The 115,343-nt window shown below is 45.8% G+C and carries 106 protein-coding genes and 1 pseudogene (2 of these 107 cut by a window edge); 49 read left to right on the plus strand and 58 right to left on the minus strand.

The features are described 5' to 3' along the window. Positions 1–997, minus strand: the 5' portion of a protein-coding gene (locus HGP28_RS06555) for a S16 family serine protease (protein ID WP_168835657.1). Its footprint begins 647 nt before the window's first position; the window shows 997 of its 1,644 coding nt (coding positions 1–997); the start codon lies at positions 995–997; its stop codon lies beyond the left edge, outside the window. A 177-nt stretch (positions 998–1,174) separates the two neighbouring features. Here HGP28_RS06555 and matP point away from each other — a divergent pair, with 177 nt between their 5' ends. The 3 genes from matP (at position 1,175) to HGP28_RS06570 (ending at position 3,347) form a co-directional block, all read left to right on the plus strand. Beyond that, positions 1,175–1,630 (plus strand): macrodomain Ter protein MatP, encoded by a 456-nt coding sequence (gene matP / locus HGP28_RS06560; RefSeq protein ID WP_168835658.1) that lies wholly within the window; start codon positions 1,175–1,177, stop codon positions 1,628–1,630. Between the two features lie 14 nt (positions 1,631–1,644). Continuing rightward, positions 1,645–1,956 carry a DUF3634 family protein gene (locus tag HGP28_RS06565; RefSeq protein WP_168835659.1) on the plus strand — a complete coding sequence of 104 codons (312 nt, stop codon included), beginning with the start codon at positions 1,645–1,647 and terminating at the stop codon, positions 1,954–1,956. A gap of 170 nt (positions 1,957–2,126) precedes the next feature. After that, positions 2,127–3,347, plus strand: coding sequence for an HDOD domain-containing protein (locus tag HGP28_RS06570; RefSeq protein ID WP_168835660.1), 1,221 nt, complete (start codon positions 2,127–2,129; stop codon positions 3,345–3,347). 378 nt (positions 3,348–3,725) lie between these two features. Here the strand turns inward: HGP28_RS06570 and HGP28_RS06575 are convergent, their stop codons facing one another. Continuing rightward, the gene (locus tag HGP28_RS06575; protein WP_168835568.1) at positions 3,726–4,100 is read right to left on the minus strand and encodes a hypothetical protein; all 375 of its coding nucleotides are present in this window, start codon (positions 4,098–4,100) and stop codon (positions 3,726–3,728) included. A 252-nt stretch (positions 4,101–4,352) separates the two neighbouring features. On the opposite strand from HGP28_RS06575, the gene ccoN reads away from it, so the two are divergent. From ccoN to ttcA, 11 genes are all read left to right on the plus strand, one after another. After that, positions 4,353–5,780, plus strand: a complete 1,428-nt coding sequence (gene ccoN / locus HGP28_RS06580; RefSeq protein WP_168835661.1) for a cytochrome-c oxidase, cbb3-type subunit I — start codon at positions 4,353–4,355, stop codon at positions 5,778–5,780. 11 nt (positions 5,781–5,791) lie between these two features. Next, positions 5,792–6,412, plus strand: coding sequence for a cytochrome-c oxidase, cbb3-type subunit II (gene ccoO / locus HGP28_RS06585; RefSeq protein WP_168835662.1), 621 nt, complete (start codon positions 5,792–5,794; stop codon positions 6,410–6,412). 9 nt (positions 6,413–6,421) lie between these two features. Then, positions 6,422–6,598, plus strand: a complete 177-nt coding sequence (locus HGP28_RS06590) for a cbb3-type cytochrome oxidase subunit 3 (RefSeq protein ID WP_168835663.1) — start codon at positions 6,422–6,424, stop codon at positions 6,596–6,598. Then, a complete protein-coding gene (ccoP, locus tag HGP28_RS06595; RefSeq protein ID WP_168835664.1) occupies positions 6,595–7,566 on the plus strand; it encodes a cytochrome-c oxidase, cbb3-type subunit III in 972 nt (323 codons plus the stop codon). The genes HGP28_RS06590 and ccoP overlap by 4 nt, the downstream gene beginning before the upstream one ends. A gap of 210 nt (positions 7,567–7,776) precedes the next feature. After that, positions 7,777–8,256, plus strand: a complete 480-nt coding sequence (locus tag HGP28_RS06600; RefSeq protein ID WP_168835665.1) for a FixH family protein — start codon at positions 7,777–7,779, stop codon at positions 8,254–8,256. A 73-nt stretch (positions 8,257–8,329) separates the two neighbouring features. Beyond that, positions 8,330–10,702 carry a heavy metal translocating P-type ATPase gene (locus HGP28_RS06605; protein WP_168835666.1) on the plus strand — a complete coding sequence of 791 codons (2,373 nt, stop codon included), beginning with the start codon at positions 8,330–8,332 and terminating at the stop codon, positions 10,700–10,702. Between the two features lie 49 nt (positions 10,703–10,751). Beyond that, on the plus strand, positions 10,752–10,964 hold the full coding sequence (gene ccoS, locus HGP28_RS06610; RefSeq protein ID WP_168835667.1) for a cbb3-type cytochrome oxidase assembly protein CcoS: 213 nt from the start codon (positions 10,752–10,754) through the stop codon (positions 10,962–10,964). After that, a complete protein-coding gene (locus tag HGP28_RS06615; RefSeq protein ID WP_168835668.1) occupies positions 10,954–11,634 on the plus strand; it encodes a sulfite exporter TauE/SafE family protein in 681 nt (226 codons plus the stop codon). Before ccoS ends, HGP28_RS06615 begins: the two co-directional genes overlap by 11 nt. An 87-nt stretch (positions 11,635–11,721) precedes the next feature. Next, on the plus strand, positions 11,722–12,468 hold the full coding sequence (gene fnr / locus HGP28_RS06620) for a fumarate/nitrate reduction transcriptional regulator Fnr (RefSeq protein WP_168835669.1): 747 nt from the start codon (positions 11,722–11,724) through the stop codon (positions 12,466–12,468). A gap of 203 nt (positions 12,469–12,671) precedes the next feature. Then, the gene (gene uspE / locus HGP28_RS06625; RefSeq protein WP_168835670.1) at positions 12,672–13,619 is read left to right on the plus strand and encodes a universal stress protein UspE; all 948 of its coding nucleotides are present in this window, start codon (positions 12,672–12,674) and stop codon (positions 13,617–13,619) included. Between the two features lie 151 nt (positions 13,620–13,770). Beyond that, entirely contained in the window at positions 13,771–14,703 is a 933-nt protein-coding gene (gene ttcA, locus HGP28_RS06630) for a tRNA 2-thiocytidine(32) synthetase TtcA (RefSeq protein ID WP_168835671.1), read from the plus strand. 99 nt (positions 14,704–14,802) lie between these two features. On the opposite strand, the gene HGP28_RS06635 is transcribed toward ttcA, so the two are convergent. The 3 genes from HGP28_RS06635 to HGP28_RS06645 form a co-directional block, all read right to left on the minus strand. Further along, a complete protein-coding gene (locus HGP28_RS06635) occupies positions 14,803–15,378 on the minus strand; it encodes a DUF2987 domain-containing protein (protein ID WP_168835776.1) in 576 nt (191 codons plus the stop codon). A 165-nt stretch (positions 15,379–15,543) separates the two neighbouring features. Beyond that, positions 15,544–16,368, minus strand: coding sequence for a glucosaminidase domain-containing protein (locus tag HGP28_RS06640; protein ID WP_168835672.1), 825 nt, complete (start codon positions 16,366–16,368; stop codon positions 15,544–15,546). Further along, positions 16,361–17,143 carry a DUF2189 domain-containing protein gene (locus HGP28_RS06645; RefSeq protein ID WP_168835673.1) on the minus strand — a complete coding sequence of 261 codons (783 nt, stop codon included), beginning with the start codon at positions 17,141–17,143 and terminating at the stop codon, positions 16,361–16,363. The genes HGP28_RS06640 and HGP28_RS06645 overlap by 8 nt, the downstream gene beginning before the upstream one ends. A 432-nt stretch (positions 17,144–17,575) precedes the next feature. Between HGP28_RS06645 and potA the strand changes: the two genes are divergently transcribed. From potA to HGP28_RS06670, 5 genes are all read left to right on the plus strand, one after another. Beyond that, on the plus strand, positions 17,576–18,709 hold the full coding sequence (gene potA, locus HGP28_RS06650; RefSeq protein ID WP_168835674.1) for a spermidine/putrescine ABC transporter ATP-binding protein PotA: 1,134 nt from the start codon (positions 17,576–17,578) through the stop codon (positions 18,707–18,709). Continuing rightward, on the plus strand, positions 18,693–19,550 hold the full coding sequence (gene potB / locus HGP28_RS06655; RefSeq protein ID WP_168835675.1) for a spermidine/putrescine ABC transporter permease PotB: 858 nt from the start codon (positions 18,693–18,695) through the stop codon (positions 19,548–19,550). The genes potA and potB overlap by 17 nt, the downstream gene beginning before the upstream one ends. Then, a complete protein-coding gene (gene potC / locus HGP28_RS06660; protein ID WP_168835676.1) occupies positions 19,550–20,320 on the plus strand; it encodes a spermidine/putrescine ABC transporter permease PotC in 771 nt (256 codons plus the stop codon). Before potB ends, potC begins: the two co-directional genes overlap by 1 nt. 103 nt (positions 20,321–20,423) lie before the next feature. Then, on the plus strand, positions 20,424–21,455 hold the full coding sequence (locus tag HGP28_RS06665; RefSeq protein ID WP_168835677.1) for an extracellular solute-binding protein: 1,032 nt from the start codon (positions 20,424–20,426) through the stop codon (positions 21,453–21,455). 234 nt (positions 21,456–21,689) lie between these two features. Further along, entirely contained in the window at positions 21,690–22,727 is a 1,038-nt protein-coding gene (locus HGP28_RS06670) for an extracellular solute-binding protein (protein WP_168835678.1), read from the plus strand. A 39-nt stretch (positions 22,728–22,766) separates the two neighbouring features. Here the strand turns inward: HGP28_RS06670 and cobB are convergent, their stop codons facing one another. The 11 genes from cobB to HGP28_RS06725 all read right to left on the minus strand — a co-directional run bounded on the left by cobB (position 22,767) and on the right by HGP28_RS06725 (position 34,560). After that, positions 22,767–23,495, minus strand: coding sequence for a Sir2 family NAD+-dependent deacetylase (gene cobB, locus HGP28_RS06675; protein ID WP_168835679.1), 729 nt, complete (start codon positions 23,493–23,495; stop codon positions 22,767–22,769). Positions 23,496–23,638: 143 nt separating this feature from the next. After that, positions 23,639–24,859 (minus strand): ammonium transporter, encoded by a 1,221-nt coding sequence (locus HGP28_RS06680; RefSeq protein ID WP_168835680.1) that lies wholly within the window; start codon positions 24,857–24,859, stop codon positions 23,639–23,641. Positions 24,860–25,145: 286 nt separating this feature from the next. Then, a complete protein-coding gene (locus HGP28_RS06685; RefSeq protein WP_168835681.1) occupies positions 25,146–25,601 on the minus strand; it encodes a hypothetical protein in 456 nt (151 codons plus the stop codon). Next, positions 25,588–26,646: a formate dehydrogenase subunit gamma gene (locus HGP28_RS06690; protein ID WP_246225625.1), complete on the minus strand. Its 1,059-nt coding sequence runs from the start codon at positions 26,644–26,646 to the stop codon at positions 25,588–25,590. Before HGP28_RS06690 ends, HGP28_RS06685 begins: the two co-directional genes overlap by 14 nt. Positions 26,647–26,731: 85 nt before the next feature. Further along, positions 26,732–27,340 carry a formate dehydrogenase FDH3 subunit beta gene (fdh3B, locus tag HGP28_RS06695; RefSeq protein WP_168835682.1) on the minus strand — a complete coding sequence of 203 codons (609 nt, stop codon included), beginning with the start codon at positions 27,338–27,340 and terminating at the stop codon, positions 26,732–26,734. A gap of 10 nt (positions 27,341–27,350) precedes the next feature. Continuing rightward, the gene (locus HGP28_RS06700; protein ID WP_439333840.1) at positions 27,351–30,236 is read right to left on the minus strand and encodes a formate dehydrogenase subunit alpha; all 2,886 of its coding nucleotides are present in this window, start codon (positions 30,234–30,236) and stop codon (positions 27,351–27,353) included. Positions 30,237–30,246: 10 nt separating this feature from the next. Beyond that, the gene (locus HGP28_RS06705) at positions 30,247–30,456 is read right to left on the minus strand and encodes a twin-arginine translocation signal domain-containing protein (RefSeq protein WP_168835683.1); all 210 of its coding nucleotides are present in this window, start codon (positions 30,454–30,456) and stop codon (positions 30,247–30,249) included. 198 nt (positions 30,457–30,654) lie between these two features. Next, complete coding sequence (locus HGP28_RS06710; RefSeq protein ID WP_246225609.1) at positions 30,655–31,293, minus strand: TorD/DmsD family molecular chaperone; 639 nt, start codon at positions 31,291–31,293, stop codon at positions 30,655–30,657. A 9-nt stretch (positions 31,294–31,302) separates the two neighbouring features. Then, on the minus strand, positions 31,303–33,243 hold the full coding sequence (locus HGP28_RS06715; RefSeq protein ID WP_168835684.1) for a 4Fe-4S binding protein: 1,941 nt from the start codon (positions 33,241–33,243) through the stop codon (positions 31,303–31,305). A 149-nt stretch (positions 33,244–33,392) separates the two neighbouring features. Beyond that, positions 33,393–34,109 (minus strand): DUF3306 domain-containing protein, encoded by a 717-nt coding sequence (locus HGP28_RS06720; RefSeq protein ID WP_168835685.1) that lies wholly within the window; start codon positions 34,107–34,109, stop codon positions 33,393–33,395. Further along, positions 34,099–34,560 carry a DUF3305 domain-containing protein gene (locus HGP28_RS06725; protein WP_168835780.1) on the minus strand — a complete coding sequence of 154 codons (462 nt, stop codon included), beginning with the start codon at positions 34,558–34,560 and terminating at the stop codon, positions 34,099–34,101. The genes HGP28_RS06720 and HGP28_RS06725 overlap by 11 nt, the downstream gene beginning before the upstream one ends. Before the next feature lie 356 nt (positions 34,561–34,916). Between HGP28_RS06725 and HGP28_RS06730 the strand changes: the two genes are divergently transcribed. Continuing rightward, the gene (locus HGP28_RS06730) at positions 34,917–35,744 is read left to right on the plus strand and encodes a formate dehydrogenase accessory sulfurtransferase FdhD (RefSeq protein ID WP_168835686.1); all 828 of its coding nucleotides are present in this window, start codon (positions 34,917–34,919) and stop codon (positions 35,742–35,744) included. Between the two features lie 210 nt (positions 35,745–35,954). Here HGP28_RS06730 and HGP28_RS06735 read toward each other — a convergent pair whose 3' ends face one another. The 5 genes from HGP28_RS06735 to HGP28_RS06755 all read right to left on the minus strand — a co-directional run bounded on the left by HGP28_RS06735 (position 35,955) and on the right by HGP28_RS06755 (position 40,310). After that, a complete protein-coding gene (locus HGP28_RS06735) occupies positions 35,955–36,257 on the minus strand; it encodes a hypothetical protein (RefSeq protein WP_168835687.1) in 303 nt (100 codons plus the stop codon). Between the two features lie 201 nt (positions 36,258–36,458). After that, entirely contained in the window at positions 36,459–38,048 is a 1,590-nt protein-coding gene (locus HGP28_RS06740; protein WP_168835688.1) for an ABC-F family ATPase, read from the minus strand. A gap of 65 nt (positions 38,049–38,113) precedes the next feature. Then, the gene (locus HGP28_RS06745; protein WP_168835689.1) at positions 38,114–38,533 is read right to left on the minus strand and encodes a hypothetical protein; all 420 of its coding nucleotides are present in this window, start codon (positions 38,531–38,533) and stop codon (positions 38,114–38,116) included. Between the two features lie 21 nt (positions 38,534–38,554). After that, positions 38,555–38,752: a hypothetical protein gene (locus tag HGP28_RS06750; protein WP_168835690.1), complete on the minus strand. Its 198-nt coding sequence runs from the start codon at positions 38,750–38,752 to the stop codon at positions 38,555–38,557. A gap of 280 nt (positions 38,753–39,032) precedes the next feature. Next, complete coding sequence (locus HGP28_RS06755; protein ID WP_168835691.1) at positions 39,033–40,310, minus strand: APC family permease; 1,278 nt, start codon at positions 40,308–40,310, stop codon at positions 39,033–39,035. Between the two features lie 236 nt (positions 40,311–40,546). On the opposite strand from HGP28_RS06755, the gene HGP28_RS06760 reads away from it, so the two are divergent. Further along, positions 40,547–41,929 carry an NCS2 family permease gene (locus tag HGP28_RS06760; RefSeq protein ID WP_211091910.1) on the plus strand — a complete coding sequence of 461 codons (1,383 nt, stop codon included), beginning with the start codon at positions 40,547–40,549 and terminating at the stop codon, positions 41,927–41,929. Between the two features lie 312 nt (positions 41,930–42,241). After that, complete coding sequence (locus HGP28_RS06765) at positions 42,242–43,363, plus strand: permease (protein ID WP_168835692.1); 1,122 nt, start codon at positions 42,242–42,244, stop codon at positions 43,361–43,363. Between the two features lie 75 nt (positions 43,364–43,438). On the opposite strand, the gene HGP28_RS06770 is transcribed toward HGP28_RS06765, so the two are convergent. The 10 genes and pseudogenes from HGP28_RS06770 to HGP28_RS06815 form a co-directional block, all read right to left on the minus strand. Continuing rightward, positions 43,439–43,921 carry a pyrimidine dimer DNA glycosylase/endonuclease V gene (locus tag HGP28_RS06770; RefSeq protein WP_168835693.1) on the minus strand — a complete coding sequence of 161 codons (483 nt, stop codon included), beginning with the start codon at positions 43,919–43,921 and terminating at the stop codon, positions 43,439–43,441. Positions 43,922–43,965: 44 nt separating this feature from the next. Further along, positions 43,966–45,327: an NUDIX hydrolase gene (locus HGP28_RS06775; RefSeq protein ID WP_168835694.1), complete on the minus strand. Its 1,362-nt coding sequence runs from the start codon at positions 45,325–45,327 to the stop codon at positions 43,966–43,968. A 599-nt stretch (positions 45,328–45,926) separates the two neighbouring features. Then, the gene (locus tag HGP28_RS06780; RefSeq protein ID WP_168835695.1) at positions 45,927–46,310 is read right to left on the minus strand and encodes a DUF2306 domain-containing protein; all 384 of its coding nucleotides are present in this window, start codon (positions 46,308–46,310) and stop codon (positions 45,927–45,929) included. 135 nt (positions 46,311–46,445) lie between these two features. Further along, positions 46,446–46,913 (minus strand): GNAT family N-acetyltransferase, encoded by a 468-nt coding sequence (locus HGP28_RS06785; RefSeq protein ID WP_168835696.1) that lies wholly within the window; start codon positions 46,911–46,913, stop codon positions 46,446–46,448. 208 nt (positions 46,914–47,121) lie between these two features. After that, positions 47,122–49,023: a propionyl-CoA synthetase gene (locus HGP28_RS06790; protein WP_246225611.1), complete on the minus strand. Its 1,902-nt coding sequence runs from the start codon at positions 49,021–49,023 to the stop codon at positions 47,122–47,124. Further along, entirely contained in the window at positions 49,016–50,227 is a 1,212-nt protein-coding gene (prpF, locus tag HGP28_RS06795) for a 2-methylaconitate cis-trans isomerase PrpF (RefSeq protein ID WP_168835697.1), read from the minus strand. Before prpF ends, HGP28_RS06790 begins: the two co-directional genes overlap by 8 nt. Positions 50,228–50,334: 107 nt before the next feature. Then, positions 50,335–52,911: pseudogene (gene acnD / locus HGP28_RS06800) on the minus strand (Fe/S-dependent 2-methylisocitrate dehydratase AcnD); the annotation flags it as partial. Positions 52,912–52,940: 29 nt separating this feature from the next. Then, positions 52,941–54,071, minus strand: coding sequence for a bifunctional 2-methylcitrate synthase/citrate synthase (prpC, locus tag HGP28_RS06805; protein ID WP_168835699.1), 1,131 nt, complete (start codon positions 54,069–54,071; stop codon positions 52,941–52,943). Between the two features lie 147 nt (positions 54,072–54,218). Next, complete coding sequence (gene prpB / locus HGP28_RS06810; RefSeq protein WP_168835700.1) at positions 54,219–55,145, minus strand: methylisocitrate lyase; 927 nt, start codon at positions 55,143–55,145, stop codon at positions 54,219–54,221. A gap of 10 nt (positions 55,146–55,155) precedes the next feature. Then, positions 55,156–55,836 (minus strand): GntR family transcriptional regulator, encoded by a 681-nt coding sequence (locus tag HGP28_RS06815; RefSeq protein WP_168835701.1) that lies wholly within the window; start codon positions 55,834–55,836, stop codon positions 55,156–55,158. Positions 55,837–56,330: 494 nt separating this feature from the next. Here HGP28_RS06815 and HGP28_RS06820 point away from each other — a divergent pair, with 494 nt between their 5' ends. Further along, positions 56,331–56,834 (plus strand): hypothetical protein, encoded by a 504-nt coding sequence (locus tag HGP28_RS06820; protein WP_168835702.1) that lies wholly within the window; start codon positions 56,331–56,333, stop codon positions 56,832–56,834. A 73-nt stretch (positions 56,835–56,907) separates the two neighbouring features. On the opposite strand, the gene HGP28_RS06825 is transcribed toward HGP28_RS06820, so the two are convergent. Further along, positions 56,908–60,078: an HD domain-containing phosphohydrolase gene (locus HGP28_RS06825; protein WP_168835703.1), complete on the minus strand. Its 3,171-nt coding sequence runs from the start codon at positions 60,076–60,078 to the stop codon at positions 56,908–56,910. A 506-nt stretch (positions 60,079–60,584) separates the two neighbouring features. Here HGP28_RS06825 and HGP28_RS06830 point away from each other — a divergent pair. Next, positions 60,585–61,580, plus strand: a complete 996-nt coding sequence (locus HGP28_RS06830; RefSeq protein ID WP_168835704.1) for an ABC transporter substrate-binding protein — start codon at positions 60,585–60,587, stop codon at positions 61,578–61,580. A gap of 176 nt (positions 61,581–61,756) precedes the next feature. Here the strand turns inward: HGP28_RS06830 and HGP28_RS06835 are convergent, their stop codons facing one another. From HGP28_RS06835 to HGP28_RS06860, 6 genes are all read right to left on the minus strand, one after another. Continuing rightward, positions 61,757–62,143, minus strand: a complete 387-nt coding sequence (locus HGP28_RS06835) for a nuclear transport factor 2 family protein (RefSeq protein WP_168835705.1) — start codon at positions 62,141–62,143, stop codon at positions 61,757–61,759. Positions 62,144–62,175: 32 nt separating this feature from the next. After that, on the minus strand, positions 62,176–62,385 hold the full coding sequence (locus HGP28_RS06840; protein ID WP_168835706.1) for a hypothetical protein: 210 nt from the start codon (positions 62,383–62,385) through the stop codon (positions 62,176–62,178). A gap of 217 nt (positions 62,386–62,602) precedes the next feature. Next, positions 62,603–63,076, minus strand: coding sequence for a response regulator (locus HGP28_RS06845; RefSeq protein WP_168835707.1), 474 nt, complete (start codon positions 63,074–63,076; stop codon positions 62,603–62,605). Further along, positions 63,069–64,412 carry a sensor histidine kinase gene (locus HGP28_RS06850; RefSeq protein ID WP_211091911.1) on the minus strand — a complete coding sequence of 448 codons (1,344 nt, stop codon included), beginning with the start codon at positions 64,410–64,412 and terminating at the stop codon, positions 63,069–63,071. Before HGP28_RS06850 ends, HGP28_RS06845 begins: the two co-directional genes overlap by 8 nt. A gap of 16 nt (positions 64,413–64,428) precedes the next feature. Then, positions 64,429–65,838, minus strand: coding sequence for an SLC13 family permease (locus HGP28_RS06855; protein WP_168835784.1), 1,410 nt, complete (start codon positions 65,836–65,838; stop codon positions 64,429–64,431). Positions 65,839–66,396: 558 nt separating this feature from the next. Then, positions 66,397–66,621, minus strand: a complete 225-nt coding sequence (locus tag HGP28_RS06860; RefSeq protein ID WP_168835708.1) for a hypothetical protein — start codon at positions 66,619–66,621, stop codon at positions 66,397–66,399. 211 nt (positions 66,622–66,832) lie between these two features. Between HGP28_RS06860 and HGP28_RS06865 the strand changes: the two genes are divergently transcribed. Both HGP28_RS06865 and HGP28_RS06870 read left to right on the plus strand, forming a co-directional pair. Further along, positions 66,833–68,959, plus strand: a complete 2,127-nt coding sequence (locus tag HGP28_RS06865) for an NHL repeat-containing protein (protein ID WP_246225613.1) — start codon at positions 66,833–66,835, stop codon at positions 68,957–68,959. 26 nt (positions 68,960–68,985) lie between these two features. After that, positions 68,986–69,219: a hypothetical protein gene (locus HGP28_RS06870; protein WP_168835709.1), complete on the plus strand. Its 234-nt coding sequence runs from the start codon at positions 68,986–68,988 to the stop codon at positions 69,217–69,219. A gap of 45 nt (positions 69,220–69,264) precedes the next feature. Here the strand turns inward: HGP28_RS06870 and HGP28_RS06875 are convergent, their stop codons facing one another. Beyond that, positions 69,265–70,473, minus strand: coding sequence for an aromatic amino acid transport family protein (locus tag HGP28_RS06875; protein ID WP_168835710.1), 1,209 nt, complete (start codon positions 70,471–70,473; stop codon positions 69,265–69,267). Positions 70,474–70,865: 392 nt separating this feature from the next. Between HGP28_RS06875 and HGP28_RS06880 the strand changes: the two genes are divergently transcribed. Then, entirely contained in the window at positions 70,866–71,705 is an 840-nt protein-coding gene (locus HGP28_RS06880) for a patatin-like phospholipase family protein (RefSeq protein ID WP_168835711.1), read from the plus strand. On the opposite strand, the gene HGP28_RS06885 is transcribed toward HGP28_RS06880, so the two are convergent. The 7 genes from HGP28_RS06885 to HGP28_RS06915 form a co-directional block, all read right to left on the minus strand. Next, the gene (locus HGP28_RS06885; protein ID WP_168835712.1) at positions 71,690–72,166 is read right to left on the minus strand and encodes a DUF2947 domain-containing protein; all 477 of its coding nucleotides are present in this window, start codon (positions 72,164–72,166) and stop codon (positions 71,690–71,692) included. The two genes, HGP28_RS06880 and HGP28_RS06885, sit on opposite strands and share 16 nt — an antisense overlap. A gap of 41 nt (positions 72,167–72,207) precedes the next feature. Next, a complete protein-coding gene (gene rimJ / locus HGP28_RS06890) occupies positions 72,208–72,786 on the minus strand; it encodes a ribosomal protein S5-alanine N-acetyltransferase (RefSeq protein WP_168835713.1) in 579 nt (192 codons plus the stop codon). Between the two features lie 5 nt (positions 72,787–72,791). After that, positions 72,792–74,336 (minus strand): transcriptional regulator TyrR, encoded by a 1,545-nt coding sequence (gene tyrR / locus HGP28_RS06895; protein WP_168835714.1) that lies wholly within the window; start codon positions 74,334–74,336, stop codon positions 72,792–72,794. Positions 74,337–74,435: 99 nt separating this feature from the next. Further along, on the minus strand, positions 74,436–75,479 hold the full coding sequence (locus HGP28_RS06900) for a YcjF family protein (protein WP_168835715.1): 1,044 nt from the start codon (positions 75,477–75,479) through the stop codon (positions 74,436–74,438). Then, positions 75,476–76,852, minus strand: coding sequence for a YcjX family GTP-binding protein (locus HGP28_RS06905; RefSeq protein ID WP_168835716.1), 1,377 nt, complete (start codon positions 76,850–76,852; stop codon positions 75,476–75,478). Before HGP28_RS06905 ends, HGP28_RS06900 begins: the two co-directional genes overlap by 4 nt. Positions 76,853–76,907: 55 nt before the next feature. Then, positions 76,908–77,351 carry a GNAT family N-acetyltransferase gene (locus HGP28_RS06910; RefSeq protein WP_168835717.1) on the minus strand — a complete coding sequence of 148 codons (444 nt, stop codon included), beginning with the start codon at positions 77,349–77,351 and terminating at the stop codon, positions 76,908–76,910. Positions 77,352–77,521: 170 nt separating this feature from the next. Next, entirely contained in the window at positions 77,522–79,042 is a 1,521-nt protein-coding gene (locus HGP28_RS06915; RefSeq protein ID WP_168835718.1) for a fumarate hydratase, read from the minus strand. Positions 79,043–79,271: 229 nt separating this feature from the next. Between HGP28_RS06915 and pabB the strand changes: the two genes are divergently transcribed. Beyond that, positions 79,272–80,681 carry an aminodeoxychorismate synthase component I gene (pabB, locus tag HGP28_RS06920; RefSeq protein WP_168835719.1) on the plus strand — a complete coding sequence of 470 codons (1,410 nt, stop codon included), beginning with the start codon at positions 79,272–79,274 and terminating at the stop codon, positions 80,679–80,681. Between the two features lie 124 nt (positions 80,682–80,805). On the opposite strand, the gene HGP28_RS06925 is transcribed toward pabB, so the two are convergent. Both HGP28_RS06925 and HGP28_RS06930 read right to left on the minus strand, forming a co-directional pair. Continuing rightward, positions 80,806–82,518, minus strand: a complete 1,713-nt coding sequence (locus HGP28_RS06925) for an ATP-binding protein (protein WP_168835786.1) — start codon at positions 82,516–82,518, stop codon at positions 80,806–80,808. A gap of 41 nt (positions 82,519–82,559) precedes the next feature. Next, on the minus strand, positions 82,560–83,099 hold the full coding sequence (locus HGP28_RS06930; protein WP_168835720.1) for a heme NO-binding domain-containing protein: 540 nt from the start codon (positions 83,097–83,099) through the stop codon (positions 82,560–82,562). A 259-nt stretch (positions 83,100–83,358) separates the two neighbouring features. Between HGP28_RS06930 and HGP28_RS06935 the strand changes: the two genes are divergently transcribed. The 4 genes from HGP28_RS06935 (at position 83,359) to HGP28_RS06950 (ending at position 87,763) form a co-directional block, all read left to right on the plus strand. Then, positions 83,359–83,979, plus strand: coding sequence for a CoA pyrophosphatase (locus HGP28_RS06935; protein ID WP_168835787.1), 621 nt, complete (start codon positions 83,359–83,361; stop codon positions 83,977–83,979). Between the two features lie 411 nt (positions 83,980–84,390). Then, positions 84,391–85,644, plus strand: coding sequence for an aromatic amino acid transport family protein (locus tag HGP28_RS06940; protein ID WP_168835721.1), 1,254 nt, complete (start codon positions 84,391–84,393; stop codon positions 85,642–85,644). Between the two features lie 83 nt (positions 85,645–85,727). After that, a complete protein-coding gene (locus HGP28_RS06945; RefSeq protein ID WP_168835722.1) occupies positions 85,728–87,089 on the plus strand; it encodes an L-serine ammonia-lyase in 1,362 nt (453 codons plus the stop codon). 209 nt (positions 87,090–87,298) lie between these two features. Next, complete coding sequence (locus HGP28_RS06950; protein ID WP_168835723.1) at positions 87,299–87,763, plus strand: hypothetical protein; 465 nt, start codon at positions 87,299–87,301, stop codon at positions 87,761–87,763. A 74-nt stretch (positions 87,764–87,837) separates the two neighbouring features. On the opposite strand, the gene queD is transcribed toward HGP28_RS06950, so the two are convergent. Further along, positions 87,838–88,203, minus strand: a complete 366-nt coding sequence (gene queD / locus HGP28_RS06955) for a 6-carboxytetrahydropterin synthase QueD (RefSeq protein ID WP_168835724.1) — start codon at positions 88,201–88,203, stop codon at positions 87,838–87,840. Positions 88,204–88,485: 282 nt separating this feature from the next. Between queD and asnS the strand changes: the two genes are divergently transcribed. The 7 genes from asnS to HGP28_RS06990 all read left to right on the plus strand — a co-directional run bounded on the left by asnS (position 88,486) and on the right by HGP28_RS06990 (position 95,072). Then, entirely contained in the window at positions 88,486–89,886 is a 1,401-nt protein-coding gene (asnS, locus tag HGP28_RS06960; RefSeq protein WP_168835725.1) for an asparagine--tRNA ligase, read from the plus strand. 225 nt (positions 89,887–90,111) lie between these two features. Then, positions 90,112–90,966 carry an ABC transporter substrate-binding protein gene (locus tag HGP28_RS06965; protein ID WP_439333842.1) on the plus strand — a complete coding sequence of 285 codons (855 nt, stop codon included), beginning with the start codon at positions 90,112–90,114 and terminating at the stop codon, positions 90,964–90,966. Further along, complete coding sequence (locus HGP28_RS06970) at positions 90,963–91,664, plus strand: ABC transporter permease (protein ID WP_168835727.1); 702 nt, start codon at positions 90,963–90,965, stop codon at positions 91,662–91,664. Before HGP28_RS06965 ends, HGP28_RS06970 begins: the two co-directional genes overlap by 4 nt. Before the next feature lie 24 nt (positions 91,665–91,688). Further along, positions 91,689–92,390 carry an energy-coupling factor ABC transporter ATP-binding protein gene (locus tag HGP28_RS06975; protein WP_168835728.1) on the plus strand — a complete coding sequence of 234 codons (702 nt, stop codon included), beginning with the start codon at positions 91,689–91,691 and terminating at the stop codon, positions 92,388–92,390. Then, positions 92,368–92,949 carry a molybdenum cofactor guanylyltransferase MobA gene (mobA, locus tag HGP28_RS06980; RefSeq protein WP_168835729.1) on the plus strand — a complete coding sequence of 194 codons (582 nt, stop codon included), beginning with the start codon at positions 92,368–92,370 and terminating at the stop codon, positions 92,947–92,949. The genes HGP28_RS06975 and mobA overlap by 23 nt, the downstream gene beginning before the upstream one ends. Beyond that, entirely contained in the window at positions 92,949–94,730 is a 1,782-nt protein-coding gene (locus tag HGP28_RS06985) for a bifunctional molybdopterin-guanine dinucleotide biosynthesis adaptor protein MobB/molybdopterin molybdotransferase MoeA (protein ID WP_168835730.1), read from the plus strand. The genes mobA and HGP28_RS06985 overlap by 1 nt, the downstream gene beginning before the upstream one ends. A gap of 66 nt (positions 94,731–94,796) precedes the next feature. After that, entirely contained in the window at positions 94,797–95,072 is a 276-nt protein-coding gene (locus tag HGP28_RS06990; protein WP_168835731.1) for a DUF2960 domain-containing protein, read from the plus strand. A 135-nt stretch (positions 95,073–95,207) separates the two neighbouring features. Here the strand turns inward: HGP28_RS06990 and nagK are convergent, their stop codons facing one another. Continuing rightward, on the minus strand, positions 95,208–96,119 hold the full coding sequence (nagK, locus tag HGP28_RS06995) for an N-acetylglucosamine kinase (RefSeq protein WP_168835732.1): 912 nt from the start codon (positions 96,117–96,119) through the stop codon (positions 95,208–95,210). 304 nt (positions 96,120–96,423) lie between these two features. After that, positions 96,424–97,152 (minus strand): tRNA-uridine aminocarboxypropyltransferase, encoded by a 729-nt coding sequence (locus tag HGP28_RS07000; RefSeq protein ID WP_168835733.1) that lies wholly within the window; start codon positions 97,150–97,152, stop codon positions 96,424–96,426. A 100-nt stretch (positions 97,153–97,252) separates the two neighbouring features. Here HGP28_RS07000 and HGP28_RS07005 point away from each other — a divergent pair, with 100 nt between their 5' ends. Then, the gene (locus tag HGP28_RS07005; protein ID WP_168835734.1) at positions 97,253–98,071 is read left to right on the plus strand and encodes a sterol desaturase family protein; all 819 of its coding nucleotides are present in this window, start codon (positions 97,253–97,255) and stop codon (positions 98,069–98,071) included. On the opposite strand, the gene HGP28_RS07010 is transcribed toward HGP28_RS07005, so the two are convergent. The 4 genes from HGP28_RS07010 to HGP28_RS07025 form a co-directional block, all read right to left on the minus strand. Next, positions 98,052–100,094, minus strand: coding sequence for a methyl-accepting chemotaxis protein (locus tag HGP28_RS07010; protein WP_211091912.1), 2,043 nt, complete (start codon positions 100,092–100,094; stop codon positions 98,052–98,054). The two genes, HGP28_RS07005 and HGP28_RS07010, sit on opposite strands and share 20 nt — an antisense overlap. Before the next feature lie 383 nt (positions 100,095–100,477). Next, complete coding sequence (locus HGP28_RS07015) at positions 100,478–100,822, minus strand: DUF3802 family protein (RefSeq protein WP_168835736.1); 345 nt, start codon at positions 100,820–100,822, stop codon at positions 100,478–100,480. 153 nt (positions 100,823–100,975) lie between these two features. Next, positions 100,976–101,935 carry a sensor domain-containing diguanylate cyclase gene (locus tag HGP28_RS07020; RefSeq protein WP_168835737.1) on the minus strand — a complete coding sequence of 320 codons (960 nt, stop codon included), beginning with the start codon at positions 101,933–101,935 and terminating at the stop codon, positions 100,976–100,978. After that, positions 101,932–102,909, minus strand: a complete 978-nt coding sequence (locus tag HGP28_RS07025; RefSeq protein WP_168835738.1) for a response regulator — start codon at positions 102,907–102,909, stop codon at positions 101,932–101,934. Before HGP28_RS07025 ends, HGP28_RS07020 begins: the two co-directional genes overlap by 4 nt. 227 nt (positions 102,910–103,136) lie before the next feature. Between HGP28_RS07025 and HGP28_RS07030 the strand changes: the two genes are divergently transcribed. Continuing rightward, complete coding sequence (locus HGP28_RS07030) at positions 103,137–104,003, plus strand: fructosamine kinase family protein (protein WP_168835739.1); 867 nt, start codon at positions 103,137–103,139, stop codon at positions 104,001–104,003. A gap of 226 nt (positions 104,004–104,229) precedes the next feature. Continuing rightward, a complete protein-coding gene (locus HGP28_RS07035) occupies positions 104,230–104,433 on the plus strand; it encodes a CPXCG motif-containing cysteine-rich protein (protein WP_168835740.1) in 204 nt (67 codons plus the stop codon). Between the two features lie 76 nt (positions 104,434–104,509). Here HGP28_RS07035 and HGP28_RS07040 read toward each other — a convergent pair whose 3' ends face one another. Then, positions 104,510–105,136 (minus strand): riboflavin synthase subunit alpha, encoded by a 627-nt coding sequence (locus HGP28_RS07040; protein ID WP_168835741.1) that lies wholly within the window; start codon positions 105,134–105,136, stop codon positions 104,510–104,512. A 295-nt stretch (positions 105,137–105,431) separates the two neighbouring features. On the opposite strand from HGP28_RS07040, the gene HGP28_RS07045 reads away from it, so the two are divergent. Then, entirely contained in the window at positions 105,432–106,799 is a 1,368-nt protein-coding gene (locus HGP28_RS07045; protein WP_168835742.1) for an MATE family efflux transporter, read from the plus strand. 384 nt (positions 106,800–107,183) lie between these two features. Beyond that, positions 107,184–108,236 carry a DUF3080 family protein gene (locus tag HGP28_RS07050; protein ID WP_168835743.1) on the plus strand — a complete coding sequence of 351 codons (1,053 nt, stop codon included), beginning with the start codon at positions 107,184–107,186 and terminating at the stop codon, positions 108,234–108,236. 20 nt (positions 108,237–108,256) lie between these two features. Here HGP28_RS07050 and HGP28_RS07055 read toward each other — a convergent pair whose 3' ends face one another. Next, complete coding sequence (locus tag HGP28_RS07055) at positions 108,257–109,102, minus strand: DNA ligase (RefSeq protein ID WP_168835744.1); 846 nt, start codon at positions 109,100–109,102, stop codon at positions 108,257–108,259. Between the two features lie 197 nt (positions 109,103–109,299). Continuing rightward, positions 109,300–110,454, minus strand: coding sequence for a GGDEF domain-containing protein (locus HGP28_RS07060; RefSeq protein ID WP_168835745.1), 1,155 nt, complete (start codon positions 110,452–110,454; stop codon positions 109,300–109,302). Positions 110,455–110,802: 348 nt separating this feature from the next. Here HGP28_RS07060 and HGP28_RS07065 point away from each other — a divergent pair, with 348 nt between their 5' ends. From HGP28_RS07065 to cysN, 5 genes are all read left to right on the plus strand, one after another. Then, on the plus strand, positions 110,803–112,536 hold the full coding sequence (locus HGP28_RS07065; RefSeq protein ID WP_168835746.1) for an SLC13 family permease: 1,734 nt from the start codon (positions 110,803–110,805) through the stop codon (positions 112,534–112,536). Between the two features lie 26 nt (positions 112,537–112,562). Further along, positions 112,563–113,471 carry a sulfate adenylyltransferase subunit CysD gene (cysD, locus tag HGP28_RS07070; RefSeq protein ID WP_211091917.1) on the plus strand — a complete coding sequence of 303 codons (909 nt, stop codon included), beginning with the start codon at positions 112,563–112,565 and terminating at the stop codon, positions 113,469–113,471. Continuing rightward, entirely contained in the window at positions 113,471–114,106 is a 636-nt protein-coding gene (gene cysC, locus HGP28_RS07075) for an adenylyl-sulfate kinase (RefSeq protein WP_168835748.1), read from the plus strand. Before cysD ends, cysC begins: the two co-directional genes overlap by 1 nt. Positions 114,107–114,197: 91 nt before the next feature. Beyond that, positions 114,198–115,181 (plus strand): DHH family phosphoesterase, encoded by a 984-nt coding sequence (locus HGP28_RS07080; RefSeq protein WP_168835788.1) that lies wholly within the window; start codon positions 114,198–114,200, stop codon positions 115,179–115,181. Between the two features lie 51 nt (positions 115,182–115,232). After that, positions 115,233–115,343, plus strand: the 5' end (the start) of a protein-coding gene (cysN, locus tag HGP28_RS07085) for a sulfate adenylyltransferase subunit CysN (protein ID WP_168835749.1). 1,299 nt of this gene lie beyond the right edge of the window; only the first 111 of its 1,410 coding nucleotides appear in the window; its start codon is at positions 115,233–115,235; the stop codon falls past the right edge of the window.

Genomic DNA, 115,343 nt, shown 5'->3' on the forward strand with positions numbered 1-115,343 from the left:
CATATGAGACCGGATGGCCGGCGACATCAATGACGGTTAAGCCATTCACTTGGCCAATCTGCTCTCCGGTTGTTTCGATGATAACTTGGCCACCCAAGATGTCTTCTAGTGCGCGTTGAGGAAGATATGCTTCGCGATAATACTTTTGTTCAAACACACGTAACATGTGTGCATCACGAATCATGTTGCCTTGGCTTTCTTGAGCCGCAAGTGCTAAGTAGTTTTGCAACCAAATCGGAGATAGTGGCAAATAATGTTGATCTTCCGTTTCTCGAGTCCCTGCTGTGAGTAAACGCAGTAAAGCCTCACAATCAAACTCGGGTAACTGGTAACGCTGAGTGATCCATTTTACGTAGCCAGTGTAATGTTCGATATTTGTGTCAGTAAGATGAAAGTCTTCTTCCAGTTCGGTAAACATCATCATATTGCGAAAGCAATCTTCATCAAGGTATTCAACCTCTGCCATTTGCTCGCGGTCGCCAATCACAACTAGCTTTATATCGAACTCTCTTGGCTGAATATTTCGCCGAACTTGATGCTTATTAAACGTAATGGGTTCGATTGGCTCACCAAGGACTGCTGCTTTTATTTGCGGCCACAGCAGAGGATTAGCGATCAGCATATTTGCCGATATAACCAAAAAACCATGATTGGCAGCATCAAATAAACCAGGCTCAATCACTATTTGTTCTTGACTATCAAGGTAATAGTGATCAAACAGAGCTAACCCGTTAATTTTTTCGCACGTAATAATAGGGCGTTCTTGGGCAACGGTTTCAAATGCTTCTGCAACCAATGTGCGATAAATGGGGTTATCACACCCGGTTATCGCTAAAAAGCGAGTATGGCTTTGCAGCGTTGCAAAATGCTTTAGGGCCGATACGAGTCTAGGTTGTAACGCAGTGTAGGGTTGATACGGAATCGATTCAAGATGCTCGAGCAGCGGCATAACACGAGTAAATTGTGGCGTGACCAACTGCCAATCTATATTGTTCATTCATCATTTTCAGTTTTCATGTGTTGGCGGAGTATAGCAAAGAGCATTAACTAATGGCACTGAAGAAAGAAATTGGTGGAAACTTGAGCGAAATCGCGTATTTAGTCAATGCTGTAAATTGTATTACAACCACGATTGAGTTACGCTGTCACTGCAGTGATGAATGGGGCATAGACGATGAAATATCAACAGCTAGAGAACCTTGAGTGTGGATGGAAATGGAACTACCTCATAGGTAAATGGAAAGATGGCGAGGCGATAACACGCTATATTGATAGAAGTGAGGCTGATGCCGCTGTGGCTGAATTGCAATCCATCGAGCATCAGCCAACAAAAGTGCTAAGTTGGATTGATAATCACATGTCTGCCGCACTTGATAAAAAGTTAAAACAAGCCATTCGTGCTAAACGAAAGCGCCATTTTAACGCTGAGCAAGTTCACACCAAAAAAAAATCGATTGATTTGGATTATCGCGTTTGGGAAAAGCTGTCTACTCGGGCCAATGAACTGGGCTGCACATTATCTGAAGCTATTGAATACTTATTGAGCGAAGCGTCTAGAAGCGAGAAAGCAAGCCAGAAAGTGAGCAGTTTAAAAGAAGATTTAAGCAAATTATTAACGAATGACAAATAAAAAAAGGACAGGGTATGTTGTATGTAATTGTGATTGCTGCAGTGGTCATATTTTGGCTTATTTTTGCCGATAGACCGACGTTAAAAATAGATGTTAAGCAGGGTGAGATCGCTGCGTTAAAAGGGCATTGCCCAACCAGTTTTAAACGTAATGTGGTTGAAATTGGTCACCAAACGCCGTTTGATGGCACGATAAAGGTTTACCACCGCAAGAGAGGGGCTCAATTGGTCTTTAGCAAGCCTGTTCCTAAATCTGTTCAGCAGCGCATTCGAAATGTTTTTCCACATCAAGGTTTTCGTAATGATAAGGGCAAGAAGCGCTCCTAAAGTGTTTTTACTGATCATAGGTGCCATTTATCGGCACCTTTTTTATTCCAAAAATCCAACTTACATCAACATTTACCAACAAAAACTTGGAAGCAATCTCCCAAATTACTGACAGCGCCACTTTGAATGCATACACTTATTTCACAATTAGTGAATAGGGTGTTCTTTTTTTGCTTTCTCGTCACAAACGCTTTACGGAAGAAGCGACTCAAGCCGTTCGTCAGATCGATGATGAAGTCACGCTGCGACACGCTAAATGGCTTGTTAGCCATAACCACCGCCTAAACCAGAAAGACGTAGACCAGGTCTTAAGCCTACAGAGCCGATTCTGTGAAGATGTGATCTTTTCAGAAAAAGAACGAATTAACCGCAATCAGAGAATTTTGCTCGAGTGTGAGGGTGCTCGGGTGCGTGAAAAGATACTGCAGCAAGAGAGCCATCAACACACGCTAAAACACGTTGTGCGAGACGTAACCAAGTTGGCTCAACAGAATCTTATTAAAAAGCTACGTCATGAACCATTAGAGAAAAATCTGATTTCATCGTTGCCACAATTTTCTCAATTAGCCGATGTGGCCTATTCCTCATCAACAAGTTTTAATCAATTGAATCAGTTGGTTACAAATGATCCTCACTTAGGTGCCAGTCTTGTCGACGTTGCGTCAAACCGCGTTTTTTCAAAGCGGTTAGGGCGAAAAACTCGTGTTGTAGACGGCCCCAAAATGGCCTTGGGGCAGCTTGGTATCGACCGCTTAAGAATATTGTTGCCACTTTTAATGGCAAGACCGATCCCTAAATGGCGCGATAAACGGATTCGTCATATTGCATCAAAAATGTGGCATCACATGGTCGTCACTGCCAATGTGACGCGGATGCGCTTGGCAGAAGTGAATGCCAAAGAGCCAAATGTCGGCATCCTGATCGGTGTGTTACGAACTTTTGGCCAATACATTGTACTGAATCATTATTGTGCCGCTTTTGAAGATGCTTTGATTGAAACCATGCTGCGTTATCGAAAAGAAAACCGTCAGGAATGTTACTATGCGTGTCCAGATGTTAGTGTCAATTTGGCAGGGTTACCCAGTCTAATTAAACAGTTAGAGGCACCAGTATCGCAACGCTTGTTAGCTGCCATAGAGTGGCAAGACTCAACAAAATACATTAGAACAGCAGTTCAAGAAGATATTAGTGCGATTGACATTTGGCAGCGTAGTCATTTTGGCGCAGCACTAGCACAAGGGCGAGCTTTTTCAATTTTTGATGGCTTGCATTCAAGCCGTGCGTTTAATGAAAAGCACAAGCCGTATTGGTTTTCCAACGTTCAAATTTCTGCCAACAAGGTAAAAGAGTTGAAACTAAAAACCCCAGGTCAACTGACAATGACGTTGTGAATAGCATCAACGATATTATAGGGGTTCAGATAATGGCTTTAAACGTGATGTTTAAAAGATTATCAAGTCTGATATTACAACTTTTAACCTACAACTTTAGTGCGTATTATGTATATTATGTTAAATGAGGTGTCTTCGTGAAGCGGTTCAATACGCTTACATCTGCTCTCTTACCTACTGATATTGCTAACCCACCATTAATGACTCTTTCATCATTAAACATAACCTATTTACCATAAAGTACGTAATATAGATATCATCAAAAGAGTTTGATGATATCTATATTCGTTCATTTATCCTTATTTTTTCAAAGGTCATTGTTCTTATTTAAAGAAAATATCAAAAATGACAGTGTCACGTATCGGTCGTTCTCTGGTATTAATCGTTCAGGTAGAGATGAAATTCAACCAAAGCATTGCCTGTGATCGTCTGAATTTCTATCAATGATTGCTGTTCTGATGAAACCTTTAGGATAATGCGCCATTTGTCTTGTACTGGCACGACAGAATGTTGTTCTTCGAAACTTAGTCTAATTGGTTTGTTACTAAGACCTTTGATTGTCGCATTGGTTTGGTTGTAAATCAGTGAGATCTTTTGGCCACTGACAACTGCATTGCAGGTCTCATTTAATTGGCAACTCACCTGCTCTGAGGGCTCGTAAACTAAGGTTCTCCAACTAAAAGCCCCAATAAGTAAAATCATCATAACCAGAATTTGTACTAGCCTTGCTTTGGTTAACTTTTGTGCCGGCATTATTTCTGTTTTCCTTGTTACAAACTTCAAAAAAATCACATAAAAAAGGGGTTGAAATCCTACACATTAGTTACTGCGCTGTCATTAAAATGTTAATTCCAGTATAGTATTGCGCTGAAAGCACCACTTTTATTAAAAGTTAGACTAAGGATAACTCGCTCAATAGCAAGGTCTTTTGTCCAAGCTTGGGGGTGCTGCGACTTTGTCGTGTTGGAAGTAAAGTGTAGTTAATTAGAAAATGGAAGCATGCAAATGAGCCAAGAAAAGCAGCTCGAACAAAACTACAACTATACTGTTGTGCGTCAATTTACCCTAGCTACTATCTTATGGGGAATTGTCGGTATGGCAGTTGGTGTTTTGATTGCCGCTCAATTAGTTTGGCCACAGCTAAATTTTGATACGCCGTGGTTGACGTACAGTCGTTTACGTCCTTTGCATACTAATGCGGTTATTTTTGCGTTTGGTACAAGTGCCCTCTTTGCAACATCTTACTATGTTGTACAGCGGACCTGTCAAACGCGCTTATTTGGAGGTCCACTGGTTGCCTTTACCTTTTGGGGATGGCAAGCCATTATTGTCGCAGCGGCAATAACGTTACCTCTAGGTTATACCTCAGGAAAAGAGTACGCGGAATTAGAGTGGCCAATTGATATTGCCATAGCCCTAGTCTGGGTTACTTATGCAGTTGTCTTTTTTGGCACGTTAGTGAAACGGAATACATCGCATATCTATGTAGCCAATTGGTTTTTTGGTGCATTTATTATCACTGTCGCGGTGCTACATATTGTCAATAGTATGGCGATTCCTGTGGCTTTGGGTAAATCCTATTCGATTTACGCAGGGGCTGTGGACGCTATGGTTCAGTGGTGGTACGGTCATAATGCGGTCGGATTTTTACTAACCGCTGGCTTCTTAGGGATGATGTATTACTTTGTGCCTAAGCAAGCTGATCGTCCGGTTTATTCTTACCGACTCTCTATTGTTCACTTTTGGGCCTTGGTTTCGCTTTATATCTGGGCAGGACCTCACCACCTACACTACACTGCGCTTCCTGATTGGACTCAGTCCCTTGGCATGGTGATGTCTCTTGTGTTATTTGCTCCGTCTTGGGGCGGCATGATTAACGGAATCATGACACTGTCTGGCGCTTGGCACAAATTAAGAACGGACCCTATCCTGCGCTTTTTAATTGTTTCCCTATCCTTCTATGGCATGTCGACTTTTGAAGGTCCAATGATGTCAATTAAGACGGTTAATGCGCTATCTCATTATACCGACTGGACTATTGGACACGTTCATTCTGGTGCCCTTGGCTGGGTAGCTATGGTCTCAATTGGTTCTGTCTATCATCTCGTTCCACGTATTTTTGGTCGAGAGCAGATGTATTCAATTAGCATGATTAACGTACATTTCTGGCTTGCGACGATAGGAACGGTACTTTATATCGTTGCGATGTGGATTTCAGGTGTAATGCAAGGCCTGATGTGGCGAGCGGTCAATTCTGACGGCACATTGACTTATAGTTTTGTCGAATCGGTACAGGAGTCGTATCCATTTTACTTTGTTCGTTTTATTGGTGGATTTATTTTCCTCGCGGGCATGTTCTTGATGGCTTACAACACGTACAAAACAATCACCGCGCCGCAAACCAGCCCTAAAGCTGTTGCTCAACCAGCATAAGGAGATGGGAAATGAGTACGAATTCAAGTAATCGTCATGAAATCTTAGAGCGCAACGTTGGCCTCCTCGCTATCTTCATCGTTTTCGCCATCAGTTGGGGTGCGCTCGTTGAAATCACGCCATTGATTTTTCAAAAGCAGACGACAGAGCCTGTTCAAAACCTGCGTGCTTATACCGCGCTCGAAATGGAAGGCCGTGACGTTTATATTCGCGAAGGCTGTAATGTTTGTCACAGTCAAATGATTCGCCCGTTCCGTGCTGAAACCGAGCGTTATGGCCACTACTCGGTCGCCGGAGAAAGTGTGTGGGAGCACCCATTTCTTTGGGGTTCTAAACGTACGGGCCCTGATTTAGCTCGTGTTGGTGGTCGGTATTCTGATGAATGGCATCGCGTGCACCTTATCGACCCTCGCGAATTGGTTCCTGAGTCAAATATGCCCGGTTTCCCATGGCTTGAAGATAATGTGTTAGACGGTGAGTTAACACAGAAAAAATTGGAAGTGTTTCGCAATCAATTTGGTGTTCCTTACACCGCTGAACAGATTGCTAATGCAAAACAAGCGGTAGACGGTAAAACAGAAATGGACGCTATTATTGCCTATCTTCAATCGCTTGGTCATGGAATGAAATAAGGGGTGTATATGGATTTTGGAACCATTCATAGCATATATACCGTGATACTTTTTAGTAGTTTTATCGGTATTGTGCTTTGGGCATACAGTAAAAAGCGTAAAGCGAGTTTTGATGAGGCCGCAAATCTGGTATTTGCGGATGAAGTACAAAAACGCCCAGAGGTTGAGGGAGGCACGAAGTCATGACGACATTTTGGAGCCTATGGATTATTGTCATCACAGTCGGTACGTTACTTGGCTGCGCCTTTCTTTTATATTGGTGCGCGACAGATAAAATGGGTGTTGAAGAAGGTGCGGATATGGGACATGAATACGATGGTATTCGAGAGCTCAATAATCCACTACCTAAATGGTGGCTATACCTATTTATCGGCACCTTTGCTATCGCTGCTATTTATCTTGCTCTCTATCCCGGATTAGGCAACTTTAAAGGTTTAATCGGTTGGCAAAGCTCAAACCAAACGGTGCAGACACTTGCAGAGTCTCGCGCTGCTATTCAAGCGGCTCAGAAGAATAAACAATTAGACCAATATGCTAAAGAGCTTGATGATGCAGATACCTATTTCGGTGAGGCATTTCAGGCAATTGCATATCAAGGTGACTCTTTACGCCCTATTCCTGATATTGCTCAGAACCCGGAAGCGTTAAAAGTTGGTCAACGTTTGTTTTTACAAAACTGTTCACAATGCCATGGCTCAGATGCTCGAGGACAGCCTGGCTTCCCCAATTTAGCAGACAACGCTTGGTTATATGGTGGTGAACCTGCGGCCATCGTTACCACGGTGATGCACGGGCGCATTGGACAAATGCCGCCATGGGGAGCGGCTCTCGGTGAGCAAGGTGTTCGAGAAGTGGTCAGCTACACATTGAGTCTTTCTGGCCGATCAGTCAATGCAAAGGAAGCTCTCGCGGGTAAAGCCAAATTTGTTGTCTGCGCCGCCTGTCATGGTACTGACGGTAAAGGCAATCCTGCAGTAGGTGCGCCTGATCTTACAGACCAATATTGGTTATTTGGCGATTCTCGCGCTGCGGTGACCGATACCGTGGTAAATGGACGCTCTGGCGTGATGCCTGCATGGAACGACATCCTAGGTGAAGACAAAGTGCAATTGGTTTCTGCTTACGTTTGGAGTTTAACAAATAACGAGCAATAGTTGCCTGTCTAAGTTAGTGAAATAAACCATGATTAATTAGTAACATTGTGCATCCAGCCCCTATTTTAGGGGCTGGGTTTGTAATACAGTTGTTACGTTTAAGTTTGAGTATTAATGCCATTTGGGCATATGTCTAAGTCATCTTGATGTCTGTTTCGCTCGATAGCGTTTTAAATCGAGTAAGACACACATATGTTGTAGAGAGTTGTTATGATAACGCCTTGGTATAAACAGTTCTGGCCGTGGTTCTTAATTTCATTACCACTGACCGTTATTATTGGAACATTAGTCACTGTTGCCCTATTTGCGCGCAATTCAGTTCATTTGGTTGCTGAAGATTACTATAAAAAAGGCAAAGGCATTAATATTGACATTCGTCGTCAATCGATGGCAAACGACCTAAATTTGTCAGCGTCACTCTCTTCTCAAAATAACGCGATTGTCATTCATTTTTCTAAGGGAAAACTCGACGCGCTACCCGCTTTAAAAGCAACCTTTACGCACAGAACATTACCGGACCGCGATTTTACTCAAATGCTAACGGCCGATGCGAGCGGTAATTACCGCCTGTTTCCAGAGGCCCCACTAAAAGGACCTTGGTTCATTGAGCTTGAGCCTTTTGACAGCTCTTGGTTGTTGCAAGGTCGTATCTCATTCCCCATAGCTCAACCTATTGCTTTAGAAAATTAATTCGGTTGATTGCTCACTATCATTCTATTTTTAAACGCCCTTTGTTTTGGCTTTTGTTTTGGATATGCAATCGATGACGACAAAGCTTTGTTACCACTGCGGTGAAGACGTTCCTAGCCATACTCAATTGAGTACGACAGTTTTGGGCGAACCTCGCGATATGTGCTGCCCTGGTTGTCAGTCTGTGGCCCAGACCATCGTTGAAAATGGCTTAGAATCTTATTACCAATATCGAACAGCGAACGCCGACAAAGTCGATCTCGTACCCGAGCAGTTTAAAGCACTCATTCATTATGATAATGACGATGTGCAGGCCGACTTTGTTCAACAACATGAAGGGTCAAGTCAGGTTCTTCTTTCTTTAGAAGGCGTCTCGTGCGCTGCTTGTGCTTGGCTCATTGAGAAGCAAATTTCGGTTCAACCCGGTGTGGTGTCCATTCGGGTTAATACCACGACGAATCGAGCCATGCTTCGCTGGGACCCAAGTCAAACGCAATTAAGTCACTTGCTGGGCGCTATCCAACAATTAGGTTATAAAGCTGCGCCGTTCGAAGCCGATAAGCAGGAAGCTGTCTACCATCAAACAATGAAGCAATACCTTTATCGATTGGGAATTGCTGGTTTGGCAACGATGCAAGTAATGATGCTTGCCGTCGCGTTATATCTCGAAGTGTTTGGTAGCTTAGAGCCTGAGTTCAAACATTATTTTCGCTGGGTCAGCTTAATATTTGCAACCCCGGTTCTACTCTATTCTGCACTGCCTTTTTATCTTAATGCATGGCGCAGCTTAAAAGGCCGAACCCTCGGGATGGATGTTCCGGTTTCAATTGCGCTGATTTTTGCCTATATCGCAAGCCTCATCGCGACTGTATCTGAGCAAGGCGAAGTTTTTTTTGAATCGATTTCGATGTTTACTTTCTTTTTGCTGGTTGGGCGGTTTTTGGAAATGCGAGCACGGCGTAAGGCTGCTGCTGCCAGTAGTAATTTGTTGAAGTTGATTCCCGCTATGGCAACCAAACTTACGGGTGAAAAAGTCGCCGTAAAGTCATTGCAACCCGATGATGAGATTCGCGTATTGCCAGGTGAACATATTCCAGCGGATGGCATTGTGATTCAAGGTCGTATCCATGTTGATGAATCCATGTTAACAGGTGAGTCTGTTCATCAAGTGAAACAAGCCGGTGACAGTGTTTATGCTGGCACATTAAACGGTGATATCTCGTTTGATCTAAAAGTGCGCTGTACAAAAAATGACTCAATGATAGCCAGTATTGTTCGACTTCAAGATGAAGCTCAGAGCAGTAAACCGAAAATTGCTGAATTGGCAGATGTTGTTGCGCGATATTTTGTGGCCCTGATCTTAGTCATCGCCGCAGCGACTTATGCTTATTGGCATGTACATCAACCTGATGAAGCGTTTTGGATCATGTTGTCTGTGCTTGTTGCTACTTGCCCTTGTGCGCTATCGCTGGCAACGCCAACCGCGTTGACCTGCGCGACTTCACAGATGAGTCAGTTTGGCATTCTACTGCGTCAAGGACATGTATTTGAAACCTTATGCAAAGTGAATCACCTAGTCGTTGATAAAACGGGCACTTTGACTAAAGGTGACATTGAAATTTCACACATTTCTTATGAAGACAACTACGCTAAAACCACCTGCGATGCTGTCGCCCTAGGGCTGGAATCTCACGCTAATCATCCTATCGCTCGCGCTTTTCGCACTTTATCCACCTCACCACTGATTATTGAAAACATTGAAAACGTGATCGGCCAGGGAGTCCGCGGACGATGGCGAGGACATGAAGTCAGGATCGGCAGTGCGCAATTTGCGCTAGGAGAGAGCCGAAATGAACGAAACTGCGTGTTTCTCTCGTTTGACTACCAGCTTGGTGCTCGCTTCTACTATCATGACCCGATCCGTGAGGAGAGCGCGACTTTCATTCAGCAATTTGCAAAGTTGGGTGTAAGAACGACATTACTCACCGGCGATTCATTACAAAATGCAGAGCCCGTTGCGTCTGAAGTTGGCATTGATGAAGTGGTAGTATCTGCCTCCCCCAGTGATAAGTTAAATTATTTGCAAAGCCTTGCCCCCACTGAAATCACCCTAATGGTTGGTGATGGTATCAATGATGCGCCAACTCTCGCTGGTGCACATCTGTCTGTCGCTATGGGCGGCGGCACCGATGTTGCGAAAGCCTCTGCAGACATGACGCTTTTGGGGGATAACCTGCTTAGGTTGATTCAAGCGCGTCAACTTGCGTTACGCACACGCAAGATCATTCGTGAAAACTTGGCGTGGTCACTTGGGTACAATTTACTCATTTTGCCATTAGCGGTGGCTGGTCTCGTCGCGCCTTATGTGGCGGTGGTGGGTATGTCGGCAAGCTCTATCATTGTGGTGACGAACTCTTTACGCCTCCTCAATTCGACACGGCTATGACCGCCCGACTTGAAGTTGTTTGGGTATATAACGCATTGGAAGTTTAAGCATGGAAAGCATCTACATTCTCATTCCCATCGCCATCGTATTAGTGTGCGTCGCGATTGGTATTTTCCTTTGGGCAGTAAAAAGTGAACAGTTTGAAGATCTTGAGCGTCAAGGCCATAACATTTTATTTGACGACGAGCGTCAGCCCGCTTCTTGTAAATCGTCGGTGACAAAAGCACCACAAAATGATGAGAGAAACACTCATGGTAAATAGTGACGTTATTGCTGCTTTAATGATGGGGCTAGTTGGCTCAGGTCATTGCATTGGTATGTGTGGGGGGATTGCCTCTATGCTCTCTATGGGATCTCACGGCCCGACGCCAAAACGAGTGATTATCTATTATAATGTGGGGCGCATCATCAGCTACGCATTATTTGGCGCGTTAGTCGGAGGCGCACTCGCCTCTCTCACTGCTCTTAGTGATCTGAATCAGCCATTGGCGTGGCTGCGCCTTGTTGCTGCCATCTTAATGATAGCAATGGGGCTTTATGTAGGACGTTGGTGGTTTGGACTCCTTAAACTAGAACGACTTGGGCAATCGTTATGGCGACGAATTTCCCCCGCAGCAAAACCGTTGTTACCACTACGCCAACCGTTACATGCGTTGCCGTTAGGATTTATTTGGGGCTGGTTGCCTTGCGGTCTGGTTTATTCGGCACTTTCTTGGGCAGCGGTCGCCGGAAATGCATCGCTTGGCGCGGCAACAATGGCCGCATTTGGCCTTGGTACTTTACCCGCGATGTTCGCGATTGGAATGAGCGGCAGCGTTATCCAACGAATTTTAAAATCCGTCATATTTAGACATATTTGTGCTTTTTTCCTCGTAGGTTACGGTGTTTATATTGGCTACGGTGCTTTGAGAATGATGACTCTACTGGGATAGACTTGCTTGTCGCACGATCTTTTTTGCTGTTCTTTGATTTCAAGCGGTGATAAAATATTGACGTATATCAAATAGTGAAAGGTTGTTATGATTTCTGAAAAACCCGCAACAAAGCGTATTCAATCAGGTGGTTGCGCTATTCATTGCCAAGATTGCAGTATCAGCCAGCTTTGCATTCCGTTCACGCTTAACGAATCTGAACTTGATCAACTCGACCAAATTATCGAGCGTAAAAAGCCCATTCAGAAAGGTCAGGAGCTTTTTAAAGCTGGTGACGAATTGAAATCGCTCTATGCGATTCGTTCTGGCACGATTAAGAGCTATACCATTACTGAGCAAGGTGACGAACAGATCACAGCCTTTCACTTAGCAGGCGATCTTGTCGGTTTTGACGCTATCACTGGTGATTGTCATCCCAGTTTTGCTCAAGCACTTGAAACTTCAATGGTGTGTGAAATTCCTTATGAGATTCTTGATGATCTTTCAGGAAAAATGCCTAAATTGCGTCAACAAATCATGCGTTTAATGAGTAGCGAAATCAAAGGCGATCAAGAGATGATTTTGTTGCTGTCAAAAAAGAACGCTGAAGAACGCCTAGCCGCCTTCTTATACAACTTGTCGACGCGCTTTTCTCAACGCGGTTTTAGTCCGCGAGAGTTCCGCTTAACAATGACCCGTGGTGATATTGGTAATTATCTTGGGTTAACCGTCGAGACGATTAGTCGCCTACTTGGACGATTTCAAAAATCAGACATTTTAAGCGTTAAAGGAAAGTACATCACCATATTAGATCACGATGCACTGAAAGAACTCGCCGGCGTCAGTAAAGACTAAACACGAAAAAAAGCAACTCACTGGAGTTGCTTTTTTTTATGTTACACCCAAGTAACCTCCAGGTGCGAGTTTACTTGGGTGTACTGTCACATCTTTCACCAATTTCTGGCACTTATAACCCCAAAAACCTCGTATAACTCATTCTATTTCGTCATTTTTTAAGCTACATTGATTTCAGAGCTGAAAGACAAGGTAGGTTAAATATGAGTATTTACAGTCGAATTCTCGTCGTTGCAGATATTAATAATGATGAGCAACCTGCACTTGCTCGTGCAATGAAATTAGCAAGCAAGAGTGTTTCACAAAGTCGAGTTACGTTCTTTCTCTCGATTTATGATTTCTCATACGACATGACATCAATGTTATCGATTGATGAGCGGGATGCGATGCGGCGTGGCGTCATTCACCAACGTGAGCAATGGATGCGAAAAATTGCGGCGCCCTACCTTCTCGACGGTATTGATTTTGACGTTAAAGTGGTCTGGCACAAGCGCCCCTATGAAGCAATAATCGCTGAAATTTTTGCTAATGGTCATGAGTTGTTGGTAAAAGCAACGCGTAAGCACGACGTGCTTGAGTCGGTTATTTTCACGCCGACGGATTGGCATTTACTGCGCAAATGTCCAACTCCGGTACTGCTGATAAAACAGCAAGAGTGGCCTGAAGAAACCAACATTTTAGCATCAGTTCATGTCGGTTCGGAAAACCCAATTCACCTAGAACTGAATAACATTATGGTCGAAGATGCGCTGAGCATCGCTGAACGCCTAGGTGGGACTCCCTACTTGGTGAATGCGTATCCTGCAACGCCGACCAATATCACGATTGAGTTACCCGAGTTTGATCCAAATACCTATACCGATGCGATGCGGGGATACCATTTAACCGCGATGAAAGCGTTGCGCCAAAAGCACGGCATACCTGAAGAGCAAACATTAGTTGAACAAGGTTTACCTGAAGATGTGATCCCGGATGCGGCAGACAAACTCAGCGCGTCAATGGTGATTTTGGGTACAACCGGGCGCACGGGACTTTCAGCCGTCTTTATCGGTAACACGGCAGAGCATGTTATTGATAAGATTAATTGTGATGTTTTGGCGCTGAAACCTGCTGGTTATGTTAGCCCGCTTGATCCAAATCTAGCCAGTTAAGTGAACTTACCTTAGCGGTATTTTTCATAATTTTGATAACGTCCCTCATCCCTTGTGATGGGGGATTTTTCGTTCTAGACCTAGCAAATTAAGAATTAATCCGTATCATACCCACTTTCTTTGTTTCGATGTAACTGGCAATCGCACTACCATGACAGAACAATCCCAAGAGCGTACTAAAGCGCAACAGTATAACTTCAATAAACTTCAGAAACGTATTCGTCGTAATACGGGTCAGGCTATTGCGGACTTCAACATGATTGAAGAAGGCGATCGTATTATGGTTTGCTTGTCTGGCGGCAAAGACAGCTTCACCATGCTTGATATTCTGATGAGTTTGCAAAAAAGTGCGCCAGTATCGTTCTCTTTGGTGGCGGTGAACCTTGATCAAAAACAGCCTGGTTTTCCTGGCCACATTCTTCCCGAGTATTTAGCGTCTCTTGGTGTCGAATACAAAATTGTCGAGGAAGATACTTACTCCATCGTTCAAGATAAGATCCCAGAAGGCAAAACGACGTGCTCGCTGTGTTCACGTCTGCGCCGTGGTATTTTGTACCGTACTGCCAAAGAACTGGGAGCAACCAAAATCGCACTAGGCCACCATCGTGATGACATTATTGAGACCTTGTTTCTAAATATGTTCCATGGCGGAAAAATGAAAGGTATGCCACCAAAACTGGTATCAGACAATGGCGAACATGTTGTGATCCGTCCGCTAGCCTATTGTCGTGAGAAAGACATTATCAAATACGCTGATATGCGTGGCTACCCTATTATTCCATGTAACTTGTGTGGCTCTCAGCCGAATCTAGAGCGTCAAAATATCAAACATATGCTCAACGATTGGGACAAGCGCTTTCCAGGGCGCATCGAAACTCTGTTCCGCTCGATGCAAAACGTGGTACCAAGTCATTTAGCAGATTTTGAACTGTTTGATTTCAAATCGATTGATCGAGACTCTGGCGTCATCAACGGTGGCGATATCGGCTTTGATAAAGAGCAAATCGAGCCGATGAAATTCGATGATGAAGACATTGTTCAGGAGTTTGACCCTAGCCTTAAGCTCGATGTCACCAATTTATGATCTCCTAGATCAACACGACAGACTGGCATAGTGTCATGGAATCTAAAGGGCTGCATTTGCAGCCCTTTTCGTTACCGGGTCACCATTACGGCTCAAAAATCACTTTGGTATGTATGGCAGGACCCGCCGAGTTGGCGCATGCAAAGCCAAAGAGCCATGACGCTGCAACTCTTCGATCGTGATTTGCACTTTATGATTGTTTATCGCCTTTTCTGTGCCATCGGCAAAACGCAGCGTAGAGTGAGTACTTGGTGAAAATTCAAGTGTGACGCCAGTGATTGTTGGGGTAAACCACCGTGAAAACAGCCCTCCTAAGTCGTTAAGCAGTGACTGCATCTGGGGTAAAAGCACTTGAACATCGTTGAGCGATACCTTCTCAACCCACGGTGATTTACGCATGACAACAAAGGAATAACTGCATGTGGGGCTGCTGGGTAACTGAATAAAAACCAAGGGGTTTGCTGAGCGTAAATTAGCATCTATCGGAAGCGGCAACTCTTGTGAACTTGGGATGATTAACTCTTCGTAGTGAGCCTCTTTTTCCATCCAAGCTTTATTGATTCGACACGTGCTCCCAGTTTGAGTATCAATAAAAAAAAGGCCAAGTTTTACATCAGAGTCTTGATAATCGCGGTTTTGCTTAAGCTGACCATAGAGCTTTGAATAGGTGAACATATACTCTTGAGACGGCTCTGGGCGTTTAAGCGGAACTTGCTCTGTCGTCGCGATACTTGACGTTGGGGGCGTTTCGGCTAGGGTGATACTGTTGGGAATGAGCAAAGCGCACACTAAGGCTGCGCTTTGAATAAAGGAGACTAACTGCGGCATATCCATATCATGTTATTGAGTCCAGAAAGGTTGATTGTAACGAATCATCTCCTGAATTTCTTTAACATAGTGTTGACCACGTTCCGAATACGCTAACAAGCCCTCAGAAACTTGCAGCGCGGTATTGGTGCTCTGTAAATTTTCACCCTTTTCACTTAAGTTATCGCGGATCTCACGCAGTGGTTGATAAGCGCGATTTCGATTTACATTCATAAAATAGCGGTGTACCGCTTCCTGAGCGGTGTCAAATTTTTCCACTTCGTGGGTCGCCCCCGCACTACGCTGCGCTGGAATGATGCCGCAGCCTTTGCTATAGCACCATTGGCCGAAAAAGTTATTGGCCTCTTTCGCAAACCGCGATGTTCCCCAAGCTGACTCGTTTGCCGCTTGAGTGAGCACAAGCGCCTCAGGTAACACATTGACTCGCATGAGCATTTCGTCAAGCCACTGCTGAGTTAGTGGGCTTCCGTCTAATGGCATCGAGTAGAGCTTACCTAACCTATCAGCGTAAGCATATTCTTCTTCAGTCACATTGGTCGGTGTCAATGTTTCGAGGAATTCTCGCTCCTCAATAATGCGTTGATTTTCCAGAGCGACTATAGGGCTGAAATAGTCAAAAAACGCCTGTTTTTTCTGTTTTGTTTCTTTGATCGCACCAAAGTTGGGGACCGGTGAGTGATTTTCAAAGCCATTAGGCGTCACATCACTTCGCGCCGTTGCCACACTGCTAATGTGTGGCTGAGTGTAAAATAAATATGGCCCCACGGCGCTTAAGGCAATGACACCAACAATAAGTGCAATTCGACCTACTTTTAAGCTTGTTACTGACTTATGCATCAAACACCTGTGAATCTTTCGGCTGTTCTGTCGCGACGATTTTGAGTTTTATACCGAACATTTCGCGATACAAAATGCCCTTCATATGGAAAAAGAATGGCAAAACAAAAATCAAGCCAATGCCGTAGAACATCGCCGCCACAATGAACATTAGCAAAACTGCCAAGTACAGTCCTGCGACAGCGAAAAACTTCTTGTTGATGGCACGAATTGACAGCCACAAAGATTGAATTGGTGACACTCGCTTCTCGCAGATGAGAAGAATTGAATGAGTAAAGGCAATCATTAGATAAAATTGCAGTAACGGAAAAATCAACTGTGCGATACCTTGAAGCATGGTGCTGATAAACACAGCCAAGATCACCGACACCGTGTAATTTAATCCCTTACCAATGTGGCGAGTTTTGGTGCGTAAACCGGCCACGTGACTCATCGCCATCAAACTGACGCCAGCAAAAACCGGGGCACTAATCACCTCGTAGCTAAAGTTTGCGATAAAGATTGCATTGACAATATGCGATGAGAGGAGTTCTGGGTTAAGTAGCGCCTCTAAAATCACAGCGGGATTGCCCAGTTGCAATTTAAGTGCGATATAAAAGATTCCAAGCTGCACAATGACAAGCAGCATAATGGCGGGTGAAAAACTTAGAAAATGTTTAATGGTGGCTTGCCAGGCCTCTTTGAACACGGCAACTGGGCTGAGCTTATATTGACCAGACAATGCCTGCTCAATGGAGCCACCCAAATTAAGATCTTTTTCGAAATTGTTACTCATATAGTTTCCAAAAGGCGAAGTTAGTAGCAAGTTTTTGCAAGAAATTCGGTATGCTTGCTAATCTGCGTGATGCTTTTTTATGCTTTGAGAGTGCGTATCATCGCATTCGTCATTTGCTCGGGCGCATGATTATACCCTAAAGCGATCAAGTCGAACATTTGAAGTGTTGCTTTTCAAATTGATTGGTTAATAATTAAACCGATGATTTTGTGATAAGAACCTGTTTAAAAATGAGTTTTTCGATTCAGTTTCAAATGGTTGGCAAAAATGCTGCCACTTATGGTCAGTATGGTAAGAAACTTTTACTTTTTCACGCAAAAATTTTTCAGTTTTGAGGCAAGAAAATGCTTTGAATTCACATTTTTGGTGATTATGATGCGCCCCTAAATGTGAATAGCTACAGGTCATAATGTTAGTGCGCTAACGACCAGGGTGGGAGAAAAACAGACGTTGAACGCTAAACAACACGCAGGACAACCCGTTATTCAATTAACGGGAATATGTAAGAGTTTCGATGGTAAGGAAATCATCGGTAATTTAAACCTAGACGTTAACCACGGTGAGTTTTTAACGATTTTAGGGCCGTCTGGCTGTGGTAAGACAACGGTACTTCGTATGATTGCGGGTTTTGAAACCGCAAACGAAGGTACGATTTTACTTGCAGGCCAGGATGTGACACATGTTCCTGCCGAACAAAGGCACGTCAACACTGTTTTCCAAAGCTATGCACTCTTTCCGCATATGACTGTGTTTAACAACGTAGCATTTGGTTTGCGCATGCAAAAAGTGCCTGCGGCTGAAATTGAGCCGCGAGTAATGGAAGCTTTACGCATGGTTCGTCTTGAAAAAATGGCGCAGCGTAAGCCTCACCAACTTTCTGGCGGACAACAACAGCGTATCGCGATTGCCCGCGCTGTTGTGAATAAACCCAAAGTGCTGCTCCTCGATGAGTCGCTTTCTGCGCTCGATTACAAACTGCGCAAGCAGATGCAAATCGAACTAAAACAACTGCAAAGACAGCTCGGTATCACCTTCATCTTTGTAACTCACGATCAAGAAGAAGCTTTGTCGATGTCTGACCGCATTATCGTTATGCGCGAAGGTCAAATCGAACAAGATGGCTCACCACGTGAAATTTATGAAGAGCCTAAAAATCTTTTTGTTGCCCGTTTCATTGGTGAAATCAATGTCTTTAAAGCATTGGTTCAAGAAAGAATTGATGAAAAACGCATTCGCGCCACAATCGAAGGTGTCGACTCCATCGTTTATTACGATAAGCCTGTGAAATCTGGCGATAAACTGCAAGTACTCCTTCGTCCTGAAGATTTGCGTATCGAGGAGATACATGAATCCGATGAGCAAGGCATCGTTGGCCATGTGAAAGAGCGCACCTACAAAGGTATGACGCTTGACTCTGTGGTGGAAACGGAGTCAGGTATGCGCGTAATGGTAAGCGAGTTCTTCAACGAAGATGACCCGGATGTAGATCATTCTCTTGGTCAAAAAGTTGCCATTACTTGGGTTGAAAGCTGGGAAGTGGTGTTAAACGATGAGCAAGAAGATTAATCTGCAAAACGCCATCATCTCCTTGGTGGTGGGCTGGTTAGTACTGTTTGTACTGATCCCCAACTTGATGATCATCGGAACCAGCTTCCTTACTCGTGACGAAGCTAATCTCATTGAGATGACATTCACGTTGGACAATTACGCACGATTGCTTGATCCATTGTACGCAAAAGTGCTGCTGCATTCTTTCTACATGGCACTGGTCGCCACATTACTTTGTTTGGTCATTGGGTATCCCTTTGCCTACATCGTGGCCAAAATGCCGGAAAGATGGCGCCCTTTCATGCTGTTTTTGATCATAGTGCCATTTTGGACCAATTCACTGATCCGCACTTATGGATTAAAAATTGTGTTGGGCACCCAAGGCATCCTTAATAAAGGGTTGCTTGCGTTAGACATCATTGATAAGCCATTGCGTCTGATGTACACCGAAACGGCAGTTATGATTGGTCTTGTCTACATACTGTTGCCGTTTATGATCTTACCGCTGTATTCAGCGATAGAGAAGCTGGATGATACCTACATTGAAGCGGCAAAAGATTTGGGTGCGAACAAGTTGCAAACACTGACGAAAGTCATTTTACCTCTGACAATGCCCGGCATTATTGGCGGTTGTTTGTTAGTTCTGCTCCCTGCCCTTGGCATGTTCTACATTTCGGACTTGCTTGGTGGTGCGAAGAACCTACTCATTGGTAACGTGATAAAGAGTCAGGTGCTCAACGCCCGCGATTGGCCATTTGGCGCAGCGACCAGTATTGCATTAACAATTGCCATGGCAATTATGCTATATGCCTACTATCGAGCAGGTAAGTTATTGAATAAGAAAGTGGAGCTAGACTAATGGGACGCGCAGTTAGATTTAGCTTTATGACTTTGGTGTACGCATTTTTGTACTTGCCCATCATTGTCTTAATCGCAAACTCATTTAACGCCAATAAGTTTGGCATGAAATGGGGCGGGTTCACCCTAGATTGGTACCACGCTCTGATGAATAACGACAGCTTAATGCAAGCTGCATGGCATTCATTTAACGTTGCAGTGTTTTCAGCAACCGCAGCAACCATTATTGGTAGTTTGACCGCCGTTGCCCTATTCCGTTACCAGTTTAAAGGTAAAGGCATGGTTAATGGCATGCTGTTTGTTGTGATGATGTCTCCAGACATCGTAATGGCGATTTCGCTGTTAGCACTGTTTTTGGTTATGGGTGCACAGCTGGGCTTTTTCACCCTTCTCGTTGCGCACATTACTTTCTGTCTGCCATTTGTTGTTGTCACGGTATACAGTCGTTTAAACGGCTTTGACGTCAAAATGTTGGAAGCGGCGAAAGACCTAGGCGCAAGCGAATGGGTTATTTTAAAGCAAATCATTTTGCCGTTAGCAAAACCTGCAGTGGCTGCGGGTTGGCTACTCAGCTTTACCCTATCGTTGGACGATGTCATCATCAGTTCCTTCGTGACAGGCCCAACATATGAAATTCTACCGTTGAAAATTTACTCCATGGTTAAAGTGGGGATTTCACCGGAAGTAAACGCCCTAGCAACGGTGATGCTAGTGGTTTCGCTGGTCTTAGTCGTTGCATCGCAACTTCTGGCACGCGAAAAAGTGAAGTAAGAGTCGAGTTGATTCTTATCCGCAATACAGAATGGTTCATACCATTCTGTTTTTCTATCGATCGCCTATAATTAGGCAACGTTTGGTTTTGGAGCTAACGTCAATGAAAAAATGGACTACTCTATTAGCTGGTAGTGCCTGTGCCCTCTCTCTGTTTGCAGGAACTGCAGCAGCAGAAGACAAAGAACTGGTATTTATGAACTGGGGTCCTTACATCAACAGTAATATCCTAGAGCAATTTACCAAAGAAACTGGCATCAAAGTGATCTACTCAACTTACGAGTCGAATGAAACTTTGTATGCAAAGCTAAAAACGCATAATCAGGGATACGACCTCGTTGTACCGTCAACGTACTTCGTAGCGAAAATGCGTGATGAAGGGATGCTACAAAAGATTGATAAGACTAAGTTGAGCAACTTCAACAATCTTGATAAGAACTATCTGGATAAGCCTTACGATCCAAACAACGACTACTCTATTCCACACGTAGTCGCCATCACCGGTTTAGCGGTAAACACTGACATGTACGATCCAGAAGATTTCCAAAGCTGGGCAGACTTGTGGAAACCTGAACTTGAAGGTCAAGTTATGCTGATGGATGACACTCGTGAAGTGTTCCATATCGCGCTGCGTAAGCTTGGTTACTCAGGTAACTCAACAGATCCAAAACAAATTGACGAAGCCTACAAAGAGCTACAAAAGCTGATGCCAAATGTATTGGTCTTTAACTCCGACAATCCGGGCGCACCTTACATGTCAGGTGAAGTTGGCGTTGGTATGCTGTGGAACGGCAGTGCTGCTGCAGCGCAAAATGAAGGTTTGCCACTGAAACTGGTGTTCCCGAAAGAAGGCGGTATTGGTTGGGTTGACAACTTTGCTATCTCCTCTGGTGCGAAAAACGTAGATGCGGCGCATAAGATGATTGATTTTCTGTTGCGTCCAGAAATTGCCGAGCAGATCTCAAAAGACACTGGTTACTTGACTGGCGTAAAAGCCTCAAATGACAAGTTCCAAGACGTGGCACCACTGTTCCCAAGCCAGGAAGATCTTGACCGCGTTGAATGGCAAGATTCGGTTGGTGATCTAACAGTTAAATACGAAGATTACTTCTTGAAATTGAAAGCTGGCCAATAAGCTATTGCTTCATTTATCACCACATAGGCAGCGATACGCTGCCTATTTTTTTATTTGCTGATATAATCTGCGGCGATTTATTCATATTTGGTCGTAAAATGGTACTTAACTTAGCATTATGTGCCCAAACAGTTTGGCGCTAGCTTGCTAGCACTCTTTTCCAATGAATAGATTAAATTAATTATTTACAATAAGTTGCCCTGTGGGGCACGCTAACATACGAGCGGAACAGTAATGAAAAAAGCACTGTATACCGGCGCATTGTGTGCTGCTACTCTCTTCTCTGCCCAGTCTTTTGCTGCAGATCAAGAGCTCTACTTCTACAACTGGTCAGAATACATTCCTGCCGAAGTTCTTGAAGATTTTACTAAAGAAACCGGCATTAAAGTGATCTATTCGACCTACGAATCGAATGAGAGCATGTATGCAAAACTCAAAACGCAGGGAACGGGCTACGATCTTGTCGTACCATCCACTTACTTTGTGTCTAAAATGCGCAAAGAAAACATGTTGCAACAAATTGATAAAACAAAGCTTTCTCACTTTGCTGATCTTGACCCAAATTACTTAAACAAGTCATTTGACCCAGGTAACAACTATTCAATCCCGTATATTTGGGGCGCGACTGGCATTGGTATCAATGCCGATATGCTCGACATGGATTCAGTTAAAAATTGGGGTGACTTGTGGGATACTCAGTGGGATGGTCAGCTGATGTTGATGGACGACTCACGTGAAGTATTCCATATCGCATTATCTAAACTGGGTTATTCGCCAAATACCACTAACCCAGACGAAATCAAAGCGGCGTATGAAGAGCTTAAAAAGCTGATGCCTAATGTGTTGGTTTTTAACTCTGATTTTCCAGCAAACCCTTATCTAGCGGGTGAAGTTTCTCTGGGCATGCTTTGGAATGGCTCAGCTTATATGGCTCGTCAAGAAGGCGCTAATATTCAAGTCATTTGGCCTGAGAAAGGCGCGATTTTCTGGATGGATAGTATCGCAATTCCTGCTGGCGCTAAGAATGTTGACGCCGCGCATAAGATGATCGATTTCTTACTCCGCCCTGAAAATGCCGCTAAAATCGCGTTGGAGATTGGTTACCCAACGCCGGTGAAAACGGCAAGCAAATTCCTGCCTAAATCCTTTACTGAAGATAAAAACATTTATCCACCACAAGAAATCATGGACAGTGGTGAATGGCAAGATGAAGTCGGTGAAGCCAGCGTTTTATACGATGAGTACTTCCAAAAACTGAAAGTGAACGATTAATCTAACACACTCGAAAGCAGCCAATAAATGGCTGCTTTTTTATATATTGAAGGTTATTGGTGCAAGCAATTCATCGACTAGTTTCACCACTTCGACACTTGCTTTGCCATAACGCTTTTCAGCAAATTCACTTTCAATCGCGCTTGGCTCTAGGTTGAGCTCGATGGTATGAGCGCCATGCATACGCGCGTCGTGAACAAAACCTGCCGCCGGGTAGACAACGCCTGAAGTACCAATCGAAATGAACAGATCTGCCTGCTCTAGTGCTGTATAAATCTCTCCCATTCTTAAAGGCATTTCACCAAACCACACAACATGTGGTCTCAATTGAGAGGGAATTTGGCAACAATGACACAAGTCGCCGGGTTGAACATCCTCGTTACAGTCAATGACTTGATTTGAGTCTTCACAGCGTACTTTAAGCAATTCTCCGTGCATGTGAATGATATTTTGGCTGCCACCGCGCTCATGCAAATTGTCGATATTCTGCGTAATAATCGTTACTGAGCCGTCAAGCTCTCGCTCTAACTTGCCCAAGGCCTGATGCGCCGGGTTTGGCATAATTTCAGGACGCTGTAACGCACGACGTCTCTGATTATAGAAATCTTGCACTAGATGAGGATCTCGAGCATACCCTTCCGGTGTTGCGACATCTTCAATACGGTGATCTTCCCATAGCCCATCTTTAGCGCGAAACGTATGAATGCCCGACTCGGCAGAAATTCCAGCCCCAGTCAGTATGACGATATTTTTATAAGGGTATTTCATCTCACCTCGCCCTGTATCCTTTTCAATAACGCTAGGTTAGCACTCTGTGAGTAACATCCCTAGCGCTTGATATTAGACGATGGTCGCAATTCCCCACTCAGAGGCAAGGAATTGTGAGTTATACCCAGTGACCAGAATATGGTTTAGTCTTCGTTAGTTGATGAAATGCGATGAATGGAAAGATCCGCACCATTAAATTCATCTTCTTGAGAGAGGCGCAATCCAGAAACCGCGTTAATAGCGCCATAAACAACCAAACCACCTAAAACCGCGATACTGATCCCTAGCAAAGTGCCTAAGATCTGCACGGTGAGGCTGACGCCACCAAGTCCCCCAAGCGCAGATTGGCCAAAAATACCTGCCGCAATGCCTCCCCATGCGCCACATATTCCGTGCAGTGGCCATACACCTAACACATCATCAATACGTGTTTTATTTTGCAGATACGTGAAGAGATAAACAAATAGCGTCCCTGCAATTGCCCCTGTTATCAGAGCGCCGATTGGGTGCATTAAGTCTGAGCCGGCACAAATTGCGACAAGCCCTGCCAGCGGGCCATTATGAATAAACCCAGGGTCGTTTCGGCCTGCGATCATTGAGGCGACAATGCCACCAGCCATCGCCATCAAAGAGTTCATTGCAACAAGCCCACTAATCCCTTCAAGAGTTTGCGCTGACATCACATTAAAGCCAAACCAGCCAACCGAAAGGATCCACGCACCCAAGGCTAAAAATGGAATATTAGACGGAGCGAAGTTGGTATGTTTACCCGCTCGAACGCGCCCATTACGCATACCAAGGAAGATAACCGCAACAAGTGCTATCCAACCGCCAACACCATGCACCACAACTGAACCGGCAAAATCATGAAACCCAACGCCAAAGCTCGATTCAAACCACGCTTGCACGCCAAAATTGCCATTCCATATAATCCCTTCAAAGAGCGGATATACCAAACCTACGGTAAAAAAAGTCGCGACGAGAATAGGATAAAAACGGGCACGTTCCGCAATGCCCCCAGAGACGATAGCAGGGATCGCCGCCGCAAAAGTCAGCAAAAAGAAGAACTTGACCAGTTCATATCCGTTACCCTGTGACAAAGTCTCTGCGTCTGAGAAAAAATTGGCGCCATAGGCGACGGTGTAGCCGATGAAAAAATACGCAAGTGACGAAATGCCGAAATCGGCCAGAATTTTGACCAGCGCGTTAACTTGGTTTTTATGACGTACCGTCCCTACCTCTAAAAACGCAAAACCCGCGTGCATAAGAAACACCATTATGGCGCCCAGTAATAAAAACAGAGTGTCGGAACTTTGTGTCAGGGTTTGCACCGCTCCGTGTACCTGACTCACTTCAATACTCATTCGCTATTTTACTCCCTTCGCGTGCACATTAAGTGTGCATTCAATGACAACTTCACTACATTAGTGAATGATTATTATCAAAGAGATGGCAAAAAGCGTTCCAAGTTAATTGTAATTAGGAGTTTAAAATTAATTCATTGATTATTTTAGACTTTTCATCTTAAGTAGTAACGTTTATTCCTTAAAGAATTAGTGGAATTGCACCATAAGCGATCTTCTTGCATTACATTGGTGCGTAAAAAATCCCGCCTTAGCGGGATCATTGCACAAAAATAAATCAGATGTTTTATGGGGTTTTCGATTGGCGCATATGAGTCCAGTTTGGACCGGGTAAGGGTTGATGCACTTCATTGTTTTTCAATTGTCGCATTCCCTGAATCATGCGCCATAACCAAACTATGATCGCAAGAAATGCGAAAAAACCGCCAAACACAGGGATCATATAAGCGATTTTGTCTACAAGACGGCTGTGTAGCCAATAATCACTGACACCAACCAAAATCCCATTTGCGGTGGCAACACTAATAATCAACACAACGAAAAAGGTGAGATATAAAAAGAAGCTACGGATCAGACCGTAATAATGCGAGGTCACCACTTCATCGTCTTCGCCTTTATTAAGATGATAACCTGCATACACTATGGCGATAACACCGGATATCAACACGGTAAATGGCGTTAAAAAACTAAGAATATAGGCGACCCATACGCCTTTATGGGGTGAATCATCAACTTTGTTCATTGAGAGAGTCCCCTTTATTTGTTGCATCCAGATCGACTGTTGATCTTTGTTGCTCGGCCTTCACCCGCGCGTACCAGATATCATGGTGCTCTTTAGCCCAAGTCTCATCGACTTCACCGGTGACCATTCCTTCTAACGCACCTTCCATACCAAATAGCCCAATATAGATATGAAATACAAAACCGCAAATGAGTATCAACGCAGACAAGCTGTGCACCAGATTAGAAAACTCCATATCGCGTCGTGTCTGACCAAATATAGGGAAATCAAGTACCAGCCCGCTTATCGAAACCAGAGCCCCACAAATGATCAACAACCAAAACAGCGCTTTTTCGCCGCCATTAGAAAAGTCAGCTGAAGGGTGAGTACCTTTATGTTTTCCAACCATACCACCCAGCTTCAAAAACCATTGAAGATCGGCTTTATTGAAAAACGACTTCGACATCCATTTAAACAGTACCGCAATTAAAAGAATGCAAAAGATAGGACCAATATAATTGTGATACTGCTTAGCGAGCATCATGATAAAGGCCCAAAACTCCGATGGAACATAAGGTTTGAGAAAGTGCTTGCCGTAAACCAACATCAAGCCGCTGAAGGCCAATGTGAGGAAGGTAAAAGCCATACTCCAGTGCAGCGCCCTATCCCAGCGCGTCCAGCGCAAAATAGTCTTGCCTGTACGTGGTGCACTCAACATTAACGGGCCAACAATGATGTAAAACAGGATCATCATAGTAATACTGCCAAAAATCGCGACCGCGCCGACAGGCGACATCCATTTCTCTTTGAGGATATACCACGTGTTTCCTGGCGTACTGATCAAAACGTCATGTTCATCGCCTTTAGAGGTCGTGAACCCTGATTCCCCTTGACGCACCTGATCCCAAAACCCCATTGTTCCTCTTTGATAAGGATCTTGACCTACCGCCTGGTACAGCTCCTCTTGTACTTCAGTGGTATTTTCCGCATCCTGAGGCGTCGCATCGTTTGCCAGTACCGTTCCTGATAAGGCGATGGTAATCATGAAGAGCGTCACCATCGACATAATCAAGGTAGCAATGGTTTGTTGCACGCTGACAACCGATATTGGTATCGCGAGATTAGATTGCCTTTTCATACATCCACTCCCGTTACATATTGCTACCCTGAGTGGCAATGTTATCGCCATCGGTCCAACCGGCACCTTTCGCCCCTCGCTCTACCACACGCTGACGAAAGATATCGGCAATTTTAGTGGCATCACCGGCCAGTAACGATTTTGTCGCGCACATAGACGCGCACAAAGGCAGTTTTCCTTCGGCAATTCGATTCGCACCATAAAGCATACGCTCTTCTTCTGAGCCCGTTTCAACACCAAGCCCACCGGCGCAAAATGTGCATTTGTCCATTTTACCGCGTTCGCCAAATGCGTCTTTCTTAGGAAATTGCGGCGCACCAAATGGGCACGCAAAAAAGCAATACCCACAGCCAATGCAGAGATCTTTATTGTGCAAAACGATGCCATCTTCAGTCTGTTCAATACAGTTTGTTGGACAGACCGCAATGCAAGGAGCGTCACTGCAGTGCATGCAAGCAACGGAGATAGAGTTTTCACCGGGCTCGCCGTCATTTACGGTGACCACTCGCCTGCGCATAATGCCCCACTGCACCGCTTCCGCATTGGCGTTTTTACACGCCGTGACACAACCATTACATTCGATGCAGCGTTTCGTGTCACAGAGGAATTTCATTCTTGCCATGATAAGCTCCTTACGCTTTGCGAATGTTGCAGAGTGTCACTTTGGTTTCTTGCATTTGAGTCATAGGATCGTAACCATACGTGGTACTGGTATTTGCTGCTTCACCGATGACATAAGGCTCAGCCCCTTCCGGATAACGATTAAGTAGGCTTTGCCCTTCAAAACGGCCGCCAAAGTGGAAGGGTAAGAATGCCAATCCAGGGTACACACGAGGGGTTACCAAAGCGCGAATCTTAATTCGGCCTTCTTCCGCCCCCTCAAGCCATACTGTATCGCCATCTTTAAAACCAAGATCATTCGCGTCTTTCGGATTAACTTCGACAAACATCTCTTGTTGCAGCTCAGCAAGCCAAGGATTTGAGCGAGTCTCCTCACCACCACCTTCATATTCAACTAGGCGGCCCGAGGTTAGGATCAGCGGATACTGTTTTGCTTTATCCTGCTCCTGTATGGATCGATAGAGCGTTGGCAAACGGAAAATAAACGCGGCATCTGGGTAAGTTGGAAACTCTTTGACCAGTTGACGTCTTGGTGAGTAAAGTGGCTCCCGATGAATGGGGATCTTATCTGGAAACGTCCAAACCACAGTACGTGCTTTCGCGTTACCAAATGGTATGCACCCGTGTTTGATAGCAACGCGCTGAATACCTCCGGATAAGTCGGTTTTCCAGTTGCGTCCCTCTGCTGCTACTTTTTCCTCGGGCGTCAGATCATCCCACCAACCAAGCTGCTTGAGCATTTTTGACGTAAATTCTGGGTAGCCATCTTTAATGTCAGACCCTTTGGAATAACTATCGACAGCCAGAAGACTTTGCCCATCGTACTCAACACCAAAACGCGCACGGAAATTGCCGCCACCTTTAATGACCTCTTTAGAGGTGTCGTAGAGAATATGCGTGCCGGGGTGCTTCAATTCTGGGGTTCCCCAACATGGCCAAGGTAAACCGTAGATCTCGCCATTAGCGGGACCGCCATCGGCTTCAAGTGTCGTGAAGTTAAACGTGCCCCAGTTCTTTTGATGCAGCTTTAATCGTTCAGGGGTTTGCCCCGTCATGCCGATGGTCCACATACCTCGGCCATACTCATGGGCAATATCTTCAATCACAGGTTGGTTGTTTTCGACCCGTATATTTTTAAACAGCTGTTCAGCAAAGCCCAAACGCTTAACCAAGAGATACATAATTTCATGGTCGACTTTGGAGTCAAACAGCGGCTCTATCACCTTGTCACGCCATTGTAGCGAGCGATTTGACGCAGTGACCGAGCCATAGGTTTCAAACTGAGTCGTAGTTGGCAGCAAATAAACCCCGTCTGTGCGTTCATTCATGACCGCCGCAACAGTAGGAAATGGGTCGACAATCACCATCATTTCCAGCTTCTTCATTGCCTCCGGCATTTCATTCCCGCGCGTTTGCGAGTTTACGGCGTGCCCCCAATAAAACATGGCGCGCAGATTGTCACGCTGCTGCATGTCATCTTTGTTTTCAAGTACGCCATCAATCCAACGTGAAACTGGAATACCTGTTGCGTTAAAAGGTGTGACACCGTGATAGACGCCTTGATCAAACCGATTTTTAACCCACTCGTAGTCGAGATCCCACACTTCAGCCCAATGCTTCCACGCGCCATCGGTTAAACCATAATATCCGGGTAAGGTGTGACATAAGACACCAAGATCTGTCGCCCCTTGCACATTGTCATGTCCGCGGAAGATATTTGCCCCGCCGCCTGATTTACCAAGGTTACCCAACGCCAATTCCAGTATGCAATACGCCCGTGTATTACTGCTCCCTACCGTATGCTGCGTTCCGCCCATACACCACACGACGCAACCGGGACGGTTTTCTGAAATGGTCTTTGCAATGGCATACACTTGCTCTTCAGTGGCATTGGTGACTCTCTCGACTTGCTTGGGATCCCATTTTGCGACTTCCGCTCGTATCTCATCCATACCAAAAACACGCTGATGAATGAATTCTTTATCTTCCCAGCCCTGCTTGAAAATATGCCACAATACCCCCCAAACGAGCGGAATATCGGTTCCGGGACGAATCGAGACATACACATCAGACTTTGCTGCGGTGCGTGTTCTGCGCGGATCAACCACCACGATTTTGCAGTTGTTACGCTCTTTTGCGATCAAAATATGTTGCATCGCGACGGGGTGCGCTTCAGCAGGGTTAGAACCAATAAACATGATTGACTTGCAATTATGCATGTCGTTAAACGAGTTAGTCATGGCGCCATAGCCCCATGTATTGGCAACCCCCGCAACCGTGGTGGAATGGCAAATTCGTGCTTGGTGGTCAACGTTATTGGTTCCCCACAAAGACGCCATCTTGCGAAAGAGGTAGGCTTGTTCGTTATTGTGCTTGGCACTACCAAGCCAATAGACAGAATCAGGCCCCGACTCTTCGCGGATCTGCAAAATTTTTGCCGCGATTTCATCCAGTGCTGTGTCCCACTCGATTTTTTGCCATTTCCCGTTGACCAATTTCATTGGGTATTTTAAACGACGTGCACCGTGGCCATGTTCTCGCAGTGCCGCCCCTTTTGCACAGTGCCCACCTGCATTAAACGGATGATCAAACGCCGGCTCTTGTTCGGTCCAAACGCCATTTTGTACCCCGGCATACACGCCACAACCCACCGAGCAATGAGAGCAGATGGTTCGTTTGGTTTCCATCGGTGCGTTGTAATCTGCCTCCGGTATAGTGGCTTGTGCTTTTTTCATCATACTCGGCGCGAAAAGGCCCGCACCAACTGCAGCGCCACCAGCGGCCAACGATGTTGTGCGTAAAAAGGTTCGCCGTGAAAGACCGAACGGATGACGAAACGAGTTGGAGGACAGACTATTTTGATGTTCGACGCTATCGGAACGTTTGGTTAGTTTCACAAATCACCTCCTAGAGCGTGTTGTAATAATCGCGAACGTGCTGAGTTTCACGATAGCGAGTCTGTTTCACATTGTTATCTTGCGCCTGACGAGATGGTGTTATCTCTGTGGTGTTCGCCGCGGCGCTGACAGACGTTGCAAAAACGCTGAGCACAGCGCCCGTTGCAAGTCCTTTAATAACATCTCTACGATTTTGATTAATCTCGGTGTCACGTTTCATTTCGCTTCCTTACCGCCTGTGACGGTGTTGGATGCTCAAGCATCTTTTCAGGTTTGTTGCGATATCAATGTTTCGATTTCAATGTTTCGTTTCGATTTCAATGTTTCGTTTCGATTTCAATGTTTCGTTTCGATTTCAATGTTTCGAATTCAATGGAACCTTATCCACGTTTAACACTTATCAAGAACTCAGGTGCTGTCATTGAGAAATTGATATGTGCTGCACACTTGTATCGTTTGTTCGAGCGCTGAAACGAACGGCTTCAACGTCACCAAACTGACGCAATAATTGGGCGACGGGTAAATAGAATTTGGCACTGGGCGCCTCCATCATCTGACGGCTTAAAGCCACATACCAAGGCGCAATGTGGTGATTGAAAAATTGTCTCTGTCGAGAGTCATTGGCACTCGTAGATTCCTCGATGAGCATTGCCATCACCTCACACAATGCCGCAATGTGATCTTCTGGTTCTTTCGTTTGGTCTGTGCGAGTAAAACCGAGCGCCATAAGGTCACGGCGCAAGTCAGCTAATGGCTTATCCATCAAAGAGCCTGTGATATGCCACGAGCTATAAGGTATTGCTTCGCCACAGCCGAGACCAATAAAGAGATCCTGATATTCTTGCCGAAGCGCTTGGCTATCTGCGGCGTGGGATACACGCTTCAATGCATGCCAAGTCTGCTTAAGTTCACTCTCTTCTGTTTCAAGATCTAATTCGGATAACCACGCGAGTAATGACGAACTTGGTGGCTCGCGGAACATGCTGGCGAGTAGCATGTAAATATGGCCGCGAATCATATCGAGCGTTGGCTCAGTATTGGGCGTAGAATCACTCATAACTTGCTCCTACAAGTTCACTTGTTTTGTCGGATCATCAGCAAGTGACTTCACCATATCTATCACTCGACAATCCTCACACATTGCGATACGTCGCAATGCCGCCTCATTACTGAAATGAGAATGCCCTTTGAGCTTTTCCTGCAAGCGCGTGATGATGGATTGTGGAGCAAAAGGTTTATGACAGATAAGGCATTCTGCTGCCGTTTCTTGCTTAATCACCGTGGCCGCTTGCCGCTCAAGCGCATTCCAATTGATACGAGGCTCCAGTGACAGCACAGATTCAGGGCATGCTTTGACACATAAACCGCATTGAACGCAATCTTGTTCAATAAACTGCAATGAAGGTGACTGTCCATCCGTGTGAAGTGCGCGGGTCGGACACACTGACACGCAGCTCATGCACAAAGTACAATCGGCTGCTACACAATTAACGCGACCGTAAGGCGCCGTGGACTCAAGAGGAAGAATCGAAGATTTTGATGAAGTAACCTTACTCTCTTTTGTTACCTGCCCATGATCGTGGTTGTAAAGAGTATCGAGTGCGGTAAAAAGTCGCGCTCTTTTGTTACCTTGTAACTCGCCGATGACACTATCGAGAAGTGGTTTATCGTTTGAAAGTGCAGCGGTTCGTTCTGTCAGCCACGAAGACCAGTTATTGTCATCATGGTCTTCGCTAACATCCAGCACGATTAATCGTTCACTGGTAGGCGCATTGTTATGCTCATTAGTGATAGCAGCTTTAAGCAGGGTTCGCGCCAGTGCAATTTCTTGCAAAAAGACACGGCGTGATGTCTCAGGCATATCTCGATCTAACGCGAATATTAGCTGTTCCGCCCCATTGACTAACGCAGCAAACCAAGTATCAATGCCAATGCTAGCCGATTCCTCCACCATGATAGGTAAGATTGAAGCTGAGATTTGATTAACGCAATTGCTTATCGCTGCTTCACTTGATGGCGAATAAAACAAAATTTTGGGGTGGACTCCTCCTGCATTGGCGTAGTTGGCAAGCAAGCGCTCGACAAACAGTTGCGTCTCTTTGGGATCGGGTAGCGCATACAGTATTGCCTCTGTTGGGCAACGTGTCGCGCAGCTGCCAATGCCTTGGCACAGGTATGGGTCAATAACAATGCGATGACCGCGAGCCTCACTTCCTTCGGAACTTATCGCACCTGCTGGACAAGCATCCAAACAGCGTTCACACCCTTTTACCCCTCTTGAACTATGAGCGCAAATATCGGTATCGAGGCGAAAATATTTTGGCTTATCAAAGCTGCCAACCATATCGAGCAACTCAGTCAAAATCGCCATCAGCGCATTGATTTCATCGGGTTGTGTAGCCGGATCATTAAAGCGTTTCTGATTCAAATGATAATAACCCGGCGCGGCAACTTCGGCGTTCATCAATGGCGCCATGCAAAGATCAACAACGATATCGAATGCGTCAGGCTCGCCGCCACTTGTGCGCGCAAACATCAATTGTGCCAAATCCACCTTATGTTGTTCCGTTGAATTCACTGGCTGATTGCTATCGGCGGAACTCACTGCCAACTCTGTCGAAATGTAGGCACTGAATGCACCGAGATATCCCGTCAACTCAACCTTCGGAGCGGAAAAACGCACACTATTACTCGGAGCACGAGCCTGGCTTGTGCTATCGATAGCACTCTCTGTGTGTTCGCGTTTTCCAGAGATAATTTGAGTGATGGGCGGTGACTCAAGCGATAGAAGCGTGACTGAAGGTAATCGTTCTAACGCAGCCACTATGTCTGCATGTTTTAATAACGAGTCTATTGTCGATGCTGCGCCCACTAACAGGGTTCGCCCACGACTCTGATACGAAACCGTCGGGGGGATGAGGTTTGCCAGCTCAACGGTCATTTCAAGCGCGGCAAAACGCGCCCGACCATTACTGGATCGGCACTGCTCTAACTGTTGTTTTAACATTGCTCAGTTCCACGTTTGTGTATCACGTCGTTATATTTGTAAAGGCGCCATTACGCAGCCTCCACATTGCGATTTTATTGTTAAAAGTATCTTTAACGCTTCGACCTCTATTGAGTATATGACGCAACTCAAGACCCTAAGGGTACAAGTTAGCTTGGTATGTCAGGAGATTCTTTCTTTCGAGACACTATTGAGTGATCCACGGCTTGTGTGGGTGATACTGTCTCAAATGTTGGGTCTATTGGCGCAATATTGACGCCCTCATCAGTGCCGTTTTCAGTTACGGACTGTGACGCCGTCACGGAGTCTTCTAGGCTTTCCTGCTGATACTCAGACTCTTCTGCCTGAATGAGCGCCTCATTATTATCACTATACGCGCGCTTTGATGCCCACTGCCTTAATCGCGAGGCAACATTTGGCGACAGCGCTACGTTTTGGCTGAAGTCTTGTCCGTAATCAACCAGGTCATCGACATCTGAAAATTCACCACTCAAGAAAAAGCTGCGCAGCGCTAACTTTTTACTCTCTTCATCAATATCGCTTACCAGTAATGTGGCAATTGGTGATTGGCAATCAGCTTGAGCATATCCAGCGTTTGTTTGATGAGGCTGAGTTGTTTGATCCGTCGGCGTACATTGCGATGTTTCGGGCTCTCTTGCGCCGTCGTCACTTTCCCCCGGATGATGCTTGGCCATTTCAACCGCGCTCGACGATTCCTCTGTTGTCTCTTGGTGAAATGACGCTTGTTGAAAATTGGTCGGCGCGCCCTCAGCGCCCTGAGGCCTGTTATCTTGGTTCTGTTGCTCAGCTTGACGCTTGCGCTCGGCGCGGAGCAATAGAAAGCGCGATAAAAAATTAGTTGCCACTTGCGCGCCCCTTACCTTTGCGTTTTTTCTTACCTGACTCTATGAGTTCACCATGTCGCCCGATAAACGCCTCCATCCACGCTTGAACAGGCAGTGGCATGTCAAATGACAGCACAAGATAATCACCATCCATAAATTGCGCGGCGACGCTCTGTGCTGCCGTCAGAGCAACTAACTTAGGAATGCCATCGTCGAGATTTTCAAGTACTACGAAGAGCTTGGGATATTGAGAGCTTAGGTTAAACCGATAGTCGGCTCGTTCGTCGAGGTAAAGCTGCAGCACGGCTTGAAATGGTGCGTCTAGTGCAGGTTTTAGGTCAAAGCCATGCAGTTCCCATTGACGCGCTAGCCAGATACCATGCTGAACCTCACGGTCGCGGATTTGGCAACTCATTGGCCAAATATTTTCGCTTTTTTCAATTGACGCTAGCACCTGCTCTGGTTCTTGCATACCCATCTAATACCCACATTAATTTATTGGATAAAGTGTAGACATAAGTATCAAGAAAGCCCAATTAGTGAATTTTCGTTGGTGATATACCTTTTCCACTTTAGGTTGCAGCGCTTTTGTTTAAAAAATTAAAGGGCTGGCTCTCACAAACCTCATCACATAGGTCGTCTATGTTCACGAAGTGCTCAGAGGCTTTGCTCGTTTGCCGCCTACCTGCAACTCCAAGTCGTTTAGGTATAGTATCAATCGAATCTACGCCAGCTTTGACAGACTCCTTTTCACCGACAAAACTTACAATCAAAGACTTGCCGACAAACTAACGACGTCAATTTACTTTCTCTATTAAGGAGAACTTTGTGCCCCATCCTAACGTGATTAAAACCAGCGACAGCCCTGTTGCCACTATTGTTGTTGATGTTCTTGACGAATTTGGTGATAAGATCACTCGTGAAATCGCCTGCGAACGTCCCCTCACGGTTCTACTCAATTGGGCTGAAGTTGTCACTCTCATGACGTTAGGCACTCGTCCTGAGGCATTAGTGTTGGGCTACTTAAAAAACCAAGGCTTTATTTCGGACTCAAATGCGTTGGAATCAATCATCATTGATTGGCAAACACATAGCGCAGCGGTGATCACAAAAGAAGACGTAAGTCATGTCGAGTCGGCGTTAGGGAAAAAAACCGTCACATCGGGTTGCGGTCAAGGAACCATGTTTGGCAATGTCCTGAGTCAACTAAAGGGCTACCAAGTCCCTACACGAAATCTGCTTCAATCCGAAATATACGCCACACTGAAAGCTCTGACCTATTACAACGAGACTTACAAGCGCGCAGGGGCGGTGCATGGCTGCGCGGTGTGCCGTAACGATGAAGTGCTCTCTTTTGTTGAGGATGTGGGCCGGCACAACGCGGTTGATACCTTGGCGGGTGAAATGTGGCTCAACCAAGACTCTGGTGACGATAAAGTGTTTTATACCACAGGACGACTAACCTCAGAGATGGTGATTAAAGTGGCGCAAATGGGGATTCCGGTGCTGCTGTCACGCTCTGGCGTGACTCAAATGGGGCTTGATTTGGCCAAGCAGTTTGGCATTACGACTATAGCGCGGGCTAAAGGCAGTCGATTCCAAGTTTATTCTGGCGGCGAAAATGTGCGATTTGATGTTAAAGGGGATTTGGAATAGGGATATCCCCAAACAACTTAAAGATGTAGGTAGGCGACCAGCGAGCAAAGCCTCTGAACACTTCGTGAGCATAGATAAACTATGGGATGAGGTTTGTGAGTGCCCGTCCCTTGATTTTTTAAAGGAAAGCGCTGCAACTTCAAGTGGGGCGGGGTAAAGGGAGTATCAAATACTCCCCCGAGCTTCTTTTACTTAGAAAACGAACAACCTTTAGCCAATCGATTTGATGTTGTACTGCAAATCTTCACATGGGATCTCTTTGAGCGCGTCTTTATAGGCCGTGATGTACTCCATCGCCTTCGCTCCCGCTTGTGGCTTCATTTTCATCATTTCACTGTTCAACCCTACCTTTTCGGCTTGGCCAATCTCACAACGATTAAGCAAAAGTTCTGCGTTAGCAACGTAAGCGACGGCATTTTGAACATTCATCGGCTCATCACGCAATTGCGCGAGCGTTGATTTACCACAACCAACCAAACCGATAACAATGGCGACCATTACACATTTTTTCATGGGGATTTCCTCTGTCGAATTGTTATTTGTATTATAAACACACATAAGGATTGATTTGGTGAAAAATTTGTAAAAATTTCGAATCGATCTAGTTAGTTAGCTATCTATAACCAAATGAATTAGATGAATTGACTAATGTTTGAGCAATAAAAAACCCCGCAAAGCGAGGTTTAGTAAATATCAATATACTGAAATCGTTAACTATTCAATGCCACGAGATTTCAAAAACTCAGCATAAGTCCCTTTAAAATCAGTAATTTTTCCATCTTTAATTTCAACGATGCGAGTAGCCAACGAATCCACAAACACACGGTCATGTGAGACGAAGAATAAAGTGCCTTTGTATTGCTCTAGGGCGTTATTCAAAGATTCAATGGATTCCATATCCATGTGGTTGGTAGGCTCATCCATCAATAGCATGTTTGGCTTATGCATCATTAACTTACCGAGCAGCATCCGGCCTTGTTCGCCACCAGAGAGCACTTTAACCGATTTCTTGATGTCATCTTGGCCAAATAACATACGACCGAGGAAACTACGAACAACTTGTTCATCGTCGCCCTCTTGACGCCATTGACCCATCCAATCGGTCAGGTTCAAATCTTCTTCAAAATCGTGTGCATGATCTTGCGCGTAATAACCGATATTCGCGTTTTCAGACCACTTAAACTCACCAGTGCGAGGGGCTAAAACGCCTGCTAGCGTATTCAGCAGCGTGGTTTTACCAACGCCGTTTTCACCAATAATCGCAACGCGCTCACCCACTTCGAAAATCGCATTAAAATTGGCAAATAGATCGTTATCAAAACCTTGGCTTAGGTTCTCAACAATGAGCGCGTTCCGGAAAAGCTCTTTTGATTGTTCAAAACGAATGAATGGGTTTTGACGACTTGATGCCTTCACTTCATCTAGCTTGATCTTATCAATTTGTTTCGCACGAGATGTCGCTTGCTTCGCTTTTGATGCGTTAGCTGAGAAGCGAGCCACGAACGTTTGCAGTTCGGCGATCTGTGCTTTTTTCTTCGCATTGTCTGACAATAGACGCTCGCGAGCCGCTGTCGCCGCGGTCATATACTCGTCGTAATTGCCTGGATAGACGCGCAACTCACCGTAATCCAAGTCAGCCATATGAGTACAGACTGAGTTAAGGAAGTGACGGTCATGCGAGATGATGATCATAGTGCAGTTACGTTCGTTGAGCGTATCTTCTAACCAACGTATGGTATCCATATCCAAGTTGTTGGTTGGCTCATCGAGTAGCATGATATCAGGATCGGCAAACAACACTTGCGCAAGGAGCACACGTAGTTTCCAGCCAGGAGCCACTTCGCTCATTAAGCCGTAATGTTGCTCAAGAGGAATACCAACAGCAAGAAGAAGCTCTCCCGCTTTTGCTTCCGCCATGTAGCCGTCCATTTCAGCGAACTCAACTTCCAAGTCCGCCACGCGCATACCGTCTTCTTCGCTCATTTCTGCTAACGAATAGATACGATCACGCTCTTGTTTGACTTGCCATAGCTCTTTATGTCCCATGATCACCGTGTCAATTACGGTATAGGCTTCATAGGCAAACTGATCCTGATTCAGTTTTGCTACACGCTCGTTAGGGTCGTAATTGACGTTTCCTGAGCTTGGCTCAAGCTCGCCACTTAGGATCTTCATGAAAGTGGATTTACCGCAACCATTCGCACCGATCAAACCGTAACGATTTCCTTCGCCAAACTTAATTGAAATATTTTCAAATAATGGTTTGGCACCAAACTGCATGGTGATGTTGTTTGTTATGAGCATAAAACTACTGAAGTGATTCAAAAGCGCCGATTGTACCTGCTTGTGTGATTTGAATCAAAAAAAGCCTAATGATCACGATGCGAACTGGGTCGTTCAGTGCTGCGTGAGGGGGAAAACCAGTATTTAATTAAGCCCGATGGGAACAAGCGGATGCTGCCTGTTTGAAAACAAAGGTGGGTTAATCGAGTCCAGAGAGTGCCAGATGGCATAGGCGTGAGGGTGGCAATAAGGTGTCCCTCAATCTCTAGCGTTAGAGCGACATTGCTTGAATACGATAAGCGTTGTAGCCGCTGCACCATAATTTGCCTTTGACGCCGATGAGACAAGTTGCTGCGCAGAAGGCTTAGCATCCTACGCTTAGGAATAATGTTGACCAAGATTTGCTCACCTTGCGCGATAACATGAGCATCAGCCAACGTTTGACCAAATTCATCGCGTTGACAAAGTTGAAGCTGGCCTTCTAAGTGCAGCGGTGTGATTTTCATTCGTCAATCGTTTTAAGTAATCTACGGTTTTTCACTCAAATCACGCGAGCTGATTTTCACCGTTCCGTTGATTGTCCACTTTGCCGTGGCCGCATTGTCATCTGCGGCGCTAGGGACACCAACTTCCACATTGTCAAACTCATACACAAGCTCTGCATTACGCTCGTTCAGTTTCTCATAAAGCCCAATAGCCAATTCAGGCCAATTTGTTGTAGACATTCTTGGTCTCCGTTTTACATACTCAACTTAAGAAGGTGACACTCTCAACGAGAGCGCATATAACGTTTTCATTGAAGATCGTGGCGCCCAAGTCTCATCAAATGCCCATACCCGTGCCACTTGAAGAATGACAATATTCGACGCTCATTTTTAGCTTAGTCGCTGGATAGCCACTGTAAAGCTGCAGTAAATCGAAATGTCTCATCGAAGCTATGAGTTAAAAGCTATGAGTTAGAAGCTCTTTTGCGCAGCTATGTAATTTGAAAACTATATGAGGAGACTATGAGTTAGTGACAAGACGTCCATAAACCGCTTCGAAGATGAGAGAAAAGCCAACAAACGCAGCAAAAATTGCTAAGGCGTGTGGCGAGGTATTCCACGTAGTGACGAACAGTATGACAAGTGCGGCTAGTGAAAAAACAAAGGCAATAATGGCAATAAATCGATTGCAGCCAATTTCTTGACTTAAGCGAAACGCAGCAAGGTTGACTGCAGCAAAAATCAGTAGGAAACCTGCGCTGCCGATTATGGAAATCGCCGTTAAATCAATCGCATTTGCCATTACGAGCGTGATGAAACCAACAATCAGAATACCGAGATAAGAGTCGTTCCAGATCTTTTTTTCTAACGCTTTGGGCAATTCACGCTCTTTGGCAAGCATGAAACCCAGACGTGCATTGCCATAAAGCGTCGCATTAATAGCGGAAAATGTCGCGAGCAGTGCGGCGGCTGCGACGAGTTTAAATCCAAATTCACCCAAGGCGGGTCTTGCCGCTTCCGCTAGCGCAAAATCTTTCGCATTCTTAATCTCTGACTCTGACAGTGTGCCCACCGTTATCATTGAGATTCCGACATAAAGCACTAATACCGCAATAACGGCGATATAAAATGCGCGCGGTAACGTTACGTCAGGTTGCTTTACATCTTGTGACGCATTACCAATAAGCTCAAACCCTTCAAAGGTGATAAATACAATCATACCCGCTGAAATGATAGTGAGCGGTGAATCGGACGCTGCTATAGCGAAACGTGCCGTATCAACATGATCAAAGCTGACTAAAACGATGGCGCAGAGCAATACAATCTTTGCAATCACGATAAAGGTTTCTGATTTACTCACCAACTCTGAGCTGAATAAGTTGATAGCAACAGGCACGATGATTGCTAAGCATATCAAAAGGTGACGATAGTTTTGTCCGTCGTCACCCGGAAGAAAAGTGGCGCCGTAGGCTCCAAATGCAACCGCGTAGAGAGATAAGCTAATAAGATAACTTAGCCACAGCAGCATATTAAGACCACGAGTTATGAGACCAAGTCCAAATGCGCGCTCGAGGTAAATAACGGTGCCGCCTTCACTGGGGTATTTCACCGCAAGTTTTGCGTATGAGTGAGCGGTGAGCAAAGCTAAAATACCTGCCACCAAAAAGGCTATTGGCGTCCCTCCGTGCGCCATGGATACCGCCTCTCCTAATACGGCGAAAATGCCTCCGCCCACCATAGCACCCACACCGATAGCAACTGCGCCTAACAGCCCGATCCTGCGTTCGTCATTTTTCATGGTGTCACTCTGTGCCTCATTATTTTTTATCAGTGTAGAACATGGCGTTAACGGTTAACTCAGCGAGGGTCCATTAAAATGAGCATCTTCATCACGCATGCAAGAAAACGTTTGCCGCAAAGGATTAAATCACTTGTTTTTCTAACCAATTCTCTGTATTTTCGCTGCCATTTAAGCCAAGTGCAGTGAAAATACTGTGGCAAATCCTTTTTAATCTACATTTCTAGGAAACTTCGATGTCTGATACGCCAGTCTCTCAGCCTCGTGCTACCGAGCCCTCTTCAACGTCACCAACCATAGCAAATAAGCTTGATAACTATTTTTTAATTAGTCAGCGTGGCAGCAATGTTCGCCAAGAAGTGTTAGCCGGACTGACCACTTTTCTTGCTATGGTTTACTCAGTCATCGTCGTTCCGAGCATGCTGGGAGCGGCAGGTTTCGATCAAGGCTCTGTGTTTATTGCGACGTGTTTAGTGGCGGCATTTGGTTCGTTACTTATGGGGCTTTGGGCAAACCTTCCTATGGCTATTGGCTGTGCGATTTCACTCACTGCGTTTACCGCCTTCAGTTTAGTGCTGGGACAAGGCGTTTCGATCCCTGTCGCATTAGGCGCGGTGTTCTTGATGGGCGTTATTTTCACTGCCATCACGGTAACTGGTTTACGCCAATGGATCTTAACCCATTTACCTTCCGGCATTGCCCACGGCACAGGCATTGGTATTGGTCTTTTTCTTCTGCTCATCGCAGCCAATGGTGTTGGCTTAATTGAGAAAAATCCTGCTGCGGGATTACCGGTCAAATTTGGTGACTTTACTTCGCTACCAGTCTTAATGTCGGTGCTTGGTTTGGCTGCAATTTTTGGACTGGAAAAACGTCGACTTCCGGGGGGCATTCTCTTAGTGATTATTACTATTTCACTTTTGGGGCTGATTTTTGACCCAAGTGTGACCTATCATGGGCTATTTGCCATGCCGACATTTGGTGGCGAACAATCACTTATTGGTTCAATGGACCTAATGGGCGCACTCAGTCCTCTGGTTCTTCCAAGCGTGTTGGCGCTCGTTATGACTGCGATTTTCGATGCAACAGGTACTATTCGTGCTGTCGCGGGACAAGCCAATCTACTGGATAAAAATGGCAATATCATTGATGGTGGAAAGGCCCTGACTGCAGACTCAGTCAGTAGCATTGTGTCGGGTGCAGTGGGTGGCGCGCCTGCAGCAGTGTATATCGAATCGGCAGCGGGTACCGCAGCTGGTGGAAAGACCGGCCTGACAGCCGTCGTTGTCGGCGCCCTTTTCCTACTGCTGCTCTTTATTTCTCCGATTAGCTATTTAGTTCCCGCTTACGCGACGGCACCTGCGCTGATGTATGTCGGTTGTTTAATGTTAAGCAATGTCACAAAGTTGAATTTTGATGACTCTATTGACGCTCTCTCCGGCCTTGTTTGCGCGGTATTTATCGTCCTGACCGCCAATATTGTGACCGGTATTATGCTCGGCTTTTTGTGCTTGGTTTGTGGCCGTCTTGTCGCGGGTGAATGGAAAAAGCTCAGCTTTGGCGTTGTACTTCTCACGCTCGTACTAGTGGCATTCTATGCTGGAGGCTGGGCGATTTAATCGAAGCTATACCCAAATCACTTAAAGATGCAGGTAAGTGGAAAGGATATACATTCAATATAAAGCGACCAACGCATTGTGCTGGTCGCTTTTTTTGTTCCTATTTCACCTAATCACATTGTCACGCGGTTGAGCGTTTGAATAAAAACCAAATTAAATCAAAGAATTGCTATGAATTTAGTCATATTTCGAAAAAAATCGAAATATAATCATTGACTCATTTCATTTGGGTTCTATAATTCCAGAAAAATCGAAATGAAGAAATCTTCTTTCTTAGACTTTTGAGCTGATGAGAATCAGCAGGAGAAAACTATGAGCCCTGAAATCCTCGCAATGGCAAAAGAAGCACTCGATATGTTTGCCTTCCTTGCCGCAGAACTGATTGTTCTGTTTCTTGCGATCAGCTATATCGTTGGTGTGTTGCAAGATTTTCTAACACCAGAAAAAATTCAATCCATTTTGAGTTCCAAGAAAGGCAAAGGTTATATCATTGCCGCCCTACTTGGTTCAATAACGCCGTTTTGTTCATGCTCGACCATTCCGTTCCTCAAAGGTTTGTTGCGTGCTCGAGCTGGATTTGGTCCTATGATGGTGTTTTTATTTGCCAGCCCACTACTTAACCCTGTCATCATCGGCCTATTTGTCGTGACGTTTGGGTGGCAAGTGGCGCTATTCTACTTCACTATCGCACTTGGCGTGTCAGTGATTGCAGGTTACACGTTAGAGAAATTAGGTTTTGAGCGCTACGTTAAACCGGAAGCGTACGAAGCCGCTGGTACGCCAACGTCATGCTGTGATTCAAGCAAAAAGCCTGAGGTAAAAGCGCAAGCATCTAGTTGTGGTACAAGTGCGTGTGGCGATGCAGCACCTGCACCAAAGGCGAGTGCATGTTGCTCTGACGCGGCGCCAACGCCGGTTGTTGCGAAAACCTCATGCTGTGGTGATACACCGAAAGTTGAAGTCGCAACATCGTGCTGCTCAAGTGATGGCGCAACTGCGGTAGCAGCAACTGCTAAAGCACCAAACCGTTGGTTACGTATCTGGCATTCAACTTGGAAAGATTTTAAACAAGTGTTCCCGTACTTAATCATGGGTATTGCGGTTGGTTCGTTCATTTACGGCTTTATTCCAACCGATTTAATTGCTAAATACGCTGGCGCTGGCATGTGGTATGCAATTCCTGTTGCAGCTGTTATCGGTATTCCATTGTACATTCGTGCCGAAGCTGTGATTCCATTGAGTGCGGCATTGGTTCAGAAAGGAATGGCGCTTGGTTCAGTTATGGCGCTGATTATCGGCAGTGCCGGTGCGAGTTTAACCGAAGTGATTTTGCTAAAATCGATTTTCAAAAATCAGATGATTGCAGCCTTCTTATTCGTGATTCTAAGTATGGCTATGGGCGCAGGCTTCCTGTACACCTTTATCTTCGCGTAATGATTGAGTTTCATTGACGAAAGCCCCCTCAAGGCGAGCACCTTGAGGGGCTTTTTTTCACCTCTCGCATTGTTTTCACTTCTCACATTGATACGCCTTTACCCACGCTGGCACGTCTCTTTTGGTCCATTTGGCGAAACGAAGTTTGTCACCCAGATAAAAGTTCCGGTACGCTTGGACTGGATCGCCTTCTACCTTGAACTCTTCTGGCATTGCCTGAGGAAACGGCGTGAGCCCTCGGCGCTCAAATGCGATCGATTGAATTTCATCTAATACAGCAATCGACTTATGATCTTTGTCTTTATCGTAGCGATAGCGATATTCACGATTGAGTTCACGAGTCAAACCAACTAGCCATTCAAAATTGTCGTATGACTCTTCAACCCAAAGTACGCATGGGTGCTTAAGATGCATCGATTTATACGGTGTGGTGAATCCTTTTTTATTCAGCGCAGTACAAAGCAGTTGAACACTCTCTAAGATCATTTTCACCGCATGTTGATCGCAATGATATTGAGCGCACCGTTCTATATTTTCATCTAACACAAAAATGTTCATCGTTCTTGCCCCCCACTCTTGCTTAGCGTCAAGTCTGCCTGAAACTAGCGCCTGATAACGGTTCGGTAGACCAGCAATGCAGTTATCACTAACAGCAGTGGATAACGCGCACTTTCTAAAGCAAAACCGAGATACCCCGCGTATCCAACCGAATAACTCAGTAAGGTTAAAAGGCTAAATACAGCTGCATTCAACAGCGCAATAGCCCACAAATGACGCGTTGTAAAATGGGTTGTTCCGGTTTCAAGCTCTTCGGTAAAATCAGTCAATCCAACATAACAGCGTAAAAATGGGGCTGTCACAGTTAACACGAATAATACGCCGCCCCACACAATGAAATTAGGTGATAACCAGAAATAATTGGCTACGAAAGTGGCAAGCATAAGTACAAACCAAACTTCCCAACTTGCTAACACAGTGGCGAAAGGCGTTTCTGATGCCCGCTCCAATTTATGAATATGCCACGCAACCAGCGCACCCAAAGCGATTCCAGCGAATCCATCAATTAAGAAAAAGTTACCAGCAACAACCGATGCTGTGAAATAGCCTAATATGATGAATACCATGCCGAGCACATTGATATTAAGCCATGACCATGACTTTATCTGAGCCAGCATAATAGCGAGCGCAGTCATTACCGCCATAATCACAGATGGCATTTGGTACCCTTGACTCGGCACATGCGGAGTGATGCCAAAATACGTCCATGGCGGCGCTGCTGTGAAACCAAATTGAGCGACTAATCCTATTAGCGATGCTATGGTGCATGCATAAATCAGTTTTAATGTGTGGGAAGCGCCAAACTTGCTCAGCGCGCTGGGAATCAACAACACCAGCCACAAAGGTAAGCTTATGATAGCCGCCACGTAGGCGGCTATCATGCGTATATCGCTATGGTAAACATCAAAGCGCCATTGGCTCAGTTCAGTTTGATGAAGCTTAGACGCTTTTGACACCGTATTTTCCATATAGAAAACCGTGGCGGTGGGCAATGGCGTAAACCACGCAACAATTTGAGACCATTTGTCAGGATAACGATACTCGTCGGCCTTCACCTTTTGTGGGTTGATGATTAAAGCGTCTTGTGTTTCTCTGCCAAAATGCTCAGCGGTGTTGACTGGTAAACTATGACCACCAAAGCGATTGATGTTTTGATAGGCGTATGCGGGACTAACGGGCGTGCAATAGTAATATGCCGCTTTGCCATCATGGGCAATGAGGTATTGCGCTGTTACAGCAAGCCCTGCTTCCTCCCACGTTTCTCGCTCCGCGGTCCAAGCAGGATCTTCGCTTGAAATGATTGTGCCCCCCGGCAAAGATAAGCGCTTGGTCAGCAACTCATCAATCAATACAATTTGATTGTCGAGCTTAATCAGACAAACCGCTCCCTTAACTGATGCGGGCAATGGGGGTTCTTTTATTTCCTCGACGGGTCTGGATAACGAAATGGGCTCACCAAAGGATGACGTGGCACTTAGCATCAATACAAGCATCACGCTTAAGGCACTGAACCTGTATAACGCATATAGACGTTGAATATTTTTGTGTTTAAGCCTCATTTCGCGATTTTTCACATCATTTTCCATTGGACCTGATTAACCCAGTATCGCCAAACAGTTTGACACTCTAGACAGATGAACGAGGAACAAAGCCTCTATACCCAAGTAACCTCAAGATGCATGGTTCAGCGAGAATGACTTGGTTTGTCAGTGAGGCGAGGATTTGAAGATTGAGTGGCTCTCAATCGAAAATCGTCAACAAAGCTGATGAGCCAAGACAGCTCGCCCTTTGGGAGCCAATCACTGAACCGATAGCGGCGTTAAACAACTTGAAAATAGACTCGCTATTTCGCTGCGTTGTTTGCCTTGCTCTCAGCTCAGTGAGCCGGCTCTGAATCCAGCATCTTGAGGTCACTTGGGTATAAATATAGATAAACTATATGATTACGTTTATGAGAACCCGTCAGAAATGCTGCAACTTCAAATGGGCGGGTACAAACCAGAAGCTAAAATAACCAGCCATGCATTAAACGCCCCGGCGTCAGAGCCAACGCGCCAGCCAATATCACCCCTCCTAGATATACTCCAACCATGTTGAACTTGTGCGCTCGAATATGGCCATGACGAGCACACCACAATGCTATCAATATCGAATAAATTGTGAATACACTGAGTAAATGAATATAGCCGAAATGATCGAACAATGTTGGCCCGACTTTAGCGCTCATAAAAAGGCTCACTATCGACGTAAATAGAAGCAGCGCCATATAAACTCTGCCTAACATTTTATGAGCTTGTGTTCCCTTAGGGTTAATGAGCAGATAAATCCCGATAAAAAAAGCAGGAAGTACAGTGAAAAGATGAACATAAGCGAGAGCTATGTAATTCATTATTTATCTCCATCATACTTGAAACTGAAGATGCGTTAGTTTCACTCATTCGCTTCAATCAGCGGGTCATCAATATTGATGAGGTCCTAATAGATTGTAGAGTTCTTGCAACTTCAAGTGCGACGGGCATTGCCGTTAATCAACCGGTTTACGCAGCCAATGAATGTGATGGCCAAACCCCTGTTGCTGATAAAATTGCTGCGCTGTTTGATTGAATGCCCATACTTCGACAAAAATCTGTTTGACCCCATAACCAATAAATCGCGACTCGATTTTGTGAAACAGTGCTTGTGCCACGCCTTTTTGACGAAATCGGGGCTCAACATAGAGTTCATCCACACTCCCCATTAAGACTGCTTTACTCACTGTAGACACTAATTCACAAAAATGGCCGGTAATGAAACCAATTATATGATCCCCCTCTCTTGCGACAAAAACGAGACACTCAGGATCGTCAAGGTAGCGAGCAATACTCTTTTCTTGCTCAATCTCTTGCGCCGTTTTAAATTGGTCCGGAGCTTGAAGGTGATGCTCTTCATGTAAGTCAAACATCAGTTGGTTTAATGTCTCTAAATCGCTGTACTGCGCTGCTTGAATGATCATGAAAGCTTCCTTTAATGCCCAATACTGATACGCTGGCAACCACATTTGTCTGCCAGCGTCTTAGGTAAAACCGTCACATCATATCAATGAAAATAAGCGTTCAACAATCACATAAAAAGAAAGGCCAGCAGCATGAGTTCGGGAGGAAACCCACGCAGCGGCCAAATTCATAAGACAATGACAGGGTCTGTTGACCTTTCGTACTGATTTAACACGTCTCTTTTGGGGATGTTGTTCTGTCGAGCACCCTTTCAATTTCATTGATGCTAGTGGGATCATCAATTGTCGAAGGCACGCTATAACGCTCTCCATCAGCAATTTGACGAATCGTTCGACGTAAAATTTTACCAGAGCGCGTTTTCGGCAATCTATCGACCACCATCGCCTGTTTAAAGCAGGCCACGGCACCAATTTCGTCGCGTACTTTATGAATTAACTCTCCAGCCAATAAACGCTCATCCATCTTAACCCCATCTTTCAGTACGACGAATCCGATAGGCAACTGTCCCTTGAGCTCATCGTGGACACCAATAACAGCGCACTCTGCCACCGCCGGATGCGCACCAACAATTTCTTCCATCTCACCGGTTGATAAACGATGCCCCGCTACATTAATCACATCATCAATGCGTCCCATAATGAAAAGGTACCCCTCTTCATCGAGATAGCCACCATCACCTGACACATAATAACCGGGGAATTGACTCAGATATCCCGACTCAAATCGGTCATGGTTACGCCAAATCGTTGGTAAGCAGCCCGGTGGTAATGGCCTCTTTAACGCAACATATCCCTGTTGATTTATTGCAGCCGATTCACCAAGTTCGTTTAAAATCGCCACATCAAAACCCGGAATCGGTTTGGTCGCTGAGCCCGCTTTGATTGGTAATCTTTCAATTCCGGTGGGATTGCCAGCAATAGCCCACCCTGTTTCGGTTTGCCACCAATGGTCAATTACGGGCTTTGCTGTCTTTTCTTCAACCCAATGCAGAGTCGGAGGATCAAGTCGCTCTCCTGCCATAAAAATCGCCTGAAGTGAGCTCAAATCGTATTCGGCAAGCGCACGTCCTTCAGGGTCTTCTTTCTTGATCGCTCGAAATGCAGTTGGCGCAGAAAACAACACATTAACGCGGTGTTCTTGGCATACTCGCCAAAAGGCACCGGGATCAGGAGTGCGAACCGGCTTACCTTCAAACAGCACTGTGGTGCAGCCATGAATGAGTGGTGCATAAATGATGTAGGAATGGCCGACCACCCAGCCAACGTCTGATGCGGCCCAAAAAACGCCGTTTTGAGGCACGTTGTAGACAGCTGTCATCGAGTATTTTAATGCAACCGCATGACCGCCATTATCTCGCACCACCCCTTTAGGTTTACCTGTGGTGCCTGAGGTATAGAGTATATAAAGAGGGTCTGTTGCCAACACTGGGACGCAATCATGCGGCGCAGCATTCTGAAAAGCCGTTTGCCAATCCACATCACGCGCCCCATCAAGCTCCGCTTCACACTGCGGCCGCTGCAATACGATCACGTTATTCGGCTTCCAGCGACTCTCCATAATGGCTTTATCGACCAAAGGCTTGTATGGCAAAACTTTGGTCACTTCAATACCGCAGGAGGCGGTTATCACCACTTTAGGTTCGGCATCTTCAATACGAACAGCGAGCTCACTCGGCGCAAAACCACCAAACACGACCGAATGAATGGCGCCAAGGCGCGCGCATGCGAGCATCGCCATTGCTGCTTCGGGGATCATCGGCATATAGATAACAACTCTATCCCCTTTTTGAACGCCAAGTTCTGCCAACATGCCCGCGACTTTTGCCACTTGGTCGCGCAATTTTAAATAGCTGTAACGCTGCTTAACGCCGGTGACAGGAGAGTCGTAAATCAGTGCGATGGCGTCGCCTCGACCTTGTTCAATATGATAGTCCAGAGCCAGCCACGAAGTATTCATTACGCCATCGGGAAACCAGCGCTCTATTTCATTCGCATCGTTGGCTAAAATGGTCACGGGTGATTTATACCAATCTAGCGCCTGGGCTTGTTGTCGCCAAAACAGTTCCGGTTGGGTTTGTGCGTGTTGGTATTCGTTTTGATAATCAGACATTGGCTTTCTCCCTTTCGACATGCATGCTTGAGCGTGGTACATAAACTGAGCCGGACATCAAAACTCTTGCGCTTCGACGCATACTGGCTTTTTCTACCCACCACAAGCCCTCTTTCACGCAGCTTTTCGCCCCCACTTTTAACGTACCTGAAGGATGACCAAAGGTGATGGTCTCTCGCTCACTACCGCCTGCAACCAAATTGACCAAAGTACCAGGAATGCTTGCTGCCACCGCAATCGCAACGGCGGCAGTGCCCATCATGGCGTGGTGTAACTGGCCCATTGAGACGGCGCGTACTAAGATATCGACCTCATCCTTATCTACCGTTTTACCACTTGATGTTTGATAGATTTGTGGCGGCGAAACAAAGGCCACTTTGGGTGTATGAAGCCGCTGACCTCCTTCATCCAATGCCTCAATTAGGCCCATTTTAAGCGCGCCATAACGACGAATTTGCTCTAACCTTGCCAGTGCATTTGCATCATGATTAATGTCGCTTTGTCCCTCGACACCATGAAACCCGACTTCGGCGGCATCGACAAACACGGTGGGAATGCCAGCGTTGATCAGTGTGGCGCAAATCGTCCCCATCTCGGGGATCTCAAGCGCATCGATCAAATTACCGGTCGGAAACACCTCGCCGGGTTTTCCAGCTGGCGCGATAAAATCAACCGCAAGCTCGGCAGCAGGAAATGCGACACCATCGAGCATAAAATCACCGGTCTCATCAACTTCGCCTTGTTTCATGGGCACTTCAACCACGAGAGTTTGTTCAATATTGGCTTGCCAAATACGCACTGCCACAACACCATTTTCAACCAAACGACTTGAGTCAATCAGACCACTGTGAATCGCAAAAGGGCCCACTGCCGCGGTCAGGTTGCCGCAATTACCGCTCCAATCAACATGAGGAGAACCAATAGAGACTTGACCAAAGAGGTAGTCGACATCGTGGTCAGGTCGAGTACTCTTAGCCACAATCACGACTTTACTGGTACTGGATGTTCCGCCCCCCATACCATCAATCTGCTTGCCATATGGATCCGGGCTTCCAATGACGCGTTGAAAAAATTCATCTCGCGCCGCGCCACTTCGCTGAGCTTCGATCGGCAAATCCGTTTGTTTAAAAAACACCCCTTTACTGGTGCCGCCTCGCATATAGGTAGCCGCGACTTTGACTCGACCATGATTTAGATTACTCATTGGCGCACCTCGGCTTCACAATTGACCTCATCACTAAGTTTACTTGTGGTACTGAGCACCTCACCAAGGGCCGATGCGCGATTCGTGTTACTCTCTTTTTCGGCATGCCCTACCAAAAAATCGTGCGCAAATCGCTGCAGTACACCTCCAGCTTGATATACCGCTAATTCATCTTCTGTATCGAGACGGCATCGAACCAAAAATGATTCGGTGTCGCCGTTCGCGCGAGTAACATGAAGCGCGAGTGTTGCATTGGGATAAATGTCGCCCGAAACATCGAATGTTTCACTGCCATCAAGTGCCAAAGTATGGCGGTTAACACCATTAATAAACTGCAGCGGCAATACCCCCATACCAACAAGATTTGTTCGGTGAATACGCTCAAACCCTTCGGCGACAATCACTTCAACCCCAGCAAGCCTTACCCCTTTTGCGGCCCAATCTCGTGACGATCCTTGCCCGTAATCAGCACCGGCAATAATGATGAGCGGTTGACGCCGAGCCATATAGGTTTCAATCGCCTCCCACATACGCACAACATTGCCATCCGGTTGCAAGCGCGTTAATGACCCCTGGTGAATTTGTCCATTGGTACGCACCATTTCATTACACAATTTGGGGTTGGCTAAGGTTGCCCGCTGCGCAGTAAGATGGTCGCCACGATGGGTCGCATAAGAGTTAAAATCGACCGGATCTAAGCCCATTTTCGCTAAATATTCACCCGCAGAACTGTCTGGCAAAATCGCATTTGAAGGCGAGAGATGATCGGTGGTGATATTGTCGCCAAGTATTGCCAGCGGCCTCATATTTGAGAGCGTCCGTTTGCCCGCTAACGCGCCTTCCCAGTACGGTGGACGACGAATATAGGTGCTGCTATCGCGCCAAGAGTACAAAGGGTTTACCTTCGCTTGCGCTGAAACATCATTAAACATTTCAACGTAGATTTGCTGAAATTGCTGCGGCTTAACCGCACGGCCAACCACGGCGTCAATCTCATCATCGCTCGGCCATATATCACGCAAATAAATCGGTTTACCATCGCAATTCATGCCGAACGCCTCGTTTTCAATATCAAATCGCATTGTCCCTGCGATGGCATACGCAACCACCAAAGGTGGCGAGGCCAAAAAGGCTTGTTTGGCGTGAGGATGAATTCGACCATCGAAATTTCGATTCCCAGAAAGAACCGCCGTAGTGTACAAATCACGTTCGATGATCTCGCGCTCGATCTCCTTCGCGAGAGCGCCACTCATGCCATTGCACGTGGTGCATGCATAACCGACAATACCAAAACCTAGTGCCTCAAGTTCGCTAAGTAGCCCCGCTTCTTGCAAATACAGCTTCGCCACTTTAGAGCCTGGAGCAAACGACGTTTTCACCCAAGGCTTTCGCGTTAAGCCAAGTTGGTTGGCTTTTTGAGCCAATAACCCTGCGGCAACAAGGTTACGCGGATTGCTGGTGTTTGTGCATGACGTAATTGCTGCAATGATCACCGCCGCATCGGGCATAAGCCCAGCCTCGGCTTGCCAAGGCGCCGCAATACCGCGCTGATTCAATTCTCGCGTTGGCAAACGGCGATGTGGATTGGATGGCCCTGCTAGGTTTCGTTCCACGTTCGATAAGTCAAACTCCAGCACCCGCGGATAATGCGCGTTTTTCAGCATATCGGCCCAAAGACCCACGGTTTTTGCGTAGGTTTCAACGAGTGCAACTTGCTGCGGTTCGCGTCCTGTGAGTTTTAGATAATCAATTGTTTGTTCATCGATATAAAACATGGCCGCACTGGCACCATATTCAGGCGTCATATTGGAAATTGTCGCGCGATCACCAATCGACAATGCGCGTACGCCTTCGCCAAAAAACTCTAAAAAAGCCGAAACCACTTTTTGCTCGCGCAAAAATTCGGTCAGTGCAAGTACAATATCCGTTGCGGTGATCCCTTCTTGTCGTTGGCCAACAAGCCTGACACCAATGATATTTGGCATGCGCATCATTGATGGCCGCCCGAGCATCACGGTTTCAGCCTCAAGTCCTCCTACACCTAGAGCAATCACACCAAGCGCATCAACATGAGGAGTGTGGCTGTCGGTTCCGACGCAGGTATCCGGAAAGGCAACGCCACGTTCGCACTGAATCACAGGTGACATTTTTTCTAGGTTGATTTGGTGCATAATGCCGTTCCCTGCGGGAATTACATTGACGTTTTCAAAGGCGGTTTTGCACCATTCAATAAAATCGAAGCGATCGTGGTTACGACGCTCTTCAATGGCACGATTTCGCTCGAAGGCATCATGCTCAAAACCTGCGTGCTCGACTGCTAGTGAGTGGTCGACAATCAGCTGTGTTGGCACCACAGGGTTTACTTGCGCCGGATCGCCACCTTGACGCGCGATAGCATCTCGCAGGCCCGCCAAATCAACCAAAGCGGTTTGACCTAAAATGTCGTGGCACACCACGCGCGCCGGATACCACGGAAAATCCTCTTCTTGCTCATGATTGATGATTTGCTTTAAGCCTCGCTCACGCACCTCTGGCGCGCAGCGGCGCACCAACTGTTCTGCAAAGATTCGCGCGCTGTACGGCAGTGTTTGATAACTCCCTTGTTTAATCGCATTTACCGCAGATTCTACATCCACATAATCTAACCCTGTGCCGGGCAAGGGTTTTCGATACTCTGAATTGATTCGCTCCATCATACTCACCTCAACGCGTTTTATTGGCGCAGATCAATCGATTGCCATGCTCGGTATTCCGGACCGGTATACTCTGCACTGGGGCGAATAATTCGATTATTTTCACGCTGTTCAAATACGTGCGCAGCCCAGCCAGTCAAACGACTCATGACAAAAATTGGCGTAAACAAAGACGTCGGGATAGACATAAAGTGATAGGCAGATGCGTGGAAGAAATCGGCGTTACAAAATAGGTCTTTTTCACGTTTCATCACCGACTCAACGCGCTCTGAAACGGCGTAAAGATGCGTGTCATTGACTGAATCGGCTAATGTGCTCGCCCAGCGCTTTATCAACGCATTTCGTGGGTCGCTTGTACGATAAATAGCATGACCAAATCCCATGATTTTTTCTTTATTTTCTAGCATGGTCAGGATATTCGCCTCAGCCTCATCTGGTGTTTGCCATTGCGATATCATCGCCATCGCCGCTTCGTTGGCACCGCCGTGCAAAGGGCCTCGCAGAGTACCAATCGCCGCTGTGATACAAGAGTGCAAATCAGATAGCGTCGATGCGCACACTCGCGCGGCAAATGTGGAAGCGTTAAATTCATGTTCGGCGTATAAAATCAACGAGCAGTGCATAACTTGTTTATGCAAATCTGACGGCGTCTCGTCGGTGAGCATTTTAAGGAAGTAGCCACCAATAGAGTCTTCACTGGTGTCATAAGTATCAATACGTATCCCGTGATGACTAAAACGGTACCAGTAGCAGATGATGGCGGGAAACAGCGCCAACATACGTTCCGTCGCCGCGAGTTGCTGGCTAAAATCTTGCTCTTGCTCCAAGTTGCCTAACATTGAGCAGCCCGTTCTCATCACGTCCATGGGATGTGCATCGGCTGGGATCTGCTCTAGTACCTGTTTCAGAGACTCAGGCAAACCGCGTAGGCCTACTAATTGGGTTTTATAGTGATCTAACTCTGTTTGAGTTGGCAGATGCCCGCGCAAAAGTAGATAAGCGACCTCTTCAAATTGAGCATGGTTGGCTAAGTCTGTGATGTCATAGCCGCGATATGTTAATCCGGTACCTGATTTTCCGACCGTGCAAAGTGCGGTAGTGCCTGCGCTTTGCCCACGCAGTCCGGCGCCAGAAAGGGTTTTTGTGACCATATTGAGCTCCTTTTGGCCTAAGTGACTTCTTAGCGAGTCTTTACCCTTGTTATTAGGGCGTATGTCTTAAGCCATTCACGTTACGTTGTAATGGGGTTTCTTGGGCTGATTGATTCGTAAATATTTGGTAGAGACCGACCAGACTATTTAGATGTGTTGCGTCCCGATATTTTGCTGCTCAAACAACTGATCGAGCTTGGTTTCGTATTGGTGATAATTGAGATAATCGTAAAGCTCCTGCCGCGTTTGCATTTGACTCAGCAGCGCTTCTTGGTTACCTACATTGAGCAGGTGGCGGTAGACATTTTCTGCAGCTTTGTTCATGGCGCGAAACGCACTGAGGGGATACAGCACCATATCAACATTGACGCTCGCTAAATCGTCTGTGGAGTAAAGTGGCGTTTGACCAAATTCGGTAATGTTGGCAAGAATTGGCACGTGGCGGCCTGTGGCCTCCTTGAGCGCTGTAGAAAATTGTTGATACTGTTCGAGCTGATTCATTGCCTCAGGAAAAATCATGTCGGCGCCGGCTTCAACACATGCGACCGCGCGTTCAATCGCCCTATCCATGCCCTCGACAGCCAGTGCATCAGTGCGCGCCATCACAACAAAGCTCTCATCCGTTCGAGCATCGACCGCCGCTTTGATTCGGTCGGCCATTTCACTTTTAGTAACAATGGCTTTATTGGGTCGATGGCCGCAGCGTTTTTGCGTGACTTGATCTTCAATATGCACCGCGGCAGCTTGTGCTTTTTCCATCGCTTTAATCGTGCGAGCAATGTTGAACGCACCACCAAACCCAGTATCAATATCAACCAGCAAAGGCAAATTACTCACGTCTGTGATCCTTGATACATCGGTTAATACGTCGTTTAACGTCGTAATACCAAGGTCAGGCAAGCCGTACGATGCGTTAGCGATGCCACCACCCGAAAGATAAATGGCCTGATGACCAAGGCGCTCCGCCATCATGGCGCAATAGGGATTGATAGTGCCGACAATTTGTAACGGGGAATGGGTGGCGACAGCATGACGAAATTTGCTGCCCGGCGTTAAGCGATTAACGTCAGTCATAATGGTTTCCTTACTCTTTTATCAGATGTTGTTCAATGAGTGCGCGGCTGCTTGCGATGTGACTGCGCATTGTCTGTTCTGCGAGCGCTTCATCGCGCTGGCGAATGGCGTGAAAAATGAATCGATGCTCTTGCAAAGCAAGCTCAGGGCGAGATGCAAGGCGTGGGACTTGATAACGATACATGCGCAATTGGTGATAGAGTTCATCACACAACAGCGAGACTAATTTTTGATTGCGGCTGGCCAGAATGACGCGGTAATGAAAGTCAAAATCACCGTATTGATGAAAATAGGACGCACCGTCAACGTCTTCAATATGGGTTGAATGCGTGTTCAAAAGCGCATCCATCGCCAAAATCTCCTCTTCGGTGATGTAGCGGGCTGCCAATTTTGCTGCCATACCCTCAAGCGCTTCACGTATCTGATAAAGCTCCAATAATTTGGCACTAGAAAGCGAAATCACTCGCGCGCCAACGTGGGGAACCCTTTCAATCAAGCCCAATCCTTCAACGCGCATGATCGCTTCACGTAGCGGCCCTCGGCTCACTTGATATCGGCGCGATAAATCGGGTTCGGAAATTTTTTCTCCTGCGGCCATTTCACCGGTAACGATGGCCTCAATTAACTCTTCAGTGACGCTTCCCGACTTGGTGCTTTCTCTATTTTGCGTGCTTGAAACTGCTCGATTCATCTATCCCAAGTTCCTTTTCTTTATCCTTCCTACTTGAAGTCGCAGCGTTGTTGACTGGCCCTCACAAAATTCGCTGTTCGCCCACCTGCCTCGTCAGTGCGTTGAGATAATTCACTTAAAAAAAGCACGGTAATATTGTCGACAATCTGAGCTGGCGATGTAAGTTTAGGCAACGAAAATGCAACAATTCAACGGTATTGTTGACAATTCCGACTAAGGTATAAGAAAGCTAGGGTTTAGTGAGCGTAACTTTGTGATGCAGGACATAAGTCTGATGTAACTGCAAATAAGCAAAATTAAATTTCGAGAAACGTAGCATACAAAGAAAAATGTGGCTTTCGATCACACAACATCCCCTGCCGATACTACGATGACGCCCTTATTTATAAGCAGCGTCATTTTTTACAAAAATTCCACAAAATAAAACGTACGTTGACCCTAAGTAAGGATACTCGTTACCCTAAACGCAGATGATTTTAGTGCGAGATAAGCTAATGAAACTTTTAGCCGATAAAACAGGCGAGCAATTTTTAACAATTCTGGCCCAAGATGGTGACAACGTCACAGTGCAGTTCATTTCAAACGAGGGTGAAAGCAAAGGCAAACCATTTGAAGATTCACTACGTGGCCTATTGCTCACTGGTTGGACGCCAAGAACGACATCAACTGCGATTGGCCTCGCACGATTTAAGCAGGGCTATCTTGAAGACGCTCATGTCAGTTTTGCTTTGCATCGACTCTACCCGCTTGGGCGTATGGTCAAACTCCCGTCCGGAGACGTGGTTCGCATTGCTTCATATGCAAATACTAACTCTGATGGCTATTACATGTATGTCGAAAAAGAGGGATCCGATGAGTTAATGCGGCTCAAGATGACACCTGAGTGGGAATTGCTGCCAACGGACAAGCTGCTTGCGCTACCCTATTACCCTGCCCCCAAGACTCAAAAAGAACTCGATACCATCTCTCAGTTTGATGCGTGGGCAGGCGGTTTTTAAGCTCCGACAACGAAAACGCCCAAACCACACGTTGCTGTTTGGGCGTTTAAATGACGCGGAATAAACCAACAAGTTATTGCGTGATCTCTGATTTATTTTCATCCAAGTATTTGGTGACATCGACATCGTCAATCTGCGCTTGTGGCAAAAACATACGAGCATACTCTAAATAAGTACCACTAGATAAAAACAGTTTAAACAGTGCCATATCAACGTGCTCATCAAGCGCCATTTGATACAAAATATCAACCGCGACACTCAGTGGTTTTGCTTTTTTATACGGCCTGTCTGCGGCTGTGAGCGCCTCAAAAATATCAGCGATCACCAAAATGCGCTCTGGCGTTGATAAATCATCAGCGGTGAGTTTTCTTGGGTATCCTGTGCCTTTAAGGGTTTCGTGGTGCGTTGAGGCATAACGTGGTACACGTTGCAGCTCCTTTGGAAACGGCAGCGCATCAAGCATCTTAATCCCGCTTATCATATGCTCGTTGATCTTATATCTATCTTCTGTGGTAAGGGTTCCGCGGCTGATAGAAAGGTTGTAAATTTCACCCAAATTATAGGCAAACTCAGGAACATCCATTTTAATCCCCAAAGCTGGGTCAAACTCGACCTCGCGATCGCGCTCAATAATGTGTTCATCGCGGTCTGCAAGCAGCGTTTCCGTCGCGGGCAGTTTGGCTTGCCCTTTGGCAGCGTTTAGGTCGGCCATCTTACTTTCTTCAAGTGGCGACAACCCGAGAGTGTTGTCAAAATGGCGCACCCAAGTTTGCTGACCAATTTGCTCAATTCGCGCTACGTTTTCTGGCGCCATAAACTCACCACCAACATTCGCTCGAGCGACAAACTCAAACTCGTCTTGTAGTATTTCTTGCCGAGCTTGTTTTTTAGCTAAAGCGCGAAATGCATGATTAGGATCGTTTTGACACTCGCGTAAATAGTCAATTTCAGCATCTCGCCATAGCACTTCAAAACGGGTGCGGATTTCGTGAATCCGATTATAGTTGGCTTCGAGCTTGGTTCCTTTATCCACTATGTGCTCTGGGGTGGTAATTTTACCGCAATCGTGTAGCCACGCAGCAATTCTAAACTCTCGACGCTCATCATCATTGGCAAATTTAAAATGAGCAAAGGGCCCGTCATTACTGGCTTCGGCAGCAGAAGCCAACATCATTCCAAGCTCAGGTACACGGTTGCAGTGTCCCGCCGTATAAGGGGATTTGTCATCGATCGCTTGTGCAATGAGGCGAATGAATGCCTCAATAAAATCTTCCTGATCTTTTTCGTGCTGGCGAATTTCACGACTCATTTTCACAATCGCGTTAGACAACATCGCGACTTCTGAAATTCGCGTATTGACGTGTTGCACTTTATCAAGCTGACGACGCTTAATTTTTTTTGTCTCTTTTATCAATGCCAAAATCGGATTGACGATTGGGGAGGCAAATAACCACGCAATTGGCAAAATAAGAATCATCGCGAACACGGAAATAAAGATCGATTGCCATAACTTCACCATCACCTGTCCCATAACTTGGTGTTCTGGAACAATCACCGCAAAATAATCGTCACGCTGGCCAAGTTGAGTTACATACACATAACTTGGCACCCCATCGATAACTCGTAAGTGCATGGTATTGTGCAATTTAGAATTCGACGCCATACCGAGGACACTTTTATAAGGCAAAAATTGGTCATAACGGTGTTGTTGACTTAACCACTTCTGCTGTAACTGTGCCTTCTGATCTGGCGTAAAACTCGCTAGTGCACGATTCATTATTCCCATGAGCTGTTGCTGCTTAGGCTGCATATAAAAATGCAGAGTCATTGGGTCTAAATCACTCAGTTCAGTAACCCGATATTGATTATTGAGTAAGTTTGATTGCAACTGAACTAAGGTTGGGTAAGAGTTAAGAATGACATCGACGTCACCGAGGCTAAGTGCTTCATAGGCACTTTTCAAATTGTCAAACAGTAGCACATTGGGGTTTATGCTCTCTTCGTATAAATATTGATAAAGCCATTGCTCAAAGCCCTGCTCCGCCACTACCGCAACGCGTTGATTATCTAATGCCGTAATCGTCTCTATCGGTGCTCTATCTGCAAGTGTTGCTGTTGCAAAACGGGTTGAATACATCGCTTCACTTCGAATGCCTAAATGGTGCATAAAATGCGGCGCAGACTGTAGTACATCAAGCTGACCTTCGTTGTATTTATCTATGTGCTCTCCCCAGCTAAAACCATTAATAAATTCGATATCTATTCCTGTTGAACTGGCGACCATTTTCAACACATCAACCGCATAACCTTCTGGTTCGCCTGCGTTACTGTAGTCATAAGGTGCCCAATCATTTTGGTTGGAAATTCTTAATGGCGGTAACGCATCAATGTATTGACGTTCATCTTGGCTTAAGGTCAGAGGCTCAACAGCAGGAATAGCGTTATTCTGAGTTCGAGCAACGTTGGACGCAATAATTTCACCGCTACGGCTAAACACATAAGAATGAACATCATCTGCATGCGCGAGCCCCATGGCCTCGGGTGTAATTTTAGAATTCACCGCAGAAAGGACAATATCAACGCCGATAACCGCGTAGCGTCCTCGAACTGAAAAGGTTTGCCCCGTGATTTTTAGATGGTGAAAGAGGTAGGGTTCCGTTTTAGTGACAACATCTGTCACTGCCGCTCGATACCAAGGCCGTGCCGTCGGATAATATTGACTGGCAGCTTCTAACTGTTTCGTTAAGGTAAAATCTGAGCGGTAATAAGAGGTCTGTTTTACCCTCTGCCCTTCATCGCCTGTGATCTTTACAATCACCCAGCGATCGTCCTTGCCAGCATCAATCCGCTCACGCACCACGGGTGAGGACGCTAAATTGATCACTTGGTAAAAATCCTCATTGGGCATACCAAAATAGAGGCTATAAAACATGTCATTCGTTTTCAGAACGCGGGTCAAGATCTCTCGAACTTCTTGTTCCGAGAATCGCGCGCTTGCTAACGAGAGCGCTTGTAGCATCGTGGCACTGCTACTGGCATTAACGTCTATTTCTTGAACATATTCACTGATGCTACTAGAAGCCTGTGTAAGCGTATTGAGCACTTGATCTCGTGCCATTTGTCTTCCAAAGTAATATTGAAGACTCACTGCCAACATTGCGGTGATCGCTGTAGCGATAACGAACATCGCTACCACGGTTACACGAATTGAATATTTCTTTGGCTGCAACGCGTTCTTATCCATGAACCCTGCCCTCCAGGCAATGACGTTGGTATGCGCAACTTTGACTCAAAAATATAAACTCAGCAAATTGGTTTTGGAACAACAAGTGAGATCAATGAGGTGAGATGCTTTTTATTGTGGTTTGAGTCTATCGACCCTAATTTGAAGCTTAAAATTAGGGTGCTCGTTCTTATAAACTCAAATAAAAAAGTGCGCGATTAAGCGACTTCCGTCAAGTTTTCGTGTTCATTTATCTATGGTTGTCCACACTTTCAAGGTGGTTAAGATACGACAAAGAAGCAAACACCTACTTTGAACACAACCTATTAAACCCAACCTTATAGATACCAAAAACCAATAAAAACCCAACAACACAATCATGAGATGAAATAGTTTGTTAACGATCACCTTTTTAGACATATTCCGCTTTTAAATGGATTAAATTGTGATTAGATCTTGCTCATACCTGCACAAGATATATCAGAATCATCCCAAATTCGTCAGCGCTGAAAAGGAATGTCTCTCTAATGAAACAAAAGTCTCACGTACTCACTTTCGCCATATTCATATCAGCCTCCTCACCTCTGTATGCACAAACCTGTGGCACGATCACCATCGCTGATATGAACTGGAACTCGGCCAGCTTAATGGCTCACATCGACCAATTCATTCTCAACAATGGCTTTGGTTGTGACGCTGAACTTATTCCAGGAGACAGCGTGCCAACAGGGACGTCCATGATTGAAAAAGGCGAGCCAGATGTTGCTCCAGAACTTTGGACAAATGGCATAAAAGCGGCACTTGATCAAGGCATTGCTGAAAAGCGACTGCGAATAGCTGGTAGTTCTTTGAGCGATGGCGGTGAAGAGGGATTCTGGGTTCCAGATTACTTAGTCGCGGAGTATCCTGAACTTAGAACCATAGAGGGTATCAAACAACGTGCCGAGCTATTTTCTCATCCCGAAGATGACGAAAAATTCGCTTTTTATGCCTGCCCTGCTGGCTGGACCTGTCAAATTACTGCAAGTCACCTATTTGACGCTTTAGAACTTGCGCAAGAGGGATTTGAAATGATTGATCCGGGCTCAGGGGCTGCATTGGCAGGCAGTATTGCCAAAGCATATGATCGCCAACAACCGTGGTTTGGCTATTATTGGTCACCAACACCTGTGTTGGGCAAATTTAATATGGTCAAGGTCGATTTTGGTAGTGGCACTGATGTAGAAGAGTTTCGCAATTGCACCACACAACTCGATTGCGACACGCCTAAGGTGACAATGTATCCCGCAGCCCCTGTTCATACCATTACGACAGAGAATTTCGCTCAGAGTAACCCAATTGCATTTGACTACTTTGGTAAACGAAGTTTTAGTAATCAACAAATGAGTGAACTTTTAGCGTGGATGGAAGAAAACCAAGCCGATGCAGAGGAAGCTATGTATTACTTTTTTGAGCAATACCCTGAACTATGGCGAAGTTGGATACCCAAAAGAGCAGCAATCAAAGTGACCAACGCACTCTAATCGTGATTATCAAATCGTGTGATGTTTCGATGGCTTAAACATCACTAATAAGCCAACATAGATACTATGAAAAGGTTCGAGAGTACAACAAAAATTGACAGTCTATATTTAGCTCTTGAACCTCTCCACTGGCTAGTGAAACAAAGAAAGCTTACTTTTGGTTTGGCCAACAGCACCTAATACATCGTATTGCCGTTTACTGACTCTTCAGGAATTTGCTGAATGGAATCCCAATGTTCAACGATTCGACCGTGGTCATCGAAACGAAAGAAATCCATCGTGACGTATTCATCCCCACCGGGCCAAACTTGGTGAGTATGCAGCGCAACCAAATCGTCTTCAGCAATTGCGCGCAAAAACGTAATCGACTTGTCAGGATACTCGCGTTCCATTCGCTCAAAGTATTCCACAAACGCCTCAATGCCATCGCCAACAAGAGGATTGTGTTGCTTGTAGTCAAGCCCAAGAAATTGTTCCGCTCCCTGCCGTGGTTTACCAGCAAACGCTAAGCTATAAAGTCCGATTGCACTCTGTTTGTTACGTTGTAATTCTGATTGATTCATGACCACCTCGTACAACAATCAATGACGCAGGGTTAGCGACGAAAACCACCTTGGCGCTGGGCTGCTGATACCGCAGAACGACGGACTCGTTCCAGTGTTTCCATCATTCGTGCCGCATGCTCTGCTGGGCTGACACTCTCCTCTTGCTCTGGTGCCTCACCAGCTTTATTGCCTTTGACTAATAGTGACACGTCACCTGTGTTATCCAACGAGTTCAGGTGATTAAAATAGTAATCGGTCATGGTCTGCTCCTCAAACATTAAATCAGTTAGAATCCCCATCACAACACGCACGCATTAGCGTGCTACCGTGGCGATGGGCACTAACTTTAAATTAGTCAATTGGAGAGCCGGCACTGCAAATGCAGCGCCTTATTTATGAGACTCGCACTAAGATGCGAAAATGACAGTCAAAAGGCACGAAGAAAAGCGCAAAGATAGCTAAATTCGTTTGCGTGGCTTAACGCAGCCGAGCCAATACAACGTCTTGGTCAAGATGTTCATGATATTGGCTATAATCTAGGCCAGCATCAAAAAGATAGTGTGTCACCAATGTCTTCGCACACTCGACTAGCTGGTCTGCTTGCCAAGGCTTTTCAAAATAGCGGTCGATACCTGCTGAATTAATCGCATTGATCGTATCGGCATGGGTTGCCTGTCCTGTCAGTAATACTTTTCGCGTGTGAACAAAGCGTGCGTCTTTTGAAATTTCAGTAAGCAGCTCGACACCTGTTTTTCCTGGCATCACATGATCAGAAATGATCAGAGCAATCATTTGACCTTCTGCGTCTAACTCATCCATCAATTCAAGTGCTTCACTGGCAGATTCACACTCTTCAATGTTGAGCCAAGTTTCAAGTGGCGCCAAATCTTGAAAAACAGCGCTAAGGACCTCTCGTTGATCATCTACGCAAATGACGTAAAGCTTATCCATGTTCTACCTCTACTGGCAATTTGATCCTAAAAATGGTGTTATCACTATCGCTTTTTACTGCAATGGAACCGCCGTAACCGGAAACAATGCGTTTAACAATCGAAAGCCCAAGCCCCAATCCAAACGAAAGCCCCCCTTTTTTGGTGGTAAAGTTTGGCTGAAAAATTTTACGACGAGTTGTCTCGTCGATCTCTGGGCCGTTATTGGCAATGGTGACTAAAATGCGGCTTTTACTATAACGAGTATGAATATCGATACTGGCAGGCTCAGTCATCGCTAATGCATCACAAGCGTTCTTCAAAATATTGACCCATACCTGCACCATCTCCGTTTGTGAGCCGACAAACAAAGGGAGTTCAGCTTGATCAAAGTTAACTGTAACGCGTCGAAGGTCACTCTGAAGTAGCGCGAGCGCACGATTAATTGAGTCATTCACGCTCATGCTCTCTTCAACATCAATATCCGTCCGACCAAGCTGTTTGACCGACTTAACAATACCGACAGTATGTTTTGAGGCGAGGCGTAAATCGTGCAAATCACGCCCTATTTCCCAATATTGTAGTGCTTCTTCGGGCCGCTTTAGCCAATGTTCATTTAACGTATCACTCGGCACCGCGCGCGCCAATTTTCGCGCCAAATCACGTGGCAATTGATAGCGACGTTCAAAATGCCGTCCTCGCTGGCGCGCTTCACTGGAAGAAACTTTTTGCCCATCAATAAGCCCATAATCAAAAAATTGACTCGCTTCAGGGTGTATCTCTTCAAGCAATGCCATAAAGGCCGACTCTAACCGTTCCGATTTACTGCTTACAACACCAATCGCATTATTGAGCTCATGTGCGATGCCCGCAGCAAGCTGTCCTAACGTGGTCATCTGCTCTGCGGTGTGTAATTTTTGCAATACTTTTTCTTTCGCTATCGCTTCTTGGGTCGCGCGACGCTGGCGACGTGACAATTCATTTACCATGACTGGCATAAATTGCGCTGTAAGTGGTCCAAAACTCGACGTATCAATGGCAGGTGTTTGTCTATCTATCCAAGCAAGTTCGACATCTGTTTGTGCGATCACCGTTGACGACGCCGTCCACGTACCCGAGAAAAAACTGTGCACACCAATAAATGCACCTTCATTGGCGGTAAAAACTTGAATGGCAGGTTCATTTTCTTGCGCATAAAAGCCAGCAAGTTCTCCCGAAAGAACATAATACAAGCGTTCGTTGTAGCCCGATTGCTCAATCACGACCGCCCCTGCCGATAACGACATTCGGCGCTCGCGATGGTTAAAGTAGCACGCAAGTAACCGATCAAGCTCACCATCATTGATTGTTTGAATCATTCAGTGTTCTCGCGTCTTAACCCACAAGGTTCAATAGCCAAACGAGAACAAAACTCGCGGCCACACCGACTAACCCAATAATCACCCCCACACGAGCCATTTGGTTACTTTGAACATGACCCGTTGCGTGAGCGAGCGCATTCGGTGGTGTACTAATTGGCAATGACATACCCAACGAAGCTGCAAAGGTCACCACGAGAATCAAGGTCAATTCACCGCCAAGTGGTGCCAGCGATGCCATTGAAGAGCCTAGTGCCGCCATAATGGGCATAAGTAAGTTAGCCGTTGCTGTGTGTGACATAAAGTTTGCCATTAAAAGACAAAGCATGGCAGCACCAGCAAGCACCACATAAGGTGAAAACGCATCAAATGGAATACTATGGACAACCAACTTAGCTAAGCCCGTCTTATCCAACGCCAAACCGAGTGCGATACCCCCGGATACCAACCACAGAACATCCCAAGAAATTTTCTTAAGATCTTCTTTGTTGATGATTCCGGTGATAGAAAAAATCGCAACAGGAATTAAGGCAACGGTGTAAGAGTTCATACCGTGAGATGAGCCCATTAACCAGAGCAAGATGGTAATCCCGAAGGTAATGTACACTATCATCGCTTTTGGCGTTTTAAGGAACTTACTGTTGATTTGCAGTTCAATTTTTCTCGTTTCTGCGCGATAAAGACGATTAATCACGAACCATGAGAACGCCATCATTACCACAACAAACGGTACGCCAAACGCCATCCACTCACCAAAGGTGATTAAGTTGTCTCCAACCAAATATTTCAATGCGATCGCATTAGGTGGCGTCCCAATCGGCGTTCCAATTCCACCGATATTGGCAGCAACAGGAATACACAAAGCAAACGCGATTCGGCCAGGATCCTTAGGCCCAAATACTGCAATGACTGGCGTTAAGATCGACAACATCATCGCAGTCGTCGCAGTATTCGACATAAACATAGAAAAAATGCCGGTTATCATCATTAAACCGAGCATGACATAAGCTGGATCTTGGCCAAATGGCTTTAATAACACCCGGGCCAGGTTAACATCGAGACGATACTTGGTCGCCGCCATCGCTAAAAAGAAGCCACCAAGAAATAGCATGATAATTGGGCTCGCAAATGTTGCCATTATCTCGTTGTACTTAAGCAAGGTACCAAAGTGAGCTTCGCCCTGCTCTAAACGAAATAAAAATATGCCTTTATCAGACAGCATCAATAATTCGAGAACAATAATAACGACTGAGGTTGCATAAATAGGGATAGGCTCAAAGACCCAGCACAGTGCGGCCAGAAGAAAAATAGCGATCACCCGCTGCTGCATTATGGTGATCCCTTCAAAAGGAAAAGCCGACAACGGCATTAACAATACAATTAACGGGATCACAATCGGAAGAAAGTATTTTAGGTAAGCGCGCATAATCAGTTGTCTCTGTTTGAGATGGCAGTCCGTTTTCATCATCATAGGTTCGCTGCGTCTACTCAGTTATGCTGGGCCATGTACTTTTCTAACAGACATCGAATGCGCACTCTTTCAAAGAGTGAAACATAAGTTGTCATAGATACCCTATCGACTCGAAAGACTTTAGGTAGTACAAATTACCATCTTAAACTGGGTGTTTAGTTAAATTCGACTTCACGCCTCAACGCGCCTTGAGATGGTTCTAATGCTATTGTTATTTGTCCGAAAACGGCATTAATTCCAACTTAAAAGCAACGTCAAATCGTTATTCGAGAGTTTAAACTCGCAACGAGGTGAGTGAAAATCATGCCATTTTCACTCTCTCGCTGCTTAGCGTTAGATCAATGAAAAGCGTGTTATTTGAAAACAACTGATTGAAAACGAAGTGATTCTATCTGTTTTACACTTGAGGTCACTTGGGTATATAGCGTATCTGTCGCGGCAAGTTGGTGACACATCAACGCAATATTAAGGCAGTTTGCATCACGTTGACACATGCCGCGACGGCACTAACCATTAGTGCTGAGTATGATCGCCAATATGCGTAAACTCGGTTTGCTCGTAAATATCGGCAAGTTTTCTTGGTTTGTTTTTCGCCTTGCGGCGACGAATGTTAGGCTGTACGACATTATCTTGCTTGGCAATTGCTTTTTCATGCGCTTTTGCTGCCTTAACAAAATTTGGATCCGCCATGGCTTGCTCTCTTAGGCGGTTCACTCGTTCAAGTGTTTCCCATAACATAAGACACCTCCTCATAACTGTACATAACCACAGTATACCTAAACCTCTACAAGGTCAAGAAAGTACTGTTTTTTCATACAGAATATCATGATGAGTATGGCCTCCATGCGACGATCTAGAGAGTGAATCCATATCACATTAATCACTGTATCTAAGTGTATTACATTCTGCTGGGACGCAGCTCACGACTGCAAGCGCTAGAATTTTTGCAATGATGCAATCCAAAGGCAACATGATGACAATTACGTTCCAAACTTATATTGGCGATGAGCCGAATTCACTCCCCCCCCTACCGTGCTCAAGTCAAACCCAGCTTTCGTTAAATACGCCCGTCGGCAATACCACTGATGATCAAGGTCGTGTTTGGCTGGCAGATACTGCAAACAATCGAGTGCTGGTTTTTGATCCAACAATGACCTCTTTACTAGCGCGCTTTGGTGAAGTTGGCGATGGCCCCCAACAATTCAACATGCCGTTTCGTTTATTGTCCCACCCAGAAAAACCTTGGATATATGTGAGTGACATCGCCAATACTCGTGTTCATATTCTTGAGTACGACGCTGCTCTGAACATACGTTCAATTGCGCAGTTTGGTCATGAGTCTCCGGTGTCGTTAAAAGGTCCAAACGGGCTAGCCTTTTTTTCTGGCGAACTGTGTGTTGCTGATGAGTTTTATGAAGGTGATGGTGGTGCAAGCCGCCTAGTCATTTTTAGCGAAACAGGGGATTTTCTTCGCGAAATCCATCATGTTGTCGATGGTGACCAAACTCATCATTTTCTGTGGCCTCAAGGTATGAGTCAAGACAATAACGGCCACCTGTATATTGCGAACACAGGGTTTGCAAACATTGTTCGCTGCGATTGGCATGGTCAAGGTGTTCCTTTTGCCGATGGAAGCGCCACGATAGAGCAACTGGAACTTGCTCGCGGTGTTTCTGTGATTAATGAAAGAATATTGATCCCCGGAGGCGCAGAAAACGCGATTACGATTTACGACTTGGACGGTCATTATCAGGGGGCAATGATTGGCTTTTTTTCGCCGGTACAAATCAGCGCAAAACATGGTTCCAATCAATTGTTGATTACCGAACCATTTTTAGCCTCACTCCAATGGCACGAATTGGATGTTACATCCGTTCGCGATGGACAAAACACCACAAGCACACTGATTTCTCAAGTTGGTGAAGGTCGCAATCAACCGGGTCAATTTCATTTCGTTACTGCCACCACGGGCAATTGGAGTCGAGAAGTTAATACGTTACATCAATGGACTCGCCCTGCTTTGCATCCTATTAATAATTGGCTGGAGCAACAGACGCGTTGGCAAGAAAATTGGCTCAATGCGGTTAACCCAATAGATAATTCTTGGGTCAGCTTAACCATGACAACCCAACTCGAGTGGCTGCAACGCTGGCAATCGACCTGGTTACGTATTGTTTTTGGCGGCGGTATTAATCAGCCTAATGAGCTGCTTTGGATTGTCGACTCGGGTAATTTTCAGTTGCAAGCCAGTGAACACCCAGGAGCCCAGTCGGCACAACCCGCAAGTTTACCTCTTTTGCCCGGCTCATTAGGTGTAACGCTTTATCATCCGAGTTCACCACTTCCGGGTCAGCTTGACCCGGCGACACCCATGCTAATAGTGAGCAATTTTCTTACGGGGATCGTCACCTTGTTTCAATATGATCCCTATATAAAAGAGCTTATCCCTTACACCGCATTCGGTGGACTTGGTAAGAAAGCAAAGCAATTTCATCAGCCTCAAGGGTTAGCTATTGACCCGTTAAGTAACGATATTTTACTTGCGGATTCAGGAAATAATCGCATCTCTCGTTGGCGAATTACGCCACTAGGGCAGGCAAAATTTATCAGTACGTTTGGTCACAAAGGCGAAGGTGACGGCGCATTTTTTACACCAACAGATATTGCTATCGATGCGCTAGGCCGACGATTCATTGCCGACCAAAAAAATGATCGTATTGAAATTTATGATGCGCAAGATCGCTGGATAGGTCGATTCGGTCAATATGGCTATGGGACTAAAAACAGTAATTTTTTATTACCGACCAGCATTGAATACGATAACGGCTTTCTCTTTATTTCAGACTTAGTCAATCGCGCTATCAAAGTATTTACTCCCGATGGCAATTTTGTAGAAAGCTTTTCTGGTTTTGGTGCAGACAGTCGCAAAGGCCAATTGTGGATGCCCTACTTAATGCATGTTAAAGATGGTGTTATCTATCTTCCTGACTGCACTTTAAATCGAATTAATGTATATCAATTTTCACCGACGCCAACGAGCCAAACTATCGTCAGCAGTAGTGACAATTTTGCATAAGAGAGCGTCATTAATTAGGAGGAACAATGAGTCATATTTTGCAGCAAGCACGGCAAAAACGACATCAGCAATCGGGTTGCGATATTTGCAAAAAAGCCCAACAAGCCAGTGAGGCAATGTTGAGCCAATTTGAAACTGTCGCAAAGCGTTGTTTTGACAGTCAGGATCACGCCAATAAGCGTGAGCATCTCAAAGCGCTTCACCTTACTCATCAAGAGTTTTGTCAAAGTAAAGCCATCAAAACACCGCACAGCTTATAGTACGAAACGTAACGACCTTTCACTTTGGTGAAAGGTCGAGCGATACTAACCTAGCGCTGGCAGTAAGCCACCTGAAATCATCAGTTGAGTAACAACAATCGCCATGCCCATCATGGATACAATCACTAGTGACGCATGACCACCAGCAACTCGATAGCGCTCATCGACTCGCTCATCATCACGTCGTACTCGAATCACCATCGCAACAGGTAAAAAAATGGCCAAAATGGCTAATGCTATTGCAGCGTAACCCAATGCAAGGATAAAACCTTGAGGAAAATACAACGCAAACAGTAATGGTGGAACAAAGGTGATAAACGTAACGACCGGAACGCGATTTAGAACACGAGTTTGTTTTGCAGAATCACCAACAAATTCAAACAAACCCAGGCTCACGCCTAGAAATGACGTAATTAATGCGAGATCGGCAAAGATACCAACTAACTGTGCGAGTCCATTTGTCTGTGTTGCGACGCCAAGCTGAGCGATGAGTGCTCCTAGTCCCGTTTGTGTGATCAACGTTTGTTGACTGACAACGCCCAAGGTCACTATTTGCCAAAATAGATAAATGACAAGTGGAATCGCTGAGCCTATTACAACAGCTTTCTTTAGCGCGGGAGTATCGCCTTCAAGGTAACGCACAATAGCAGGAATGCTGCCATGAAAACCAAACGAGGTGAAAATCACCGGCAAAGCGGCCACGACCAGACCTTGTCCAAGTGGCATATTAAGCAAATACTGCCCTGTAACATTTGGCGCAAGAAAAAACAGCACCAACGCCATTGCCAATAGTTTTAACGTAAACAGGACGCGATTCACTTTATCAACGGTTGCCGTGCCAACTGCAACGACGGTTGCAACAATCAACGTAAAGAGAGTGTTGGCAGCTTGAGGCGTTAACTGCCAATCAAACCACTGCTCAAGTCGTACCGCAAATTGCGCGCCACCACCGGCAATGTACGCAGCACACAATGCATAGAACAGAAAACACATAGCGAAACTGGCAATCCAACGCCCTTTTGTTCCCAAAATCTGCTCGCTAAGCGTATGAAGCGTGGCGTCACTCGCCGCGTACTGGTGCAGTTCAACCATCAGAAGCGCGGTAAACGCCATCACTGCCCAGAGGATTACCATCATCATGAGTGAAACGGAAAAACCGATGCCCGCCGATGCCAATGGCAACGCAAGCATACCTGCACCTATGGTGGTGCCCGCAATAATTAAGGTGCTACCCAAAAGTTTAGATTGGCTCATATGTATATAATTCTTTACTGAAAACAAGATACGTCAATATCACGATATGATTATCAGGACAATTCGTGCGCAATTACGCGACTGCTAAACGTAAACCGCTTAGATTGACGAATTTTTGCTTATTTTATGTCTAAACACAAGTCCATTGTAAGAATAAATATCCACCCGTAAAAATTAATGTACACAATCGTACTGCCCGTAACACTGTCAGTTATCGTAGACATATAGTCAAACACCTTGGAGTTGCAGGTAGGCGGCAAACGTGGAGCTTCAAGTGGGACAGGTATACGCCAGTCAGAGGAATGTCTCTCCTTTAATAATCCGCTCATTCCTTCAGGCTTAGCGACTTTCACATCACTAAGCTTAAAAAAAATCAAAAGGAGTATGTTTGGATGAGATCAGCGCTAGTAGTGGAAGGTGGTGCAATGCGTGGCGTGTTTGCAAGCGGCGTTCTTGATGCGTTTATTAACGCAAACTATTACCCCTATGATCTCGCGATAGGCGTCTCCGCCGGCGCGCCTAATTTAGTGGGGTATCTTGCACGGCAAGCAGAGCGTAGCTACAAGGTGATTTTAGAATTGGCCACTGACAAGCGTTTCTATAGCCCACAACGCTTTTTACGTGGCGGGGATTTGATTGATGTGAAATGGTTGATCACTGAAGCGCAACAACGTTACCCCCTTGATACAACTCATCTATTCAATTCAATCCCGATGCTTGCGGTCACGACAAACATTGATACCGGGGATGCCGATTACTACCAAGTTAATGAGCAAAATTTAGCCAACGTGCTTGAAGCGTCATGCGCGCTACCGATTGCTTATCGCCATACACCAACGTTTTCTGGGGGCAGTTACACTGATGGTGGTGTTGCAGATTCAATTCCAGTGAAAGAGGCATATCGGCGTGGTGCACGAGACATTACCGTGGTGCTTTCTCACCCGCTCAATTATCAAATGCCAGAATATCGTCATCACTGGCTAACCAATACATTGCTAGCAAGACAACCACGCGTCGCACAAGCAATGCGTTCTCGAGCCAAGCGCTACAACGACGCTATCGCCTTTATTAACCAGCCCCCTGCCGACACTACGATGCGGGTCATCGCGCCACCAGTGGGCTTTCATGTCAGAAGGTTAACGATGAATCCAGAGCGCTTACAGCATGGATATCAGATTGGCCGAGATGCAGGGGCAACTCACCTCGACCACATGACTTATTCTGAGCGCTGACCAAGCTTGACGTTGCCTTTGCTATCAAACCACAAGGCTTGACGACGGCGACGTGCCAGTAAAAATGGGCCATCATCATAGAATAAAAAATTCTTCCAGTGCTTGCGGAAAATACCCCATTTGGTTTCGAGAATGTTGTATTTTTCGTAGCAAAAATAGACTGTTACATCATCTTGCCAGTCAATGTGCGCTGAAATTTCAGCGGGAAGTTCACTGTCGTCCGACTCCCAAGCCTTCATCCAATTGACTACTTCAAGCCAATTGCTCGCTTTCATCGGCCAATCTTGGCTGCTCAACCGCTCTGCATCAGGGCTTTGTGCGCTGATATTATCTTTCCAAAATTGCGCCGCACGCGCCGGTGCCATCGGTTTTATCTGCGCTCTATCTTCTTCAGATAGTGGCATCGACGCATGAGTAAAAATCCATTTTCTTTGGTATTCATCCAAAGTGAGGTACGACATTCAAATTCCTTACTATAGTTTTCGTAAGCTGACGAAGCACGTTATAACGTTTGGTTCATTTTCCAGTTTGAGTTCACTAGCGAGACCAAAACATGATCTTGCCAATGACCATCAATCAATAAATAGTCTTTCGCCAACCCCTCTTGAACAAAGCCTAATGCTTTAAGCACATTTTCGCTACGCGCATTCTTTGGCATATACGCAGCTTGAATACGATGCATATTTTGCACCTCAAACATATATTGGCATGCCATAAGGAGGGCTTGGCGCATAATGCCACGCCCTTGCGCTGTTTGTGCTAAAGAGTAACCCACAGTACACGCATATAACGGATAACGGGTTAAATTGCTGAATGAAATGGTGCCGAGCATCGATTGGTCGCGCGCATCAATAATCAGCAAATAGTACCCAAGACCCAGCTTGTGCAATTCGTGTAATTTAACCAATTTTTTTTGCCAGCCAAACGGCGTAAAAAAATCAGCTTCTCGAGTTGGCTCCCATGGTTTGAGGTACTCACGATTGTCGCTGAAATAAGTACTGATGAGCGTTGCGTCATCAGGCTCTGCGGCGCGAACCACCACCTGCTCTCGCTCTAAATAAATACCGCTATAAAATGTCATCTTAACTAATCGTTTTTACGAATATCATATTCACGCAGCTTGTTGGCAATCGATGTGTGAGAAACATCCAATCGCTTCGCAAGTTTTCGACTTGATGGAAACGATTGAAACAGCCGCTCGAGCACCATAGCTTCGTATGATTTCATAATTTCATCCAATGTCCCATCGAGGTTCACGGTCGCATTTTGCTCTTTTCCTGCCTGCAACTGATTTAAATGGAACGCCGCAATCGTGAGCGTGTCACCATCGAGCTCTGTTAGCGCTCTTAATACCATGTTATCCAATTGGCGCATATTGCCAGGCCAGTGATAGCCACCCAGGGCTTCAATCAAATTCGTTTCGAGATGCGGTTTGCGCATGCCAAGTTGTTGGCAATGCTTGGTCACAAACAGATCCAACAACGGGCCGATGTCATTAGGTCGTTGTCGTAGCGGCGGTATGAGCAAGGTTAAGACATTAAGCCGATAGAACAGATCTTCGCGAAAACTGCCCACCTCAGCCAACTGAGCCAGACTGTGGCGCGTAGAGGCGATAATACGCACATCCACTTGCACTTCATGCTCTTCGCCCACACGACGAAATTGACCATCTTGTAGCAATCGCAACAGTTTTACTTGCAAATGCGCGCTCATCTCACCGATTTCGTCAAGAAACACGGTGCCGCCGTTGGCTTGTTCAAAAATACCTTTGGAACCTTGCTGATGATTAAAACTGCCCGGTGCATGACCAAACAGCTCGGTTTCGGCCACATCATCCGGCATTGAAGCGCAGCTCAATACCAAAAAGGGCTTTTCTGCTCGGTGAGAGCGCTGGTGACAGGCTCGCGCCAACATCTCTTTACCGGTGCCCGTTTCGCCTTCAATCAGCAAAGGCTTATCAAGCACCGCCAATTTTTTTGCTTGAGTCATAAGCGCTTTATGGCGATTAGAGAGCCCAACAAAGTGCTCAAAACCCAACTCGTTCATCTCAGGTAATGGTTGAAAGCTAGGGTGAGTTTGGGTGCTTTTTATCGTTACCACCGTGCTGGCAAGCGTCGACTCTTTTGCGTCATCTTGAATATAAACCGGCGTCCACTCGACTTGATAGTCAAGGCCATCAATCACCACCTGTTCATGTTGGCGCAATGTTTCGCCATTACTCCATGCCGAAAATTTCACTGCCGGCATTAAGGCACTGATAGGCATGCCCAGCAGTTCACTTTCTGTTTTTGCAAACAGCGATTGAGCGGCAAAATTGGCCATATCAATCGCGCCTTTGGTGTCGATGGATAGCACGGGATCAGAAAGTTGATTGACTAAAGAGACGAGCTCCGTGTTATGGCGCTCGATAGGCATAAACTGAATTTTACGCACGTCTTTGACACCCGGAATACGACGAATTTCCGCCATGAGTTCCCGAAAGGTGTCAAAGTCAATGTCGGGGCAGTTGAGATAGATAATCCCAATAACGTCGATTTCTATACCACGTAAGTCAATATTTCTAGACGCTAAAATATCTAGTAACTCACGAGTAAGACCTAGGCGGTCTTCGCAAAACACTTCAAGTCGCACGGAGAGTCCCTGTCGGTTTACTGTCACGAAAAGTTGACAGTAGTTTCACTCAAGGTGGTCCAATCGTCAAGAAAAGCCCGTTCAACAGAGCGTGTCTGACTATTGTTTCGCCGTTAATGAAAGAACTTTATTAAGCAGTACCTTGCGAATACTGCTTAATTTGATGGCCTTTCCTTCTTGCCAAGGTAACGGGCGTAAAAGTGATATGGCCTTAATGCCTAACCGGGCGGTGAGCAGGCCAACCCCAATTCCTTGCCCTACTCGCGCCGACATGCGCCCAGCCAAGTCGACTGACATGAGATCAACACTTGCGTCTATCGCCACTTCACTTGCCCCCGCAGCCGCCATATTAATCAACACCAATTTAAAAAGTCGTAGCCGCGACCAATAGCCAAGCTCCATACCATAAACGGTGGCAATCGAGTTAATCATCTGCAAATTGCGCGACGCAACCAACAACATATCCGCAGCTGCCAGCGGGCTGACGGCAATCAGTGCGGCAGACTCCGTCGCGTGTTTGGTGACGATTTTCGTTGCCAATTTATCTTGCTGCGCTACCACCATAGCGTCATACATTTCCAACACTTCCGCATCACTGTGCGCGTCATTCAACGCCTGTGCCCAGCGTTTCAGCCCCGTGTTGTTCTCATGGATATGGCTTTGTTTCGCCAGATGCGCACAAAATTCACGCCCCTTGCCAACAGAGTCACTCTCAATAACAGCTTGAGCTTGCGTTTGCATATCTAATCGGCCGCGTAACGCCCTCAGTTTCCACAACTCACGTCCAAGCGCTGCGATCCCTAAGCCTGCAAGGGTGGCAGAAAAACCAACCCAGCCTATTTGTAACCAATCCCCATTTTGCAGCGCTTGCCATGCGGTATCGAGAGTTTGCCACCCAACTAAAGCGGTAAAACCGACCAACAATCCCCCGCCCCAGTAGCGTCGTGTTTTCGCCGGACGAATAATATGCGCAAGCTCTAACTCGTCACTTTGACTCTCTTGCTCAGGCTCTGGTAATGGCTTAGGGACAAATTTTTCTTGGTTTGAAAACTGTTGCGCCTCGTTGAGTAAATCTTGCGTGCCGACTTTGGACTCATCAACGAGCGGATCGCGAAACACTTGCTTTGGTTTAAATTCACTCATGCCAATTTATCTCCAATTAAATACTCAAGCGCTTTATCAACCCGAATATGATTTAACGGGGTGGTATCTTCTACCGCCAATGGCTGAAAAGAGACAAACTCAAAGCCGTGTTGCTGCCAATATGAGGGTTCAGGCAAGCGCTTGGGCACTTCGCCAGGAAATAATGTCAACGGCTCACCTGTGAGCGTGGTGCCTTGAATTGCTGCTTGCTGACCCGCTTTTGTCGCAATAAAGCCGGACTGCGTTGCCGTCACTGACGCCATCGACATGCAGTTCATTTCAATATTATCAAACGCCGCCGTCTGCCATGCTGGATGCACCATCTGCTGTAACAGTGACACTAAGTTTCCATGTTGATCGGGCGTGACATGGTCGGCTTTGGTCGCGGCGAACAGGACTTTGTCAATTTTGGGCGCGAACAAGCGGCTAAGAAGGCCGCTACGACCATAGCGAAAACTGCGCATGAGTTGTTCAATCGCAGACCGCATATCAAAAAACGCGTCAGCACCGATATTAAGTGGCTGTAAGCAATCAACGAGCACAATTTGTCGGTCAAATGTGGCAAAGTGATGCTTATAAAACGCTTTAACAACCTTATCTTGATACTGCTTATAACGAGCAATAAGGACGGCCAAATTACTGTTTTTGATTACTTTACGCTCAGAGTCAAAAGTAACAGGGAAGAATTGCAGGACTGGCGCTCCAGCCAACTCACCCGGCAAGACAAACCGTCCAGGCTGCACCCAATGGAGCCCTGCCGTTTTACACGCCAATAGATAATCGGTGAAGCATTGAGCAATACGCTCTAACGCAGCTTCATCAACCTCGGCGTCTAAATCAAGCTTTGCGACTGCATCTTGAAACGGCTGTGACAACTCCGCGCGTTTGCCGGTTAATAATGTCCACTGCGCAGATGACCAAGTGGCAAAGTCCATTTCTAACAGCGGCAAGTCTAATAACCACTCACCCGGATAATCAATCAGATCCAGATGGAGCGTTGCCGTTTTTCCTAACAGCTTCTTACTGGTTTTTTGTGGCTTATATTTGAGTGCAAGACGGATTTCACTCACATCACGTGTTGGCTCAGGCCATTGAGGGGGCGTAGATAACAGTTGGCTCATCGCCTCATCATAGCCAAAGCGAGGTACCATTAAGTTCGTTTGCGGCTCGCGCTTGGCACCAATCATTCTGCGTTCACGCGCCACCGATAACAGCGGAAGATTATCGTGGGTGGCGCTGTAGAGCAGTTGATTGACCAATGACGTAATAAACGCTGTTTTTCCGGCTCTGGATAATCCGGTTACCGCAATTCGCACATGCGAGTCGCGACTGCGATGGAGAAAATCTTGTACATCTTGAGCGATATTTTTCATTCGCAATCTCTGTCAATTTTTATGGTCTCAATGTAGCGGATTGCGGTGCTTGTGACTAGCGCAGGATCGATTTGCCTAAAATCATGCACAACTTATAGTAAGCAACATTGTTTTTTAAGAAGGATTCGCCTAATTTGCGAAACCCAAGTTGACGATAAAACCTGCTGTTTGTCTTTTGAGAGTCACACCACAGTAACGTCACGGCTTTAAATTTAAGTTCCGTCGCAACATAATTAAACAGCGCTTTTGCAACGCCGCGCGATTGAAAGTCAGGATGGGTTGCCATATAACGCAAACGCGCCTGGTCATCTTCAACAAACACCGAAGCAATACCAATAAGCCTATCGTCTAAAAACGCGCCAAAATGCACCGAATTCTCATCACCATCGATATGGCAATCCGTTTCATTCTGTTCTGGTTCTAACACTTGATGGCGCAGTGCTAATGTATGCTGCCACGCAATTTCGCCGACTTCCACTTGGTGAGTGAGTTCCTGCATAAACCACCTCTTCTATCAATTTTGATGAAAAAATTATAAAAGAAAGTGCTTATGCTTATTGGGTCATATTTAAGACTGCGATTATTGATTCCATTTCCATTGATTTGAAACAAAAAAACGCACCGTTTTCGGTGCGCTTTTCTCGATTATGTGACGCATTGCGTAATAACTTACGCCTGTTCCATTTCCTGAATTTTTACTTTCCAGGTATCTGGGCCAATTTGATGCGCGTTCGCCCCAAGTGAATCTACCGCAACCGTCACTGGCATGTCTTCGACGTCAAACTCATAAATGGCTTCCATTCCTAAGTCTTCAAATGCTACGACACGGGCTTTCTTAATTGCTTTTGCAACAAGATATGCCGCACCACCTACAGCCATCAGATACACTGATTTGTGGTTCTTAATTGACTCAACGGTTGCCGGCCCACGTTCCGCCTTGCCAATCATGCCCATAATGCCGGTTTGCTCTAGCATCATATCGGTGAATTTATCCATTCGTGTTGACGTCGTCGGTCCCGCAGGCCCAACCACTTCGTCACCCACAGCATCAACCGGACCAACGTAGTAAATAAATTTGCCCGTTAAATCGACGCCTTCTGGTAAACCTTCGCCATTTTGCAGCATGGTCTGAATACGCTTATGCGCAGCGTCGCGGCCAGTTAGGATCTTGCCCGTTAGAAGCACGGTCTCACCAGTACGCCACTGCTCCACTTCTTCTTTGGTGATGGTATCAAGATTAACACGACGAGTATTTTCGCCCGCTTCCCATGTAATATTTGGCCAATCTTCCAATTTAGGTGGGGTTAACTCCGCAGGTCCCGAACCGTCTAGGGTAAAGTGGACATGACGGGTCGCGGCACAATTGGGGATCATACACACAGGTTTAGACGCTGCATGGGTGGGGGCCGTTTTGATTTTGACATCCACCACGGTTGTCATGCCGCCCAACCCTTGCGCACCAATGCCAAGTCGGTTAACGCGATTAAAGATATCAAGACGCAGCGCCTCTTCCGCATTTTCGGGACCGCGATCAATCAGCTCTTGAATGTCGATATGCTCCATTAGCGACTCTTTCGCAAGCACGGCGGCTTTTTCAGCGGTTCCACCAATCCCAATACCCAACATTCCAGGTGGACACCATCCTGCGCCCATAAGCGGTACGGTTTTCTCTACCCATTCCGCAATATCGTCCGATGGATTTAACATCACCATTTTGGTTTTGTTTTCTGAGCCACCACCTTTCGCTGCGATTTGGATCTCAACCTTGTCGCCCGGCACCATGTTGATATGCACAACAGCGGGTGTGTTATCTTTGGTGTTAATGCGCTTACCCGCAGGATCCATCAATACCGATGCTCGAAGTGGATTGTCTGGATTGGTGTATGCTTGACGCACGCCTTCATCAACCATTTGCTGTACCGTCATCGACGTGTCGTCCCACTGTACCGCCATACCAATATTAACGAAGCAAGTCACAATACCTGTGTCTTGACAAATGGGTCGGTGCCCTTCTGCCGCCATACGTGAATTAATCAGAATTTGAGCAATGGCGTCTTTCGCCGCTTGACTCTCTTCACGGTGATACGCTTTTTCAAGCGCCTGAATGAAATCAAGAGGATGGTAGTAAGAGATATATTGCAACGCGTCAGCGACGCTGCTGATCACATCTTGGGTTCGAATTATCGTCATTGCTTGCCTCGTTATTGTTTTGCTTCCGTGAAACGCGAGCCGAATTGCAACAGACCCAACTCACCTCAAGATTCTTGGTATACTCATTCCACTTGACGCTATTTGGGTATTGCCGCACCAAAAGCACAGCTCTGTCGATGAAATTCAGCGCGTTTAATTCAATTATGATACCCTTGCTTCTTCGATGACGCCATGTAGCGTTTGAACCCTTGGTCACAAATTACTAAAAATGAACACTTTTTCCCGCGCCGCATTTTCTTTTAAAGCCCTAGACTACTCGCAAAAACTTACCTTAACCCTGTTTGCTCACGTGCAGCATTTGCCCTGGGCCAGTCTGTTACGTTCAGCCTCTGACACCCATATCGATAGCCGCTTTGATATTTTGGTCGCTAACCCGATTGCCACCATTGAAACGCGCGATAATCAAAGTCATGTTTGGGATGGCGCGGCGCGCTTTATCAGTCAAGATGACCCCTTTCAAGTGATTCATTCGCTACAAACAAAGTTGTTACCGGCATTGAATGACATCGAAAAAGAGACTTTAGGGGAGTTACAGCTTTTGCCTTTCATTGGCGGCGCGCTGGGGCTCTTTAGTTATGATCTGGGCAGACAAATTGAACGCCTACCACAATGGGCAGAGCACGATCTTCGTACCGCCGATATGGCAGTCGGACTTTATGAGTGGGCAATCGTTGCCGATCACCTTGAGCAAAAAGCGTGGATTGTCGGCCACAATATTGAGCAAGCATGGCAATGGCTCAACGCGCAAAAAGCGCCCTTGTCCGTTCCGTTTCACTTGCTAGGTGAGCCGAAACAAAAATGGCTTGCCAATATGTCACGTGAGCAATATCAGCACAAATTTGAACAAATCCAGCACTATTTACTCAGTGGTGACTGTTATCAAATCAACTTAGCACAACGCTTTTGCGCTGCGTACAATGGTGATGAGTGGCTCGCCTATCAAGCGCTTGAAGCTCATAACCAAGCGCCATTTTCGGCTTTTTTACGCACTGAAGAGAGTGCTATCTTGAGTGTCTCCCCTGAGCGATTTATTCAATTTCAACACGGCGTTATAGAGACTAAACCTATTAAAGGGACTCGACCTCGCAGTCAAGATGCCGCAACCGATAAACGTTACGCCACCGAGCTTGCACACTCAGAAAAAGATCAATCGGAAAATTTGATGATCGTTGATTTGCTGCGCAACGATATTGGTCGCGTTGCCACACCCGGCTCAGTCCATGTGCCAAAACTGTTTGAGATAGAGAGTTTTCCTGCCGTTCATCATTTGGTTAGCACGATTCGCGCTTCGCTAGACGAGCAATATCAACCGATTGATTTATTGCGAGCGGCCTTTCCCGGCGGCTCCATCACAGGCGCGCCCAAAGTACGGGCGATGGAAATCATCGAAGAATTGGAGCCACAACGACGATCTGCTTACTGTGGCAGCATTGGTTATTTGAGCCGCCACGGTAAAATGGATACGAGCATCACCATCCGCACCTTAGTGGCAGAGCAAGGGCGACTTTACGTTTGGGCCGGAGGCGCGATTGTGGCAGACAGCGACTGCGATGCAGAGTATCAAGAAACACACGACAAATTGTCTAAGATACTTCCCGTGCTTGAGAGGCTTGGTTAGTTCGTCAATGGTTATGCCCAAGTAGCATCAGAATCCAGCATATCGCAGCCACTTGGATATATATACTTAAATGACCTACGTTTGTGAGTGCCAGCCCTATCTTTGTCACGAGAAGCTTGGCACTTCAATAGAGCCATTTTCCTAGCATCAGTTCAATATCTTGCGCAGTGTATGGCTTGGTGAGAATGTCATTCATCCCGCACTCTAGACAGCGTTCGCGCTCTTCGAGGGTCGTTCCCGCAGTGAGCGCAACGATAGGCGGTTGAAACCCGTCTTGTCGTAGTGATTCCGTCGCCGTATACCCATCCATCATTGGCATGCGGCAGTCCATAAAAATCAAATCGTATTGCCCTTCATTGACAGCGGCAATCGCCTCCAAACCGTTGGAACAAATGTCATGAGCAATGCCCATTTTTTTCAACATTTGTGACACTATGATTTGATTCATTCGAATATCGTCGACTACCAAAAGCTTCAATACGCTTTGACTTGCTTTGGCTTCCTGTGATTTAAGTTGATGTGTCTGTGTTTGCTTGTCAGAGCAAGGGGCCGGAATTTGCACAATAAATTTGGTGCCAACGTCAATTTGACTGTGGCATTCAATCCGACCATCCATCAACTCAACCAAATTATGGCATATTGCGAGCCCGAGCCCTGACCCTTCATAGCTTCGTGTTGTGGTGCGATCAACTTGAATAAAGGGCTCAAAGAGTGTGGCCATTGCTTGTTGTGGAATGCCAATGCCACTGTCTTGCACGGTTAAAGTCAAACGATCGTTGTGCCACTGGCTGGTAAGGCTCACCTCACCTTGGTGCGTAAACTTAAACGCATTACCAAGCAAGTTCACTAAGATCTGCTTGATTCGTTCAACATCAGCCCATAAAAGTTTAGGGATCTCGCCTTGCCGTTCGATACGATAGTGAAGGCCTTTATCTTGCGCTTTCGCGGTAAAAATCCCTCTCATCGCACTTTCCAGTGTGACCCAGGAAAACGTTTTAGGCACAATCTCCATCAAGCCCGCATTCATTTTGCTGTAATCAAGCAAGTCATTAATGATTACTCGAAGTAGCTCACCACCATGACGCAAATTACTTAAATAGTCGTGCTGCTCGCTGGTTAATGCAGTCTTATCGAGCAATTCTGCGCTGCCTAGGACACCATTTAATGGCGTCCGCAATTCGTGATTGATCATGGCGACGAATTCACGCGTTGAACGCTCCGACTCTTCAGCTCGCTTGCGCAACTCAATTTGTCGCTCACTCAAGCGCTGGCGTGTTAGCGCACTGTTGACAAGATCAACCATCAAAGACATTTGATTGGCGATAAAATTTTGGTCAATTTCATTTGGCTGAATCGCAAACGCCCAGCCGCCAATCCACTCATTTTCGAGCAAAATTGGTAGGGTTAAAATGTGGTTATGCCAAACAGGATGAAGCGTTTGAGAAATCATATTTAGCAAAGATGCACTACCAAATTGTCGACGACGAATATTGGGGACTTTATCAGTGTCAAATGCGTCGCTATCAAATGAAAGTGCAACTTCTGCCACCACACTTGAGCCTAACAGTTTTTCCAGAAAGCGAGAGATCAAGATATCGGACAGCGATGTTGATAAAAAAGTACGGCCGAACTCAATCAACACCGTATCGACATATTCTTCAAATTCAAATTTGGCCAAGTCGGCTTCAGATTTAACTTCAAGATGCTTAAGCGCGCTGTGCAGATGTTGATTGGCTTCATAAAGCTCAAGGCTTTTCTGCTCGAGTAATTTCTCTGCTTCTTTACGGGCAGCCATTTCTCGACGTAACTTTCGCTCCAGCGGATTACTGCCAGCCATCGTCATTAATCCCCCTTCGAGCGAAAAACCACGGTAAGTGACTACATAATCGATACAGCAAATCGAACTCGGGATGCGTCATCTTGATTCGGTGTCATTTCGACATTGACCGTCTCATCGTAATGATTGGCGCACCCTTTGATAAGGCCAAAGCAGACGTGGCTCATGCAGCGGACACTGCAATAGTCAAAAATGAGGTGAGATTCGGTTTCGTCAATAAACTCAAATTTGGGGGGATTGGCGTCGGGGTAGAGTTTTTTCACTTCAACATGAATGTAGTGCTCAACGTGACGAATAAACTCTAACGTTGTGCCGCACTGCTGCAAACTCTCTTTTTGAGGTAAGGTTTCATAGAGTTTAATGAAAGCACATTCGCCAAACACCTCTTGCAACACTTCGGGTGAAATATTGGTTTCTCGGCTAAGTTGAACAATCAGCTTAACCAGCTTTTGATGATCATAACTGCCAACAGAGGTATAGATGCCCTCGTCCTCAGCCAAATCTAATACTCGATCCAACGTTTCGAGACCAAATTTTTCTTCAACCAAATCAAGAAATTCTGTGAAAATGATTCCTTTCATTACACCCTCTCAGATGATTTGTTTTTTTCGTCTCATAAGAATGGGTGATAAGTTAAGATAATTCAAATCACTATACCCTTACTACTTGAAATAGGTCGGCTATACCCTTTCCACTTGAAGCTGCAGGGTTGTTGGCTGGCTCTCACAAACCTCATCACATAGTCTATCTATGTTCACGAAGTGCTCAGAGGCTTTGTTCGTTTGCCGCCTACCTGCAATTCCAAGATGTTTGGGTATATATAACACAGGATTATTGATGATGATTTTAACCGCACAAATGCTAAAGCAGCATTTTTCATTGCAATTACCAATGGACTATCACGCAGAGGCCATTGCTCGAACTCAGCACATTAATCCAACAACACTGCGCAAAGCGGCTGTATTAATCGGTTTTGTGGAGCGTGAAAATGGCTTACACGTCCTCCTAACAACTCGAGCGAAACATTTGCGCCACCATCCAGGACAAGTGAGTTTCCCCGGTGGAAAGTTTGAATCGAGCGACCAACGGCTGAATGAAACCGCATTGAGAGAAACCGAAGAAGAGCTTGGTATCGAGCGTAGTAGTATTGAGATCTTTGGCCAATTGCCCCCTTTGCCCACTATCAGCGGCTTTCAAGTGACCCCATTTTTGGCCCAGTTTTCACCTCGTTACCAACTGAACATTGACGCCAACGAAGTGGATAACGCTTTTGAAGTACCTGCAACTTGGCTGCTTAGCCGAACAAATCTTCATACTTCTACGTTTACCATTCGTGGTCATCAACATCGCATTTTCGCGCTCAACTATCAGCATCATTTCATTTGGGGCGTTACAGCTCAAATCATTGATGCGCTGCAGCGTCAGCTCATTTCTCTATATTCCGATACCCGTTTCACTTAAAGCCTCTGAGCATAGACGAACTATGTGATGAGGTTTGTGAGAGCTAGCCCCCCCGGCAACTTCAAGTGTAAAGGGTATAAAGCGCGTTCTTCGACGCGTGTCGCTATGGTCAAATTCTATTAAAAAACCACGTCGATTCATTTTTTTGAATGAAAGACAGCAAAAAGCACCATTCCAGCCATTTGGACGCAAACGATTACCCGACACTCGCCACCTAAAAAGATTAGTTTTTCTAATCCATCAGATAAGGTTAAATCATCTGTAACACGTAAATTTCGTGAGCCAAAACGGATTTTTAAGTTATTATGCGCGCAGGATAAGAAACACCCGATTCAGATCAATTTTTTATGAAATGAATAAGGCACAATTGCCGCAAATTGAGTTCCTGTTCCCAAAATGAGTAACTAATCTATGACTACTGCAACGAAGCCGGCACATGCCGTTCAATCGACCAGCAAGTTCACTTACAAAGATTTCACATGGTGTCTGTCATTATTCGGTACAGCCGTTGGTGCTGGCGTCCTATTTTTGCCGATTAAGGCCGGCGCAGGTGGCTTTTGGCCATTAGTTATTTTAGCCTTAATTGCCGCACCAATGACCTGGTTCGCCCACAAATCTCTAGCACGTTTTGTTCTGTCTGCAAAAAATGAAAATGCCGATATTACTGATACGGTAGAAGAACATTTTGGTAAGACAGGTGCCAACCTTATTACTTTTGCCTACTTCTTTGCTATCTACCCTATCGTATTGATTTACGGTGTCGGCATCACCAACACCGTTGATTCATTCATGGTGAATCAGCTTGGAATGGAGTCAGTACCACGCTGGTTGCTCTCTGGCGCGCTTATTCTTGCAATGACGGCTGGTGTTGTCTTTGGCAAAGAATTAATGCTAAAAGCCACCTCAGCCATGGTTTACCCATTGGTTGCCATTTTGCTAGCGCTGTCTGTCTTTTTAGTCCCAGACTGGAATACGTCAATGATGCAAGTGTCACCAGACTGGAGCTCACTGCCTAGCGTTGTTTGGCTTGCTATTCCGTTGATCGTTTTCTCATTTAACCACAGCCCTGTGATCAGCCAATTCTCCAAAGAAATGCGCATTAAGCACGGTGATGCAGCAGTGAAGAAAACAGATGCGGTAACTGCAGGCGCATCACTGATGCTAATGGGCTTTGTGATGTTCTTTGTGTTCTCAGTAGTGTTGTCTCTTTCACCAGAGCAATTAGCTAACGCGAAAGCAGAAAACATCTCGGTGCTGTCTTACCTTGCTAACGTTCACGCTTCACCACTTATCTCTTATATGGGTCCTGTGGTGGCATTTGCGGCAATTACGTCTAGCTATTTTGGTCACTTCCTTGGCGCGCAAGAAGGCCTAGTAGGTCTAATAAAATCGCGCTCTAACGCATCTGTTAGTAAAATTGAAAAAGGGTCATTGGCTTTCATCGTCATCACCACTTGGATTGTTTCTATTATCAACCCAAGCATTCTTGGCATGATTGAAACCATGGGCGCGCCTATGATTGCAGCGATTCTTTTCTTGCTTCCTGTGTATGCAATGAAAAAAGTCCCAGCAATGGCAAAATACAAAACGAGCCCTGCAGTACAGCTTTTCACAGTAATCTGTGGTGTTGCCGCGATTACTTCGGTAATCTACGGCGCTTTTTAATCACGAGTGATGATTAAGACCCAACGCAATAACGCTTTTTAAGCCTCCCTCCTGTCGGGAGGCTTGTCTCTGAGGTAATCGAAATGATTAGTGTTTTTGATATCTATAAAATCGGTGTCGGCCCTTCTAGCTCGCATACTGTTGGTCCGATGAAGGCGGGTAAAGAATTTGTTGATGACCTTATGGCATCTAACATTCTTAGCAATGTCACCAAAATCACCGTCGATGTTTATGGATCATTATCACTGACAGGGAAAGGTCACCATACGGATATCGCCATCATTATGGGCTTGGCAGGGAATTTGCCTGAATCCGTCGACATTGACAGCATTGCTGGATTTATTGCTAACGTTGAAGCGACCGAACGTCTCTCTTTGGCTCAAGAACGTCATGAAGTAGACTTTCCTCGTGACGGCGGCATGAATTTCCATCGCAGTAACCTCTCGTTACATGAAAATGGCATGCAAATTCACGCATGGGCTGGCGATGATGTCATTTATTCAAAAACTTATTACTCGATTGGTGGCGGTTTTATCGTTGACGAAGAAAACTTCGGTAAAAGCAGCGAAAGCGCAGTCAAAGTCCCATACGACTATACCTCAGCAGAAGAGCTTATTTCTCTTTGCCACGAAACAGGCTTATCAATCAGTGCGCTGGTGATGCAAAATGAACGCGCCTTGCTCGCCGAAGCCGATATTCGCAGCAAATACGCTGCAATTTGGCAAGCAATGAGCGAGTGTATGGAGCGCGGTATGAGCACCGAGGGGATTTTGCCGGGTCCACTGCGCGTGCCACGACGCGCAGCCGCATTGCGTCAGCAGCTGTTGACACAAGAAAAGATCACGAATGATCCTATGTCTGTCGTTGACTGGGTTAATATGTTTGCCTTTGCGGTCAATGAGGAAAACGCAGCGGGTGGCCGTGTTGTTACCGCGCCAACCAACGGTGCTTGTGGCATTATTCCTGCGGTATTAGCGTACTACGATAAGTTTATCCAAACGGTGACGGAAAAAGACTATATTCGTTACTTTGCCGCTTCAGGTGCCATTGGTGCACTTTATAAACGCAATGCGTCTATTTCGGGTGCCGAAGTGGGTTGTCAAGGCGAAGTCGGTGTTGCGTGCTCTATGGCAGCTGCGGGACTTGCGGAGTTGATGGGCGGTAGCGCGGAACAAGTCTGCATGGCGGCTGAAATTGCGATGGAACATAACCTAGGCCTGACGTGCGATCCTGTTGCTGGGCAAGTTCAAGTTCCTTGCATCGAACGCAATGGCATTGCTGCAGTAAAAGCGATCAATTCAACACGCATGGCAATGCGCCGCTCTTCGGCCCCTCGAGTGTCGCTTGATAAAGTGATTGAGACGATGCTTGAGACTGGAAAAGACATGAACGCGAAATATCGTGAAACATCGCAAGGCGGTTTGGCAATTAAAGTTATTTGTTAATTCGCTTTAAAATGATTACTCTAATGCGGCTTTATTGCCGCATTTTTTTTACCTTATTTAGCGATCTATACCCAAACAACTTGAAGATGCAGGTAGGCGACCAGCGAACAAAGCCTCTGAACATAGGTAGGCTATGTGATGAGGTTTGTGAGAGCCAGCCCTTTAATTTTTTTAAAGAAAAGCGCTGCAACTTCAAGTGGAAAGGGTATATGTTGACCATCAAACCTCTCAAACTGCACGACTTTACTGCCCTTCTTGAATTGAAAGTACCGGCTTCTCGACTCTCTTTTGTTCTACCGTTTGAACAAGCTTACGCCACGCGCACCAAAAACGATATATTCTACACCTTACGTGACAATCGCACCGTCGTCGGTTTTTTCATTATCGATAGCGCGTTTGCCCATTCCGTCACCTACGCTCTGCGCAATGAGCTCGGTCTACGCAATCTTTTCATTGGCGCTGAATTTCAAGATAAAAACTACGAACAGCAAGCTATTGATCGCTTGCGGCTATACGCTTTTGCCATCAACCCCAACTGCAGTTCAATTTGCACCACGTTACGCGCTAATGACCATTTAGGCACACAACTCATTCGCTCGTGTGGTTTTAATGACACGGGGGATAAATTTTATGGCGACAATGGAAAAGAGTTGATTTTTCGCTGCTTGCTTTAACTGACTAACATTAAAAGCAATCAACGCGCCACCACGAGGTGACACGTGATTCAAACGATGATGAGATGAATGCGTTACGCTTCACCTCGATAGACACAACCTGCGGTGCAAGTCTCTTTAATTTCTACTTTACTTAATAGCGGTAACGCAGGTTTTAGCTCATGCCAAATCCAATGCGCAAGCACTTCACTGGTGGGGTTCTCTAAGCCAGGAATGTCATTGAGATAATAGTGGTCAAGGCGATCGTAGATAGGTTTAAACGCCGCTTTAATTTCTGCGAAATCAACCACCCACCCGGTATGTGGATCAACCTCTCCTTCAACATAAAGACGAACCAAAAAAGAGTGCCCATGCAAACGGCCACATTTATGGCCTTCAGGAACATGAGGCAAATGGTGTGCAGCCTCAAACATAAACTCTTTGTATAATTCGGTTTTCATATTTTTACTCAAGGGTTACAAAAAAGACGCCTCATGGTAAGAAATCTTCACACGACACTCAAGCGCTTGGTCAATTGAATGGAGGTGATACTAAGTAACTGAGTAATTTGTGTGCTTTTCTCACCGTAGAGCGACAATAACGCTTGATGCGATTGAATTGACAGGTAATATGTGGGCTAGATTACGAAAATCGTATCCAGTGTTGAGTGCATATATGACATACCTTGTCTGTCTGCCTTTGCTCTTCACTGCATTTATACTCTAACGGAGAACCTATTTAACATGACTTACGCGCCTGTAAAAGACGTATTCAGCGGTAAGCTACCAGTCGACAGTGAAGTGACTGTTCGTGGCTGGGTCCGCTCACGTCGTGATTCCAAAGCTGGAATTTCATTCCTTGCCATCTATGACGGCTCTTGTTTCGACCCGATTCAGGCCGTGGTCCCAAATAATCTCAATAATTATAATGATGAAGTGCTAAAGCTGACCACAGGCTGTTCGGTCGAAGTAACTGGCACCGTCGTCGCCTCGCCTGGTGCGGGCCAAGCCTTTGAACTTGCAGCAACAGCGGTGAAAGTTGTTGGTTGGGTTGAAGACGCTGACACCTACCCTATGGCGAAGACACGCCACTCAATCGAGTATCTTCGTGAAGTTGCTCACCTTCGCCCTCGTACTAATGTTATTGGCGCGGTCGCTCGTGTACGCAACTGCTTGGCACAGGCCATTCATCGTTTCTATCACGAACAAGGCTACTACTGGGTTTCTGCGCCACTGATCACGGCATCGGATGCTGAAGGCGCTGGCGAAATGTTCCGCGTATCGACACTCGATATGGAAAACCTACCGCGCACTGATGCTGGTAAGGTTGACTACAACGAAGATTTCTTTGGTAAAGAGACGTTTCTTACTGTTTCAGGTCAGCTAAATGCCGAAGCTTACGCGTGCGCACTTAGCAAAGTGTACACTTTTGGCCCAACTTTCCGCGCAGAAAACTCAAACACCAGTCGCCACCTTGCCGAATTTTGGATGGTGGAGCCTGAAGTTGCCTTTGCAGAACTCAACGACGTAGCAAAACTGGCAGAAGACATGCTTAAGTATGTATTTAAGGCCGTTTTAGAAGAGCGTCGTGATGATCTAGAGTTCTTTGCACAGCGCATCGATAAAGAAGCAATTACTCGCCTTGAGCAATTCGTATCGTCAGACTTTGCTCAGGTAGATTACACCGATGCGATTCAAATTCTACTCGATTCAGGCCGTGAGTTTGAATTCCCTGTAGAATGGGGCATCGACATGTCTTCTGAGCACGAGCGCTACCTAGCCGAACAGCACTTCAAAGCTCCGGTTATTGTGAAAAACTACCCGAAAGACATCAAAGCGTTCTACATGCGTATGAACGACGATGGTAAAACAGTTGCGGCGATGGACGTACTGGCTCCTGGAATCGGGGAAATCATAGGTGGCTCTCAACGTGAAGAGCGTCTCGATATTCTCGATGCGCGCATGCGTGAAATGGGCATTGATCCTGAACACATGAACTGGTATCGCGATCTTCGTCGTTACGGCACTGTGCCACACGCAGGTTTTGGCCTGGGCTTTGAGCGTTTGGTCTCCTACGTTACTGGTATGGGTAATGTTCGTGATGTGATCCCATTCCCACGCACACCACGCTCAGCAAACTTCTAAAACAGTTATCCAATGTTTTTAATCGCCCTTGCTCAGGAATATTGAGCAAGGGCGTTTTTTTTCATTCTATCAGTGGCACTTTCTTCAACATTACATAGAGTTATTAATAAGAGGTTTGATTGGAGTCTCCACATGAGCGCATTCTGGCGACAACGGCAACTGTGTCACCAACCGATTTCTAATTTAGTGCAATGTGTTTTTTATACATTGTGGGCGAATGCGCGTATTCGCTCTCCCCTACTTGTGTTGCTTCTCGGTTCGTTGCTTGTTCACCACTCCGCACTTGCCACTCAAACTGACATTCGTTTGGCAACCACAACATCAACTTATCACAGTGGCTTGCTCGATTACTTACTGCCTATTTTCGAAATGGAAACAGGATATAAAGTGCGCATTATTGCAGCGGGAACAGGAAAAGCGCTCAAAATGGGTGAAAATGGCGATGTCGACTTGGTCATAACGCACGCCCCAAAAGCAGAGCAGCAGTTTGTTTTGGCCGGTTTTGGTATGTTACCTCGCGCATTAATGTATAACGATTTTGTCATCGTCGGCCCGCGTGACGACCCTGCTTCTATTGCGGACCTCGACACCACATCAGCCGCTTTGAGTGCCATTGCGAGCAATAATGCTCTGTTTGTTTCGCGAGGTGATGATTCGGGTACCCATAAAAAAGAACGCTCGCTTTGGCAATTATCTCGTATCTCGCCCACTTTTTCTCATTACCGTTCGGTTGGCCAAGGTATGGGACCGACATTAAACATGGCCTCTGAGCTGCAAGGTTATACATTGACCGATCGTGGCACGTGGCTTGCTTACCGCAATAAACTGGCACTGACACTGCTCCATGAAGGCGATGAAGCGCTCTTTAATCCATATCAAGTGATTCTTATCAGTAATCAGCGTTACCCTGATATCAACTTTACCGGCGCGAAAGCCCTCAGTGATTGGTTGGTTTCTCAACAAGCGCAAGCACTAATTAACCAGTTTCAACTCAACGGAGATCAACTTTTTGTCGCCAGCGCCCAGGCAAATAGCGCAGAAAACAACGATGTTGATACTAACAGCCTGCAAGCGCAATGACCTCACTATGGCAAACGACTCAAGATGCACTCACGCTATTGACTGATTTTGATCCGGCGCTTTGGAATATCGTCATGGTGTCGTTCAGCGTGTCATTAAGCGCCATTTTGGTTGTCACCATACCTGCGGTGCTCATCTCTTTTACCTTGGCCTATCGGGAATTTCCTGGCAAATGGGTACTGCTCACGATGATCAATACATTGCAAGCCGTACCTACGGTCGTCATTGGCCTTTTACTGTACATGCTGCTCTCTCGAGCAGGCCCATTGGGTGATTGGCAGCTACTCTTTACTCAGCGAGCAATGATGGTTGGGCAAATATTGATCTGTTTTCCTGTACTGGTCTCTATGATGCACGGCGCGCTGCAATCAAGCGATCGACGCGCGTATGAGACCGCGGTAACGCTGGGTGCATCACGACTTCGTTTGGCACTGACCATGATTTGGGAAACGCGTTTTCCATTAATCGCAGCGGTAATTGCCGGGTTTTCGCGCATTGTCACTGAGGTTGGCTGTTCGATGATGGTCGGGGGCAACATTATGGGATTGACTCGTAACATTCCTACCGCAATCTCAATGCAAACCTCCAAAGGTGCGTTTGCTCAAGGGGTCGCATTAGGCATCGTGCTCCTCGTACTGGCACTGAGCCTGAATTTTTTTCTGTCTGCTTTGCGCGGCCGAGGCTACCTGCGCAACTGACTATAATGTAAAGGGGGCTGTTTCATGACGATCGTTGCCGATGGGTTATCCATGCGCTTTAAAGAACGCGTGCTCTTTTACATTCCACACCTTACCATCGCGCCTACTGACACCATTTACCTTACTGGCGATAATGGTGTCGGTAAAACCACGCTACTGAAGATACTCGCAGGTTTGGTTAAGCCAAGTGAGGGGCAAGTACACAGTGCAAAGAGCAAGTGGTGGCAGAAAAAACCTTGCAACGATGTTATCTACTTGCACCAATCACCCTATTTGTTTGATGCAACCGTATACGATAATGTGATTTACGGGATAAAATATCGCAAGCAATCGACACAAAGTAAGCGTGTGGCGGCGATAAACGCACTGCGGATGGTGGGGTTGGAAACGCTAGCGAATGAACATGTGTCAGTGTTATCGGGAGGCGAAAAGCAACGTGTCGCGATGGCTCGAGCTTGGGTCTTAAAACCATCTATCTTACTAATGGATGAGCCAAGTGCCTCACTCGACAGTGAGTCGATTGCTCGAATTGCGCTCATGGCAGACGATCTGCTCAATCGCGGAGCCAGCATTGTTGTCACAAGCCACCAAACCAACGCATTAACAGAGCTGTGTAAGAAACAGTGGTGGATCAAAAACAGAACACTTGTTGAAACGCCGCGCCTTCAACTCATAGAACCGAACAATAACAATAAGAATCACTATGCTTCAACCAAACGAAACTAGCTGGGTCATCCTTGCTGGGGGCCAAGCAAGCCGCATGGGTGGCAATGACAAAGGACTTATTCTGCTCAACAGTGAGCCACTCATTGCCCATGTGATAAAGAAACTCAGTCTCCAAGTCGATAAGATCACCATAAACGCAAATCGCAATATCGAGACTTATCGTCAGTTTGCGCCAGTTATCAGTGATGAATTTGCTGACTACCCAGGCCCTTTGGGCGGTATTCATGCTGGGTTATCTCACGCCCAAACCGATTGGGTTGGGTTTGTTCCCTGCGATAGTCCGATGATCGCCGACGACTTAGTACGCCGGTTTTGCAATGCAGTAGAAGCGAAAACTGATATCGTCGTTGCCAGCGACGGCCAATTTCATCAACCTGTATTCACCCTCTTCCACCGACGCGTTTTGCCCAAACTGACCGCGTTTTTAGAGCGTGGCGAGCGAAAAATTGTCTGTTTCTATCATGAATGTCAAACCCAATTCGTCGACTTCAGCGATAACCCAAACTGCTTTATTAATCTTAATACCCCAGAAGAACTGGCCAACTTTGGAGGTCAATAATGCGCTCTCATGTCAATCACGTGCCGCTACTTGGTTTTGCTGCCTACTCTGGCACTGGAAAAACCACTTTGCTAGAAGCGCTACTGCCTAAACTTGTCGCCAGTGGCCTTCGCGTTGGCATGTTAAAACACGCGCATCACGATTTTGATGTTGATAAACCAGGTAAAGACAGCCACCGGTTACGTAAAGCAGGTGCATCGCAAATGCTTATCGCCTCACGCTTACGCCATGTGATGATGACAGAAACACCCAGCGCAGAAGCAGACTTTGACTATCTGCTATCGCGATTTGATACTCGTGAATTGGACGTGATTTTAGTCGAGGGGTGCAAGAATATTGCGTTCCCTAAAATCGAACTTCACCGACTTGAGGTCGGAAAACCCTGGCTTCACCCTTTTGATGACAATATCATCGCGATTGCCGCTGATACTCACGTCGCAAGCACCTCGCTACCACAACTGTCAATCAATGATATAGATACCATTGCAATGTTTGTTCGGCGTTATGTTAGTGACAATACGCACAATCACGAGACCGCCAAACTCAACAATATCAGTTGCGAGTCGCACACAAGCGCACTGAGCGTTGAGCACGCGCAGCAATCGGTTCTCGATGCAATATCTCCCTGTAGCACATTTGAGTCTATCCCAACTTCCGATGGGCTCGACCGCGTGCTAGCCGAAACAGTATATTCTCCAGTGAATGTACCACCGTTTAACAACTCAGCCCTAGACGGCTTTGCCATTCGCGCTGATGACCTTGCTCAGTCGTCATATCGTATTGTCGGTACGATTTACGCGGGTATGGGCATACCTGCGCCCATTGGAATTGGAGAAGCATTACGTATTATGACTGGCGCCCCTCTGCCCTCGGCAGACTACAGTGTCGTTATGTACGAACAAGCCACCACTAACGGTGACACCGTCACTTTTTCATCTTCTAATATTACGTCACAGCAGAATGTGCGACACGCTGGTGAAGATTTACGCCAGAATGACTCGGTGTTCAGCTCAGGCACACGATTGAGCGCACCTGAATTGGGTATGTTGTCGTCACTGGGCTTAACTCACGCGCTATGTTACCGCCCGCTAAAGGTCGCGCTATTTTCAACGGGCAATGAGGTCGTGGCGCCAGGCAGCACTCAGCACGAAGGCGCGATTTTTGATTCCAATCGCACCACTTTAGCCGCGCTATTAACTCGATCTGGTTATACCGTTTTAGATATGGGGATTTTGCCCGATGACCAAATCCAAATCACACGGGCATTAGAGGAGGTATCGCTACACGTCGATGCCATTGTTACCTCTGGCGGAGTTTCTGTTGGCGATGCCGATCACGTCAAAGCGGCACTCAACACCTTAGGCAGCAATCAATTTTGGCGCATTGCAATGCGCCCCGGCCGCCCTTTTGCGTTTGGGCAGATTAACCAAAAGCCATTTTTTGGCTTACCCGGCAACCCTGTTGCAGTGATGGTCTCTTATCTCATGCTTGTTGAGCCAGCGCTACGCAAATTACAAGGGGAACAGAGCTGGCAGCCAATGAAGTTAACGGCACGCGCTGCAGAACCACTTCGCTCGCGGATCGGGCGCACTGAGTTCAGTCGTGGCTATTTCAGCATTGATAGTCAGGGACAAGTGTGTGTTAAAACAACGGGTGAACAAGGCTCTGGGATTTTGCGTTCTATGAGCAATGCAAACTGTCTGATTGAAATAGCGCCCTACATTGACACGGTTAAGGTTGGAGAAAGCGTGACAATTATTCCACTTCAAGGCAGAATCTAGCCCATTATTTGCAGCATCTTCGCTTTCTACTGACGCTGCATTTCCTTTAATAACGTGAGAATGTTAATGGCACGCACCATCCTTTACACATACAAAAACGAAGACAAAACGTTGCTTTTCTCTTATGAGCAACATCGCAACATTCATGAAGCCGTTGCCGAAGCTGAAGGCATTGATATCCGCGACTTTCTCAAAATGGAACAGCAGCTGGAAATGGTGTCAGACACTAAAGCTGTGCGTAATTACCGTGATAACCATTTTAAGAAACTGGGCTTTGGTACGATAACCTTAGCACAGAAGGAAAATCGCGGCGTTGGCCAGAAAAAACCACGCGGTGAATAAGTTATATACCGAAACAACTTGGAGTTGCAGGTAGGCAGCAAAAAAGGGGCAGTATTTACTGCCCCTTTTCGCACCTATACCACTTACAGCTTCAGCATCGAGTAGCCTAGGCAAATGATGGAAATTCTCGTGCGATCAGCCTTTAATATTCAAAAATGCAGCGCCACGAACACCGCCTGAATCACCGTGTTTCGCTTTAACAATTGGTGGGCATTTTGCAACAGATAACAAGTATTTCGGCACACGTTTTGGCATTTCTTCATAAATCAGCTCGTAGTTTGACAAGCCGCCGCCCAATACAACAACATGTGGATCGTGCGCGGTAAACATGTTCGCAAGAATAATAGCGAGCAATTCCATAAAGCGTTCAACGTGCTCAACTGCTTTCTCTTCACCGGCAGCTTGCGCTTGAATGATATCAATCGCCTTTTTCTCTTCGCCGTAGTAATGAGTATAAAGAAGTTCAAAGCCTCGGCCTGAAACATAGTTATCCATACACCCTTTTTTACCGCAGCCACACTGCAGCAAAGGTGCATTTTCACCAAGGTGGAACCACGCATCAATAGGTAGACGACCGTGACCGATTTCACCCGCAACATGGTTATAGCCAGAGAAAATTTGGCCATCAAAAACCAAGCCTCCGCCAAAACCTGTACCTAGAATCATCCCCATGACCGAAGGGGCATCACGTAACTCTTCATCCCAAGCTTCGGATAAGGCAAAACAGTTCGCATCGTTTTCGATTTTTACACTGCGACCAATAATGGCTTCTAAATCACGGCGTAGCATTTTTCCTTTCGCGGCGGGAACGTTAACCGTCAATACTGCACCCGTTTCAGCATCTTCCATGCCAGGAAGGCCCAGACCAATTTTACCTTCGCATTGGAATTGTTGGTCGTATTTCTTAATCAGGCCAGCGAGGGTATCAAGCAACTGCTGATAATCATCGGTTGGGGTTGGAACACGCTCTGTCGCGACGCGGTTTAAATTATCATCAAACGCACCAAACTCAATTTTTGTGCCGCCAACATCAAAGCCGTAATACATCCTTTATCTCCTAAAGATCACCCGTTATCATCACTCAAATGCCTTACTCTCACTCGAATTTGGTGCCAAATTGTCCAATGTGCACTTTAAGCATGGGATAAATGGATTTACCAAATGGCAGAGAGAGCGGCAGATAAGTTAAATAGTGGGGAAATAACAATAACTTTGGCTATTATCCATATCTCGCCCACGCTAAACCGTGACCTACATTAAATTTAGCTGGGTTTACGACACTAATTGTGAGTTTGCGAGAGAGTTAAATTAAGACTTGGCGACTAAGTGACCACTTAGCCTTAGTACCCAGTTATGGTAAAACGGCGTCTCGATACGTCTGTAAGCATGGCCGAGTCAGATCCGGTTTTAATCGCGTTTTTGACAACAGATAACTTTCACGAAATACTTCGAACCACAGCTGCAATGTTTGCGCCGCTTGTACTTCTTGAACCTGGTCAAGCACAATGCTGGCTACCTCAGCAGTAGAGAGGTGCTGTTCGTTGTCAGAATGACGCATCATGTATTGTGACAATGCTTGAGGGGCTATCGACAATACTGGCAGCTCACTAAGCCAAGGCGAACGACGAAATATTCTGCGCGCTTCACGCCAACTACCATCAATAAAAATCAGCAACGGTTTGCGATGCTCACACTCTTTGCCGCGCACCTCAGTGATCAGACGGGTTTTGTCATCGGTATAACTGTCTGGGAATACCACAACGGGGTAATAGTCTGGATGATTGAGCCAATTAAGCATATCAGCGTCGGGATCCGTTCGATTCCACTGGTAGACATACGTTTCCTTTACAACATCCGCAATAAGCCTTCCGGTATTACTCGGTTTCATCACTTCGTTATCGGAAACGATCAGCATGACAGCGACGTTCGTGTTAATGTTGGGCTGGTCGCCACATAAACAAAAATCGGTCGCAACTTGGCAATAAGAGCAGCGACTGACTTTACTGCCACGAGCATTAAAAGGCTTGGTAGAGTTGGCTTTGCGCTGTTGATATAGATGGTGAAAGGCGTGCTGACGCATGGAATAAAAATCATCGATAAATTCGTTAAGCCCTGATTGTAACGCTAATCATCTGTAAGATGCGAGTGAACTCAGTTCATTTTCGCTGCAAGGAGTGTACATGGAAGATCCAACTACGATCAGACTCAGCGTGTTTGGCATAGTATTGCTACTGTGCCTCGCATGGGAGCTTCAGGCTCCTCGCCGACCTCTTACGCAGGGCAAAAGCTACCGATGGCTCAACAATCTCAGCCTTGTTGCCATCGGAGCGCTGACAGTAAATGTGATTCTGCCGCTTGCGGCGTTTCAAGCGGCCTTAATAGCACAGACCCATCAATGGGGGTTGTTCAATTGGCCAGATGGAGCTTTAAATCAAGCCGTTCCGTGGGTTGCCGTAATCATTGCTGTCATTGTGTTTGATTGTGCTATTTACTGGCAGCACCGCGGATTTCACCGAATTTCATGGTTATGGCGCTTACATCGAATGCATCATGCCGATCTTGACATCGATGCGAGTACCGGGCTGCGCTTTCATCCGCTCGAAATTGTACTGTCAATGCTCTACAAAATCGCTCTGGTCTTTGCGCTTGGCGCTCCACCGATCTCAGTCGTCATTTTTGAAGTGTTGTTGAATGCTTGTGCTCTGTTTAACCACAGTAACGGCTATCTTGACTCGGCATTTGATCGCAAGCTTCGCCGCTTTCTTGTTACACCGGATATGCATCGAGTCCATCACTCGATGCACCTTAATGAAACTCACAGTAACTTTGGTTTTTGTCTCTCTATCTGGGATCGTATTTTTCAAAGCTACTGTCCAACTCCGAAAGATGGCCATGATTCAATGACAATTGGCCTTGCCACTTTTCGCGATCCACAGGAACTTCGAATTGACAAATTGCTCACTCAACCTTTTCGTCATTCTAGGACGCAAGATGACTAGACAACTGATACTTGTGTAACATTGCCTGCTGATGCCCGGCTATGTCTGCGACATTTTCCGAGCTTTCAACCATGGAAGCCAGTTGCAGCTTGGTATGATCGCCTTGTTGAGAGATGAGGGTTATCGCTTGACTTACATCGATTGTTGCGCGCTCTTGCTCTTCAGTCGCCACGGAAATTCGCTCGGCTTGCGCTAAAATATCATCCACTGAACGTTCGATGTCACTAAAAACCAACTTGACTGCTTGACTTGCCTCAAGTGCCTCACTCATTTCTCGCCGAGAGTCCATTACCGCTTGGCGACTTTTCGCGGCAGCTTCAATCAATTCCGCCATAATGTCACGAATATTGGTCGTCTGTTGGCTTGTGTCCTTGGCTAATTTGCGAACTTCATCGGCAACGACCGCAAACCCTCGCCCTTGCTCCCCGGCTCGTGCGGCTTCGATCGCGGCATTGAGCGCCAGCAAATTGGTGTTGTCTGCAATACCACTGATTAAATCCACCATTTCACGAATTTCACTAACTCGCTGTTCCAACTGCATCATGGCCGTCTCATTGATGTTTAATGACGATTCCAAGAGCTGTAAACGCTGGTTACTGCGCTCAACAACTGCAACACCAGCGCGGGTTCCGGTATTAGCCAGTTTGGCATTTTCAAAACTTGCCGTAGTGATCGTCGCAATTTCCTTGGTTGAGGTTGCCAATTGAGTGACATTGGCGACCATAGTGCTCAGGGACTGATTTTGCTTTTCGATGCTTCGATAAGATTCATCGGCAGCGCCAGCACTAACCTCGGCCATTTGATATAAGGTTTCACAATTTTGCGTTACCATCGCGATTGAATCATGGGTACTTTCCATGACCACATTCAGCTGGTTTGCGATAACTTTCATCTCAAACGGACCTACTAGCGGGGCACGCTGAGAGAGATCATGATTTGTCAGTTGAGTTAACTGAGCGGTAATGCCTTTAATTCCACGCTTTATCCAGCGGCGTAGTCGATACCATGCCAGAACCACGATAGTGACAATAATCAACCCTGTCCCCACCAGCATAACAACAAGATCGGATATCGTGTCAGAAACAATTTTTTCACTTTTACTGATGCCTCTGTTCGCCGCATCAGAAATGTCATTCAGTTGCTGTATTGTTTGATCAACCAGCTGAGCGACTTGGTCTAACTGATGCTTTTGCGCTTGACGACGCGTTAACTGTACTAAAATTTGCTTGAGTACACCGTCATCTTGGAACCCGGCTGTGACCATCTGATACGGCGCGCTTAAACTGGCAAACTCGTCAATTTCTGGATACCACTCTTTAAAGTCATCGTAGGCTAAATTAATTCCCGCAAGACGATTGCGCATCTCTTTATACTCTTGATCAGCAAGCGCAGCCGATTGATTCATCATCAAAACCATAAACGTGCTTTCCATCGAACTTGCGCTGGAGTTAAAACGATTTGCCGCGTCTTGCGCTTCTGGATTGTCAAAAGCCAAAAATGAGCTAATACGAATCATCTCTGGTCCTATCGAGCTCAATCCATAACGAAAGCTTGGGATTTGCTCATCAATACTTGCCTGAGACGTCAGTAAATCACGCTGGGCACGAAAAGCCTTATCCGATACGTTAGCCAAAAGCTCAATCGCTGTGACCAATTGCTCTTGCTCGGCTCGTTTAATCGTGCCGTTAAATTCAGACTCAGCGGCAGCAATAGAGGCCATGAGCTGTCGATTTTGTCGAGTAAGGGATTCAAGTTGCTCTTCTATTGGCGCTAGCTGTTCAAGATTTTCTCTGGTCGCAGCGAAGTTTAGCCATTTCACCTGCTCAAGAATTGACTGTGTCAGCTGGGCATTTACAACAAATAGAGGCAGTGCGCCAGTAGCCAGCTTATCAAATTGACCTTCAACTTGATCAACACCTCGGTACGTCACTGAAGATAATGCGATAACTAAAATAATTAGTGTGAGAAAAATGCCACTGACCGTCTGCAGCAGTGAGAGTGAAAAACGCGATTTTTTTTCCATGTGAGCGAACATCCATTGACAAAATTTAGCGCGAGGCGCTTTAAAACGTCAGCAATGGTACGGTTCGCATGTTACACAATTGTTTCAGTATGCGTTATCAATCTAATAAAACACACCTTATATGCAATTGATTTAACAATGAATTTTGCGGCATTTATGCTTAAACGACAGAGCATTAGGCGGCACATCGAATAAAATAAGATTAGAAAAGTATGATGTTATTTGACTTCAATCGAATTGTATTAAAAACACTATTCGTTGTAGATATATCCAAACAACTTGAGGATGCAGATTTATGGTAGTGAGGTTAGATGTGAAGAGTGGGTTAAGGTGAGAAGGTTCACTCAAAGATAGAATGAACCGAAATCGTATGATTTAAAAACTTAATCGTAGGTGGTCACTGCATTATCAAACAAATTTTTTACTAAAGCGACGTACTCATCTAAAAACGAAATTTGTTCATTACTGGCCTTTTTGCGCCAAACGCCAGCTAAAATTTCCGATAAATCTTCCACCACTGAGTCCGCCTCTTTGAGCAATTGAAAGCGCACGGTTGTGTGCATTGATGGGTTTTGTTCAAACACGGCCATAATATTTGACGAAATCATGTCGGTTACGACATCCTCAACGGTTTCTGTATCGGTACTACCTTCCTCTACCAGAAACACATCAAAATTATCAGTCAAATACTCAATTAACGCATTGTAACCTTCCGTTTCGACAACCACGTTACCCCCAAATCATACAAAAAAGAAATCGATACCCAAAATGTTTCTGTCACAAAGTAATATATAAACGGCAATCAAAGCTTGGTTATACTAAGATAATACTGTTATTGTTGCAGTAAAATGAAATGAAAAAGTGATCTGAATCAAGTATGTTTAATCGATAATCGTCGTCTGATTACGGCCATTTTCTTTGGAGTGATAAAGAGCACGATCCACTTTTTTTAACCAATCAATGTGACTCAGCATATTACTTCGATATTCACACACGCCGAGACTAACGGTAAAGCGGATCAACTTACCATCAACATTCAAAATTTCTGCGGCGATCCGCTTTCGTAAACGTTCGGCAAAATATTTTGCTTGGTCCGCCGTTGTATTAGGAAGAAGCACCGTAAACTCTTCACCGCCATAACGGCCACAAAAATCACTGACACGAGCGGTTTTTCGAAGCACATCAGCGGTATATTTAATCACTTCATCGCCCGCATTGTGACCATAGGTATCATTAATTTTCTTAAAGTGGTCAATATCGAAAATGACTAAACTGCTTTTGCCTTCGATAAACTGACGTAAATTGTATTCATCTCTAAGCTTTTGTTCCCAAAATGCTCGATTTAGCAGCCCAGTTAACCCATCTTTGCGGCTGATATCGGAAAGGTGTTGATTGGTTTCGCGTAAATGAATTTTATTCAGCGCAATTTCGGAAACATCATTGATTTGCAGTGCGATATGGCCTATCTCACCAGATAAGTCTCGCAACGGAGTAATCACAACATCTTGGTACATATAACTGCTGCCGTGGGATACAGGGGAGAAATTGTGAAATCGAAATAAATAAGGTCGATTTTCCCAACTTGAAAACGTTCTTGTTTCCAAGGTTAGCGCAGTTTTAACACGGTTTTTTAACCACTCTTGCGGTAAGTCAGGCACCGCATCAAATAAATTTTTCCCAATGATATCTTGTGACAGTACGCCGCTGTACGATTGCATAAAGCTGTTCCATACCGACACAACATAATCGCGATCAAGTACCACTAAGCCTGCATCCATAGTATCAAGAATTTGTGTAACCCAATGAAACTCACTTATATTTAGGGTTATCTCCGAATTCATAACACCTCCACAATACGATAGATAATATCGACCGATGTCTTATCCAGTAAAAATAAAACTTCACACTCGAAATCCAGGTTTTCTGCGAAATAAGTGTATTCGATGGTAAACAACTCTTCACTTTCTCGTAAAGTGGCATCTGGTGCAGTTAATGTTTCGATAATCGCAGGTTGTCGCAGAGAAAACACCAAATCCAATTGATTGCCAAGTGACGTTAGAAATGACGATACCAGCATATTTGATATATTGAGCAGTACTTCATTATGAGTACTGAAATCAAGACAATCGCCAAGGCGCTCACCGACTCGCTCAATATCACTGCCTCGTAAACAGACTAAGGCTTCACCATGAACTCCCCCGCCGACAAAGCGTTGAGTAACGGCTTCCGAATTCGGACGATTTAAAACATCGACCAGCGTCATTTGCAATTCGCCCGTGGTGAGCGGCCCAACCTGAGGTTCAGGTAACTGAATAAACTCATGCATATGATCGGAAATAATCGCGGCGCCTTTACCAAGAGCAACATTAGTCAGTTCTCTGAACTTCGCTAATGACGAAATTGGAGACGTAGCACCTTGATGATTCACAGGTGTTTGACGCTCAAGTGAACCGACAAATTGCAGACCTAGAGCATCAAAAAGATCAGCCACTTCTTCATTACGAAACGGTTTAGACACAAATGCCTTTGCGCCTAAAGCTAAACAGCGTTGCTGTGACTCGCGCTGGACATCACCGGAGACTACAATGACCTCCGTGTGATAATTACTCACTGGCAGAGTGCGCAGAACATCAAAGCCATCCATCACTGGCATGGTGAGATCGAGAAATAATACATCAATGTTATGTTCCATCATGAGCTGAAGCGCTTCACGACCATTTTCGGCCTGAAGTAACTCTGTTTCAGCAGTCTGTACTATCGAGCACAAAATCGACTTTCGCGCGAGCGCGGAATCATCGCATATGAGTATTTTCATCGAAATTTCTGGAACCAACCTCAAAGTTATATCATCTTCTTAAATTACTTTTAGCTCAATGCTTTATTTTTCATAATCCTCAGGAGATAGATCTGTTTCACAATTATAAGGTTTGGATCGCTTTCATAACATGGCATTGTGAGAAATTTGCTCGGGTACCCAATTTTGGAAATTTCCAGTCGGATACACTAAGGTGAAGAAGCGTTTCTCTCTCTAGTGAGGTCATTATGTGGCAAGCAATCTCCCAACAACTTTCAGAGACGTTGCAATTTGACTTTAATATTGATGAACGCATCGCTATCGATGGGGGTGACATTAATCAATGTTACATGCTGTCAGACGGCGAGGAGCGTTACTTCATCAAAATTAACGAACGGCGCCACCGCGTGGTATTTGAGGCTGAAGCTCGAAATTTAGCTGCGCTTCGTGCAAGTTCGACTCTATTTGTTCCAGAATTTGTCGCAACAGGTGCAACTGGAGAGCGCGCCTTTATTATTCTTAATTACATTCCAACACGCGCATTGGCGTTAGACAGTGACAGCATCAAACTCGGCGAGCAATTAGCACGATTGCATCTGTGGGGCGAACAGAAAGAGTACGGTTTTGATGAAGACAACTACATTGGCACAACATTGCAGCCCAATAGTTGGCATAAACGTTGGTCGAGTTTTTTTTCTGAACAGCGAGTGGGCTGGCAATTACAGCTTTTGAAAGAGAAAGGCGTTGTATTTGCCGACATCGACGACCTAATCCAACTCATCGAAAAACAGCTGGCAGGACATCAACCTACACCATCACTTCTTCATGGAAATCTGTGCCAAGGCAATACATCGAGTTCCCCGTTTGGACCACTTTGTTTTAATCCATCAAGCTACTGGGGCGACCGAGAGTGTGACATTGCCATGACTCAGCTGTTTAAACCATTTTCTGACTCTTTTTACGCCAGCTATCAATCTGTTGCCCCTTTAGATAGTGGCTTTATTGCAAGGCAACCAGTTTATAACCTCTACCACCTGTTAAATCATTGCCTGCTGTTTGGGGGCGAGTATATTAATCAGACAAACGACCATATCCGCCACTTACTTGCGCGCTAAAGCAGAACCTACTACGACTTTAAGTTTCATTTGTATTAATAGTGAGGATGAGTTCAAATTTTGTACTTATTTAAGCGCGGATAACAACTTCGTTCCTCATACTCGATTTGAGGGGCATGGCACACCTTTGATGTTGTCGTTGTCAAATCAGAATCGATACTCGAACAAACATCGCATTAGTTTTTTCGCGTAATTTGAGTATCGCTAACACGTGGGGAACCGAAGTATGCGCAATTTCTCGGAACGTAATGTTGAGTGTCCGCACTGCGGACACGCGATTTCACTAACACTTGATGCAAGCAATGGTAGCCAAGATTTTTACGATGACTGCCCGGCATGCTGCAACGCTATTCACCTCAATATGGTTGTTGACGAATTGCATGACGAAGTGCAGTTGTTCATTGACGCCGATGATGAGCAAGTTTTTTAACTTGCGCCACCGTTGAGTCTCGTCAAGATACATGATTGACCTTTCGAATGTTTGTCGCTCAAAAGGTCAACATCCACTAGCTGCGCTGAGCAAGAACGCGCTCAACAGTGTCGACGATCGCCTGCGTTTGAGGGTCAAATTCAATGTTGACTTTATCCCCTACAACTCGTCGCCCAAACAGCGTGCGCGATAACGTTTCTGGAATCAAATGCACGCAAAAATGAGCCAACGGCGATGCGGCATCACTCTTAACCTCACCAATCGTCAATGAACAGCCATCGATCCCAATGTAACCTTTTTCAAGTACATATTTGGCCATTCCTAGCGGAATGCTAAACCAAATTGCACGGTTATTGGGCGTATTAATTACATCAACAATATCGGCTTGCAATGTGATGTGGCCAGACATGTTATGGCCGCCGATTTCGTCGCCGATTCTGGCCGCACGTTCAATATTAACAAAATCGCCAACTTGCAACCGTCCCAAGTTAGTAAGACGCAACGTGGCTTGCATCAAATCAAAAGAGACCAGCTCGCCATCCATTCGAGTCACGGTCAGACAACAGCCATTGTGCGCAACAGACGCGCCAATCGCGAGCCCAGCAGACCACTCAGGCTCAAAGCGTAATGTGTGAGTTTGAAACTGCTCCTTCTTATCAATTCCAACTAATTGCGCCATACCTTTTACGATGCCTGTGAACATTCAATTCCTCTCAAATTTTATGGATAAAAAGTCAACATTTGATTATTATCAGCCGGCAAACGATGACGCACTCCCATGAGAGCGTCAAGTCGCTTATCTGTCTGTGCACGTAAGTTCCACAGAATGACCTTATTTACTTGATGATCCTACCATAGAGTGCCATCGACGCAGTGTATGATATTCATCGTTTGCTACACATTAGGGTATCACCCATTAAGTTTTGCCGGGTAACACTGACCTACCCCGCCCTTCTAGAACCTATTTTTCCAAACCGGTTCTTTTTCTGGAGTTTCTCGTGCACCGTTATAAAGAAGAAGCTCGCGGCTTAATTAAGCTTGCGACTCCCGTTCTTATTGCTTCTGCCGCTCAAACCGGTATGGGTTTTGTGGATACCGTGATGGCTGGTGGCGTTAGCGCCATCGATATGGCGGCCGTTTCGGTTGCAGCCAGTATCTGGCTACCATCGATTTTATTTGGAATTGGGTTGTTAATGGCCTTGGTGCCTGTCGTCGCGCAACTTAACGGCGCAGGACGTCAATCTCGCATTCCATTTGAGATCCAGCAAGGGGCTTTTCTTGCCTTGCTCATTAGTGTACCGATTGTACTGGTACTGCTACAAACGGAATTCATTCTAAGTATCATGGATGTACATGCAGAAATGGGCGCTAAAACCATGGGTTATATTCATGCCGTCGCTTTTGCTGTACCTGCTTATCTGTTATTTCAAGCACTACGCAGTTTTACCGATGGCATGTCAATGACCAAACCCGCTATGGTGATTGGTTTTATTGGCTTGTTACTGAACATTCCCCTTAACTGGATGTTTGTTTATGGCAAATTAGGTATGCCCGCGCTTGGCGGCGTTGGTTGTGGTGTCGCGACTGCCATTGTCTATTGGGCAATGTTCCTTATGCTACTCACCTACGTCATCAGCAGCAAAAAATTAGCTAAAATTAAACTATTTGAACAGTTTCATCCATTGCAGTGGCGCGAGCAAGTACGTTTGTTCCGTTTAGGTTTTCCGGTTGCTGCCGCTCTGTTCTTTGAAGTCACCTTGTTTGCGGTTGTTGCACTTTTAGTAGCGCCGCTTGGCCCGACGGTGGTTGCAGCGCATCAAGTCGCACTTAACTTTTCATCATTGCTCTTTATTATGCCAATGAGCATTGGCGCTGCAGTCAGTATTCGTGTCGGTTACAAACTGGGACAATCGACCACCGAAGGGGCGCGTATCGCATCTCATGTTGGTTTATTGGTTGGATTTACCGCAGCAATCCTTTCGGGCGCGATGACGATACTATTCCGTGAGCAAATTACCGCACTTTATACCGACAGCCCCGAAGTAGTGGCACTCGCAACGCAGCTTTTGATCTTTTCTGCGGTCTATCAATGCGCTGATTCGATTCAAGTCATCGCAGCTGGCGCGCTTCGTGGTTATAAAGACATGCGAGCTATCTTCAATCGTACCTTTATTGCGTATTGGCTGGTTGGTTTGCCAAGTGGTCATATTCTTGGTGCCACCGATTGGATTGTGGAACCTATGGGAGCACAAGGCTATTGGCTCGGGTTCATTTTAGGTTTGTCCTGCGCCGCTATCATGCTTGGCAGCCGTTTGCGTTGGTTGCATAAACAAGACGACGCTTATCAATTACGCTTCGCTGATTGATCGTTCTTTGCTCAAACACTCGCAGTCCAAATAGTAAACGCCACGGCCATTTTGTTATGTGCCGTGGCGTTTTTTTTCGAGGTCAACGGCGTGCTTGTACGTCATTTATGCCCAAATAACTTGGAAATGCAGATTGGCGGCAAGTGAATAAAACCTCTGAGCATTTCGTGAACATAGATGAACTATGTGATGATGTTTGTGAGAGCCAGCCCCTTAATTTCTTAAAGAAAATAGCTGCCACTTCAAGTTGGGCATGTATATCATGTTAATATTGAACTCGCTACAGCACCACATTGTTAAAATAATTATACTTGGCCATACCCGTTCTACGTGGATTGGAAAGCGTATCACTGACTTTAATAATAACATTTAAAGGAACAGCCATTGATAATCAGAGTCCTGAGCCATCGTTGTCGATCTCGTATTTTGATTACGATCCTGCCTTTTTTCCTGTCAAGCTGCCTCCCTTTTCAATCTGAGGAAGAAACGCGTTTTGAACGCTACGCCACACGCCTTGCTAACGTTTTCGACATTAAAGCACCAGCCACGCCACCGCTCATTTCCATAAAAGCTCCAAGCGTTCGTGACGTACAAATCACAATCCCTCGTTTGACACTTGGCCTTCTCGACAGCTATGAGCTGCGCCATTGCGGACTCTTTCAACTTATCGCTGAAAAGAACTCGTCACTTGGCAAAGTCCAAGATGCATTTGCCAATTTTGATTACCAACTCAGCCTCACCCAAACGCTTGAGCAGTGCCTAACAGAGGAGAAAAATAACACCAGTGCAACGAACCCTCATTCATTGTCGCCCAAATTGCGGTCAGAGCTAGAAACGCTTTATCAAACAAAACAGCAGCATTTGCAGTGGCACTGGCATAACTTACTGACATCAAGTGAAACAATGCAAAAGCAACTCTTAGGGAATCAATGGCTACCCGATGCGGCTTTCTCACATCGCGCCACGCTCAGTCTTGCTTTGACTCAATTAAGGGAGCAGATCGATCACGAGCAGACATTTATTCCAGAGACTGTCATTGGCTTGCAAGAGGCAATTGAGAAAACGCCGCTCATTGGCCCACTCTACTTTTCCCTTATTCGAACGACGCAATGGCTCAATTTGGCCTCTGAGATGGTCAAGCAGGAACAAAGCAACATATTATGTGGACCTCAACGAGACCCGACACAATTTCAGCGGCTCAATAACGTCTTTCAACGTTACTACATTGAAGCGCTTCAACCCTATACGGCGAAATTGGATAAACTGTATATTGCGCTATCGCCAAACATTGAAATAATTGCCGTAGCTTTTGATTCTGTTGATCAGCCCTATCCGATTACCCAGGCGCATCGACAATTTCGCGTAGCAATCAAAGAACATGTGATGGTATGGCAAACTCTATTTCAGCGGTGTGGTCATTTGCCTGAGCTAAAATGACTTATGACATAATTCTGAGTTCATTCAGGACGCCTTATATGCGCAAAGCGCGCAAATCTTGGGATCCCATTATGCGTAACGCCATTATGGTGAATGGTGATCTTAGAGCCCAGCACTGGTGGAGATCGTCTTTGCTCATCACTAAAACCTGACCCAACATAGAACCTTAGCCCATCATCACTTTCAACCCAAAGTGAGCCAAGCAAACCATCGAGTCGACCTTTACCGGCCTTATAACCAATCACGGTGACTTCTTGAGACTGATGGCGTTTCACTTTAATGAGATCATCACTTCTCCCTACTCGATAGCGCGTATCAAGCTTACGCAGCATAATGCCTTCACCACCTTGATCAACGACTGACTCAAGATAGTCAAAAAGCGCGGATTCACTGGCTATGGAGCGGTGAGAAACCACTTTGACGTGTTTAACTGGCGATTCTTTGTGCCATTGTTCTAACTTTGCTAGACGCTCGGGAAATACACTTGGCACATGTGGCGTATCAAACACCATAAAGAATAAATCGCGCCAAGCAGCGTCATCAGGCTCGTTATCAAGCACCGTTTTTTGGACGTCATTAAAAGCATTACGCGCTATCCACAATTCCCCATCGAGCGGGAACTCTGGTAGCGGCTCCGTAAACCATGTTGGAGCGTGTATTGGTTTTCCGGAACGGGTCAATAACGCATATCCGTTCCAAAAAGCTCGTATCCCATCAAGTTTCTCGCTCATCCAGTAATCTGCAAGCCTAATGTCTGCATCGTACTCGCTTGCGAGTGTCACTATCGGAACGCTCATAACGTTCGGTGATGTGACAATACTCCCCGCCCAAATAAATGCACTACTTCCCAACACCTTCCAATTCATTTCTTTGCCTATTTTGAATCCAGTTATTCAAATTAAGGCGTTTAATGACAAAAGCTTCGAGCAGTAAAATGAATAAGGCTCCAGCGCGTTGCCACTTTTCAGTCTTAGCATCATTTGAAATTACAGTTTTCTTGTTGATGTATCACATCACAGGTTGGCGATCGCCAGTTCAAAGCACGATTTAAGTCATTGCACGATTACAGTGGTAAAGACTGTTTCGACTGTCTCGTATTGGTCGAGAGCGACTCATTTAGAGCGAGTGACGATACACTGCACATACTAGAAATTTGGTTACGCCCTTGTGATTTAGCGCGATAGAGATGAACATCAGCTGCTTGGATTACGTCCAATAGTGGGCCTTCGCCTTGATACTGCGCAACCCCAATACTAACGGTTAACTCTCCGACATGAGGAAAATGAAAATGGCTAATGACGTTAAGTAACCTATCAGCAAAAGCAACGGCACTGGGTAAATCGGTATCTTGGCAAACAATCATAAACTCCTCACCGCCCCACCGACCGGCACAATCACTTGTTCGCGTTGACTGACGAAGCAACTGCCCCAGTGCTTTTAAAACTTGATCCCCTGCTAAGTGACCAAAACTATCGTTAACGGACTTAAAATAATCTATATCGATCAGCAAAATAGAAAATGGATGATGATAACGTGACGCCTGATAATGCGCAGCGCTAAGAACTGTTTCTAATTGAGTGCGATTGGCCAACCCCGTTAAACAATCAAGTAGTGAATGTTGTTCCAGCCGTTTTTTGTCACTGATATCGCTCGCAATAGATAAAAAACCATTGAGTTTACCATCATCACGATACACCGGTATCACATCGGCCTTTAGCCAAAAGTCATCACCTGATTTGGTTTGATTATGAAATTCACCAGTCCATTTATTGGTGTGGGAAATGCTTTTCCACATTTCACGAAACGAGACTACCACGGCAGATGGGTGACGGATCATCGCGGCGTCCTCGCCAATTAATTCACTCGTTTGATAGCCGCTTAGTTGACACAATGCCGCGTTGCAGCGAACAATTTTCCCCGAAAGATTGGTCTCCATAATCGGAACATGCTTGTCGATAATATTAGAGTAGTGCTCCATTTGTTCGCGTTGTCGTTGTTCACGTTTAAGTTGACGATAGTTGGTCAATGCAGCGAAAACGGCTAAAGGTAACAAAATCAACAGCAGCGCGACAAAGACCAAACCGGCAAACAAGAGTGCTGTTTGTTCGGTTTGGTAGCTCCAATAGGCTAACGAACTGACGGCAGCTGAAATCGCGATAGCGATCCCGTTAAATTTGCGAATGACAGCAAACAGCTCCCGATGTTTCGTTAGCGCCATAAAGAAACCTTGAACTCCATTATGCAATTATGTGCTTAACTATAGTCCAGAGTTATAATATTCGCGTAAATACTCGAGACATTTTAGCGATACAACGACCTCTAAACCCAAGCAACTTGAAGATGTAGGCAGACGCCAAAAGAACAATGCCTCTGAGCACCTCGTGAACATAGACAAACTATGTGATGAGGTTTGTGAGAGCCAACCCTTTTAAATCGATTAAACGCCACTTCAGTGAAACCAATGGTTATAAGATATGGTTATATCGTTTTATTTATCTATAACTTATTGCTTTTTGGTTGCGCTCGTTGCTGTATACTGCAACAAACGCAACGGAAGGCAATTAATATGATAGACGTACCATCATCTTACATTGTGATAGCCCTATTTATCGCCACTATTTTGGGGCTTATTCGCTACCAAACACGCCCTGAAAAGGTGTTTGGTGTGCTGCTGGTTGTTCTTGTTGCGTCTGGACTTGTCAGCACTCAACAAGTGATTGCCAGTTTTGCAAATCAAGGGTTATTGACGCTAATTTTGCTCATGGTGTGCTCTATTGCGTTGGAAAAAACCAGCTTATTACGTGTTCTGGCAACCTTTGTCATAAAACCCAGTTACCAAGCAACTTGGCTCCGTCTATTTTCAATTACCACATTGTCGTCTGCGTTTCTAAATAACACGGCGGTAGTGTCGACCATGCTGGCTCCAATTCGAAATAACCCGCATCACCCTGCAAGTCGGTTATTAATTCCACTTTCGTATGCCGCTATTTTGGGTGGAACATTAACCTTGGTAGGCACATCAACGAACTTAATTGTTAATAGTATGGTGCTCGACGCCAATCTTCCATCGTTAGGTTTTTTTGATTTCACACTTGTCGGTGGGCTGCTTGTGGTTGGTTGTGGCGTCGTTTTATTTTTTCTTTCTGGCACGCTGCCAATGAAATCACGCCATACATCGATGGCCGCTGACTATTTTATCGATACTAAGGTAACTCTAGACTCCCCACTCATTGGTAAAACCATTGAAGAAAATGGGCTGCGAAATCTGGAAAGCTTGTTTCTGGTAGAAATTTTACGTCACCATCATCTTATTTCTCCTGTGGCGCCAAACGAAGTGGTCGAAGCGGGAGATCGTTTAATCTTTAGTGGTGATATTAAGAAAGTCTCTTTATTTCATCAAATTCCTGGATTGAATCTCTTTGCGCGTGAAAATGGTCTACCGATTGATAACTTGATTGAAGTGGTTATCAGACCCGAAAGTATCCTCAGTGGCAAAACCTTAAAACATGCCGGATTTCGCGCTCGATTTGATGCAGCTGTCGTGGCGATGAAACGCGATGGTGAACGCGTGTCGGGAAAACTTGGTGATATAAAATTGCGCCCTGGCGATTATTTGGTGCTTGCGGTTGGAGACGATTTTCGTAGTCGCCATAACATTAGTAAAAACTTTTATATGATCAGTGGTTATGAAACTGACCATATGCTTCACGGACGCAAAGAACTTCTCGCGATCAGCGGCTTTTTGCTCGCCATAACGAGTGCCGCGTTTGGTCTACTGCCCTTATTTGAAAGCGTGTTTTTACTGCTGGGGCTTTATCTGCTTACTGGCTGCCTAAGTGGAAACGAAATTTTGCATCGCTTACCAAAGCAGATTTGGCTGATCATTTCGTCGGCGCTCGTACTTTCCCAAGCGCTGATGAATACTCAAGCGTTAAACACTCTGGAAGAGGTCATTATTAATAACCCAAACCTCTTTACCCCATTTTTAGGACTGGCACTGATATATGGGTTGACGTGGCTGCTCACCGAATTGGTGACAAATAACGCCGCTGCCGCCCTCATGTTTCCTATAGCCTTTGGGCTGGCTCAAGCTTTAAACGTGGACTTTCACAGTTTTATCCTTGCCGTTGCTTTTGGTGCGAGTGCCAGTTTTGTCAGCCCTTATGGCTACCAAACAAACTTGATGGTTTACAACGCAGGTCAATATCGATTTAACGATTTTCTGCGAATTGGGCTACCTGTCAGCCTAATGTACGGCGTCATCACGCTCAGTTCGATTACGCTGATTTATGGATTTTAAACACAAAGGGATTATCTCATATGACGATGACTGCAGAACGCATAACACACTTAAAACAGCTGGAAGCCGAATCGATTCACATCATGCGCGAAGTCGCGGCTGAATTTGATAACCCAGTCATGCTCTACTCCGTTGGTAAAGACTCTTCTGTCATGCTGCATCTTGCGCGTAAAGCGTTTGCGCCTGGAGCGCCGCCATTTCCGCTAATGCACGTTGATACAACATGGAAATTCAAAGAGATGATTGAATTTCGCGATTATATGGCCGACAAATTAGGCATGAAACTGATTGTCCACCAAAACCCAGAAGGGTTGGCGATGAATATCAATCCGTTTGTTCATGGCAGTTCCTATCACACCGATGTCATGAAAACCCAAGGGCTTAAGCAAGCGCTGGACAAATACGGCTTTGACGCGGCTTTTGGTGGCGCACGTCGAGATGAGGAGAAATCACGCGCAAAAGAACGTGTTTACTCTTTTCGTGATGAACACCACCGCTGGGATCCTAAAAACCAACGCCCAGAACTTTGGAATATCTACAATGGCAAAGTAAACCAAGGTGAAAGTATTCGAGTCTTCCCTTTGTCAAACTGGACGGAATTGGATATCTGGCAATACATCTATCTTGAAGAGATTGAAATCCCTGGGTTATATCTGTCTAAAAAGCGCCCCGTGGTTGAGCGTGATGGCATGCTTATTATGGTAGATGATGAGCGCATGGCATTAAAACCCGGCGAAGTGGTCGAAGAAAAAATGGTTCGCTTTCGCACCTTAGGCTGCTACCCACTGACAGGTGCCGTCGAATCGGAAGCCACAACGCTACCGGACGTGATTCAAGAAATGCTGCTGACAACCACTTCTGAACGGCAAGGTCGAGCGATTGATCATGACAGCGCTGGCTCAATGGAAAAGAAAAAACGCGAAGGATATTTCTAATGACCAGCCCATACCAACACAAAGCGCACGATGGTATTAACCAAGATGTCGTTTGGCACACAGGCAGTATCACCCACCAAGAGCGTGCGGCTTTAAAGCGACAGGTTCCCGTTGTGCTTTGGTTTACAGGTTTAAGTGGCTCTGGCAAGTCAACGATTGCCAATGCAGTAGAACAAAAATTATTGGCCCTTGGTAAGCATAGCTATTTACTTGATGGTGATAATATTCGCCATGGGCTCAATAAAGATCTTGGTTTTACTCAAGCCGACCGTATTGAGAATATTCGCCGAATTGGTGAAGTAGCCAGCTTGTTTGTTGATGCAGGAAGCATCGTTTTAACCGCGTTTATATCGCCATTTATTAGTGACCGAGAGCAAGTACGTCAACGACTTGAACCGCACCAATTTATCGAAGTGTTCGTCGACACGCCTCTTGCGGTTTGTGAGTCACGCGATCCTAAAGGGTTATACAAAAAAGCGCGCGCGGGCGAAATTAAACACTTTACTGGAATTGATTCTGACTATGAGTCGCCAACACAGCCAGAAATTCATTTAAAAACGGATATCGACTCTATCGAAGCCTGCGCAGAAAAAGTGGTTAATTACTTAGCCGCCCGTGGCTACCTTGGGCTCTAGTACGCCTAAGCCATTTGACGCTGCTGCCCGTACCGATAGACAAAGTGAAATGAGGAGTGCCCGCTTGAGTCAGCCAACAGGAAAAAGCTCAGTGCATTTTGATGTTTTCAATGGTGATGCAGACGGCATTACAGCGTTGTTGCAATTGCGTCTCGCTGAGCCCAAAGAGACACGCCTCATCACCGGCGTGAAACGTGATATTGCGTTACTCAAGCGCGTTGAATCCGATATCAAAATGCCACATTTCGCCAAGGAAAACGTGTCAGTTACCGCACTCGATATTTCAATGGAAAAAAATATTGATGCATTGCAATACCTATTAAATGAAGGCGTTGACGTCTTTTATTGCGACCACCACCGTACAGGTAGCATGCCGCAAAGTTTGCATTTATCAACATTGATTAACCTTGATCCTGAGATCTGCACCAGCTTGTTAATTAACGCATACTTAAGCGGCCAATACCCACTTTGGGCTATCGTCGGCGCGTTTGGCGATAATCTGTGGCAACGCGCTGAAACGTTAGCCAACACGCTTACACTAAATAGCGAAGAAATCACGTACCTAAAAGAGCTGGGTACTTTGATCAACTACAACGGTTATGGCACAACACTTGGCGATTTACACATTGACCCTGCTGAGTTATTTCGCCAATTGCTCGAGTACGTTGATCCCTTCGCGCTAAAGCACGATCTTGAATCACCGTTTTACTTATTGCGAGCCGGTTACGCTAAAGATATCGCACTAGCAAGAACGCAAGTTCCCATTTTTGAAAATGACACTTGCCGAGTATTTAAATTACCAGCTAAGCCTTGGGCCAAACGCATCAGCGGTGTTTGGAGTAATCAATTAGCTAATGAAGCGCCACATAAAGCGCATGCCGTTTTAACCTTAAATGACACTCACCAAGACTATACCGTGAGCGTTAGAGCCCCGCTCGATTCACGTACTGGCGCTGACATAGTATGCAGTCAATTTTATTCAGGCGGTGGACGCGCTGCAGCCGCTGGCATTAACACATTGCCTAAAACAATGATGCACCTATTTATTGAAACGTTAACTGATTTTTATGCCTAGGACCTTTGGTCGTCTGCATAACATCCATATTCACTCAAAAGGATATTGATTATGTCTCATTCATCAGATTTGATCGCAAAAGACATCGAAGCTTATCTCAAAGTTCACGAGAATAAAGACCTATTGCGTTTTTTGACCTGTGGTAACGTCGATGATGGCAAA

This window comes from Vibrio agarilyticus (assembly GCF_012641465.1).
Classification (GTDB): domain Bacteria; phylum Pseudomonadota; class Gammaproteobacteria; order Enterobacterales; family Vibrionaceae; genus Vibrio; species Vibrio agarilyticus.

Bases quoted from the DNA above. Each gene is read 5' to 3' on its own strand.
- matP (WP_168835658.1), top strand. From the start codon at position 1,175: ATGAAATATCAACAGCTAGAGAACCTTGAGTGTGGATGGAAATGGAAC.
- HGP28_RS06565 (WP_168835659.1), top strand. From the start codon at position 1,645: ATGTTGTATGTAATTGTGATTGCTGCAGTGGTCATATTTTGGCTTATT.
- HGP28_RS06575 (WP_168835568.1), bottom strand. From the start codon at position 4,100: ATGCCGGCACAAAAGTTAACCAAAGCAAGGCTAGTACAAATTCTGGTT.
- ccoN (WP_168835661.1), top strand. From the start codon at position 4,353: ATGAGCCAAGAAAAGCAGCTCGAACAAAACTACAACTATACTGTTGTG.
- ccoO (WP_168835662.1), top strand. From the start codon at position 5,792: ATGAGTACGAATTCAAGTAATCGTCATGAAATCTTAGAGCGCAACGTT.
- HGP28_RS06590 (WP_168835663.1), top strand. From the start codon at position 6,422: ATGGATTTTGGAACCATTCATAGCATATATACCGTGATACTTTTTAGT.
- ccoP (WP_168835664.1), top strand. From the start codon at position 6,595: ATGACGACATTTTGGAGCCTATGGATTATTGTCATCACAGTCGGTACG.
- HGP28_RS06600 (WP_168835665.1), top strand. From the start codon at position 7,777: ATGATAACGCCTTGGTATAAACAGTTCTGGCCGTGGTTCTTAATTTCA.
- HGP28_RS06605 (WP_168835666.1), top strand. From the start codon at position 8,330: ATGACGACAAAGCTTTGTTACCACTGCGGTGAAGACGTTCCTAGCCAT.
- ccoS (WP_168835667.1), top strand. From the start codon at position 10,752: ATGGAAAGCATCTACATTCTCATTCCCATCGCCATCGTATTAGTGTGC.
- HGP28_RS06615 (WP_168835668.1), top strand. From the start codon at position 10,954: ATGGTAAATAGTGACGTTATTGCTGCTTTAATGATGGGGCTAGTTGGC.
- fnr (WP_168835669.1), top strand. From the start codon at position 11,722: ATGATTTCTGAAAAACCCGCAACAAAGCGTATTCAATCAGGTGGTTGC.
- uspE (WP_168835670.1), top strand. From the start codon at position 12,672: ATGAGTATTTACAGTCGAATTCTCGTCGTTGCAGATATTAATAATGAT.
- ttcA (WP_168835671.1), top strand. From the start codon at position 13,771: ATGACAGAACAATCCCAAGAGCGTACTAAAGCGCAACAGTATAACTTC.
- HGP28_RS06635 (WP_168835776.1), bottom strand. From the start codon at position 15,378: ATGTTCACCTATTCAAAGCTCTATGGTCAGCTTAAGCAAAACCGCGAT.
- HGP28_RS06640 (WP_168835672.1), bottom strand. From the start codon at position 16,368: ATGCATAAGTCAGTAACAAGCTTAAAAGTAGGTCGAATTGCACTTATT.
- HGP28_RS06645 (WP_168835673.1), bottom strand. From the start codon at position 17,143: ATGAGTAACAATTTCGAAAAAGATCTTAATTTGGGTGGCTCCATTGAG.
- potB (WP_168835675.1), top strand. From the start codon at position 18,693: ATGAGCAAGAAGATTAATCTGCAAAACGCCATCATCTCCTTGGTGGTG.
- potC (WP_168835676.1), top strand. From the start codon at position 19,550: ATGGGACGCGCAGTTAGATTTAGCTTTATGACTTTGGTGTACGCATTT.
- HGP28_RS06665 (WP_168835677.1), top strand. From the start codon at position 20,424: ATGAAAAAATGGACTACTCTATTAGCTGGTAGTGCCTGTGCCCTCTCT.
- HGP28_RS06670 (WP_168835678.1), top strand. From the start codon at position 21,690: ATGAAAAAAGCACTGTATACCGGCGCATTGTGTGCTGCTACTCTCTTC.
- cobB (WP_168835679.1), bottom strand. From the start codon at position 23,495: ATGAAATACCCTTATAAAAATATCGTCATACTGACTGGGGCTGGAATT.
- HGP28_RS06680 (WP_168835680.1), bottom strand. From the start codon at position 24,859: ATGAGTATTGAAGTGAGTCAGGTACACGGAGCGGTGCAAACCCTGACA.
- HGP28_RS06685 (WP_168835681.1), bottom strand. From the start codon at position 25,601: ATGAACAAAGTTGATGATTCACCCCATAAAGGCGTATGGGTCGCCTAT.
- HGP28_RS06690 (WP_246225625.1), bottom strand. From the start codon at position 26,646: ATGTCGATGGTGACGCTCTTCATGATTACCATCGCCTTATCAGGAACG.
- fdh3B (WP_168835682.1), bottom strand. From the start codon at position 27,340: ATGGCAAGAATGAAATTCCTCTGTGACACGAAACGCTGCATCGAATGT.
- HGP28_RS06705 (WP_168835683.1), bottom strand. From the start codon at position 30,456: ATGAAACGTGACACCGAGATTAATCAAAATCGTAGAGATGTTATTAAA.
- HGP28_RS06710 (WP_246225609.1), bottom strand. From the start codon at position 31,293: ATGAGTGATTCTACGCCCAATACTGAGCCAACGCTCGATATGATTCGC.
- HGP28_RS06715 (WP_168835684.1), bottom strand. From the start codon at position 33,243: ATGTTAAAACAACAGTTAGAGCAGTGCCGATCCAGTAATGGTCGGGCG.
- HGP28_RS06725 (WP_168835780.1), bottom strand. From the start codon at position 34,560: ATGCAAGAACCAGAGCAGGTGCTAGCGTCAATTGAAAAAAGCGAAAAT.
- HGP28_RS06735 (WP_168835687.1), bottom strand. From the start codon at position 36,257: ATGAAAAAATGTGTAATGGTCGCCATTGTTATCGGTTTGGTTGGTTGT.
- HGP28_RS06740 (WP_168835688.1), bottom strand. From the start codon at position 38,048: ATGCTCATAACAAACAACATCACCATGCAGTTTGGTGCCAAACCATTA.
- HGP28_RS06745 (WP_168835689.1), bottom strand. From the start codon at position 38,533: ATGAAAATCACACCGCTGCACTTAGAAGGCCAGCTTCAACTTTGTCAA.
- HGP28_RS06750 (WP_168835690.1), bottom strand. From the start codon at position 38,752: ATGTCTACAACAAATTGGCCTGAATTGGCTATTGGGCTTTATGAGAAA.
- HGP28_RS06755 (WP_168835691.1), bottom strand. From the start codon at position 40,310: ATGAAAAATGACGAACGCAGGATCGGGCTGTTAGGCGCAGTTGCTATC.
- HGP28_RS06760 (WP_211091910.1), top strand. From the start codon at position 40,547: ATGTCTGATACGCCAGTCTCTCAGCCTCGTGCTACCGAGCCCTCTTCA.
- HGP28_RS06765 (WP_168835692.1), top strand. From the start codon at position 42,242: ATGAGCCCTGAAATCCTCGCAATGGCAAAAGAAGCACTCGATATGTTT.
- HGP28_RS06770 (WP_168835693.1), bottom strand. From the start codon at position 43,921: ATGAACATTTTTGTGTTAGATGAAAATATAGAACGGTGCGCTCAATAT.
- HGP28_RS06780 (WP_168835695.1), bottom strand. From the start codon at position 46,310: ATGAATTACATAGCTCTCGCTTATGTTCATCTTTTCACTGTACTTCCT.
- HGP28_RS06785 (WP_168835696.1), bottom strand. From the start codon at position 46,913: ATGATCATTCAAGCAGCGCAGTACAGCGATTTAGAGACATTAAACCAA.
- HGP28_RS06790 (WP_246225611.1), bottom strand. From the start codon at position 49,023: ATGTCTGATTATCAAAACGAATACCAACACGCACAAACCCAACCGGAA.
- prpF (WP_168835697.1), bottom strand. From the start codon at position 50,227: ATGAGTAATCTAAATCATGGTCGAGTCAAAGTCGCGGCTACCTATATG.
- prpC (WP_168835699.1), bottom strand. From the start codon at position 54,071: ATGGTCACAAAAACCCTTTCTGGCGCCGGACTGCGTGGGCAAAGCGCA.
- prpB (WP_168835700.1), bottom strand. From the start codon at position 55,145: ATGACTGACGTTAATCGCTTAACGCCGGGCAGCAAATTTCGTCATGCT.
- HGP28_RS06815 (WP_168835701.1), bottom strand. From the start codon at position 55,836: ATGAATCGAGCAGTTTCAAGCACGCAAAATAGAGAAAGCACCAAGTCG.
- HGP28_RS06820 (WP_168835702.1), top strand. From the start codon at position 56,331: ATGAAACTTTTAGCCGATAAAACAGGCGAGCAATTTTTAACAATTCTG.
- HGP28_RS06825 (WP_168835703.1), bottom strand. From the start codon at position 60,078: ATGGATAAGAACGCGTTGCAGCCAAAGAAATATTCAATTCGTGTAACC.
- HGP28_RS06830 (WP_168835704.1), top strand. From the start codon at position 60,585: ATGAAACAAAAGTCTCACGTACTCACTTTCGCCATATTCATATCAGCC.
- HGP28_RS06835 (WP_168835705.1), bottom strand. From the start codon at position 62,143: ATGAATCAATCAGAATTACAACGTAACAAACAGAGTGCAATCGGACTT.
- HGP28_RS06840 (WP_168835706.1), bottom strand. From the start codon at position 62,385: ATGACCGATTACTATTTTAATCACCTGAACTCGTTGGATAACACAGGT.
- HGP28_RS06845 (WP_168835707.1), bottom strand. From the start codon at position 63,076: ATGGATAAGCTTTACGTCATTTGCGTAGATGATCAACGAGAGGTCCTT.
- HGP28_RS06850 (WP_211091911.1), bottom strand. From the start codon at position 64,412: ATGATTCAAACAATCAATGATGGTGAGCTTGATCGGTTACTTGCGTGC.
- HGP28_RS06855 (WP_168835784.1), bottom strand. From the start codon at position 65,838: ATGCGCGCTTACCTAAAATACTTTCTTCCGATTGTGATCCCGTTAATT.
- HGP28_RS06860 (WP_168835708.1), bottom strand. From the start codon at position 66,621: ATGTTATGGGAAACACTTGAACGAGTGAACCGCCTAAGAGAGCAAGCC.
- HGP28_RS06865 (WP_246225613.1), top strand. From the start codon at position 66,833: ATGATGCAATCCAAAGGCAACATGATGACAATTACGTTCCAAACTTAT.
- HGP28_RS06870 (WP_168835709.1), top strand. From the start codon at position 68,986: ATGAGTCATATTTTGCAGCAAGCACGGCAAAAACGACATCAGCAATCG.
- HGP28_RS06875 (WP_168835710.1), bottom strand. From the start codon at position 70,473: ATGAGCCAATCTAAACTTTTGGGTAGCACCTTAATTATTGCGGGCACC.
- HGP28_RS06880 (WP_168835711.1), top strand. From the start codon at position 70,866: ATGAGATCAGCGCTAGTAGTGGAAGGTGGTGCAATGCGTGGCGTGTTT.
- HGP28_RS06885 (WP_168835712.1), bottom strand. From the start codon at position 72,166: ATGTCGTACCTCACTTTGGATGAATACCAAAGAAAATGGATTTTTACT.
- rimJ (WP_168835713.1), bottom strand. From the start codon at position 72,786: ATGACATTTTATAGCGGTATTTATTTAGAGCGAGAGCAGGTGGTGGTT.
- HGP28_RS06900 (WP_168835715.1), bottom strand. From the start codon at position 75,479: ATGAGTGAATTTAAACCAAAGCAAGTGTTTCGCGATCCGCTCGTTGAT.
- HGP28_RS06905 (WP_168835716.1), bottom strand. From the start codon at position 76,852: ATGAAAAATATCGCTCAAGATGTACAAGATTTTCTCCATCGCAGTCGC.
- HGP28_RS06910 (WP_168835717.1), bottom strand. From the start codon at position 77,351: ATGCAGGAACTCACTCACCAAGTGGAAGTCGGCGAAATTGCGTGGCAG.
- HGP28_RS06915 (WP_168835718.1), bottom strand. From the start codon at position 79,042: ATGACGATAATTCGAACCCAAGATGTGATCAGCAGCGTCGCTGACGCG.
- pabB (WP_168835719.1), top strand. From the start codon at position 79,272: ATGAACACTTTTTCCCGCGCCGCATTTTCTTTTAAAGCCCTAGACTAC.
- HGP28_RS06925 (WP_168835786.1), bottom strand. From the start codon at position 82,518: ATGGCTGGCAGTAATCCGCTGGAGCGAAAGTTACGTCGAGAAATGGCT.
- HGP28_RS06930 (WP_168835720.1), bottom strand. From the start codon at position 83,099: ATGAAAGGAATCATTTTCACAGAATTTCTTGATTTGGTTGAAGAAAAA.
- HGP28_RS06935 (WP_168835787.1), top strand. From the start codon at position 83,359: ATGATTTTAACCGCACAAATGCTAAAGCAGCATTTTTCATTGCAATTA.
- HGP28_RS06940 (WP_168835721.1), top strand. From the start codon at position 84,391: ATGACTACTGCAACGAAGCCGGCACATGCCGTTCAATCGACCAGCAAG.
- HGP28_RS06945 (WP_168835722.1), top strand. From the start codon at position 85,728: ATGATTAGTGTTTTTGATATCTATAAAATCGGTGTCGGCCCTTCTAGC.
- HGP28_RS06950 (WP_168835723.1), top strand. From the start codon at position 87,299: ATGTTGACCATCAAACCTCTCAAACTGCACGACTTTACTGCCCTTCTT.
- queD (WP_168835724.1), bottom strand. From the start codon at position 88,203: ATGAAAACCGAATTATACAAAGAGTTTATGTTTGAGGCTGCACACCAT.
- asnS (WP_168835725.1), top strand. From the start codon at position 88,486: ATGACTTACGCGCCTGTAAAAGACGTATTCAGCGGTAAGCTACCAGTC.
- HGP28_RS06970 (WP_168835727.1), top strand. From the start codon at position 90,963: ATGACCTCACTATGGCAAACGACTCAAGATGCACTCACGCTATTGACT.
- HGP28_RS06975 (WP_168835728.1), top strand. From the start codon at position 91,689: ATGACGATCGTTGCCGATGGGTTATCCATGCGCTTTAAAGAACGCGTG.
- mobA (WP_168835729.1), top strand. From the start codon at position 92,368: ATGCTTCAACCAAACGAAACTAGCTGGGTCATCCTTGCTGGGGGCCAA.
- HGP28_RS06985 (WP_168835730.1), top strand. From the start codon at position 92,949: ATGCGCTCTCATGTCAATCACGTGCCGCTACTTGGTTTTGCTGCCTAC.
- HGP28_RS06990 (WP_168835731.1), top strand. From the start codon at position 94,797: ATGGCACGCACCATCCTTTACACATACAAAAACGAAGACAAAACGTTG.
- nagK (WP_168835732.1), bottom strand. From the start codon at position 96,119: ATGTATTACGGCTTTGATGTTGGCGGCACAAAAATTGAGTTTGGTGCG.
- HGP28_RS07000 (WP_168835733.1), bottom strand. From the start codon at position 97,152: ATGCGTCAGCACGCCTTTCACCATCTATATCAACAGCGCAAAGCCAAC.
- HGP28_RS07005 (WP_168835734.1), top strand. From the start codon at position 97,253: ATGGAAGATCCAACTACGATCAGACTCAGCGTGTTTGGCATAGTATTG.
- HGP28_RS07010 (WP_211091912.1), bottom strand. From the start codon at position 100,094: ATGGAAAAAAAATCGCGTTTTTCACTCTCACTGCTGCAGACGGTCAGT.
- HGP28_RS07020 (WP_168835737.1), bottom strand. From the start codon at position 101,935: ATGAATTCGGAGATAACCCTAAATATAAGTGAGTTTCATTGGGTTACA.
- HGP28_RS07025 (WP_168835738.1), bottom strand. From the start codon at position 102,909: ATGAAAATACTCATATGCGATGATTCCGCGCTCGCGCGAAAGTCGATT.
- HGP28_RS07030 (WP_168835739.1), top strand. From the start codon at position 103,137: ATGTGGCAAGCAATCTCCCAACAACTTTCAGAGACGTTGCAATTTGAC.
- HGP28_RS07035 (WP_168835740.1), top strand. From the start codon at position 104,230: ATGCGCAATTTCTCGGAACGTAATGTTGAGTGTCCGCACTGCGGACAC.
- HGP28_RS07040 (WP_168835741.1), bottom strand. From the start codon at position 105,136: ATGTTCACAGGCATCGTAAAAGGTATGGCGCAATTAGTTGGAATTGAT.
- HGP28_RS07055 (WP_168835744.1), bottom strand. From the start codon at position 109,102: ATGAATTGGAAGGTGTTGGGAAGTAGTGCATTTATTTGGGCGGGGAGT.
- HGP28_RS07060 (WP_168835745.1), bottom strand. From the start codon at position 110,454: ATGGCGCTAACGAAACATCGGGAGCTGTTTGCTGTCATTCGCAAATTT.
- HGP28_RS07065 (WP_168835746.1), top strand. From the start codon at position 110,803: ATGATAGACGTACCATCATCTTACATTGTGATAGCCCTATTTATCGCC.
- cysD (WP_211091917.1), top strand. From the start codon at position 112,563: ATGACTGCAGAACGCATAACACACTTAAAACAGCTGGAAGCCGAATCG.
- cysC (WP_168835748.1), top strand. From the start codon at position 113,471: ATGACCAGCCCATACCAACACAAAGCGCACGATGGTATTAACCAAGAT.